Annotated in this window: 103 protein-coding genes and 3 tRNA genes (1 of these 106 running past the window's edge); 49 read left to right on the plus strand and 57 right to left on the minus strand. The window is 64.7% G+C overall.

The genetic code is table 11. From position 1 onward, the window contains the following. Positions 1-137: 137 nt before the first annotated feature. Positions 138-539, plus strand: a complete 402-nt coding sequence (locus tag ASD94_RS14655) for a hypothetical protein (protein WP_056644189.1) — start codon at positions 138-140, stop codon at positions 537-539. 568 nt (positions 540-1,107) lie between these two features. Here ASD94_RS14655 and ASD94_RS23310 read toward each other — a convergent pair. The 9 genes from ASD94_RS23310 to gabT form a co-directional block, all read right to left on the minus strand. Continuing rightward, positions 1,108-3,198 (minus strand): S8/S53 family peptidase, encoded by a 2,091-nt coding sequence (locus ASD94_RS23310; protein WP_162255828.1) that lies wholly within the window; start codon positions 3,196-3,198, stop codon positions 1,108-1,110. A 596-nt stretch (positions 3,199-3,794) separates the two neighbouring features. Then, the gene (locus ASD94_RS14660) at positions 3,795-6,752 is read right to left on the minus strand and encodes a Tn3 family transposase (RefSeq protein ID WP_056644191.1); all 2,958 of its coding nucleotides are present in this window, start codon (positions 6,750-6,752) and stop codon (positions 3,795-3,797) included. Positions 6,753-6,911: 159 nt separating this feature from the next. Then, positions 6,912-6,985, minus strand: a tRNA-Gly gene (locus ASD94_RS14665). A gap of 177 nt (positions 6,986-7,162) precedes the next feature. Continuing rightward, entirely contained in the window at positions 7,163-8,653 is a 1,491-nt protein-coding gene (locus ASD94_RS14670; RefSeq protein WP_056644193.1) for an NAD-dependent succinate-semialdehyde dehydrogenase, read from the minus strand. Positions 8,654-8,843: 190 nt separating this feature from the next. Beyond that, a complete protein-coding gene (locus ASD94_RS14675; RefSeq protein WP_056644195.1) occupies positions 8,844-9,662 on the minus strand; it encodes an ABC transporter permease in 819 nt (272 codons plus the stop codon). A gap of 32 nt (positions 9,663-9,694) precedes the next feature. Continuing rightward, positions 9,695-10,954 (minus strand): ABC transporter permease, encoded by a 1,260-nt coding sequence (locus ASD94_RS14680; RefSeq protein ID WP_056645009.1) that lies wholly within the window; start codon positions 10,952-10,954, stop codon positions 9,695-9,697. 94 nt (positions 10,955-11,048) lie between these two features. After that, on the minus strand, positions 11,049-12,083 hold the full coding sequence (locus tag ASD94_RS14685; protein WP_056644196.1) for an ABC transporter substrate-binding protein: 1,035 nt from the start codon (positions 12,081-12,083) through the stop codon (positions 11,049-11,051). A 52-nt stretch (positions 12,084-12,135) separates the two neighbouring features. Next, on the minus strand, positions 12,136-13,245 hold the full coding sequence (locus tag ASD94_RS14690) for an ABC transporter ATP-binding protein (protein ID WP_056644198.1): 1,110 nt from the start codon (positions 13,243-13,245) through the stop codon (positions 12,136-12,138). A gap of 29 nt (positions 13,246-13,274) precedes the next feature. Beyond that, positions 13,275-14,567, minus strand: coding sequence for a 4-aminobutyrate--2-oxoglutarate transaminase (gene gabT, locus ASD94_RS14695; RefSeq protein ID WP_056644201.1), 1,293 nt, complete (start codon positions 14,565-14,567; stop codon positions 13,275-13,277). Positions 14,568-14,769: 202 nt separating this feature from the next. On the opposite strand from gabT, the gene ASD94_RS14700 reads away from it, so the two are divergent. After that, complete coding sequence (locus ASD94_RS14700) at positions 14,770-16,206, plus strand: PLP-dependent aminotransferase family protein (protein WP_056645013.1); 1,437 nt, start codon at positions 14,770-14,772, stop codon at positions 16,204-16,206. Between the two features lie 116 nt (positions 16,207-16,322). On the opposite strand, the gene ASD94_RS14705 is transcribed toward ASD94_RS14700, so the two are convergent. The 9 genes from ASD94_RS14705 to ASD94_RS14745 form a co-directional block, all read right to left on the minus strand. Then, positions 16,323-16,997, minus strand: a complete 675-nt coding sequence (locus tag ASD94_RS14705) for a GntR family transcriptional regulator (protein WP_056644202.1) — start codon at positions 16,995-16,997, stop codon at positions 16,323-16,325. A gap of 65 nt (positions 16,998-17,062) precedes the next feature. Then, on the minus strand, positions 17,063-18,082 hold the full coding sequence (locus ASD94_RS14710; protein WP_056644204.1) for a TRAP transporter substrate-binding protein: 1,020 nt from the start codon (positions 18,080-18,082) through the stop codon (positions 17,063-17,065). Positions 18,083-18,142: 60 nt separating this feature from the next. Continuing rightward, positions 18,143-19,408, minus strand: coding sequence for a TRAP transporter large permease (locus ASD94_RS14715; RefSeq protein WP_056644206.1), 1,266 nt, complete (start codon positions 19,406-19,408; stop codon positions 18,143-18,145). Between the two features lie 38 nt (positions 19,409-19,446). Then, a complete protein-coding gene (locus ASD94_RS14720; protein ID WP_056644208.1) occupies positions 19,447-20,082 on the minus strand; it encodes a TRAP transporter small permease in 636 nt (211 codons plus the stop codon). Between the two features lie 150 nt (positions 20,083-20,232). Further along, entirely contained in the window at positions 20,233-21,588 is a 1,356-nt protein-coding gene (locus ASD94_RS14725) for an FAD/NAD(P)-binding oxidoreductase (protein ID WP_233247175.1), read from the minus strand. After that, positions 21,585-21,845, minus strand: a complete 261-nt coding sequence (locus ASD94_RS14730) for a 2Fe-2S iron-sulfur cluster-binding protein (protein WP_199226504.1) — start codon at positions 21,843-21,845, stop codon at positions 21,585-21,587. Before ASD94_RS14730 ends, ASD94_RS14725 begins: the two co-directional genes overlap by 4 nt. A 20-nt stretch (positions 21,846-21,865) precedes the next feature. After that, the gene (locus tag ASD94_RS14735; RefSeq protein ID WP_056644214.1) at positions 21,866-22,981 is read right to left on the minus strand and encodes an FAD-binding oxidoreductase; all 1,116 of its coding nucleotides are present in this window, start codon (positions 22,979-22,981) and stop codon (positions 21,866-21,868) included. Between the two features lie 27 nt (positions 22,982-23,008). Continuing rightward, the gene (locus ASD94_RS14740; RefSeq protein ID WP_056644216.1) at positions 23,009-23,944 is read right to left on the minus strand and encodes a 4-hydroxyproline epimerase; all 936 of its coding nucleotides are present in this window, start codon (positions 23,942-23,944) and stop codon (positions 23,009-23,011) included. 40 nt (positions 23,945-23,984) lie between these two features. Next, a complete protein-coding gene (locus ASD94_RS14745; protein WP_056644218.1) occupies positions 23,985-24,902 on the minus strand; it encodes a dihydrodipicolinate synthase family protein in 918 nt (305 codons plus the stop codon). 289 nt (positions 24,903-25,191) lie between these two features. On the opposite strand from ASD94_RS14745, the gene alaS reads away from it, so the two are divergent. Continuing rightward, positions 25,192-27,819, plus strand: a complete 2,628-nt coding sequence (gene alaS, locus ASD94_RS14750; RefSeq protein ID WP_056644221.1) for an alanine--tRNA ligase — start codon at positions 25,192-25,194, stop codon at positions 27,817-27,819. 101 nt (positions 27,820-27,920) lie between these two features. Further along, positions 27,921-30,902: an HD domain-containing phosphohydrolase gene (locus ASD94_RS14755; RefSeq protein WP_056644223.1), complete on the plus strand. Its 2,982-nt coding sequence runs from the start codon at positions 27,921-27,923 to the stop codon at positions 30,900-30,902. A gap of 131 nt (positions 30,903-31,033) precedes the next feature. Here ASD94_RS14755 and ASD94_RS14760 read toward each other — a convergent pair whose 3' ends face one another. The 5 genes from ASD94_RS14760 to ASD94_RS14780 form a co-directional block, all read right to left on the minus strand. Continuing rightward, complete coding sequence (locus ASD94_RS14760; protein ID WP_056644224.1) at positions 31,034-32,089, minus strand: GGDEF domain-containing protein; 1,056 nt, start codon at positions 32,087-32,089, stop codon at positions 31,034-31,036. A gap of 38 nt (positions 32,090-32,127) precedes the next feature. Beyond that, positions 32,128-32,901, minus strand: a complete 774-nt coding sequence (gene trmB / locus ASD94_RS14765) for a tRNA (guanosine(46)-N7)-methyltransferase TrmB (protein ID WP_056644226.1) — start codon at positions 32,899-32,901, stop codon at positions 32,128-32,130. Further along, positions 32,898-33,911 carry a tRNA glutamyl-Q(34) synthetase GluQRS gene (gluQRS, locus tag ASD94_RS14770; protein ID WP_056644228.1) on the minus strand — a complete coding sequence of 338 codons (1,014 nt, stop codon included), beginning with the start codon at positions 33,909-33,911 and terminating at the stop codon, positions 32,898-32,900. Before gluQRS ends, trmB begins: the two co-directional genes overlap by 4 nt. Continuing rightward, entirely contained in the window at positions 33,908-35,041 is a 1,134-nt protein-coding gene (locus ASD94_RS14775; RefSeq protein ID WP_156391444.1) for an NAD(P)/FAD-dependent oxidoreductase, read from the minus strand. The genes gluQRS and ASD94_RS14775 overlap by 4 nt, the downstream gene beginning before the upstream one ends. Positions 35,042-35,137: 96 nt before the next feature. Next, positions 35,138-36,076, minus strand: coding sequence for a LysR family transcriptional regulator (locus ASD94_RS14780; protein WP_056644234.1), 939 nt, complete (start codon positions 36,074-36,076; stop codon positions 35,138-35,140). A 104-nt stretch (positions 36,077-36,180) separates the two neighbouring features. On the opposite strand from ASD94_RS14780, the gene ASD94_RS14785 reads away from it, so the two are divergent. The 5 genes from ASD94_RS14785 to ASD94_RS14805 all read left to right on the plus strand — a co-directional run bounded on the left by ASD94_RS14785 (position 36,181) and on the right by ASD94_RS14805 (position 39,380). Then, positions 36,181-36,882, plus strand: a complete 702-nt coding sequence (locus ASD94_RS14785; RefSeq protein WP_056644236.1) for a pirin family protein — start codon at positions 36,181-36,183, stop codon at positions 36,880-36,882. Between the two features lie 40 nt (positions 36,883-36,922). Next, positions 36,923-37,336, plus strand: coding sequence for a DoxX family protein (locus ASD94_RS14790; RefSeq protein ID WP_056644238.1), 414 nt, complete (start codon positions 36,923-36,925; stop codon positions 37,334-37,336). Between the two features lie 132 nt (positions 37,337-37,468). Beyond that, complete coding sequence (locus tag ASD94_RS14795; protein ID WP_056644239.1) at positions 37,469-38,023, plus strand: flavodoxin family protein; 555 nt, start codon at positions 37,469-37,471, stop codon at positions 38,021-38,023. A gap of 59 nt (positions 38,024-38,082) precedes the next feature. Further along, entirely contained in the window at positions 38,083-38,490 is a 408-nt protein-coding gene (locus ASD94_RS14800) for an OsmC family protein (RefSeq protein ID WP_056644241.1), read from the plus strand. Next, positions 38,487-39,380 (plus strand): pirin family protein, encoded by an 894-nt coding sequence (locus ASD94_RS14805; protein WP_056644244.1) that lies wholly within the window; start codon positions 38,487-38,489, stop codon positions 39,378-39,380. Before ASD94_RS14800 ends, ASD94_RS14805 begins: the two co-directional genes overlap by 4 nt. A gap of 60 nt (positions 39,381-39,440) precedes the next feature. On the opposite strand, the gene ASD94_RS14810 is transcribed toward ASD94_RS14805, so the two are convergent. The 4 genes from ASD94_RS14810 to ASD94_RS14825 form a co-directional block, all read right to left on the minus strand. Beyond that, on the minus strand, positions 39,441-40,217 hold the full coding sequence (locus ASD94_RS14810) for a sulfurtransferase (protein ID WP_056644246.1): 777 nt from the start codon (positions 40,215-40,217) through the stop codon (positions 39,441-39,443). Between the two features lie 82 nt (positions 40,218-40,299). After that, entirely contained in the window at positions 40,300-41,154 is an 855-nt protein-coding gene (locus tag ASD94_RS14815) for a MinD/ParA family protein (RefSeq protein ID WP_056645019.1), read from the minus strand. A gap of 10 nt (positions 41,155-41,164) precedes the next feature. Beyond that, positions 41,165-41,938, minus strand: a complete 774-nt coding sequence (locus tag ASD94_RS14820) for a GGDEF domain-containing protein (RefSeq protein ID WP_056645024.1) — start codon at positions 41,936-41,938, stop codon at positions 41,165-41,167. A gap of 91 nt (positions 41,939-42,029) precedes the next feature. After that, complete coding sequence (locus ASD94_RS14825; RefSeq protein WP_056644247.1) at positions 42,030-43,718, minus strand: SulP family inorganic anion transporter; 1,689 nt, start codon at positions 43,716-43,718, stop codon at positions 42,030-42,032. 170 nt (positions 43,719-43,888) lie between these two features. Here ASD94_RS14825 and ASD94_RS14830 point away from each other — a divergent pair, with 170 nt between their 5' ends. The 4 genes from ASD94_RS14830 (at position 43,889) to ASD94_RS23315 (ending at position 46,892) form a co-directional block, all read left to right on the plus strand. Next, positions 43,889-44,380 (plus strand): BON domain-containing protein, encoded by a 492-nt coding sequence (locus ASD94_RS14830; RefSeq protein WP_056644250.1) that lies wholly within the window; start codon positions 43,889-43,891, stop codon positions 44,378-44,380. A 44-nt stretch (positions 44,381-44,424) separates the two neighbouring features. Beyond that, positions 44,425-45,663, plus strand: coding sequence for a PLP-dependent transferase (locus ASD94_RS14835; RefSeq protein ID WP_056644252.1), 1,239 nt, complete (start codon positions 44,425-44,427; stop codon positions 45,661-45,663). Positions 45,664-45,789: 126 nt separating this feature from the next. Beyond that, on the plus strand, positions 45,790-46,659 hold the full coding sequence (locus ASD94_RS14840) for a DUF2189 domain-containing protein (RefSeq protein ID WP_235510676.1): 870 nt from the start codon (positions 45,790-45,792) through the stop codon (positions 46,657-46,659). Between the two features lie 47 nt (positions 46,660-46,706). Further along, positions 46,707-46,892 carry a hypothetical protein gene (locus ASD94_RS23315; protein ID WP_082576891.1) on the plus strand — a complete coding sequence of 62 codons (186 nt, stop codon included), beginning with the start codon at positions 46,707-46,709 and terminating at the stop codon, positions 46,890-46,892. 15 nt (positions 46,893-46,907) lie between these two features. On the opposite strand, the gene ASD94_RS14845 is transcribed toward ASD94_RS23315, so the two are convergent. Continuing rightward, complete coding sequence (locus ASD94_RS14845; RefSeq protein WP_056644254.1) at positions 46,908-47,588, minus strand: arylesterase; 681 nt, start codon at positions 47,586-47,588, stop codon at positions 46,908-46,910. Between the two features lie 15 nt (positions 47,589-47,603). Here ASD94_RS14845 and ASD94_RS14850 point away from each other — a divergent pair, with 15 nt between their 5' ends. From ASD94_RS14850 to ASD94_RS14865, 4 genes are all read left to right on the plus strand, one after another. Next, complete coding sequence (locus ASD94_RS14850) at positions 47,604-48,305, plus strand: ABC transporter ATP-binding protein (RefSeq protein ID WP_056644256.1); 702 nt, start codon at positions 47,604-47,606, stop codon at positions 48,303-48,305. Positions 48,306-48,423: 118 nt separating this feature from the next. Continuing rightward, positions 48,424-49,170 (plus strand): 23S rRNA (guanosine(2251)-2'-O)-methyltransferase RlmB, encoded by a 747-nt coding sequence (gene rlmB / locus ASD94_RS14855; RefSeq protein WP_056644258.1) that lies wholly within the window; start codon positions 48,424-48,426, stop codon positions 49,168-49,170. A gap of 43 nt (positions 49,171-49,213) precedes the next feature. After that, on the plus strand, positions 49,214-49,939 hold the full coding sequence (locus tag ASD94_RS14860) for an NAD-dependent deacylase (RefSeq protein ID WP_056644260.1): 726 nt from the start codon (positions 49,214-49,216) through the stop codon (positions 49,937-49,939). 193 nt (positions 49,940-50,132) lie between these two features. Continuing rightward, on the plus strand, positions 50,133-51,299 hold the full coding sequence (locus tag ASD94_RS14865) for an ABC transporter substrate-binding protein (protein ID WP_056644261.1): 1,167 nt from the start codon (positions 50,133-50,135) through the stop codon (positions 51,297-51,299). A gap of 132 nt (positions 51,300-51,431) precedes the next feature. Here ASD94_RS14865 and ASD94_RS14870 read toward each other — a convergent pair whose 3' ends face one another. After that, positions 51,432-52,046, minus strand: coding sequence for a chromate transporter (locus tag ASD94_RS14870; RefSeq protein WP_056644263.1), 615 nt, complete (start codon positions 52,044-52,046; stop codon positions 51,432-51,434). After that, the gene (locus ASD94_RS14875) at positions 52,043-52,639 is read right to left on the minus strand and encodes a chromate transporter (RefSeq protein WP_056645030.1); all 597 of its coding nucleotides are present in this window, start codon (positions 52,637-52,639) and stop codon (positions 52,043-52,045) included. The genes ASD94_RS14870 and ASD94_RS14875 overlap by 4 nt, the downstream gene beginning before the upstream one ends. 256 nt (positions 52,640-52,895) lie before the next feature. On the opposite strand from ASD94_RS14875, the gene ASD94_RS14880 reads away from it, so the two are divergent. After that, entirely contained in the window at positions 52,896-53,741 is an 846-nt protein-coding gene (locus tag ASD94_RS14880; RefSeq protein WP_056644265.1) for a fumarylacetoacetate hydrolase family protein, read from the plus strand. A gap of 104 nt (positions 53,742-53,845) precedes the next feature. On the opposite strand, the gene ASD94_RS14885 is transcribed toward ASD94_RS14880, so the two are convergent. Then, entirely contained in the window at positions 53,846-54,130 is a 285-nt protein-coding gene (locus ASD94_RS14885; protein WP_056644268.1) for a DUF6150 family protein, read from the minus strand. 289 nt (positions 54,131-54,419) lie between these two features. Between ASD94_RS14885 and ASD94_RS14890 the strand changes: the two genes are divergently transcribed. Beyond that, complete coding sequence (locus tag ASD94_RS14890; RefSeq protein ID WP_056644270.1) at positions 54,420-55,127, plus strand: VIT family protein; 708 nt, start codon at positions 54,420-54,422, stop codon at positions 55,125-55,127. Between the two features lie 127 nt (positions 55,128-55,254). On the opposite strand, the gene ASD94_RS14895 is transcribed toward ASD94_RS14890, so the two are convergent. The 3 genes from ASD94_RS14895 to ASD94_RS14905 all read right to left on the minus strand — a co-directional run bounded on the left by ASD94_RS14895 (position 55,255) and on the right by ASD94_RS14905 (position 58,002). After that, on the minus strand, positions 55,255-56,631 hold the full coding sequence (locus tag ASD94_RS14895) for a type II toxin-antitoxin system HipA family toxin (protein ID WP_056644272.1): 1,377 nt from the start codon (positions 56,629-56,631) through the stop codon (positions 55,255-55,257). 39 nt (positions 56,632-56,670) lie between these two features. Next, entirely contained in the window at positions 56,671-56,973 is a 303-nt protein-coding gene (locus ASD94_RS14900; RefSeq protein WP_056644274.1) for a helix-turn-helix transcriptional regulator, read from the minus strand. Between the two features lie 69 nt (positions 56,974-57,042). After that, on the minus strand, positions 57,043-58,002 hold the full coding sequence (locus ASD94_RS14905; protein ID WP_056644276.1) for a LysR substrate-binding domain-containing protein: 960 nt from the start codon (positions 58,000-58,002) through the stop codon (positions 57,043-57,045). 93 nt (positions 58,003-58,095) lie between these two features. Here ASD94_RS14905 and ASD94_RS14910 point away from each other — a divergent pair, with 93 nt between their 5' ends. From ASD94_RS14910 to ASD94_RS14925, 4 genes are read left to right on the plus strand one after another with little or no spacing between them, the layout of a single operon-like run. Further along, positions 58,096-59,460 (plus strand): D-serine ammonia-lyase, encoded by a 1,365-nt coding sequence (locus ASD94_RS14910; RefSeq protein ID WP_056644278.1) that lies wholly within the window; start codon positions 58,096-58,098, stop codon positions 59,458-59,460. A gap of 51 nt (positions 59,461-59,511) precedes the next feature. Then, entirely contained in the window at positions 59,512-60,498 is a 987-nt protein-coding gene (locus ASD94_RS14915; protein ID WP_056644280.1) for a tripartite tricarboxylate transporter substrate binding protein, read from the plus strand. Between the two features lie 34 nt (positions 60,499-60,532). Continuing rightward, on the plus strand, positions 60,533-62,095 hold the full coding sequence (locus tag ASD94_RS14920) for an amidase (protein WP_056644282.1): 1,563 nt from the start codon (positions 60,533-60,535) through the stop codon (positions 62,093-62,095). A gap of 16 nt (positions 62,096-62,111) precedes the next feature. Continuing rightward, a complete protein-coding gene (locus ASD94_RS14925) occupies positions 62,112-63,257 on the plus strand; it encodes an FAD-binding oxidoreductase (protein WP_056644284.1) in 1,146 nt (381 codons plus the stop codon). 33 nt (positions 63,258-63,290) lie between these two features. On the opposite strand, the gene ASD94_RS14930 is transcribed toward ASD94_RS14925, so the two are convergent. The 3 genes from ASD94_RS14930 to ASD94_RS14940 all read right to left on the minus strand — a co-directional run bounded on the left by ASD94_RS14930 (position 63,291) and on the right by ASD94_RS14940 (position 65,759). Beyond that, positions 63,291-63,506 carry a YjfB family protein gene (locus tag ASD94_RS14930; RefSeq protein WP_056644287.1) on the minus strand — a complete coding sequence of 72 codons (216 nt, stop codon included), beginning with the start codon at positions 63,504-63,506 and terminating at the stop codon, positions 63,291-63,293. A gap of 92 nt (positions 63,507-63,598) precedes the next feature. After that, positions 63,599-65,014, minus strand: coding sequence for a dihydrolipoyl dehydrogenase (locus tag ASD94_RS14935; RefSeq protein WP_056644288.1), 1,416 nt, complete (start codon positions 65,012-65,014; stop codon positions 63,599-63,601). Positions 65,015-65,165: 151 nt separating this feature from the next. Continuing rightward, positions 65,166-65,759, minus strand: coding sequence for a YigZ family protein (locus ASD94_RS14940; RefSeq protein WP_056644291.1), 594 nt, complete (start codon positions 65,757-65,759; stop codon positions 65,166-65,168). Positions 65,760-66,014: 255 nt separating this feature from the next. Here ASD94_RS14940 and ASD94_RS14945 point away from each other — a divergent pair, with 255 nt between their 5' ends. After that, entirely contained in the window at positions 66,015-66,197 is a 183-nt protein-coding gene (locus ASD94_RS14945; RefSeq protein WP_235510677.1) for a hypothetical protein, read from the plus strand. Positions 66,198-66,294: 97 nt separating this feature from the next. On the opposite strand, the gene ASD94_RS14950 is transcribed toward ASD94_RS14945, so the two are convergent. Then, entirely contained in the window at positions 66,295-67,266 is a 972-nt protein-coding gene (locus ASD94_RS14950) for a bifunctional helix-turn-helix transcriptional regulator/GNAT family N-acetyltransferase (RefSeq protein WP_056644295.1), read from the minus strand. Between the two features lie 189 nt (positions 67,267-67,455). Between ASD94_RS14950 and ASD94_RS14955 the strand changes: the two genes are divergently transcribed. Beyond that, positions 67,456-69,861, plus strand: coding sequence for a YgiQ family radical SAM protein (locus ASD94_RS14955; RefSeq protein WP_056644297.1), 2,406 nt, complete (start codon positions 67,456-67,458; stop codon positions 69,859-69,861). A 143-nt stretch (positions 69,862-70,004) separates the two neighbouring features. Here the strand turns inward: ASD94_RS14955 and ASD94_RS14960 are convergent, their stop codons facing one another. From ASD94_RS14960 to ASD94_RS14970, 3 genes are all read right to left on the minus strand, one after another. Next, positions 70,005-70,466: a hypothetical protein gene (locus ASD94_RS14960; RefSeq protein ID WP_056644298.1), complete on the minus strand. Its 462-nt coding sequence runs from the start codon at positions 70,464-70,466 to the stop codon at positions 70,005-70,007. A gap of 200 nt (positions 70,467-70,666) precedes the next feature. Further along, positions 70,667-71,368, minus strand: a complete 702-nt coding sequence (locus tag ASD94_RS14965) for a cold shock and DUF1294 domain-containing protein (protein WP_056644300.1) — start codon at positions 71,366-71,368, stop codon at positions 70,667-70,669. Positions 71,369-71,383: 15 nt separating this feature from the next. Then, positions 71,384-72,274 carry a CoA transferase gene (locus ASD94_RS14970; protein WP_056644302.1) on the minus strand — a complete coding sequence of 297 codons (891 nt, stop codon included), beginning with the start codon at positions 72,272-72,274 and terminating at the stop codon, positions 71,384-71,386. A 131-nt stretch (positions 72,275-72,405) separates the two neighbouring features. Between ASD94_RS14970 and ygiD the strand changes: the two genes are divergently transcribed. Continuing rightward, complete coding sequence (gene ygiD / locus ASD94_RS14975; RefSeq protein ID WP_056644304.1) at positions 72,406-73,311, plus strand: 4,5-DOPA dioxygenase extradiol; 906 nt, start codon at positions 72,406-72,408, stop codon at positions 73,309-73,311. A gap of 130 nt (positions 73,312-73,441) precedes the next feature. Here ygiD and ASD94_RS14980 read toward each other — a convergent pair whose 3' ends face one another. Together ASD94_RS14980 and ASD94_RS14985 are read right to left on the minus strand one after the other, a co-directional pair. Beyond that, positions 73,442-74,011, minus strand: a complete 570-nt coding sequence (locus ASD94_RS14980) for a nucleotidyltransferase family protein (RefSeq protein ID WP_235510678.1) — start codon at positions 74,009-74,011, stop codon at positions 73,442-73,444. 34 nt (positions 74,012-74,045) lie between these two features. Then, the gene (locus tag ASD94_RS14985) at positions 74,046-75,254 is read right to left on the minus strand and encodes an amino acid aminotransferase (RefSeq protein WP_056644306.1); all 1,209 of its coding nucleotides are present in this window, start codon (positions 75,252-75,254) and stop codon (positions 74,046-74,048) included. Positions 75,255-75,359: 105 nt separating this feature from the next. Between ASD94_RS14985 and uvrB the strand changes: the two genes are divergently transcribed. The 16 genes from uvrB (at position 75,360) to ASD94_RS15065 (ending at position 87,800) form a co-directional block, all read left to right on the plus strand. Then, a complete protein-coding gene (gene uvrB / locus ASD94_RS14990; protein WP_056644308.1) occupies positions 75,360-77,450 on the plus strand; it encodes an excinuclease ABC subunit UvrB in 2,091 nt (696 codons plus the stop codon). A gap of 251 nt (positions 77,451-77,701) precedes the next feature. After that, positions 77,702-78,238, plus strand: a complete 537-nt coding sequence (iscR, locus tag ASD94_RS14995; protein ID WP_015013980.1) for a Fe-S cluster assembly transcriptional regulator IscR — start codon at positions 77,702-77,704, stop codon at positions 78,236-78,238. A 115-nt stretch (positions 78,239-78,353) separates the two neighbouring features. Further along, the gene (locus tag ASD94_RS15000; RefSeq protein ID WP_056644309.1) at positions 78,354-79,574 is read left to right on the plus strand and encodes an IscS subfamily cysteine desulfurase; all 1,221 of its coding nucleotides are present in this window, start codon (positions 78,354-78,356) and stop codon (positions 79,572-79,574) included. A gap of 39 nt (positions 79,575-79,613) precedes the next feature. Then, positions 79,614-80,015, plus strand: a complete 402-nt coding sequence (gene iscU / locus ASD94_RS15005; protein ID WP_056063045.1) for a Fe-S cluster assembly scaffold IscU — start codon at positions 79,614-79,616, stop codon at positions 80,013-80,015. Positions 80,016-80,040: 25 nt separating this feature from the next. Next, positions 80,041-80,364: an iron-sulfur cluster assembly protein IscA gene (iscA, locus tag ASD94_RS15010; protein ID WP_056644311.1), complete on the plus strand. Its 324-nt coding sequence runs from the start codon at positions 80,041-80,043 to the stop codon at positions 80,362-80,364. A gap of 83 nt (positions 80,365-80,447) precedes the next feature. Then, positions 80,448-80,966 (plus strand): Fe-S protein assembly co-chaperone HscB, encoded by a 519-nt coding sequence (gene hscB / locus ASD94_RS15015; protein ID WP_056644313.1) that lies wholly within the window; start codon positions 80,448-80,450, stop codon positions 80,964-80,966. Positions 80,967-81,043: 77 nt separating this feature from the next. Beyond that, complete coding sequence (gene hscA, locus ASD94_RS15020) at positions 81,044-82,915, plus strand: Fe-S protein assembly chaperone HscA (RefSeq protein WP_056644315.1); 1,872 nt, start codon at positions 81,044-81,046, stop codon at positions 82,913-82,915. 42 nt (positions 82,916-82,957) lie between these two features. Next, a complete protein-coding gene (gene fdx / locus ASD94_RS15025) occupies positions 82,958-83,296 on the plus strand; it encodes an ISC system 2Fe-2S type ferredoxin (protein WP_056644317.1) in 339 nt (112 codons plus the stop codon). Continuing rightward, on the plus strand, positions 83,296-84,009 hold the full coding sequence (gene dnaQ / locus ASD94_RS15030) for a DNA polymerase III subunit epsilon (RefSeq protein WP_056644319.1): 714 nt from the start codon (positions 83,296-83,298) through the stop codon (positions 84,007-84,009). Before fdx ends, dnaQ begins: the two co-directional genes overlap by 1 nt. A 37-nt stretch (positions 84,010-84,046) precedes the next feature. Next, a tRNA-Val gene (locus ASD94_RS15035) sits at positions 84,047-84,121 on the plus strand. A 51-nt stretch (positions 84,122-84,172) separates the two neighbouring features. Next, positions 84,173-84,247, plus strand: a tRNA-Val gene (locus tag ASD94_RS15040). A 156-nt stretch (positions 84,248-84,403) separates the two neighbouring features. Continuing rightward, the gene (locus ASD94_RS15045; protein WP_056644320.1) at positions 84,404-85,441 is read left to right on the plus strand and encodes a histone deacetylase family protein; all 1,038 of its coding nucleotides are present in this window, start codon (positions 84,404-84,406) and stop codon (positions 85,439-85,441) included. Between the two features lie 36 nt (positions 85,442-85,477). Next, complete coding sequence (locus ASD94_RS15050; RefSeq protein ID WP_056644322.1) at positions 85,478-86,575, plus strand: NAD(P)/FAD-dependent oxidoreductase; 1,098 nt, start codon at positions 85,478-85,480, stop codon at positions 86,573-86,575. A 143-nt stretch (positions 86,576-86,718) separates the two neighbouring features. Beyond that, on the plus strand, positions 86,719-87,021 hold the full coding sequence (locus ASD94_RS15055; protein ID WP_008904788.1) for a DUF883 family protein: 303 nt from the start codon (positions 86,719-86,721) through the stop codon (positions 87,019-87,021). Between the two features lie 45 nt (positions 87,022-87,066). Then, entirely contained in the window at positions 87,067-87,462 is a 396-nt protein-coding gene (locus tag ASD94_RS15060; RefSeq protein ID WP_056644324.1) for a phage holin family protein, read from the plus strand. Then, on the plus strand, positions 87,459-87,800 hold the full coding sequence (locus tag ASD94_RS15065) for a hypothetical protein (protein ID WP_056644327.1): 342 nt from the start codon (positions 87,459-87,461) through the stop codon (positions 87,798-87,800). Before ASD94_RS15060 ends, ASD94_RS15065 begins: the two co-directional genes overlap by 4 nt. Positions 87,801-87,937: 137 nt before the next feature. Here the strand turns inward: ASD94_RS15065 and ASD94_RS15070 are convergent, their stop codons facing one another. Continuing rightward, a complete protein-coding gene (locus ASD94_RS15070; protein WP_056644329.1) occupies positions 87,938-88,990 on the minus strand; it encodes a quinone-dependent dihydroorotate dehydrogenase in 1,053 nt (350 codons plus the stop codon). A 36-nt stretch (positions 88,991-89,026) separates the two neighbouring features. Here ASD94_RS15070 and rpiA point away from each other — a divergent pair, with 36 nt between their 5' ends. Further along, entirely contained in the window at positions 89,027-89,716 is a 690-nt protein-coding gene (gene rpiA, locus ASD94_RS15075; RefSeq protein WP_056644330.1) for a ribose-5-phosphate isomerase RpiA, read from the plus strand. A gap of 146 nt (positions 89,717-89,862) precedes the next feature. Here the strand turns inward: rpiA and ASD94_RS15080 are convergent, their stop codons facing one another. The 5 genes from ASD94_RS15080 to ASD94_RS15100 form a co-directional block, all read right to left on the minus strand. Next, positions 89,863-90,507 (minus strand): glutaredoxin family protein, encoded by a 645-nt coding sequence (locus tag ASD94_RS15080; RefSeq protein WP_056644332.1) that lies wholly within the window; start codon positions 90,505-90,507, stop codon positions 89,863-89,865. A gap of 65 nt (positions 90,508-90,572) precedes the next feature. Continuing rightward, on the minus strand, positions 90,573-92,618 hold the full coding sequence (locus ASD94_RS15085; RefSeq protein ID WP_056644334.1) for a M3 family metallopeptidase: 2,046 nt from the start codon (positions 92,616-92,618) through the stop codon (positions 90,573-90,575). Positions 92,619-92,687: 69 nt separating this feature from the next. Continuing rightward, entirely contained in the window at positions 92,688-93,542 is an 855-nt protein-coding gene (gene folD / locus ASD94_RS15090; protein ID WP_056644336.1) for a bifunctional methylenetetrahydrofolate dehydrogenase/methenyltetrahydrofolate cyclohydrolase FolD, read from the minus strand. 73 nt (positions 93,543-93,615) lie between these two features. Further along, positions 93,616-94,242 carry a response regulator transcription factor gene (locus ASD94_RS15095; RefSeq protein ID WP_056644338.1) on the minus strand — a complete coding sequence of 209 codons (627 nt, stop codon included), beginning with the start codon at positions 94,240-94,242 and terminating at the stop codon, positions 93,616-93,618. Then, positions 94,239-96,800: a PAS domain S-box protein gene (locus tag ASD94_RS15100; protein WP_056644340.1), complete on the minus strand. Its 2,562-nt coding sequence runs from the start codon at positions 96,798-96,800 to the stop codon at positions 94,239-94,241. Before ASD94_RS15100 ends, ASD94_RS15095 begins: the two co-directional genes overlap by 4 nt. 167 nt (positions 96,801-96,967) lie before the next feature. Between ASD94_RS15100 and aceE the strand changes: the two genes are divergently transcribed. The 5 genes from aceE (at position 96,968) to ASD94_RS15125 (ending at position 105,253) form a co-directional block, all read left to right on the plus strand. Continuing rightward, positions 96,968-99,676: a pyruvate dehydrogenase (acetyl-transferring), homodimeric type gene (gene aceE / locus ASD94_RS15105; protein ID WP_056644341.1), complete on the plus strand. Its 2,709-nt coding sequence runs from the start codon at positions 96,968-96,970 to the stop codon at positions 99,674-99,676. A 19-nt stretch (positions 99,677-99,695) separates the two neighbouring features. Then, on the plus strand, positions 99,696-101,417 hold the full coding sequence (gene aceF, locus ASD94_RS15110; RefSeq protein ID WP_056644343.1) for a dihydrolipoyllysine-residue acetyltransferase: 1,722 nt from the start codon (positions 99,696-99,698) through the stop codon (positions 101,415-101,417). Positions 101,418-101,436: 19 nt separating this feature from the next. Continuing rightward, entirely contained in the window at positions 101,437-103,287 is a 1,851-nt protein-coding gene (lpdA, locus tag ASD94_RS15115) for a dihydrolipoyl dehydrogenase (RefSeq protein ID WP_056644345.1), read from the plus strand. A gap of 45 nt (positions 103,288-103,332) precedes the next feature. Then, complete coding sequence (locus ASD94_RS15120) at positions 103,333-103,554, plus strand: DUF3079 domain-containing protein (protein ID WP_056644347.1); 222 nt, start codon at positions 103,333-103,335, stop codon at positions 103,552-103,554. A gap of 277 nt (positions 103,555-103,831) precedes the next feature. Then, positions 103,832-105,253, plus strand: coding sequence for an aspartate kinase (locus tag ASD94_RS15125; RefSeq protein WP_056645034.1), 1,422 nt, complete (start codon positions 103,832-103,834; stop codon positions 105,251-105,253). A 109-nt stretch (positions 105,254-105,362) separates the two neighbouring features. Here the strand turns inward: ASD94_RS15125 and ASD94_RS15130 are convergent, their stop codons facing one another. From ASD94_RS15130 to ASD94_RS15160, 7 genes are all read right to left on the minus strand, one after another. Beyond that, positions 105,363-106,730 (minus strand): four-carbon acid sugar kinase family protein, encoded by a 1,368-nt coding sequence (locus tag ASD94_RS15130; RefSeq protein ID WP_056644349.1) that lies wholly within the window; start codon positions 106,728-106,730, stop codon positions 105,363-105,365. 3 nt (positions 106,731-106,733) lie between these two features. Further along, positions 106,734-108,014, minus strand: a complete 1,281-nt coding sequence (locus ASD94_RS15135; RefSeq protein ID WP_056644351.1) for a ribulose-bisphosphate carboxylase large subunit family protein — start codon at positions 108,012-108,014, stop codon at positions 106,734-106,736. A 74-nt stretch (positions 108,015-108,088) separates the two neighbouring features. Continuing rightward, positions 108,089-108,631 (minus strand): VOC family protein, encoded by a 543-nt coding sequence (locus ASD94_RS15140; protein ID WP_056644354.1) that lies wholly within the window; start codon positions 108,629-108,631, stop codon positions 108,089-108,091. Between the two features lie 94 nt (positions 108,632-108,725). Continuing rightward, positions 108,726-109,526 carry a transporter substrate-binding domain-containing protein gene (locus ASD94_RS15145; protein WP_056644356.1) on the minus strand — a complete coding sequence of 267 codons (801 nt, stop codon included), beginning with the start codon at positions 109,524-109,526 and terminating at the stop codon, positions 108,726-108,728. A 50-nt stretch (positions 109,527-109,576) separates the two neighbouring features. Next, positions 109,577-110,359 carry an amino acid ABC transporter ATP-binding protein gene (locus ASD94_RS15150; RefSeq protein ID WP_056645036.1) on the minus strand — a complete coding sequence of 261 codons (783 nt, stop codon included), beginning with the start codon at positions 110,357-110,359 and terminating at the stop codon, positions 109,577-109,579. A 14-nt stretch (positions 110,360-110,373) separates the two neighbouring features. After that, positions 110,374-111,060 (minus strand): amino acid ABC transporter permease, encoded by a 687-nt coding sequence (locus tag ASD94_RS15155; protein WP_056644358.1) that lies wholly within the window; start codon positions 111,058-111,060, stop codon positions 110,374-110,376. Next, positions 111,057-111,740, minus strand: a complete 684-nt coding sequence (locus ASD94_RS15160) for an amino acid ABC transporter permease (RefSeq protein WP_015014010.1) — start codon at positions 111,738-111,740, stop codon at positions 111,057-111,059. The genes ASD94_RS15155 and ASD94_RS15160 overlap by 4 nt, the downstream gene beginning before the upstream one ends. 229 nt (positions 111,741-111,969) lie before the next feature. On the opposite strand from ASD94_RS15160, the gene ASD94_RS15165 reads away from it, so the two are divergent. Beyond that, positions 111,970-113,016 carry a LacI family DNA-binding transcriptional regulator gene (locus ASD94_RS15165; protein ID WP_056644360.1) on the plus strand — a complete coding sequence of 349 codons (1,047 nt, stop codon included), beginning with the start codon at positions 111,970-111,972 and terminating at the stop codon, positions 113,014-113,016. A 21-nt stretch (positions 113,017-113,037) separates the two neighbouring features. Here ASD94_RS15165 and ASD94_RS15170 read toward each other — a convergent pair whose 3' ends face one another. After that, a protein-coding gene (locus ASD94_RS15170; RefSeq protein WP_056644363.1) for a DMT family transporter crosses the window boundary here: on the minus strand, positions 113,038-113,462 show its final stretch. 526 nt of this gene lie beyond the right edge of the window; the window shows 425 of its 951 coding nt (coding positions 527-951); its start codon lies off the right edge, out of view; it ends in the stop codon at positions 113,038-113,040.

Here is a 113,462-nt window from a genome sequence, read left to right on the forward strand (position 1 = left end):
TCTTCATTCCCTTGCTGCACAAAACAGCAGGGTAGGTAAAACACCTGGCTCAGTTTTAGGTCGGCATCACACCAAAAAGTGGCTCAGTTTTCGGTCGGCGTCAACATGCGCCGAGCTATACACCGTCCGAGTTGCTGATGGAATTCAGCAATGATTGCCTGTTGATTTCAGGCACCTATGGCAGCAACGTCGATGAAGTGTTCATGAGCGCCTTGCGTGTCGGCGGACTTCGCAACGAAAACGATCTGCTTTCTCAGATCATCGCCATGCTTGGCGTGAAATACATCCCAGGGACGGACGGCCAAATATCGGTGAGCGACCTGTATTTAGGTAGCCAAGATCGCATTTCCATACCCAAGAGGTTCGACGACATGATCAAGGTCCTGCAGACCAATCGGGTCGTCCGGTGGGAGGATGAAATGGGGCAACTACTTGATGTAGGACGGATCACCCCCGAAGCCGTGACAGGGGCGCTGGAACGCATTGGTGGAGTCTCAGAGTTCTTGTCGGAATGGAGTGAGAAAAACCGAGCAAAGTGAGCGCCGCTCCCGAGAGGGATGACATGGTGCAGCCTCTCGGAAAGCAGGTTATGGACGGCTGGGCCGTCCATAGGCGACATAGCCGGTCGCCTGGACTCGTCTACCATTGATTTCCGTTTCTACACAAAACCGAGATTGCCCCAAGCTTGACGGTTGTGCGGGGGCGTTCTAACTATGGACAGTACAGCGTCCACCTCTGCCTTGCACCCACTCTGCTGGACTGTGCACTATCGAGAGGCCGGGAACTGTAGCTTTGCATGGTTTTCCCGATTTCGTGAGGCCAGAGCAGATTACTTTGTAGCCAGAACGGTGCCAACCCAAGTAGTCCTCGCGACTGACGCCATAGTGCTCTGACAGATACCCAACAGGATCAGCCGAGTATCGGATCAGATCCGTCGAAGTGAGATGCAGTGTGGTTTGGCCTGAGGCATTGTCATGGAACACGTAGAAGCCCACTTGCTTCGCTACAAGGTCTTTCACAACTTCTTCCAGATGTTCAACCATCTACGGCTCCTCGACCTACGACCTTGCTGGTCAAAATGCTTCTGCAGTAAAAACCGGTGAACTTTCACGGGAATGCAATTCTGCGCCAAGTCTGTACACCGCTGGCAATTGTGCCGCTGACAGGAACACTGCCGGTCGAATTTACCCAAGCGATGAACTGATCGACGCTATGAGTGGGATTCGTACTTTTGTAGACGGCTGCAAAACCAGAGATATGAGCTGCAGCGAGAGATGTTCCCCAGCCTGCAAGCAAATCGGTATCCGAAACGCGTCTTGCCCCATTGACACCAATAGCATTTTCGTCTCCACCAGGCGCCAAAAAAATTGGATACGTATACTGACTTAAAGCCGCGATATTTGACTTTGTCGCGAGCGTATATCCAATTTCATCGTTCAGCACAGAAGCAGCTTTTATTGAGTATTCACTACAAGCAGGATGCGAAAGCGCAGTTTGAATCTGGTAATTTCCTGTTGATGCAATAACAGGGACGCCTGCGGTCCTAAGTTGTCGAATAAGATTTCTGATGGCGATGCTGACATTGGCATCACAGTCGGACGGGTAACTGGCAACGGTGCCGATACTCAGATTGACAACCAGTGCTGCAGGCGAGGTGGGCGTAGCCCCACCGGCCCTCAGAAGTACCGACGAGAGCCCTTTTTCCAAGTCGTTCAAATAATATGTTTTTTTATTATTAATGCAATCATATGAGAAAATATTTATCGAAATGAGTTGGGCGTCTGGTGCAACTCCTTGCAATATTCCGCTGGCCACGTTTGGTGATGCGCGACCCGCAGCAACCGAAGCCATTAGCGTACCATGCCCGCACCGCTGCTGATCAATCAGCTGGCATCCGATGAGATCACTGTTTGGCTCACCCGCATTTGGCGTCCCCGCTGGGCTATCACCGAACAAATCCTTGTTTGGACATATAGACTTAAATCCTCCGGAGTTTGATCCAAAACAATCTTCGCCGACTACTTTCGTAGTGCCGTTAAAGAGAAACATCTCGTGAGTTTTTCGAATGCCGTCATCTAAAACGGCAATCGCTGCACCACTCCCCTTACTTTCAGAAGCCCATGCAACAGGCATGTTAATAGTCGGCATGCTCCTTTGTAGTTGCGACACACCCAATGGGCGGTTTTCACGCAACTCCAAAATTCGCGGATCATTTTTCGCGCGGAGTCTAGACAGCTGGTCCTTGGTAAGAATCATCTGAAACGACCCAATCGAATCCCCGACAGGATCGCTTTGTGGCATTTTTATATTGGCATCAGCAAGAATTTTTGTCATGGCTTCTCGATTTGCCATTGCCTGATTTTTTCCTCCACGGGAATTCCAATTTAAGTCAGGAGAGAAAAGTACCCCGCCGCGCAACGAAATGCTTACCTCTACCTGTCCTTCTTTTTCGGCCATATCGGATGCTCCTGCAGACCAGTAGGTGGTCCGAGGATCTTGATAGCCGATAGGCCGAATTCCTCGTACATCAGGATGATTTTGCAGGAGGAGCAGCTTTTTCTTGTCAATAGAGGTCGTTATTTTTATTGGTAGCGCATTGTCCAATGCCAGGGTAGATTCGGATCGGCCTGATTTTTGAAAATTTTCCCGAATTTTCTCAATCAGGGAATTGGCCTCAATGATCACTTCGCCGACATTTGTTATACGTGTCGAGCCATCTTGCAATAATTGATACTTCGCACTCTGAGTGCCAAGAATTATTTCGGCATCTACCTCTGATCTAGTGCGCAAAACTTTCCGGAGGGCTGTAAGGCTGCCATCCAGGTCCATAGCAGTAATGCGCGATTTGTCAGTGGGATCTATTGTAAAGGCTAGTGCATTCTGACTATTTTGAAGGATGCTAATTCCTGCTGCTTTTATATACACCCCGATCTGCCCACTCTCGCTCTCCCAACTACCTTCGGTAAATGCTGCGTTTCCTAGTTCCGCCTTTAATGCGCGTATGGCATCTGCATCTTTTTTAAAGTTATCATTTTTTTGCTCTTGCGATAATTTTTCAAGTTTCTGATGGCGTAGGGTGATCATCACTCGTACCTCGCCTTCCTCATTCACCGCATCTCTCATCCGCTTCAGGCTATCAGGGTCAACAGTCGCCGCTTGCAACATTCCCATGCCAAAAGTTAGTGCAATGGCTGACATCACAGATAGCAGGTGTCGCATCTATCGCTCCAGAGAAGTTTGTGGTCTACGAAAATCGTAGCTGCCAATCCTGGGATGGCAAGTTTTAAATGAGCGAGTTCACGAGGCTACTTCGCAGGTGTTCCTTGTTCGCACCCTGCGCGTAAGTGCCAGCGCCCGATCAGGATTGAGTGGACTTGAGGCCAAGGCCGTGGCTTGGGCAGATCCGTGCAAAGGCGTTCTACGTCGCGGCCATCCGCCACACCGGTTGAGGCTATGGTCGAAGTCACGTGTTCGCGACAACACTCAGGGGATCACTGAGCAGTCTCTTCGCTGGGTGAAAAGTCCCGTTACCGAGCGGAACTGCTAACCCGGTAAATCGCACGGAAAAAGAGTTGCCTATTTTTTAAGCAAAACTCTAAGTTGTTGATTTCATTGATGTTTGCAAACTGCTAACCCGGTAAATCGCACGCAAAAAGAGCTGACATTTGAAAACTTGCGCACGTCCAGGAGTGCGTCTTGGAGCACGAGCGAGGGCTCACGGTGGGTGAGCGCAAGGACTTCGACACGGGTTTTGACTCCGGCTGGTTTGCTCGGTAGAGGCTCAAAGTACCGATTCACTGCAAACGTGCCACACGCTGCTTGGCTGGGCGCTCAACAAGCGCATCGATGTAAGGATCCATGTCGAACGCAATCGTCCCCCGAAAATTCACGTGCTCGAAGTGCACGGGTCCGATGCGGCGCAGCCAGCTTTCATCTATGGGGTGTTTGGCCACCTTCCAGCGATCCACGACATCTTGCATCTTCATGGTGTTCCAGCTGATCACGACGTTGGTCAACAGGGTGTGCGCTGTTGAGATAGCCCGCAGCTCATCAGCCCTGCGCCCGCGTGAGACTCCTACACGTCCGTGGTACACAGCGCGCTGCAGCTGGTGTACAGATTCGCCCCTGTTGAGCAAGGCATGCATCTCGCGGCGAAACTCGGGAATGGTGAAATAGTCACACAAAAAGATCGTACGCAGCAACTTGCCCAATTCGTCTGCGGCAGCGTGCACGGGATCGCCCCGCGCCGCGCTGCCAAGGCGGGCGATAGCTTCTCCAGCTGTCAAGCGCCCTTGCCGGATAGAGGCAACCAGGTGCAGTAGGTCCATCCATCCGGCTCGAATCTTCCCAAGCGAGACCTTCCCAACGGTTAGGCGCTCCAAAGCTTCCGGCACAGTGTCCCCCCTGGCCAAGAACATCTTGCGTTCCGACAATTGGCGCAAACGGACGCACAGATCGAAGCCCAGCAACTTGGCGATGGCCATCGCTGCGTTGGTGTAGCCATGGGTGTCCACAGCAAGCAGGGATAGTCGGATCTGGTCCTCGCGCCGGGAACAGTTGTGCGCTTCGACACCATCCACCGCTGGCGCTGCTTGCCGGTCATTGATCACGATAGGCTGGTCATGAAACAGTGCCCAGGTATCAAGCATGTGCACATAGATGCCAACACCATGCTGCTTGCGGCGGTATTCCATACGCGCCGAGTGCAGGTACCGTGACGTGTCGAGCGTCATCGAATCAGAGGATGCTTTGTCGCCCTGGCCCCAGAGTTTGGCAATAGGCATGCTCTGCTGGAACTCAATGACCCGTGAGTTGGCCTCCCGCAAACGGCCACTCGCCTCCGCAGCACGCATGGCCATAGTGACCTGAGACACCTGCAGGCCTGGGATCATCGCGCATACACCTTTGGCAGTGTTCTCTGTTCCGTGTGTGTATAGGGCGCCGTAGACGGCCTTCAGTTCAGCCATGTCTTTGGCCCTGCGGCCTAGCAGCGCCTGGCTAAAGCCGCTTTTTGCGTCGATCTCGACCAGCATGTTGCCAAACTGGGCATCGCCGATCATGTTGAACATGCTCTCGCGTGTCTTGGTGACCTGGGGTTCGACTTCAAGCGCCTGAATCGGTGCAATGTGAATATGCCCCTGGCTGTCTATGGTCAAAGCCCCGTCCTCCACGGCCTGCACCAGTTGGCCGATGCCCGCTTTGACCCGTCCCAGCACGCGCTCTAGGAACTTATCGGGATTGTCCGTCAAGCTCAAAGCTCGGATCAGCGACTTGTGCTTCTCGGCCCACTGCGTTTCGGGTATCAGCTGATCGTCACGGTTGCGATGGCGGCTGCTGTGTTCCAGCCACAGCTTTCCGCCCTTGATCGCTTTCTTCAAAGAAGTCGCTGCGCTTGCTTTGAGAGCTGCAAGAGCAACCTTGCGATCAGGGCCTTCCAGCAGCGAGTGCCAGCTTGGGTCCGCAACCGACACATCAAACCCCTCGGGAAGGCTGCTGATGCCGCGTTTGGACAAATCGCGCAACGTCTTGAGCTGCTTGAGCGCCTTGTCCGTTTCCTCGCCTTTGATCTCAAGGACTCCGAGGGCATTGAGCAGGGCGGACATACGCGGCGCTTGTTCTTTCACCAGTGTTTCCCGGACAAATTGAGCCCGCGTACCGGCAAAGTTTTCTCCATTCTTGGGCACCAGATCGCGCATCGCCGCGACGATCTGAGCATCGGTCAACTGCGTGTCGTAGAGTATGTCCTTGAGCCTGACACGCTCAGCACGCAGATCCACAGCACTTTCGGCCTGCTTCTTTAGGACCTTGCCAGAGGCCTTGTGATAAAGATCTGTGAGACATCGCGCACCGATGTCTGCGGCGAGATCGGTCTGATCCAAGAGGGTGACATGCAGGAAAGAGACGATGCGCAGATCGCGCTGATCCTCAGAGAGAAACTTCGTCGCGGAGGGTGGACGATTGATCACCTCCTGGCTGTACGCCCTGAGACGATTCAATGGAATCGCCGACAGCTTCCACTTGTGAACTTGCAGTGACTTGAGGCACTCGATTTTCTTGGTGACCTCGCTCAGCGTGAGCTGCCCGTGCTTCCCTGGGGGTGTGCGCAGCCACTCCAGCACTGTGTGACCGCCGGGCCCTGATCGCTTTGAGAATGCGTGCGAGAGAGCCGCCTGAACCTGTTTGGGTGGCGCACAGGCGCGGACCGCTGCGATTGCTGCATTCTCCTGTTCAGCAAATGCCATGCGCGCCATGTCGCGCAGTGTCCGGTCACCAGGCAGGACGAGCCGTCGATCAAAAAGCCAGTGTTCTGACTGTTGGATAAGGTCATCGACCGATACCGCTGAGGCGGAAAGCTCCGCCAGGGCATCTGCCAGGAGCGGTTTTGTGGTGTCGTCGTCTACTACCGCGAAGCCGATACGTTCCCGAGCCCAGAGCTGGTGCTCATACCGCGTGTCCTTGTCCTTGTACAGCGAGGTCACCGAGGCGATGTCCGTCGCGTTCATGCCAAGCGCTGAAGTCAGGTACCGCAGCAGGACGGAGGGGAGACCTGAAAAGGCATCGGGGTGCCGCCCCGTAGCGCGCAGCATGACCAGTTGAACTGCAGCGCCAAGGCGTGCAGTCCCTCTGAACCTGGGCGGGCGCAGCTCCTGGATGTCTTCAATGCTCAGCCCAAAGCACTCTTCGACCTCCCGCTTAGATAGCGATTTGGGCAGGGTATCGGCGCCAACGAAACGTAGGTAGTAGCTAGACAAGCTGGTCCTCCCATGGCTGGCGCGGTCGCCAGCCTGCTGCAGTCTACGTATTCGCTACTGATAATTCCAGACAATAAAAAGGTGCGGGTTAACCCGTAGCTCTTAACCGGGTTTTCTGCACGGAAAGTGAGATCACCCCTGCCTGGCAGGTTTTGTATTTGGAGCGGGTGATGGGAATCGAACCCACGTTATTTGCTTGGGAAGCAAGAGTCCTACCATTGAACGACACCCGCGCAGCCTTGGATTATAGGCAGCATCTTGGGCGCCGCTTTTCCCCGCCCGGCCGTTGGTTCAAAAATCCGGCAGATCAAGAATCTGTTGAGTGCTGCCGGGTATTTGAGTGATTTTGGCTGGTAGTGCTTATCCAGTATGCGCTAGCAGCTATCAAAAAATGAGTTGATCGGGGTGGCTCATTTCTGGATGTCCCCCAGGCACAGGTACTTGATCTCCACGTAGTCGTCCATGCCGTGGTGCGACCCTTCGCGGCCGAGGCCCGACTGCTTGACTCCGCCAAAGGGCACGTGCTCGGTGGCCAGGATGCCGACATTGGCGCCGACCATGCCGTATTCCAGCGCTTCGGTCACGCGGAAGATGCGGCCCACGTCGCGGCTGTAGAAGTAGCTCGCCAAGCCGAACTCGGTGTTGTTGGCCGCGTCGATGGCTTCTTGCTCGGTCTTGAACTTGAACACCGGGGCGAAGGGGCCAAACGTTTCTTCGCGTGCACACAGCATGTCGGCCGAGGCATTGGCCACCACCGTGGGCTCAAAGAACTGGCCCGAACCCAGGCGGGTCAGACGCTGGCCGCCGGCCACCACCTGGCCGCCCTTGGCGAGTGCATCGTCCACATGGCGCTGCACCTTGGTGAGTGCAGCTTCCTCGATCAACGGACCCTGGTTCACACCGGCCTCGAAGCCGTTGCCCACCTTGGCCGTCTTGACCTTGGCCGCGAACTTGGCCACGAACTCGTCGTACACGCCTTCCTGCACGTAAAAGCGGTTGGTGCACACGCAGGTTTGGCCAGCGTTGCGGTACTTGCTGGCAAAGGCGCCTTCTACGGCGCTGTCCACATCGGCATCATCGAACACGATGAAGGGTGCGTTGCCGCCCAGCTCCAGCGACATCTTCTTGACCGTGGGCGCCGACTGCGCCATCAGGATGCGGCCCACCTCGGTGCTGCCGGTGAAGCTGATGTGGCGCACCACGTCGCTCGCGCACAGCACCTTGCCGATGGCGATGGAGTTGTCGCTGTCGGCGGGCAGGATGTTGAACACGCCAGCTGGGATGCCTGCGCGGATCGCCAGTTCGGCCGCAGCCAGGGCGGTGAGGGGCGTGAGCTCGGCGGGCTTGATGACCACGGGGCAGCCTGCGGCCAATGCGGGTGCGACCTTGCGGGTGATCATGGCCAGCGGGAAGTTCCACGGCGTGATGGCCGCGCACACGCCGATGGGCTGCTTGAGCACCAGAAGGCGGCGGTTGTTGTCGAACTGGGGCAGGGTCTCGCCGTTGATGCGCTTGGCTTCTTCGGCAAACCACTCGACGAAGCTCGCGCCGTAGGCGACCTCGCCCTTGGCTTCTGGCAGGGGCTTGCCCTGCTCGGCCGTCATGATGCGGCCCAGGTCGTCCTGGTTGGCCATGAGCAGGTCAAACCACTTGCGCAGGATGATGCTGCGCTCCTTGGCAGTCTTGGTCTTCCAGGGCCCCCAGGCGGCGTTGGCGGCGGCAATGGCGGCCTCCGCATCGGCCGGGCCCAGGTTGGCCACGTCGGCCAGCTTGAGGCCCGTGGCCGGGTCGTTCACATCAAAGCGGCTGTTGCCCGCCACCCACTGGCCGTTGATGAGACCGTCGGTCTTAAGCAGTGTGGGATCGTTGAGCAGGGCGAGGGGCGATGTCTTCATGTCCATGGGAGTGCTTCCGGGATAGGTGACGAAACAGAGAGCGAGCAGAAAAGGGAAGGGGAGCAGGGGCGGCGGTGGGCTGGCGCGTGTCTAGCCAAAGGCTAGCATGGGCCGGGCTGTAGCCTGCGTCGCCAAAGTGGCACCGGCAACAGGGGCATGGTGCGGGCGCGTGCAAGGTTGAACGCACCCTGCGCTGTCATGCGCGCCGGCCCCGCAGCCACTCCAGCGCCAGCAGCAGGCTGGTGGTGAACAGGATAAGCAGCGTGGCCACCGCCGCAATGGTGGGCGAAATGTTCTCGCGGATGCCGGTGAACATCTGGCGCGGGAGCGTGGCCTGCTCTGCACCCGCCAGGAACAGCGTGACCACCACTTCGTCGAACGAGGTGGCAAACGCAAACAATGCCCCCGAGATCACGCCCGGTGCAATCACCGGCAGCGTCACGCGAAAGAAGGTGTTGAACGGAGTCTCGCCCAGGCTCAGCGACGCGCGCACCAAGTTGTGGTTGAAGCCCGCCAGCGTGGCCAGCACAGTGGTCAGCACGAACGGTGCGCCCAGCGCCGCGTGAACAATGATGAGGCCGAGGTAGCTATCGGCGAGACCTAGCGGCGCAAAGTACAGGTAGGTGGCCACCCCCACCACGATGATGGGCACCACCATGGGAGCAATCAGGACCGCCATGAGCAGCCCCTTGAAGCGGAAGTCCGCCTGCGACAGGCCCACGGCGGCGAGGGTGCCCAGCACGGTGGCAATCAGCGTGGCAGCAGGCGCCACGATGAAGCTGTTGCGCGTGGCGCGGGCCCATTCGGCCGACTCGAACAGGTTGCGGTACCACTTGAGCGACCAGCCGGGGATGGGGTAAGCGAGGAAGGAGCTCTCGGAGAACGACAGCGGCACCATCACCAGAATGGGCGCCAGCAGGAACACCAGCACGGCCACGCACAGCGCGCGCACGGCCCACCAGCCGAGCTTGTCGGTCAGGCTGGCGTACAGGGGGAATTGAGGAAGGCGAAACATGGTGAGCTACTTTCTTTTGCTTCAGTGCGCGATCAGCCCAGACTCAATTCGGCCTTGCCGATGCGGCGGTACACGCCGTACAGCAGCAGCGTGGCGGCCAGCAGCAGGGCGCCCAGCGCGCAGGCCATGCCCCAGTTCACTTCCACATTGGTATAGCGGGCGATGTAGTAGCTCAGCATCTGGTCGTCGGCCCCGCCCAGCAGTGCGGGCGTGACGTAATAGCCAATGGCCAGGATGAACACCAGCAGCGCACCCGCGCCAATGCCGGGGTAGGTTTGTGGCACATACACCCGAAAGAACGCGGCGATGGGCGAGCTGCCCAGCGACACTGCCGCGCGCAGGTAGGTGGGCGGCACGCTCTTCATCACGCTGTACAGCGGCAGGATCATGAAGGGCAGCAGGATGTGCACCATGGCAATCACCACGCCCGTTCGGTTGAACAGCAGCGCCAAAGGTTGCTCAATGAGGCCCAGGCCCATGAGGCCGCGGTTGACCAGGCCTTCGGACTGCAGCAGCACGATCCATGCGGCCACGCGCACCAGGATGGAGGTCCAGAACGGCACCAGCACCAGGATCATCAGCACATTGGCTGAGCGGGCGGGCAGCGATGCCAACCACCAGGCCAGCGGGTAGCCAACCAGCAGGCACACCAGCGTGACTACGAGGCTGATGTGGAACGTGCGCAGCAGGATGCCGCCAAAGGCGCGCTGCTCTTCGGGCATGCGCTCGACCTGGCCCAGCGCGTCGCGCTGCAGGTCCACCGAGGCGAGCAGGTAGTCGGGCGTCCAGCGGGCGCCGTTCTTGGCAATGGCCCGCCAGAAGGGTGCCTCGCCCCAGCGTGGGTCGGCGCCCAGCAGGCGCTCCCGGATGGCGTCGGCAGAGCCCTCAAAAGGCAGGTCACGGTACGCCCCCATCACCATCGAGCGTGCACCGGGCACCTCGGAGTTGAGCCGGCGCGCCAGGGCGCCAGCGTCCGAGCGGTCGGGCAGACGGGCGAGATCGCCCACCAGCGCGGCGTAAGCCGCAGCCGGTGGTGCGTCGCGCCGGTCCCAGCCGTCCAGGGCCCGCATGGTGCCCGGCAGCGCGTTGGCCACTTCGGGGTTCTCCACCGCGCGCTGCAGCAGCGCGGCAATGGGCACCAGCAGCGTGAGCAGCAAGAACACCAGCAAGGGCAGCGTGAGGCCGAACGCCCGCCATTTGCGCCGCACCTCGGCGCGGGCCAGGGCTTTGCGCAGCGCGCCGGGGGCGTGGCTGTCCTGTGCGCGGAGCGGGGCCAATTCAGGGGCGTTCATGGCGATCACGCCGGAGGGGGCTTGCATGGTGGTGGGCTCTGTCTGCTGCGGGTGCGGGCTCATGGCTCAGGCGGGCGGGGCGGGCGCAGGCTGATTACTGCGTGGCCCAGGCGGCAAAGCGCTTTTCCAGCGCCTCGCCCTGGTCGGCCCAGAAGCCCACGCTGAACTGCAGGGCTTCCTTGGCATTGGTGGCCGAGGTGGGCAGGTCGTCCAGCACCTTCTTGTCCAGCGAGGCCAGGGCCTTGGTGTTGGCGGGGCCGTAGGCAATGTTCTGTGCGTAGGCGGCCTGCTGCGGGGTCTGCATGGTGAAGGCGATGAACTTCACGGCCGCATCCTTGTTGGGCGTGCCCTTGGGGATGGCCCAGTAGTCCAGGTCGTAGATGCCGCCGGGCCAGTAGATCTTGAGGTTGCGGCCTTCGCGGTTGGCGGCGTCGATGCGGCCGTTGAACACCGTGGTCAGCGCCACATCGCCTGCCACCAGGAACTGGGGCGCCTGGGCGCCGGCTTCCCACCACTGGATGCTGGGCTTCAGTTCAGTCAGCTTCTTGAAGGCGCGGTCGGCACCGTCCTTGGTGGCCAGCACCTTGTACACATCGGCAGGCTTCACGCCATCGGCCAGCAGCGCGAATTCGAGGTTGTAGCGCGCGCCCTTGCGCATGCCGCGCTTGCCGGGGATCTTCTTGGTGTCCCAGAAGTCGGCCCAGCTGGTGGGCGGGGTCTTGAGCTTGTCGCCGTTGTAGGCCATGACGGTGGACCACACAAAGATGCCCACGGCGCACTCGTTCACCGCAGCGGGCAGCAGGTCGGCCTTGGGCACGATCTTGCTGTAGTCCAGCTTTTCATACAGGCCTTCGTCGCAGCCGCGCGCGGCGTCGGGCGATTCGACTTCGACCACGTCCCAGGTCACCTTCTTGGCCTCGACCATGGCCTTGACCTTGGCCTGCTCGCCGTTGTATTCCACCGCCACGATCTTGTTGCCCACCTTTTCGTAGGGCTCGTAGAACGCCTTCTTCTGTGCGTTGGCGTTGGCACCGCCGAAGTTGACGACGGTGAGTTGCTGCTGCGCCAGGCTGGGCAGGGCCAGGCAGGCAGACAGGGCAGCGCAGGCGATCAGGCTCTTGTTTTTCATGGTGCGGATTCCTTGGGGTTGAGGGAAGGGGACGGGGAACAAAAAAACGGGTTCAGTGAACGGTGGGCACGGCGTAGATGCGTACGGACTCGGTGGGGAACTCCAGGAGCACGGCATCGCCGGTCTCGGGGTGCGGGTTGGCTTCCGCGCGGGTCAGTGGCAGCTTGACGGTGGCCTGTGCTTGGCCGGCGCCGATGTCGCACATCAGGCGCAGGTGGTCGCCGTAGTAGATGGCACGGGCCACGGTGGCGCGCAGGGCTGGGCCTTGGGGCGCGGCGCTGGCGGCATGCAGCGCAATGCGCTCGGGGCGGATGCAGGCCTCGGCCGGTGCGCCGGGTGCGAGGTGGTTCACATTGAGGCCGGGCAGGCGCTGGCCATCGGGCAACTGCAGCGCCCACGCCGTACCGCTGCCTTGCAGGGTGCCGGTGATGACAGTGCTGTCGCCCACAAAGCCCGCCACAAAGCGGTTGGACGGGGTCTCGTACAGCGCCTCCACATCGGCCAGCTGCTGGATGACACCTTCGTTGAACACGGCCACGCGGTCGCTCATGGTCAGGGCTTCGCCCTGGTCATGGGTCACGTACACAAAGGTCACGCCCAGTTGGCGGTGCAGTTCTTTCAGCTCGATCTGCATGTGCTCGCGCAGCTGCTTGTCCAGGGCGCCCAGGGGCTCGTCCATCAGCACGAGCTGGGGGTTGAACACCAGGGCGCGGGCCAGCGCCACGCGCTGCTGCTGGCCGCCCGACAGGCGCGCGGGCAGGCGGTCGGCCATGCCGGTCAGGCGCACCATGTCCAGCGCCTTCTTCACGCGTTCTGCCTGCTCGGCCTTGGGCACCTTGCGCACGGTGAGCGGGTAGGCCACGTTCTGCCCCACGGTGAGGTGCGGGAACAGCGCGTAGTTCTGGAACACCATGCCAAAGTTGCGCTTGTGCGGCGGCGTGCGCGTGATCTGCTTGCCGTCCAGAAGGATGTCGCCCGCGGTGGGTGACTCAAACCCCGCCAGCATCATCAACGTGGTGGTCTTGCCCGAGCCCGAGGGCCCCAGCAGGCTCAGAAACTCGCCGCGCTGGATGTCCAGGTCCAGCGCGCGCACCACAAGCTGCTCGCCGTCGTAGGTTTTTTGCACGCCGCTGAAGCGGACCAGGGGTTCTGCGTGGTTCATGGTGATGGGGCAATCAAGGAAGAAGGGATTCAGCCCACAGCCGCGAAGCTGTCGGCCAGGATGGCCAGGCCTTCGTGCAGCAGTTCGTCCGATGCAGTCAGGGGCACCAGGATACGGATCACGTTGCCGTAGGTTCCGCAAGACAACAGGATGAGCCCGCGCCGTGCGGCTTCGGCAACGACCTTCTTGGTCAGTGCGGCGTCGGGGTGGTGCACGTCGCCGTTTTCAAACAGCTCGATGGCGACCATGGCACCCAGGCCGCGCACGTCGCCGATGGCGGGTACTTTGGCGGCCATTGCTTTCAGGGCACTGACCAGCAGCGCGCCCATGTCCTGGCTGCGGGCCAACAGGTTTTCCTGCTCGAACGCGTCGATCACGGCCAGGGCCGCTGCGCAAGCCACGGGGCTGCCGGCATAGGTGCCGCCCAAGCCACCGGCCGCTGGCGCATCGATGACATCGGCACGGCCCACCACGCCCGACAGGGGGAATCCGCCCGCCAGCGACTTGGCGGTGATGATGAGGTCGGGTGCCACCGGCCATTGCTCGCACGCAAACCAGGTGCCTGTGCGGCCCGCGCCGGTTTGCACTTCGTCGGCAATCAGCAGGATGCCGTAGCGGTCTGCAAGGGCCTTGAGGCCGGTGATGAATTCGGGTGGGGCCACGTAGAAGCCGCCTTCGCCCTGCACGGGCTCGACGATGAAGGCTGCCACGCGCTCGGGCTCGATGTCGTTCTTGAAGATCAGCTCCACCGAGTGCAGGGCTTGCTCCACGCTCACGCCGTGCAACGGGTTGGGGAACAGGGCATGGAACATCTCGCCAGGGAAGGGACCGAACCCAATTTTGTAAGGCGCGACCTTGCCCGTGAGGCCCAGTGTGAGGTTGGTGCGGCCGTGGTAGCCGCCCGTGAAGGCGATCACGCCGGGTCGCTTGGTGTAAGCGCGGGCGATCTTGATGGCGTTTTCCACGGCCTCGGCGCCGGTGGTCAGCAGCAGGCTCTTCTTGGCAAACGCGCCGGGCGCCAGGGTGTTCAGGCGCTCGCACACTTCGACATAGGGCTCGTACGCCACCACCTGGAAGCAGGTGTGGGTGTACAGGTCCAGTTGGGCCTTCACGGCGGCGATCACGCCGGCGTGCAGGTGGCCGGTGTTGAGCACAGCGATGCCACCGGCAAAGTCGATGAAGCGGCGGCCTTCCACATCCCACAGCTCGGCGTTGCGGGCTTTCTGGATGAAGAGGTCATGGGCCTGGCCCACGCCCCGGGCCACAGCGGCATGGCGGCGGGTGATGAGGGCGGCGTTGGTGAAGTGGCGGTCTTGCTGCATGGTGTGGGCGATTGGGATAAAGGACGAAGAAGAGGATGAAAACCAAGAATGGGGCGAATTCTGGAAGTCGCGCCGCGACCCGTCCATGTACAGCGCAGCGCTGTTTGGCGCGCACTGTGCAGGTCTAGAATCCTGTACAGGCAATCCCTGATTTGGTGTGCGCCAAGCCAGTGCACAATTCGCCCCCTTTTTTGCTCTCCTGATGCTCACTCTCAGCCCGGATCTCCAGACACCTCTGGTCAGCCAGATCGTCGATGGTCTGCGGGGGCTCATTGCGGGGCAGGTGCTCAAGCCGGGCAGCAAACTCCCGTCCATCCGTGCTTTTGCCGTCGCGCACGGCGTGAGCGTATTTACCGTGGTCGAGGCTTATGACCGCCTGGTGGCGCAAGGCTGGCTGGTGTCGCGGGCCAATGCGGGCTTCTTTGTGAAGCGGCGGGGCGATGAGGGGGCTGCGCCCGGCACTGGTGCACCCGAGCGGGCGGTGCCCCGTTTTGATGCGCGCTGGTACCTCAAGCAAATTTTTGAAAACCGCAACCTGCCCATGAAACCGGGCTGTGGCTGGCTGCCGCACGACTGGCTGTTTGGCGATGCAGTCAAACGCAGCATGCGCCAGCTGTCCTCCGACGGTCCCGAGCTGGACGGCTACGGCCTGCCCCATGGCCACATGGCGCTGCGCATGGTGGTGGCCGAGTCGCTGGCGGAGCACCACCTGGCGGTGGACGCCGAGCAGGTGCTGCTGACCCAGGGCTCCAGCCAGGCGCTGGACCTGGTGGCGCGGCGGCTGGTCAAGCCCGGCGATGTGGTGCTGGTGGACGACCCCGGTTATCCCAACCTGCTGTTCATGCTGCGCTTCGCGGGCGCCCGGGTGGTGGGGGTGCCGCGCACCGCCACCGGTTACGATCTGCCCGCACTGGAGGCCCTGCTGGCCGAGCACCAGCCCACGGTGTTCTTCACCCAGCCGCGCCTGCAAAGCCCCACCTGCTCGTTGGCATCGGTGGCGCACCTGCACCGGCTGCTCCAGCTGGCTGAGCAGCATCGCTTCATGCTGGTCGAGAACGACATCTATGCCGACATGGACCCGGGTGTACGCCCCTCGCTGGCCAGCCTGGACCAGCTCAATCGCGTGATCTATCTGGGCAGCTTTTCCAAGACGATCTCGCCCAACCTGCGTACCGGCTTTCTGGCGGCGCGGCGCGATCTGCTCGATGAGCTGGTGCAGCTCAAGATGATCTCGGGCCTGACGTCATCAGAGATCACCGAGCGCATCACCTTTGGCGTGGTGACCGACGGCCGCTGGCGCAAGCACCTCAAGTCCCTGCGAGAACGCCTGGCCGAGGCTCACCGCACGGTGGGGCGGCGCTTGCTGAACCTGGGGTTTGAGCTGTTCCACGAGCCGGAGGCGGGCATGTACCTGTGGGCGCGCCACCCGGACCTGCCCGACAGTGCCGAGCTGTCGAAAGAGGCCACGGGCGTGGGCATCATGCTCGGCCCCGGTCAGCTGTTTCTGGTGGAGCCGCGCCCCACGGGCTGGCTGCGCTTTAACGTGGCGTTCAGCCAGGACGAGCGGATGTGGCGCTTTCTGGAGCAGCGCATCGAAATGGGCCAGCAGGTGGCGGAACAGGGCAATTCACTGCCCTGAGAATGCGATTTCTAGCGTTTTTGGCGCCATGCGCTAGTGCAATATGGCTTGTTTGCTATCAAATAGATAGTATTTGAGCCATCCCCACCCTGGGTTGAAGCGGTCAGGCGTGGAGGCTATCGGTCGATGATGCGCCGTGCAAACCGCTCCAGGTATTCCATCAACTGCTCCGCACCTGCCACCGCCTGGGCCTCATCGCCGCTGGCAATGCCCTGGGCCAGCTGCATGTGCGCGCGGGCGCCTTCCGACACTTCGCCTTCGTGCTGGTAGGCGTACCAGAAGCGGCGGCACTGCACGATGAGTGGCGCCACACATTTCACGGCCGAGTGGTTCTGACTGGCCTGGTGGGTGACGAGATCCAGTTCATGGTCTGCCAGCATGTAGTCGTCCAGATGGCCGCGTGCCGCAGCTTCCATCATGTTCTCGGCGCAGCGCACGATGGCCTGGCGCTGCGGCGCAGTCGCGCGGCGTGCGGCGTTGGAGGCCAGCAGCCGTTCCAGCACGCGGCGGGTCTGGATCACGTCCAGGTGGTCGGCCAGGTCGATGTGCGACACCAGCAGACCGCGCCGGGGCTGTTGCACGATGAGCCCGATGGACACCATGCGCAGCAGCGCCTCGCGCACCGGGGTGCGGCCCAGGCCCGTGCGCTCGGCGATCTCGGCCTCCACCACCGGGCTGCCGGGCTGCAGCTGCAGCGTGGAGATCATGGACTCGATGGCGTCGTAGGCCACGTCCGCCGCGCGCCGCTTGGGCGCGGGGTCTTTTGGGGGGGCGGGGCGGCGGAGTGTCATCGGTCGTGAAGGACGTTGCGGAGGCCGCATCTTATGGGATGCGGCCCTTGTGGCCCTGCGGTCTGTCAGAGGCTCGCTCCCACCTTGCGCAGCTCGGCAATCTGCGGTGCCTTGGGCAGCCACAGCTTGTCGAATTCCTGGATGACGCCGTCGGGGTTGAACGACGATGCCGTCTTGAACGCGATGGACGTGCCCTTGAATTTCTCGATCAGCCCGGCCTCGGTGGTCACGATGTCGTTGATCTGTGCGTCGAGCGACTGGGCCACCAGCTTGCGGATGATGTCCTTGTCCTTGGCGTCCAGCCCTTGCCAGATGCGGCCGGAGACCAGCGGAGCAAACGGCATGAAAAGCGCATTCATCTGCAGCAGCGTCTTGGCCACCTTGTCAAAGCGCTGGTTCCACGAGAACTCGATGTCGGCCTCCAGCCCGTCCACCTGGCCGTTGCTCATCGCATCGAACACCTGGGGCGTGGGGATGGGCGTGGGGGCAGCGCCCAGCATTTGATAGAAGTCGCGATACACGGGCGTGGGGTTGATGCGAAGCTTCATGCCCTTGATGTCGGTGGGCACGGTGATGTCCTTGGTGGAGAACACGGCGCGCATGCCGGTGATGCCCCAGCCCAGGCCAATGGTGCCGGTCTCGCGCGGCAGCACCTCCAGCAGTTTGGTGGCGGCGGGGTGTTTGACCAGCTTGGCCACGGCGGGCGTGGAGCGCACGAGGTAGGGCGCGTTGATGGCCGCGATGCTCGACACCCGCGAGCCCAGTTCGGCGGCCTGGATCCACCCCATGTCCAGCGCGCCGGACTGCAACTGCTGCATCATCGCCGCCTCGTTGCCCAGCTGGCCCGAGTGGAAGACCGTGACGCTCAGGCGGCCATCGGTTTCCTTCTTCAGCGCCTCGCCAAACTGCAGCGCGGCGCGGTTCCAGGAGTGGCCAGCGGGTGTGATCAGGCCCAGGCGGAACTCCTTGGCGTCGGCGGCCCGCACCAGGGCTGGAAAGCCCAGCCCTGTGACGGCGGCTGCGGCCACGGCGTGGCGCTGGATGAAGTGGCGGCGGGAGACTGGGCGGGCAGGCTGGGTCGTCATGGTGAACTCCGTGTGAAAGAACGTTGGGAGGGGGACGGATCTGTCGGACGGCATGCCCCGCTACTTGAGCAGGCCGAGCGACAGGCTGGGGAACAGCGACAGCATCACCAGCGCCACGCAGCTGATGATGAAAAACGGCAGGGTCACGATGAACATCTTTCCGGGCTTGGCTCCGGTGACGGCCGACGCGACAAAAAAGCTCAGGCCCACGGGCGGGGTCATCAGCCCCAGCACCAGATTGACGACGATCACCACGCCAAAATGGCGCGGGTCGATGTGATAAACCTCGGTGGCAATCGGCAGCAGGATGGGCGCGGTCATGATGAGACCGGGGATGCCGTCGATCACCGTGCCGATGACCAGCAGGATGACGTTGGCGAGCAGCAGGAAGGTGACCGGGTCGTGCGCCACCGTCTGCACCCAGGCGGCCACCATCTGCGGCACCTTGCCGTAGATCAGCAGCCACGAGAACACGGCCGCTGCGGCCACCAGGAACAGCACGATGGCCGAGTAAATGGCCGAACGCAGAAGGATGGCCGGCATGGCGCTGAAGCGGAATTCCTTCGTCACATACCGGCCCACCAGGGCCGAGACCAGCGCGCCCACGGCGGCCGATTCGGTGGGGTTGGCCACGCCACTCAGGATGGATCCGACGATGATGATGGGGATGAGTAGCGTGGGGCTGGCCTGCACCACGGTGCGTGCGCGCTGGGCCAGCGTGCGCTTTTCGCTGCGCGGGTAGTTGTAGACAAAACCCATGAGCGCGATCACGACAAAGAACAGCAGCGTGAGCAGCACGCCGGGCAGGATGCCTGCAATCAGCATGTCGCCCACGGCCACCTGGGCCAGCACGCTGTAGACCACAAACATCACCGAGGGCGGGATGATCGGCCCGAGCATGCCGCCATACACCGTGAGGCCCGCCGCAAAGGTCTTGTCGTAGCCCTGCTTCTCCATCTCGGGCACCATGACCTGCGACATGATGGCCACCTGCGCAGTGGCCGAGCCGATGATGGAAGACACCAGCATGTTGGCCAGGATGTTCACGTAGGCCAGGCCCCCTTTGACGGAGCCGATGAAGGCCATGGACAGGTCCACCAGTCGCCGCGTGATGCCGCCGCTGTTCATGATCTCGCCGATCAGGATGAACAGCGGGATGGCGATGAGGCCATAGCTGTCTACCCCGCCAAACATCTGCATGGGGAAGGACTGGAACAGCACCGGGCTGCCGATGCTGAGGATGTACACCGCGCCCGACAGGCACAGGCACACGCCGATGGGCACACCCACCATCAAGGCGGCGAGGAAGAACAGGGTGGTGATCATGGTCGGGGCTCGGGTGGGTTTGCAGGGGTGGATGGCGTTCAGTTCACGGCGTCGGCGTTGACCACGTCAAAGCCCGCGTGCTGCACACGCTCTGCGGCGCCCATGTCTTCCAGCAGGTTGGCCAGCGCATGCACGCTGAAGGTGGCCGAGAAGATCGGCAGGATCAGCTGCAGCACCCAGGTGGGCCAGTTCAGCGTCTGGGTGCGCTCGGTGTAGAGGAAGTTGAAGCTCTCGGCCGCAAACTCCTTGGCGTCAAAGCCGTAGCGCGCAATGCCGATGGGGTCCATCCACACCCAGCACATCACCAGCATGGCTAGGCCAAACAGCAGCACGCCGGATGTGGCCACCACTTTGAACGCCTTGGCACCCCGCGCGCCGAGGTGGTCGGTCAGCATGGTCACGGCAAAGTCCATGCGCAGCCGCGTCATGACCGAGGCGCCCACAAAGGTCAGCCAGACCACCGTGTAGACCGCTGCTTCGTCCACCCAGTAAATGGGCATCCCGGTGTAGCGCGTGACCACGTTGAGCAGGATCAGCAGTACCAGCAAGGTCATGAGGGCGGTAAGCAGGTGCCGCTCAACGCGCAGAACCTGCGTGGACAAAGTCAGCACCCAGCGGATGGGGGCACGCGGCGATAAAGCTTGCGGGGCAGGGGGGTTGTGGGGCGTGGGCATGGTGGGGGGCTGGGGAGCAGGGCTTGCCGTTGGAAAATGAAGTTGTGTGATTTTTAATATCTGACAAATATATTTAAAAGCAAGATAGATGCCTGCGGGGTACGGGTAAGCCCTGAAAAGGGTGGCGAGGGAAAACTGACGGTGTGCCCGTCAGCTCAACGGGGTGAAGGGGTCGTCGGTGGGTGCGGTGTTGCAGGCAGCCAGCGTGCCTATGCGCGCTGGCGCCAACAGGTGCCGTGGGGGCGAGGGTGTCCAGCCAAACAGGTGCTGCGTGGCTGCGCCGCAGATGCGGCCTTGGCAGGCGCCCATGCCGCAGCGTGTGTGGAGCTTGGCGTCGATCCAGCCCTGGCGCTCGGTCAGCGCGGCGTAGGGCACGTCCTCGCAGCGGCACACCAAGGTGTCGGGCTGCGCCAGTGTCTTGAGCGCTTCGTTCAGTGGAAAAGAAGCCTGCAGCACCTGCGCAAAGCCTTCCCACCGCGCCAGCTGCGGGCGCAGCGCCTGGGCGTGTGGCACCTGTCCTGCCGCGGCATGCCCTGCCATGGTGCCCTGGACCAGTGCACGTTCGCTCCCGCCAAAGCCGGTGCATTCGCCCGCAGCGAATACCCCGGGCACGCTGGTGTGCATTTGCGTATCCACAGCCAGGCCCTGGCCGCCGCTCAGTGGTCCACCCAGGTCGCAGCCCAGCATCTGCCCGAGGTGGGTATTGGGCACTAACCCGAACCCGCAGGCCACGCGGTCGCAGGCCAGGGTCTCTTCGGCGCGTTGGCTTTTGCGCAGTCTTACGGTTTGCACCTGCGTGGTGCCTTGGACTTCCAGCACATGCGTACTGGCGCGCAAGCGGGGGTGAAGCAGCGTCAGGGCCTGCGCCGCCTTCGTGGGCCAGCGCGGCAGTTGCGCCGCAAAGCCAGCGAGCGCGCGCCACGGCGCTTGCTCGGCCACGCGCACCACGGTGGCGCCCGCTTGGGTGGCGGTGGCAGCAGCGGCCAGCAGCAGCGGGCCTGTGCCGGCGATGACGATGCGCTGGCCCCGCACGTCGAGCCCCGCCTTGATGAGGGCCTGCAATGCGCCCGCACCCGTCACTCCGGGCAGCGTCCAACCTGGAAAAGGCAGCAGCAGCTCGCGGGCTCCGGTGCACAACACGATGCGCTGGCTGTGCTGGGTCCAGCCTCGGTCCGCGTCTTCCAGCAGCAGGGCCGAGGCCTTGTCGCCGGGTTGCGGGTCACCCAGGCCCACCACGCGGGTGCCGGTCAGCAGGCGGACGTTGGTGTGCCGGGTCAGTGCCGCGCGGTTCTGTTGCGCCAGGGCGGGCAAGACCACTTGGGGACCATCGCGCCAGATTTGCCCGCCGGGCAGCGGGTTGTCGTCCACGATGGTGATCGATGCACCGCTGGGCGCGGCCGCGAGGGCCGCAGCCATCCCTGCAGGGCCTGCGCCGATGATGAGGATGTCGCAGCGCTCGTGCGCCGAGTGTGGCTCGGTCATCGGTTGGGTCACGGGCTGGTTCATAGCGTGGCGTTCCCTGGGGCTGTGCCGACATCGGTGTGTATCGACATGCCTTCGGTGCAGACCGTCTGGCACGCCAGGTGGGTACGGCCATGGATGCGGACCCTGCATTCGTGGCACACGCCCATGCCACACAGCGGCGCCCGCGCCGCGCCAGTGACGGAGGTGCGCGTGGTGCCGGGTGTTTGCTGTGCCAGCGCGGCGGCGACGCTGGTCCCTGCAGGCACCTGCAGGGGCGCGCCATTCACGACGATGTGCACCAGGGCGGAGGCGGGGGCGGTCATGGTGTGCTCAGGCCCGCAAAGCGGGCAGGTGCGTAGGGCGCGGGGTTGATCGCTGGCGTGCCCCCGGAGATCTGCGCTGCCAGCAACTGTGCGGTGGCCGGTGCGGTGGTCACGCCCAGCCCTTCATGCCCCACGGCCAGCCACAGGTGCGGGTGTTCGGGGTGCCCACCGATCAGCGGCAGGCTGTCGGGTGTGGCGGCGCGAAAGCCCGTCCAGGTGCGGATGGCGTTGAGGTCTGCCAGGCCCGGCAGGTAGTCGAGCGCACGTTGCAGCATGCGCGCCATCACGGTGTTGTTGACGGTAGGGTCGGTGGTGTCGAACTCGCGCGACGAGCCGATCAGCAACTGCCCCGTGGGCCGGGGCTGCACGTTGAAGGCCACCGAGGTGCCGTCGCTGTGGTGGGCGCTGGTGATGTAGCCGAGTTCCACCAATTGGTGGCGCACGGTGCCCGGGTAGCGGTCGGTGATGACGAGGTGGCCCTTTTTGGGGCGCAGCGGCAGGCCGGGGCACAGCTGCGGGGCGTGAATGCCGCTGGCCAGCACGATGGCGCCTGCGCTGCGCTGGCTGCCGTCGCGCAGGGTGACGGTCTGGCCGTCGATCTGCGTGGCTTCGGCCTGTTCGACCACCACGGTTCCATGCGCTGCAGCCTGGGCCACCAACCACTGGGCGGCACGCGGGGCATAGACCACGCTATCGCCTTTCACCTTCAGCGCGCCCGCCAGACCGGTGCGCAGCGCGGGTTCTGCGCGGGCGAGGGCGCCGGCATCCAGCATCTCGCAGGCCACGTCTTGTGCTTGCAGAGTAGCGCGCTTGGCGTGCGCGGCTTGCAGTTCTTCCTCATTGGCGGCCAGCCAGAGCGTGCCGCAGGCGGTGAAGGCGCAGCCCGCATCAATCTGCGGTGCCCAGGTGTGCCAGAGGTCCAGCGACGATTTGCTGAGCGCCAGTTCGGCGGGGTTGTCATCCATCACCACCAGATGCCCCATGCCCGCAGCCGTGGCACCGCCGAGGCGCGCATCGATGATCCGCACCGACAAACCAACCTGTGCAAGCGCATGGGCACAGGCCGCGCCGACGATACCAGCGCCAATCACAAGGACATCGGTGGTTTGCATGGAGCCTGTGCGGTGGGAAAACGCGGTTTACAGCCGGATGCCCCAGCCGAACGGGTCGCTGTCTTCGATCAGCAGCGTGGCCTCCGCGCTCATGTGGGCGCGGCCACGCAAGGTGGGTATGACCTTGCCATCGCCTTGCAGCGTGTAGCTGGCTTCGAACTGGCTACCGATGATGCTGGCTTGGCGCCAGGGGGTAGCCGGTGCCAGCTTGCCGTCGGCCGCCAAGCAGGCCACCTTGGCGCTGGTGCCAGTGCCGCAGGGGGAGCGGTCGTAGGCCTTGCCGGGGCACAGCACGTAGTTGCGGCTGTCGGCATTGTCGTCGTCAGCAAAGAGTTCGATGTGGTCAATCTCGCCGCCGTTGTCGCCGCGAATGCCCTGGTCCCTCAGGGCCTGCTGCACGGCGCAGGTGTAGTGCATCAGCGCGTCCAGGTTGTCGCTGGCCACGCGCTGGCCGTGGTCCGAGATCAAAAAGAACCAGTTACCGCCCCAGGCCACGTCGCCCACCACGCGGCCGTAGCCGGGCACCTCGACGGCCAATGCGTGGTGCAGCCGGTAGGCCAGCACGTTGCGCACGCTGACCGAACCATCGGTGTGCAAGGTTGTGGTGACGGTGCCCACGGGCGTTTCGATGCGGTGTTCTCCAGGCTGGATACGGCCCAGGTAGGCCAGTGACGCCACCAGCCCGATGGTGCCGTGGCCACACATGCCCAGGTAGCCGCTGTTGTTGAAGAAGATCACACCCGCTGCGTTGGCCGGGTCTTGCGGTGCGCACAGCAGCGCGCCCACCACCACATCGCTGCCACGTGGCTCCAGCACGGCGGCAGCGCGCCAGGCATCGTGGCGCTCGGCCAGCAACGCGCGCCGCTCGGCCATGGTGCCAGTGCCCAGGTCCGGAAAACCGCCAATGACAAGCCGGGTCGGCTCGCCGCCGGTGTGGGAGTCGATCACTTGGATGCGTTGCATGGTGTTCTGGTCGTGGTGGGCAGAGGAGTAGCCTAGTCTGTCATGCGACGGATTGGTACTGGGTGGGACGCGTTGCCAAGGCCTTGCGTACCACGCTCTCGACAAACGCGCGCTCTTCACCCACCAGCGGCAGGCGGGGGCGGCGCATGTGTTCGGTGCCCACGCCCACCAGTGCGTCGATGAGCTTGAGGTTTTGAACCAGTTTGTTCGATACATCCAGGTGCAGCATGGGCGTCATCCACTGGTACAGCGGCAGCGCCTCGGCAAATTTGCCTGCCTTCATCAGGTCGTACAGTGCCACGGTCTCGCGCGGGAAGGCGCAGCCCACACCGGCCAGCAGGCCGTCGCAGCCCAAGGCCAGGCCTTCGTAGGCCAGGTCATCCACGCCCAGGAAGAGCTGGTAGCGGTCGCCCACGGTATTGCGCAGGTCGGTGATGCGGCGGATGTCGCCCGTGCTTTCCTTGATGGCGGCAATCCATTCGCAATCGGCCAGCTCGACCATGTGCTCGGGCTTCAGGTCCACGCGGTAGGCGACAGGGTTGTTGTAGACCATCAAGGGGCGCTGGGCAGCGCCCGCCATGGCGCGCACGTTGGCCATGGCCTCGCGGGCGTCGGCCACGTAGATCACCGAGGGCATGACCATGTAGCCCGCCACGCCCAGCTGGTTGCCGCCGTCGATGTAGCGCAGCGCCTCCCGGGTGCTGGTTTCGGACACGTTGGCCAGCACGGGCACACGGCCGTCAGCGGCTTCGAGCGCGATCTGTGCAACCTTCAGCTTTTCTTCCAGGCTCAGCGTACTGGCTTCGCCCAGGGAGCCGCAGGTCACCAGGCCATGGATCCCGTTGCGGATCTGGAAGTCAATGTGGCGGGCCGTGCCTTCGGCGTCGATGGACTCGTCGGCGTGGAACTTGGTGGTGATGGCGGGGAAGATGCCTTGCCAGCGGGGTTGTGGGTTCACAGGGTGCTCCTTGGGTGCGGTGGGCGATGAAGTTATTAATATATTAACAAGATATTTAAACCATGCAAACGAATTTTTGGGCAAACACAACCGATGGCCAGGTGAACAAGGGGCAGGGGCGGGCATGGAACATCGCAAACCGTAGGCCGCCAATTGCTGTCGCGGCGCCGCAACGGCCTAAGGCCTGCAAACCTATAATGAAAGGTTGGTCCCCATAGGGGCAGCGACAGGCAGCGCACAGGCGCGGGTCCTGCGGTCTGCCTGCTCCGTGCAACCACTCCACAACACCATGAGCACTCCCACTTTTTCTGTCGCTGACATCCGCAAGTCCTTCCTGGACTTCTTCGTCTCCAAGGGCCACACCGTTGTGGCGTCCAGCCCCCTAGTGCCCGGCAACGATCCCACGCTGATGTTCACGAACTCGGGCATGGTGCAGTTCAAGGACGTATTCCTGGGTACCGACAAGCGTTCGTACAACCGCGCGGTGTCCGTGCAGGCCTGCCTGCGTGCCGGTGGCAAGCACAATGACCTGGAGAACGTGGGCTACACCGCACGCCACCACACGTTCTTTGAAATGCTGGGCAACTGGTCGTTTGGCGACTACTTCAAGCGCGAGTCGCTCAAGTGGGCCTGGGAGCTGCTGACCGAGGTCTACAAGCTGCCTCCGGAGCGCCTGCTGGCCACGGTGTACCAGGAAGACGACGAGGCCTACGACATCTGGACCAAGGAAATCGGCCTGCCGCCCGAACGCGTGATCCGCATCGGTGACAACAAGGGCGGCCGCTACAAGTCCGACAACTTCTGGATGATGGCCGACACCGGCCCCTGCGGTCCGTGCAGCGAAATCTTCTATGACCACGGCCCGCACATCGCAGGCGGCCCTCCTGGCAGCCCTGACGAAGACGGCGACCGCTTCATCGAGATCTGGAACAACGTGTTCATGCAGTTCGACATGGACGAAACCGGTGCCGTAACGCCGCTGCCAGCGCCCTGCGTGGACACCGGTATGGGCCTGGAGCGCTTGGCAGCCATCCTGCAACACGTGCACAGCAACTACGAGATCGACCTGTTTGATGCGCTGATCAAGGCCGCTGGCCGCGAGACCGGCGTGGCCGACCTCAACAACAAGAGCCTGCGCGTGATTGCCGACCACATCCGCGCCACCGCGTTCCTGGTGAGCGACGGTGTGATCCCCAGCAACGAAGGCCGTGGCTACGTGCAGCGCCGCATCGTGCGCCGCGCCATCCGCCACGGGTACAAGCTGGGCAAGAAGACCCCGTTCTTCCACAAGCTGGTGGCTGACCTGGTCCGCCTGATGGGCGATGCCTATCCGTCGCTGCGCGAGCAGGAGCAGCGCATCACCGACGTGCTGAAGGTGGAGGAAGAGCGATTCTTCGAGACGCTGGCCAACGGCATGGAAATCCTGGATGCGGCCCTCGACGGCGGCGCCAAGGTGCTGCCCGGCGACGTGGCCTTCAAGCTGCACGACACCTACGGCTTCCCGCTGGACCTGACCAACGACGTGTGCCGCGAACGCGACGTGGAAGTCGACGAAGCCGGTTTCAAGGTGGCCATGGAAAAGCAGAAGGCCCAGGCCCGCGCTGCTGGCAAGTTCAAGATGGACAAGGCACTGGAATACACCGGTGCAGCCAACCAGTTCACGGGCTATGAACATCTCGCAGAGACTGCAAAAATCATAGCAATCTATGTAGATGGTACTAGCGCTGCGGCGCTAAAAGCTGGCCAAAACGGCGTGGTGGTGCTCGACACGACCCCCTTCTATGCCGAAAGCGGTGGCCAGGTGGGCGACGAAGGCACCATCACCAGTGGCTCCGCCCGTTTTGCGGTGGGCGACACGCTCAAGATCAAGGCCGATGTGTTTGGCCACCACGGCACGCTGGAAGAGGGCACGCTGAACGTGGGCGACACGGTGCAGGCGCAGGTCAACACCGCCGTGCGCGCCGCCACCATGCGCAACCACTCGGTGACGCACATCATGCACAAGGCCCTGCGCGAAGTGCTGGGCAGCCACGTGCAGCAAAAGGGCAGCTTGGTCAACGCCGACCGCACGCGGTTTGACTTTACGCACAACGGCGCAGTGACTGCCGTCGAGATCCGAGAGATTGAGCGCCGCGTCAACGAAGAAATCCTGGCCAATCTGCCCACGCAGGCGCGCGTGATGGACATCGAATCGGCCCAGAAGACCGGCGCCATGATGCTGTTTGGCGAGAAGTACGGCGAAACCGTGCGCGTGCTGGACATCGGCTCCAGCCGCGAGCTGTGCGGCGGTACGCACGTGCAGCGCACGGGCGACATCGGCCTGTTCAAGGTGGTGGGCGAAGGCGGCGTGGCCGCAGGCATCCGCCGTATCGAAGCCGTGACAGGCGCCAACGCCTTGGCGTACCTGCAGAACCTGGAAGACACCGTGAACCAGGCTGCCAGCACCCTCAAGGCGCCGGTGGCCGAGCTCAACGGCCGCATCAGCCAGGCGCTCGACAACGCCCGCGCGCTCGAAAAGGAAGTGGCGGCCCTCAAGGGCAAGCTGGCCTCCAGCCAGGGCGATGAGCTGGTGAACCAAGCGGTGGAAGTGAAGGGCCTGAAGGTGCTGGCCGCCGCGTTGCCGGGTGCCGACGCCAAGACTCTGCGCGACACCATGGACAAGCTCAAGGACAAGCTCAAGACCGCTGCCATCGTGCTGGCTGCGGTGGATGGCGACAAGGTGCAGATTGCTGCAGGCGTCACTGCCGACAGCGTGGGCAAGCTCAAGGCCGGCGAGCTGGTCAACTTTGTGGCCCAGCAAGTGGGCGGCAAGGGTGGCGGCAAGCCCGACATGGCCATGGCCGGCGGCACCGATGCCTCCAAGCTGCCTGCAGCGCTGGCCTCGGTGACGGGCTGGATCACGCAGCAACTGGGCTGATGCCTGGGGTTGCCACAGCGGCCCACGCCGCTGTGGTGTGGCAGCCATGGCTGCCAAAAAGAGGGTGACGGAACGCGGGCTTTCACCCTACAGTGCAGCGCATGGACACCTTGCGCGACAGCCCCCGAGACCCGCCGCCGTCCGCTGTTCTCCGGGGCGGTGCGGCGGCTTCCGTGGGGCAAGACACTCACCTGCCGTGGTGGCGCCGCATCACGATCCCGTTTGAGGTCCTGATCGCGACCGTGGTTGTCACCGCCATGCTGCTGCTCACCGCGCTGCTGGTGTACCAGGTCAGTACCAGTGCTCGCCAGGCCATCATCTCGGCGTCGGACGAGAGTGCGCAGCGCATCAGCCAGCTCATCGCCGAACGGGTGCACCGCATCGTGGACCCGGCCGACGCCACCATTCGCCTGCTGGCGTTCGACCCGGTGGCCTCGGCGTCCACCTTGCCCGCGCGGCTGCGGCGCCTGCCCGTGCTGGCTCGGCTGCTGGAGCAGAACCCGTTGCTGTCGGCAGTGTTCATCGGTTACCCGGACGGGCAGTTCTTGTTGGTACGACCGGTGCGCAACGATGCCTTGCGCCTGCGGCTGGACGCACCGCTCAAAACCGCCTACCTGGTGCAGTCCATGGCCCGCGAACGCGGCGGGGCGGGCATGGTGGGGCGCTGGAGTTATTACGACGCTGACTTGCGGTCGATCGACTCGGCCGTCCGTCCCGAATACCGTTACGACCCCCGCACCCGGCCCTGGTACGCCGAGGCGCTGGAGCAGAACACCCAGATCCTGACAGCGCCCTACGTTTTTTTCACCACGCAGGAGGTCGGCATCACCCTGAGCCAGCCCAGTGAGGACGGGCGGGCCGTGATGGGCCTGGACGTGGCCCTGACCGACCTGGGGCACGAGATCAGCGGGCTGCGCCTGATGCCCCGCACCGAGATCGCCGTGGTGGACAAGGACCGACGCGTGCTGGCCTACCCTGACATGTCGCGCGTGCTCATGAGCGACGGCAATGCGCCCGGCCTGCGGCTGCGTGCCATGGATGACCTGGGCGTGCCCAGCCTGCTGGCGCTGCAGGCGCTGGGCCTGAAGGACGGCGAGTCCCGCCGCCTGCAGGCGGGTGGCGAGGAATGGCTGGGCCGGTCGCTGCCGTTGGCGTCCATGCGCTGGCAGGGGCTGCAGATTCTGATGGCGATCCCCACCAAGGAACTGCTGGCCGAGGTGAACAACAACCTGCGCCAGCAGGTGTGGCTGTCGGTGTCGCTCATCGGCCTGATGTTGCCTTTGGGCTGGCTGGCGGGCCGGCGCGTGGGGCGCAGTCTGTTCGGACTGGCGTCGCAGGCACGGGCGCTGGCCCGGTTTGATTTCCGGCGGCCAGAGCGCCGGGTATCGCCCGTGCGCGAGGTGCGTGACCTGGGGCAGGTGATGGACCGTATGTCCTACACCATCCAGGAGTTTCTGCACATCACCCACCACATCAGCGCCGAGTCGCGCACCGACCTGATGCTGTCGAGCGTGCTGTACGAGCTGGTGCGTGCCACCAGTTGCACGGGGGGTGCGGTGTACCTGGTGGACCCACAACGCGCCGGTCTGTTGCGCGCGGCCCGCCATTGTGAAGACCCGGAACAGCAGTCGCGCTACCCCGAGCACCTGGCCATGGTGCATTTCATCAACCCCACCGAGCCGCAACCGGGCGACCAGCACGAGGACGACGACGAGACCGAGCCCGCACGCGTGTTGCGGGTGCAGCTGCGCACCCGCGATGGACAGCCCCTGGGCCTGCTGGTACTGCGGTATGTCGCTGACCAGATGCAGGACGACGCGCATTTCCGGGCGTTTGTCGAGAAGCTCTCGGGCACGCTGTCGGTCGCCATTGAGACCCGCAGCCTGATCGAAGGGCAGAAGAAGCTGCTGGACGCCGTCATCCGCCTGCTGGCCGATGCGATCGACGCCAAGAGCCCCTACACCGGTGGTCACTGCGAGCGCGTGCCCGAGCTGGCCGAGGCGCTGATGGAGCGCATGTGTGCGGCCAAGGAGGGGCCGTTTGCGCAGGTCACCATGACCGATGCCGAACGCTACGAGTTCCGCCTGGGCGCCTGGCTGCACGACTGCGGCAAGGTCACCAGCCCCGAGCACATCATCGACAAGGCCACCAAACTGGAGACGCTCTACAACCGCATTCACGAGGTGCGCATGCGCTTTGAGGTGCTGTGGCGCGACGCGGAGCTGGACTACTGGAAGCAGCACGTGTCGGGGGTAGACCCGGTGCGCCTGCAGCGCGAACTGCTGCAACGGCGCGAGCAGCTGCAGGACGATTTTGCCTTTGTGGCCCGCTGCAACGTGGGCGGCGAGTTCATGGCCGGGGCCGACATGGCCCGCCTCAAGGCCGTGGGGCGCCAACTGTGGCAACGGCATTTTGACGACCGCCTGGGCCTGTCGGCCGCCGAGAAGTTGCGGCTGGCTGCTGTGCCCGCGCGCCCGCTGCCGGCCAATGAACCTCTGCTGGCAGACCGGCCCGAACATGTCGTGCCCTGGGGGCTGCGCAAACCACCGGTGGAGGCGGGCAATCCGGCCAACCACTGGGGCTTCGACATGGCGCTGCCGCCCTGCGAAGCGAACCTGGGCGAACTGCACAACCTGTCCATCGAGCGGGGCACGCTCACGGCCGAAGACCGGTTCAAGATCAATGACCACATCGTGCAGACCATCATCATGCTCAGCGGCCTGCCGTTTCCGCCACACCTGGCACGCGTGCCGGCGATTGCCGGGTCACACCACGAAAAGCTGGATGGCACCGGCTACCCCCGACGCCTGAAGGCGGCTGAGCTGACGCTGGCCGACCGTGTGATGACACTGGCCGATATCTTTGAGGCGCTGACTGCGGCCGACCGGCCCTACAAGCCGCCCAAGACCCTGTCCGAGTCGCTCAAGATCATGACCCACATGGTGCGCGAGCGGCACATCGATGCCGAGGTGTTCCGCTTTTTTCTGACCAGTGGCGTGTGGCGCGACTACGCAGAGCGCTTTCTGGCGCCTGCGCAGCGCGATGAGGTCAACGTGGCGGCGATCCTGGAGTCGCTGGGCTGAGAAGAGGTGTGAACCAACCTGCCATGCCCGCTCGGCCGTCCCAGATTGAATAACGCCGTCCGAGGCCTCGCAGCCTCGCCCACGTACCGGCGGCGGTTGACGCCTCGGCGGGGTCACCACTCGCGGTGGGGTCAGAACAGTTCGACGTCGTCGTTGGCCACTTTGGTGGCCAGTTGGCCGCTGGCGACCAGGGCGTCATAGAAGCAGACCTGGTTGCGGCCGTGTTCCTTGGCGTAGTACAGCGCCTGGTCGGCCTGGCCCAGGATTTCCACGGGCGAGCCGCGCGTGGTGCCCACAAAACCCAGGCTCACCGTGACCTGGCCCACCTGCGGGAAGTGGTACTCCTGCACGGCCAGCCGGAAGCGGTTGAACACCTTGTGGGCGGTGCTCAGCGTGGTGGAGCGCAGCAGCACCACAAACTCTTCGCCGCCAAAACGGAAGATGCGGTCGTGGCTGCGGAACGAGCTGCGCAGGATGTTGGCGATGAGGATCAGCACCTCGTCGCCATACAAGTGGCCGAAGCGGTCGTTGACCTGTTTGAAGTGGTCGATGTCCACCACCGCCAGCCATTGCTGCACAGGCTCGTTGTCGCTGGCGCCGGCGCCTTCATCGGCCGCAAAGGACTCGGTGACCGCGCCCGAGCGGCTGGCCAGCCCGCTCATGGTGTAGCGGGAGAACTGCTCGTCAAACGTCTTGCGATTGAACAGGCCGGTGAGCGCGTCTCGCTCGCTGTAGTCGAGCAGGCTCTGGTAGTTCTGGTACACCTGAAACACGCCCATCAGCACGTCCAGCTTGTGGGCCGAGAACGGGCGCGACTGCGTGATCTCCAGGCAGGTGCTGACCTTGTCGTGCATCCACACAGGCAGCCACAGCATGTAGCGGCCCCGACGGGGCGAAGCCAGGGCGCTCTCGCCATGGTTGTCCACGCAGTCCCGCAAGGCGGGGTACTGGTCCAGAGGCTCGCGGCGGGGGTCTGCCGCGGCTTCGGAGTCGGTGGAGACCAGCTGGCCGTTGTCTACCCAGGTGCGGGGGCGCACATGGGGCACGCCGCCGTCCGTGAACAGCTCCAGGGCCCTGACCTCGATGATGCTGCTGAGCTTTTGCACCGTGGACAGCACCGACACCTCCAGCCGCAGGTGGTCGCGGTGGCCGGTCATCTCCACCAGGTTTTGGAGGATGGGCTTCATGGGGGCGGTCTGGCGGGCCGGTCGGGGCATGTCGGTGGTCAGTTGCGGCGCACGAAGACCACGTCCCAGACGCCATGACCCAGCCGCAGGCCGCGGTTCTCGAATTTGGTCAGGGGGCGATAGTCGGGCTGGGGTGCAAAGCCGGTGGCGGTGTTTTGCAGCAAGGGCTCGGCGCTGAGCACCTGCAGCATCTGGTCGGCATAGGGTTGCCAGTCGGTGGCGCAATGCAGGTAGCCACCAAGCTTGAGGCGGTCGGCCAGCTTGGCCACCAGTGGTGGCTGGATGAGGCGGCGCTTGTTGTGCTTCTTCTTGTGCCAGGGGTCCGGGAAGAAGATGTGCACGCCGTCCAGGCTGCCCTCAGGCAGCATGTGGTCGATGACCTCCACCGCGTCGTGCTGCAGGATGCGGATATTGGTCAGTTCCTGCTCGCCGATGCGCTTGAGCAAGGCTCCCACACCGGGTTCGTGCACTTCACAGCACAGAAAATTGTCGTCGGGCCGTACGCGGGCGATGTGGGCCGTGGCCTCGCCCATGCCAAAGCCGATCTCCAGCACCAGCGGCGCGCTGCGGCCAAAGGCGGCGGGGGCGTCCAGGGGGGCGGGGGAGTAGGGCAGCACAAAACGTGGGCCAAAGTCTTCAAAGGCCTTGGCCTGCCCCGTGGTGGTGCGGCCGGCGCGGCGCACAAAGCTCTTGATGGTTTTGGGGTGGGTCACACCGGCGGGAGCAGTGCCCTGCACGGTGGGCGCTGTGGGTGTGGTGGCTGCGGCGGGCGCAGCACTGGTGGGGGCGGTAGCTGTTGTCAATTCGGTCACGGTGGGCCATTGTAGTTTCGTCGCCACGCCGCCACCCAGTGTGTCAGTGCGTCGGCAATGCAAATGTTGTGCAGATTTGCCACAGCGGGCAGGCCCAGTGCCAGCGCGGCCTGTGACAGGGCCTGCAGGGAGTGCTGCAGGTCCAGCGCCTGCGCGCCGTTTTGTTTGGAGAGTTTCTCGCCGTTGTCGCCACACACCAAGGGGGTGTGCAGGTAGCGCGGCGTGGGCAGCCCCAGGGCCTGCTGCAGCAGGATCTGGCGGGGCGTGTTGTCCGCCAGGTCTTCACCCCGGACCACATCGGTGATGCCCTGGTCGGCGTCGTCCACCACCACGGCCAGTTGGTAGGCCCATAGCCCGTCTGCGCGGCGCAGCACAAAGTCGCCCACGGCAGTCGCGACCTGTTGCTGCTGATGGCCCAGGCGGCGGTCCTCCCACTGGAGCACTCCGTCTGCTACTGAATATGTAGCACCCCGGGCATGATCCACTAGCGCAATCGGCTGTTTTGGCTTGAAGTCGGAGACATTGAAGCGCCAGGAGCGCCCCGTGCGGCCGTGCAGACCTCGGCGGCAGGTTCCCGGGTAGGGCAGCGCGGCATGTCGCTCGCGGGCATGGCCCTGTGCGGCATGGGCGTCCTCGATGTCCTTGCGTGAACAGGCGCAGGGGTAGGCATTGCCCTGCGCGACCAGCTGGTCCAGCGCGTGCTGGTACAGCCCGCTGCGCGCTGACTGCCACTGGGGCGGTGCATCGGGGTGCAGGCCACAGGTGGCCAGTTGCTGCAGGATGAAGGCATCGGCCCCCGGCACGCAGCGGGGCTGGTCCACATCCTCGATGCGCACCAGCCACCGACCGTTGTGTGCGCGTGCATCCAGCCAGCTGGCCAGCGCGGCCACCAGAGAGCCCGCATGCAGCGGGCCCGTGGGGGAGGGGGCAAACCGCCCCACATAGCGCCCCTCAGCGCGTGCTGCGGGGCTGCCCTCATCGTGCGGCGTTGCGCCCACGCCCCCCGTCATGCCACGGCAAGTGCCAGTTCCAGGCCAGACACAAAGGCGTCTTCCAGCCGGTGGCCCAGGCACCAGTCTCCGCAGGCACCCAGCCCGGCCTTGGCGTCCCACAGGTGGCTCTTGCCCAGGGGGTGGGTGGTTTGGGCATAGCGCCAGCGGCGGGTGTCGGCGTGCGCGGGCTCGGCACGGATGCCGGTGACCTCGGCAAATGCCTTGAGCAGCTTGGCCTGCACACGGGCTTCGTCGTCTTCGAGGTGCTCTGCCGACCAGGCGGGGCTGGCCTGCACCGTCCAGCGCTCCACCACGTTGCGGCCGGGCTTGGAGGACTCGCGTGCCAGCCAGGCAATGCGGTGGTGGGTGCTGCGCGCGGCGTTCCACTGGGGGCCCAGTGTTGTCAGGCCAGGGCGAACCGCCTGGGGGTAGGCGAGCATCAGGGTCCAGCAGGGAGCGATGGCCACCTTGGACATGGCGTCGGCCAGCGGGGTGTCCAGCCCCGAGCCGGAAATCAAGGCCTGCGCGGGCACCGAGGGCTGGGCCAGCAGCACCGCGTCAAAGCCCGCATACACATGCTGCTCGCCGCCAGCGCCTTCAGTGCGCAACTGCCAGCCCGGCGCGTTCACGGCGTCGGGTTCGATGCGCGTGACGCGGGTGTGGGTGACGAGCTGGCCTGCCTGGGCCAGCGGTTCGGCCCAGGTGGCCACCAGCGATTGCATGCCCGGGCTGGCCACCCAATGGGCCTCGCGGTGGGGCAAGCCCACGGCGGCCACGCGGCCTGCGGCGTCCAGCACCTGGACCGAATTTGCGCTCCAGCGCTTGCAGATGCCGGGCACGGTGTCGATGGCACGGGCAAAACGCGGGTCGCGCACCGTGAAATATTGGGCGCCTGCATCAAAGTTGCCAAACGGGCTGTCGATGGTGGAGGTGCGGCCGCCAGCCTGGTTCGATTTCTCGAACACCGTCACGCGGTGGCCGGCCTGCACCAGGGTGCGGGCGCAGGCAATGCCTGCCATGCCCGCGCCGATGATGGCGAAGTGGCGCTGGGGTTTGCCGGAGGGGGTGGCGGGAGCTGCGGGGACTGCGGATTCGGCGGCGCTGGTGCGTCGGAGCCGTTTGGCGGGGAGGGGATCAGGTTTGCTCATGGGGGCCTTTCGGTGACGGTCGGCAAAAGAAATGCGATGCAAAACCAACAGGAACCACTCTACACGCGGTGCAGGCCTGTGCGCACTTGATCGGGGTCAGAAATGATGGTGGTTTTCCAGCAGAGCGCGGCGTGTGGTGGGGCTTTGGAGCTGGTTCAGCCACCACTGCAGCGCGCGGCCCGGTGCGGTGAAGCCCGGGCCGCCCCAGGCGTAGTGCACGCGCACGTTGCGTTCAGGGCGGGCCACGCGGCGCGCTACCAGCCGCCCGGCCTCCAGGTAGGGGCGCACCATGGGTTCGGGCAAGAAGCCGCCACCCAGGCCGCGCAACTGCACGCGCACCTTGGCCTGCATGGTGTCCACTGTCAGCACGTCCTGCCCGCCCAGCAGGCCCATGGTGGCGCCGCCGCGCGTGGCCGAATCGGCCACGGCGACGGCACGGTGTTCGAGGAGCATGGCGTCAGAGATGGGTTCGGGCGCCGTGGCCAGCGGGTGGTGGGGCGCCACCACATAGATGAAGAGCACTTCGCCCAGCGTGCCCTGCTGCAGTCCCGCCACGCTGGTGCCCGCCACCGACACGCCAATGGCCAGGTCGGCCCGGCCGGAGGTCAGCGCCTCCAGCGTGCCGGTCATGATGCCGTCGCGCAGTTTCAGGCGCGTGGGGGGCTTCATGGCGTAGAACGCATCCACCAGCTCCAGCAGGGTGTGGGGCGAGATGATGCCGTCGATGGAGAGTGTGAGCTGCGGCTCCCAGCCCGTAGCCACCCGGCGCACACGGTGGGCCACGGCGTCGATGTCCTGCAGCAGGCGTGCGCCTTCGCGCAGCAGTTCCACCCCGGCCTCGGTGGGACGGGCCTGGCGTGCGCTGCGGTCAAACAGCAGCACGTCGAGCGCGTCTTCGATCTGGCGCACGCGATAGGTGAGCGCGCTGGGCACCAGGCCCAGTTGCCGCGCGGCGGCGGCAAAGCTGCCCGCCTCGGCAATCACCTGCAACATGGTCAGCGCATCGGGGGTGAGGACATCGCGGGCGTTTTGCATGGTAGTGCCATGTTAATTCAGATTATTTGAACATTCCCATCAATCCGCCTGTGCCTGCTGCGGGCGTCGCAGTCCTACAGTTGAGTCTTGAAAGGAGCACTCACATGCTGACTGTTCGTAAATCGCAAGACCGGGGCCACGCCGACCATGGCTGGCTCAATTCCTTCCACAGCTTCTCGTTCGCCGGCTACTACGATCCTGCCCACATGGGCTTTGGCAACCTGCGCGTCATCAACGAAGACCGCATTGCGCCGGGTACCGGGTTTGGCACCCATGGCCACCGCGACATGGAAATCATCAGCTACGTGCTGTCGGGCGAACTGGCCCACAAGGACAGCATGGGTAACGTCAAGGGCATCCCGCCCGGTGACGTGCAGCGCATGAGTGCAGGCACCGGCGTGCAGCACAGCGAGTTCAACCACGCTGCGGGCCAGACCACGCACTTCTTGCAGATCTGGATCGAGCCCAATGTGCGCGGCATCCCTCCCAGCTACGAGCAAAAGACCTTTGCCGAAGCGGAAAAGCGCGGCGCCCTGCGCCTGGTGGCGTCGCCCGATGGCGCCCAGGGCTCGGTCAAGATCCATGCCGATGCGGCCTTGTATGCAGGCCTGCTGAATGGGGACGAGTCCGTCAACCTGGCGCTGAACCCGGCCCGCAAGACCTATGTGCACCTGGTGCGCGGTGCGCTGACCGCCAACGGCCAGGCCCTGTCGGGCGGCGATGCGCTGCTGATGGAAAAAGAAACCACCTTGTCGTTGACCGATGGCCACGACGCCGAGGTGCTGGTGTTTGACCTGGCCGCCTGATCTTTACTTCGTAACCACTTTCACTCAGGAGTTCTCCACCATGTTCACATCCCTGCAAAACCCTCTGGCCCTGGCATCGCGTCTCCTGCTGGCCGCCCTGTTCCTGCCTGCGGGCATCAGCAAGCTCACCGGCTTTGCCGGTACCGTGGGCTACATCACTTCGGTGGGCCTGCCCATGCCCACGGTGGCAGCAGCCATTGCGGCGGCTGTTGAAGTGCTGGGCAGCCTGGCGCTGATCTTTGGCGTGGGCACCCGGTTTGCTGCCCTGGCTCTGGCGTTCTTCACCCTGGTGGCCAGCTTCTTCTTCCATGCCTACTGGAACCTGCCCGCCGACAAGCAAATGATGCAGCAGCTCTTGTTCTTCAAGAACGTGGGCGTGACCGGCGGCCTGCTGGCCCTGGCAGCGTTTGGTGCCGGCGCCTGGAGCCTGGACGCACGTAGCTCGGACCGCTGATCGCACTCGCGTGAATATCGCGTGAATGAATGGGCCTGCAGCCCGCGGGGCTGCGGGTTCTGGCATTCAATTCGCCCTGGCTGATTGTTTTCCCCTTCCTTGTTCCCCTATCGTTTCAACAGGAGTTTTCTCATGGCACAGATCGCAGTTGTCTATCACTCGGGTTATGGGCACACGCAACGCCTGGCGCAGGCCGTGGCCGAGGGCGCAGGCGCCCAGCTGGTCGCCATTGATGCAGACGGCAATTTGCCCGAAGGCGGTTGGGAAACGCTGGCCGCGGCCAGCGCCATCATCTTTGGCTCGCCCACCTACATGGCCGGCCCCAGCTGGCAGTTCAAGAAATTTGCTGACGCCTCGTCCAAGCCCTGGTTCAGCCAGGCGTGGAAGGACAAGCTCTTCGCCGGCTTCACCAACAGCGCCAGCACCAATGGCGACAAGCAGGTCACGCTGGACTACCTGTTCCACCTGGCTATGCAGCACGGCGGCCTGTGGGTGGGCAATGGCATGATGCCTGCCAACTCCAAGGCGGCCACGCGCAACGACGTGAACTGGATCGGCTCGTTCAGCGGCGCCATGTCCCAGTCGCCGTCCGACGCCTCGGCCGCCGAGATGTTCCCTGGCGACCTGGAGACGGGCAAGCAGTTCGGCCAGCGCGTGGCCGACGTGGCCCGCCGACTCGACCGTTAAGGTCAAGCCCCCTTTTGGCGCTACAGTGGCGCGCCCCAATACAACCAGGAGAACACCCCATGGCAGTTGAATTGCGGCGCGTCCCCGGCGCGCCCATGGCCCAGACCGTGCACATCCGTGCGCACGACCTCGTGGCCGATGGCAGTGTGGAAGAGGGCGGCACCGACAGCGGCCCCAGCCCGCACGACCTGTATGACGCTGCCCTGGGGGCCTGCAAGGCGCTCACGGTGTTGTGGTACGCGCGCCGCAAGGGCCTGCCGGTGGACGATGTGCAGACCGTGGTCGAGCGCGACGCATCGGCCGAACGCACGGGGGTCTACCGCCTCGCGACCCGGCTGCAGGTCAGCGGTGACCTCACCGATGCCCAGATCGCCGAGCTGGAAACCGTGGCGCAGAAATGCCCTGTGCACAAGCTGATGACCACGGTGACGACCGAGATCAGCACTTCGTTGGAGCGTGCATCATGAGCGATACCCCCAGCTTTCTGCCCCTCACGGGCCATGCCAAGGACCTGGGCGGCGGTTTCACCGTGCGCCGCCTGCTGCCCGCTGTGCAGCGCAAGGCCGTGGGGCCCTTCCTGTTCTTCGACCACTTCGGTCCGGTGACCGTCGCTCCGGGCGACAGCCACGACGTGCGGCCCCATCCGCACATTGGCCTGGCGACGGTGACCTACCTGTTCTCGGGCGCCATCATGCACCGCGACAGCCTGGGCTACGTGCAGCAGATCGAGCCCGGCGCCATCAATTGGATGACGGCGGGGCGGGGCATCGTGCACTCCGAGCGCCGCCCGGAGAGCCTGGCAAACCAGCCGTATGTGAACCACGGCATCCAGCTGTGGGCTGCGCTGCCAGTGGCCCACGAAGAAGCCGACCCCTCGTTTGTGCACACGCCAGCTGCGGCCATCCCACAGGTGCAGGTGGATGGGGCCAGCGTGCGGGTGCTGATCGGCGAGGCATTTGGTCAGACCTCGCCGGTGGCCACGTACTCGCGCACCTTGTACCTGGACGTGCAGCTGCCCGCTGGCGCCACCTTGGAGATCCCGGCACTGGTGCCCGAGCTGGCGGTGTACACCGTCGATGCCCCCGTGGCGCTGAACGGCGATGAGGTGCCTGCGCACATTCTGGCCGTGGCGGAACCTGGCCAGCCCCTGCGTTTGACGGCGGGTGAGGGCGCCGTGCGCCTGATGGTGATTGGCGGCGAGCCGCTGGATGCGCCGCGCCACATGTGGTGGAACTTTGTCTCCAGCCGCAAGGACCGCATCGTGCAGGCCGCCAGCGACTGGGAGGCACAAGCGATGGGCCAGGTGCCGGGCGAGGTGGAATGGATTCCCCTGCCGGAACACCGCTTCAAAGCGTGATCAACGCGTGATGTTTGGATAAAAATGGGCTGTAGTGCTAGTAGATAAAGCGCTGGCAGCTCATGATTTGATAGCGTTTTCTGCGGCCGCTGCGGGAGCGTCGGTGGCAAGCCCGGTGTCCAGCACCCGGCGCTCGTCGAACACAAAACACCCGCCGTGGTAGTGCGCGCCGTCGGTCAGCTCAAAGTATTTCAGAATGCCGCCTTCCAGCTGGTAGACATGCGACAGGCCTTCCTCGCGCATGAGAATGGCGGCCTTCTCGCAGCGGATGCCACCGGTGCAGAAGCTCACCACTGTCTTGTCCTGCAGCTCGCTCCGGTGCGCTCGCAAGGCGGGGGGGAACTCAGTGAACTTGTCGATGCGCCAGTCGATGGCATTGTCAAAAGTGCCTGCGTCCACCTCAAAGGCGTTGCGGGTGTCCAGCGTGACCACTTCGCGGCCTTCATCGTCGTGCCCCTGGTCCAGCCAGCGGCGCAGCGTGACAGGGTCCACGGCGGGCGCACGGCCCGCGGCAGGGCGGATGGTGGGGTGGTCCATGCGGATGATCTCGCGCTTGACCTTGACCAGCATCTTGCGAAACGGCACTGTGGCCGACCAGCTTTCCTTGGGTTCCAGGTCGGAAAAGCGGCTATCAGTGCGCAGCTGTGCGACAAAACCCCGCACGGCGTCGGCTGGGCCCGCCAGAAAGAAGTTGATGCCTTCCTCCGCCAGCAGGATGGTGCCCTTGAGCTGGGCGGCCGCCGCACGCTCATGCAGCACCTCGCGCAGCGCGGCGGCATCGGGCAGCGGCACAAACTTGTAGCAGGAGATGTTGAGGACGGTGTCGGTGGTGTTCACGGCAGTAAAAAAGCACAAAGGCCCGCTGGCGGGCCTGTGGGTCACGGTGGCCGGGCTGCGCATTGCGCTGCCGGTGTTCGGGTCAGGCCGCGGGTGACAGCAGCGTGGACTCGATCTTGTTGGCCAATTGGGCAATCGCCAGGGCCGCAGGGCAGCCCGGGGTTTGCAGCAGCAGCAACTGGCGGCGCATGACGGCGTCGCGCACTGAGGGGTCGGCCGGGATGTCGCCCATGTGGATCAAGCGCATCGGGCGGCCGGATTCGGTGGAGACAAAACGGTCCAGCACCTGCTGCAGCTGGCTGGTGATGGCACGGCCATCGCCGGGGCGCGCGGCCTGGTTGATGACCATGCGCACATGCTGGCGCTTTTGCTGCATGGCCAGGACCTTGATGGCGGCATAGGCGTCGGTGAGCGAGGTGGGCTCGGGGGTGGCCACGATGAGGACCTCGGAGGCCAGCGACACCGAGAAAAGCACCACGTCGGAGATACCAGCGCCAGTGTCGAGCAGCACCACGTCGTAGCGGGGCGTGAGTGCCTGGATCACGTTCAGGAACTGGTTGCGCACTTCGGGCGTGAGGCGCGAATACTCCACCATGCCCGAGCCAGCCAGCAGCACATCAAAGCCACCAGGGGCGGCGATCACGGCGTCGTCCAGCGCGGCCTTGCCGGTGAACACATCGTGCAGGGTGATTTTTGGGTGCAGGTTCAGCACCACATCCAGGTTGGCCAGGCCCAGGTCGGCGTCGAGCACCAGCACGCGCTGGCCCCGGCGGGTGAGGGCCGCAGCCAGGTTGGCCGATACAAAAGTCTTGCCGACGCCCCCTTTGCCGCTGGTCACCGCAATGATGCGGGCGCCAGAAGCAGCCGAGGCCAGGGGGGCGGCAGGGCCTGCAGGGGCTACAGGCGTTGTGGGTTGGGGGGACAGCGCGTCGCTCATCATCTAACTTTCAGTAGGCGCTGCCTGTTGGGTTGGGGTCCAGTGGAGGCAGATCGCCCCAACCCGAGGGGGTGTAGAGCGGGCCAAACAACAGGCTTTTCTCTTCGGCACTGACGGTGCTGTCGGGTTGTTCCTCGATGCTGACATGGTTGCGGCCCGATGCCTTGGCCTGGTAGAGCTGGTGGTCGGCCCGGTCGGTCCAGAGCAGGGTGGTGGAGCGGATCCACTGCATGGCAAACGCGCCACCAATGCTCACCGTCACGTTCAATTCCACCGTCGGGGAGATGCGGATGGCCGTATTGGCCACCGCACGCCGGATGCGCTCTGCCACGACCCGGCCAAAGGCAGCCTGGCAGGCGGGAAGCACCACGGCAAATTCTTCGCCGCCGTAGCGAGCCAGGGTGTCCATCGGGCGCACACAGGCGCTGAGCGTGCGGCCCACCGACTGCAGCACCACGTCACCGGCCAGGTGGCCATGGGTGTCGTTCACTTTTTTGAAGTGGTCAATGTCCAGCATCAGCAGCAGGGCGGCTTCGCCCGAGCGGGTGACGCGGTCGATCTCGCGTTCCAGCACGGCGCGGAAGTGCCTGCGGTTGGCCAGGCCTGTGAGGGGGTCTTTGAGCGACAGCTCGCACAGGCCGTCAATCAGGCCTTGCAAGTACAGCGAGGGCACCTCGCGGTGCAGTGCTGCCTCGCTGCCGCCGGCCTGAGCCACCAGAGCGTGGGCAGTATCCAGGCGAAGGTCGCGCAGATCTACCAGATGAGAGGCCGCAGAATCAGACACAAATGGGAACAAGAAAAGTTGGGCAAGTGTACCAGCGCGCCAGCAAGAACAGGGCCAACGCAGGGCGCGCGCTGCGTCGTTGAAATGTGGTCTATGCCCTGGGCACGGGCTCCGGAAGCTGCTGCAGTGCCACCAGCGCCTCGGCGTCAGTGCGGTACATGGCAAGGCCCGGGCGCAGCTCCAGCAGTCCGGCCTGGCGCAGCACCTGTTCTACCGGCAGCTTCAGTCCGCTCAGGTGCAAAGTGCCGCCTCGCAGTTCCATCTGAGTCAGCAGTTGGGCAAAGGTTTCCACGCCGGTCACGTCGATGCGGTTGATGGGCTGCGACAGCAGGCACAGGTGCACCACCTCGGGGTGGGCGGCCAGGTGTTCGGTCACGCGCCGCTCCAGGGCGCTGGCGGAGGCAAAGTCCAGCTCCGCGTCCATGCGCAGCGCCAGCAACCGGGGGGCCAGTGGTGGCAACTGCCACAGGTGCCGGTCGCGCAGGCTGCCGTCAGGGTGCAGACCCACCTCGATGATGCGCGGGTGCAGGCGCTGGTATAAAAAATGGCTCAGATTCATCAGCAGGCCCACCAGCACGCCCCAGTACATGCGGGGTGCGGTGGCCAGGGTCAGGGCAAAGGTGACGCCGCCGATCACCGCCTCCACCCGCGACACGCGCCATAGCCGCAGCAGGGTGCCCGGCTTGATGAGGCTGGTGACGGCGGTGACCACCACCGCCGCCAGCACCGACTGCGGCACGTGGTACAGCGCGGGCGTGAGCCACAGCAGCACGACCAGCACCAGGCTGATGGCGAACAGCGTTGCCCAGCCCGTCTTGGCGCCCGCATAGAGGTTGATGGCCGAGCGCGAGAACGATGCGCTGGTGGCAAAACTGCCGCACAGGCCGCTGCTGATCTTGGCCAGGCCCTGGCCGATCAGGTCTTGGTTTTCGTTCCATTGCTCCTTGGAGCGCTGGCTCTCCACCTTGGCGCTCGATGCGGTTTCGAGAAAGCTCACCAGCGTCACGACCAGCACCGGCATGACCAGTGCGCTGAAGCTGGACCAGGGCAGGGCGCCCGGCCAATAGGGGGCTGGCAAGCCCGAGGGCAACGCGCCCACCACCGCGCCCCCGGCGTCGGCGTAGCCCAGGGCCCAGCTCAAGGCGCCTGCCGCACCCACCACCACAATCGCGGCCGGAAACTGCGGCAGCCAGCGGCGCGCCAGCATCAGCAAGGCAAGGCTGCCCAGGCCGAAGCCCGCCGCCATCAGGTCAAACAGTCCGGGCGACGGCGTGGATAGCAGTGCGCCCCAGTCGGCGGCCCGCAGCCCGGTCAGTGCCGCGAGCTGCGACCCCAGGATGAGCAGTGCCGCCGCTTGCGTAAACCCGTTGAGCACGGGCGAGGTCACGAGGTTGAGCAACCAGCCAAAGCGTGCCATGCCCATCACCATCTGCAGCAGACCCGACAGCAGTGCCATCCAGGCTGCCAGTGCCACCCATTGCGCGCTGCCAGGCTCGGCCAGTCCGGTGAGCGAAGCGCCGATCAGCAGGCTGGTGAGCGCGGTGGGCCCCACACCGAGCCGGGTGGACGAGCTGAAGAGCACCGCGACCAGCGCCGGAATCAGCGATGCGTAGATGCCGGTGACCAGCGGCATGCCTGCCAGTGCGGCATAAGCTACGCCCTGTGGCACCAGCATCAGGCCCACCGTCATGCCTGCCCAGAACTCGCCCTTGAGCAGGTGCCGGTCGGGGCGAGGCCATTTCAGAAAGGGAAGCCAGCGTGCGAGCGATTGCAGGGTCATGCTGCCGATTGTCGCGCGCCGCCGGGGGCGGCGAGTGACGGGCGAAGGGACAGGGCAGAGATTGCGGGTTCAGGCGCCTCCGTCCTACAGACACTTCGGTGGTGTCCGACCCGCAGTCCCAAAACGGCTACCTACAGTTTGCACCTGTACCAACCGCAAGGAGTGACTGCATGAATTCCCATAATCTGATCGACCGACCCACCCATCGCATTGCCAGCATCCTGGCTGTGAGTGCACTGGCCCTGGGATTGGCAGCCTGCAGCAAGACCGAGGAGCCTACAGTGGGGCAGCGTCTGGACTCTGCCGTCGAAAAGACCGAGCAGGCAGCCGCCGACGCCCGCGTGAAGGCCGAGGGCGCCATGCAGAAGGCAGAGACCAAGATGGAGCAGGGCGCTGCCAACGCAGAAGCCACCGCCAAGGATGCTGCCAATACGGCCAAGGGCGCGATGGACGATGCCACCATCACCGCCCAGGTGAATGCCGGCCTGGCCAAAGACCCCGATTTGAGTGCACTCAAGATCAACGTGGATACGGTCAATGGCAAGGTCACGCTCAACGGCCCCGCACCCTCCAAGGTGGCCCGGGACCGCGCCGAAACCATCGCCAAAGGCGTGAGCGGCGTGACCTCGGTGAACAACCAACTGGTCGTGACGGCGGGTTGATACCCCGCTGACCGCCCCACTGCGGCGCCCGGTGCCGCGCTACCATGGCTGGCATGAAAGACCACGACATTGATCTTGCCACTCGCATCGTCCACCACGACTACCAGCCTCCGGCCGGGTTTGTAGCCCCTCAAACGGGGGTGTACAAGGCCTCCACGGTCATCTTCCCCAATGTCGCGGCCATGCGCTCGCGCGAGTGGAAGGACAAGAGCGGCTACACCTACGGGCTGCACGGCACGCCCACTACCTTCATTCTTGAAGAACGACTGTGTGCGCTGGAAGGCGGCCTGCAGTGCGTGCTGGTGCCCAGCGGCCTGGCCGCCATTGCCAATGTGGGGCTCGCCCTGCTCCAGCCTGGGGACGAGGTGCTGATCCCGGACAACGCCTATGGCCCCGGCAAAGACCTCGCCAACGGCGAGCTGGCGCGGTTCGGTATCACCCACGTGTTCTACGATCCGCTGGACCCTGCCGATCTTGCGGCCCGTATCACCCCGGCCACCCGGCTGGTCTGGCTGGAGGCCCCGGGTTCGGTCAGCATGGAGTTCCCCGACCTGTGCGAGCAGGTACGCATCTGCCGCGCTCGTGGCGTGACGACCGCGCTGGACAACACCTGGGGAGCGGGCCTTGCGTTTGCACCGTTTGACCTGACCGGCGATGGCAGCCTGGGTGTGGACATTTCGGCCCACGCGCTCACCAAGTACCCCAGTGGTGGAGGTGACGTGCTCATGGGCAGCGTCATCACGCGCGACCTGGGCCTGCACACGAAGATCAAGCTCACGCACATGCGGCTGGGCCTGGGGGTGGGGGCCAACGACGCCGAGGCCGTGCTGCGTGCGCTGCCCAGCATCGGGCTGCGCTACCGCGCCCATGATGAGGCTGCCCGCAGCCTCGCGCGCTGGTTGCAGCAGCAGCCAGCCGTCGTGCAGGTGCTGCACCCCGCACTGGAAGGCGCACCCGGCCATGCGCACTGGAAGGCCCTCTGTGGTGCAGCGCAGGGCGGCCAGGGGCTTGCAGCCGGCCTGTTCAGTGTGATGATCGACGCCCGTTACACGCAGCAGCAGGTGGATGCGTTCTGCGACGGCCTGCGACTGTTCAAGCTGGGCTACAGCTGGGGCGGCCCCATGAGCTTGGTCGTGCCCTACAACATCGCCAGCATGCGCAGCCGCCCACCGGCCCATTTGAAGCCGGGCACGCTGGTGCGGTTTTCGATCGGGCTGGAGGCCGTGGAGGATCTGCGGCGCGATCTGCAGCAGGCGATGGAGCGCGCTTTCCCGCCAGCCTGAGTCCGGCGGGGCGCGAATGCGTCGTTGTCCGCTGGCGTTGGAACCCGGGCGTGCATGAGCGGAACGCGGGCGGGATACGGGCTTTCCTCAGTGGCGCTGCGGCGGCGCCGGGCTTAGTGTGGCGGCATGACCGTGACATCGTCCAAGCCCGCCCCCGATGCGCCGAGCGCGCCTGGTGCTTCAGAGTCCCAACACGCCGAGGCCATTGCCAGTCGGGTGAAGGCCCAGACCGCGCAGCCTGTACAACTGCAGCCCTTGCGCTTGGCCGACCCCTTCCGATGGTTGCGGCGCGGCCTGGAGGACGTGCGCGCTGCGCCAGGCATCGCTGTGTTCTACGGCGTGTGCTTCTGGATCATGGCCGTGGTGCTGGGCTGGGTGTTCCGCACGCGGCCCGAATACACCATGTCGCTGGCCAGCGGCTGTCTGCTGGTGGGCCCGTTTCTGGCCATGGGGCTGTATGACACCAGCCGCCGGCGCGAAGCGGGCCTCCAACCCCAGCTCAGCGAGTCGCTCACCTGCTGGGACAGCCACATGGGCAGCATGGGCATGCTGGTACTGGTGCTGGTGGTGCTGGAGCTGCTGTGGGGCCGTGCGTCGCTGGTGGTGTTTGCGGTGTTCTTCAATACGGGTATGCCGTCGACCACCGGCGTGCTTCAGGCAGTGTTCAACCCGCAAAACTGGAGTTTTGTGGCGGTGTACATGGTGGTGGGCGGCGTGTTTGCGGGGCTGGTGTTTTCGACCTCGGTGGTATCCATCCCCATGATCCTGGACCGTGACACCGACGCGCTGACTGCGGGCATCACCAGCATGCGGGTGGTGATCGAAAACACCGGGGTGATGCTGTTGTGGGGGGCGTTGATCACCCTCATCGTGGCCGCCTCGCTGTGGTTCTGGGGCGTAGGCCTGGTGCTGGCGGGGCCCGTGCTGGGCTTTGGCAGCTGGCATGCGTACCGGGCGTCCGTCATCCCGCTGCAGCGCCCCCCAGCGGGGGCCTGAAAACCCCGTGCTGTTACAGTGGGTCTCAACTTCAGGAAGCTACTACCTTGGCAACACCCAACTACGGATACGAAAAACGCCAGCGCGAACTCGCCAAAAAACAAAAAAAGGAAGAGAAGCTGAGGGCCAAAACACAGCGCAGGCCGAACGATCCGCAAGGGGATGACCAGCCCGCTGACGACCAGCCAGCGGGCGATGCAGGTGATCCCGGGCAGCCCTCCGCAGGCGCCTGAGTTCTTGGCTGCGTTTTAGCGCAGCAACTTTTTCAGCTCTGGCCACACGTTGGCCAGCATCTGCGGATGCGCTTCGGCGCGGGGGTGGATGCGGTCGGGCTGGAACAAGCGCGTCGGGTCCGGCCCGTCCGCCACCCCTTTCAAGAAGAATGGCACCACCGCTGTCTTGTGGGTCTGCGCCACGCTGGTGAACAGGCCCGCAAACTTGTTGGCGTAGTCGGTGCCATAGTTGGGCGGCACCTGCATGCCCACCAGCAAAACCTTGGCCCCGGCCTTTTGCGCCGTCTGGGTCATCCAGGTCAGGTTCTCTTCGGTGTTCTTGAGCGGCAGGCCGCGCAGGGCGTCGTTGCCGCCCAGCTCGATCACGACGTGCGTGGGCTTGTGCTGGGCCAGCAATGCCGCCAAGCGCGAGCGGCCGCCCGAGGTGGTCTCGCCGCTCACGCTGGCATTGACCACGGTGGCCGCAAGCTTGTCTTGAGCCAGCTGCTTTTCCAGCAGCGCCACCCAGCCCGTGCCGCGCGCCAAGCCGTATTCGGCGCTGAGCGAATCTCCCAGCACCAGGATCACGGGGGCGCGTCCGGCAGCCCCGGCCTTGGCGGCGGCCTGCGCAAAGGCGGTGGGCGCACAAAGCCCCACCACCAGGCCGATCGATGCGCTCAGGATAAAGTGGCGCCGTTGCTGCAGATTGCGAATCAAAGTAAAGAGCCTTTCATGTCCGAATCCTCCCCACTGCCCAAGACGCCGCCAGCCACCCCCATCATTGCCGTGGAGCATGTGTTCAAGTCGGTGACGGATTCCACCGGAACCCTCGACATTCTGCGGGATATCGATTTCCGTCTGGCTGCCAGGGAAACGGCGGCCATCGTTGGTGCCTCGGGCTCGGGCAAAAGCACGCTGCTGTCCATCATCGCGGGGCTCGATACGCCCACCCGCGGCACGGTGCGGCTGGACGGCCATGACCTGTTCGCCATCGACGAAGACGCGCGGGCCGCGCTGCGTGCCCAGAAGGTGGGCTTTGTGTTCCAGAGCTTCCAGCTCATGGGCAACCTGACGGCGCTGGAGAACGTGATGCTGCCGCTGGAGCTGGCCGACCGCCGCGATGCGCGCAAAGCCGCCACCGAGATGCTGGCACGCGTGGGGCTGGGCCAGCGCCTGTCGCACTACCCCAAGGTGCTGTCGGGCGGCGAGCAGCAGCGCGTGGCCCTGGCCCGGGCGTTTGTGGTCCAACCCGCCGTGCTGCTGGCGGACGAACCCACGGGCAGCCTGGACTTCGCGACGGGCGAAACCATCATGAAGCTCATGTTCGAGCTGAACCGTGAGTTGGGCACGACCCTGGTGCTGGTGACCCACGACCGCGCGATTGCTGCGCAGTGCGAGCGGCGCATCACCATCGACGCAGGGCGCGTGGTGTAAGGGGTTAGCGGGATTATTTGAGCTTTTTAGACCGCAGGCGCTAGTGGAGCATACGCAAGCAGCTATGAAATTGATAGTGCTCTGAGGGAGGGTGTCGCGCCCAGCGGATAATCCCCCCATGTCCAGCCCCAAAGTTCTCTTCGGCTTTCACGCCGTGGGCGTGCGTCTGAAGACCGCGCCGAAATCCATCATCGAGATTTACTACGAAGCCACGCGGCGCGATGCGCGCATGCGCCAGTTTCTCGACCGTGCCCGCGAGGCCGGTGCCCGCCTTATTGAAGCCGACAGCGTGCGCATTGCCAAGCTGGCTGGCAGCCACGGCCACCAGGGCGTGGCCGCGCGGGTAGAGCCCGTGAAGGTAGCCACCTCGCTGGATGAGCTGCTGGAGGATCTGGAAGCCGCTGGCATCGAGCAGCCCCTGCTGCTGGTGCTGGACGGCGTCACCGACCCGCACAACCTCGGCGCCTGCCTGCGAGTGGCTGACGGAGCGGGCGCGCATGCCGTTATCGCCCCAAAGGACCACGCTGTGGGCATCAACGCCACCGTGGCCAAGGTGGCCAGCGGCGCGGCCGAGACCATGCCGTACTTCATGGTCACCAACCTGGCGCGCACCCTGAACGAACTGAAGGAGCGCAACATCTGGTGCATCGGCACCAGCGACGATGCGCCCAAGACCATCTACCAGGTGGACCTGAAAGGCCCCGTGGCCTTGGTGCTGGGCGCCGAGGGCGACGGCATGCGCCAGCTCACGCGCAAGACCTGCGACGAGCTGGTCAGCATCCCCATGAAGGGCGCGGTCGAAAGCCTGAACGTCTCGGTGGCCAGCGGCGTGTGCCTGTACGAAGCGCTGCGCCAGAGGACTTGATCCTCGGCCCTTTGGTTACTTTGGCGCCACAGCCGAAAGCACCATGCTGGACACCGTGAAAGCCTGGGTCCGGCAAAGCCAGCGCATCGCCGTGTTGACGGGCGCCGGGGTCAGCGCCGAGTCGGGCGTGCCCACCTTCCGCGATGCGCAGACGGGGTACTGGGCACAGTTCCGCCCCGAAGACATGGCGACCGAATCAGGCTTTCGCGCCCACCCGCAGCGCGTGTGGGACTGGTACCAGTACCGGCGCGACCTGCTGGCCAGCGTGTCGCCCAACGCCGGGCATCTGGCGCTGGCGGACTTTCAGCGCCGCCACCCCGACCGTATCACCCTCATCACCCAGAACGTGGATGGCCTGCACCAGCGCGCGGGCAGCACTGGCGTGCTCTGCCTGCACGGCGACATCTTCCAGGACCGCTGGCTCGACACCCCGCGCAACTGCTGCGTCATCGACCATGCAGTGGCCGGCCACCCGCCGCACTGCGACCGCTGCGGCAACCTGGTGCGCCCGGGCGTGGTGTGGTTTGGGGAGTCCTTGCCGCTGGCGACATTGGAAGCCGCCGAGCAGGCGGCCACCCAGTGCGACCTGATGCTGGTGGTGGGCACGGCCGGTGCGGTGTACCCCGCCGCGGGCCTGGCCCACCAAGCACGGGCCGCCGGTGCCAGGGTGGTGGTGCTCAACCCCGCGCCCAGTGCGCTGGACGAGGTAGCGCAGGGGGTGCTGTGCGGCACGGCGGCGACGGTGCTGCCGCAATTGCTGGGCGAATGAGGCCGGGCAGGGCATAAGTGCGCTCGGGGGCGCACGAGTAATCACCAAGGGTGTCGCCTGGAAGACCCACGAGGCTCGGTAGAAACCCTGGTTTGTGGTGCTCAAGGTGCCTGTTGTCGCCCAGCGGACAGGCGCGAAGGCGCGGTGGCCGGTAGCCTGCCCCACCTTTGTTTTATCCGCCTTCCACACCATCATGAGCCGTCGCCACTTTCTTTTGCGTGCCACCCAGGCCGTTGCCGCCACTGGTCTTCCCGCATGGGCCCACACCGCGATGGCGGCCGAAGAGGCCCTGACCGCTCGCTCCGTCACCCTCGGCTGCTCCATTGCCCTGACGGGCCCGCTGGGGCAGGCAGGTATCGAGCAGGTGGCGGGCATGAAGGCCGCGTTTGCCGAGGTGAATGCCGCCGGTGGCGTGTTGGGCCGCGAGATCCGCATGGAGGTCAAGGACGACGGCTACGTGGCTGCGCGCACCCTCAAGAACGTGACCGAGATGGTGGAGGCGCAGTCGGTGTTCGCACTGATCTCGCCGCTGGGCACAGCCAACACCGCGTCCATCCTGCCGCTGATTGAGTCCAAGGGCATCCCTACCGTGGGCCCGGTGACGGGCGCCACATCGCTGCGTGCAGCGGCCAACAAGCACGTGTTCTTCCTGCGTCCCAGCTACCGCGAAGAAACCCAGCGCCTGGTCAAGCAGATCGTGGACATGGGCCTCAAGCGCATTGCGGTGGTGTACCTGGACAACCCGTTTGGCAAAGAGGTGCTCAAGGACATGTCCGCCGCGCTGGACGAGATCAAGGTCGAGCGCGGTGGCGAGTTTGCGCTGGCCGTAGACGGCAAGAACGGCGCCGAGCTGGCCGACAAGGTGGCGGCCGAGCGCCCGGGCGCCGTGCTGCTGGCCACCACGGGTACGGCCAATACCGCGTTTGTGCAGGCCTTCCGTGCCAAGGCGCAGGGTGTGCCGCTGGCCGGCTTGTCCGTCACGGTGATCTCGTCGGAGCTGCCCAAGCTGGCGGCCTCCACGCGCGGCTTGGCGCTGGTTCAGGTGTTCCCCGATGCCAATTCGCAAAAATCGGTGGCGGTGCGCAAGTTCCAGGCCACGATGAAGGCCACGGGCGGGGACCCGGCGTTCCTGAACAGCAACAGCGCGCTGGAGGGCTGGCTCAACGCACAGATCATGATCGAAGGCCTGAAGAACGCGGGCAAGGAGCCCACACGCGAGCGCCTGCGCGCCGGGCTGATGGCCATCCGGTCGCTGTCGTTTGGCGACTTTAACGTGGGCTTTGGCAACAAGGCACCTTACATCGGCTCGGATGCCATCTACCTGGCGATCTACGCAGAAAACGGCCGCCGGATCAGTTGATGCGCTGACAGGACGCCGAGTGAGCAGCAAAACCGGCAGACCCTAACCAAAAAGGCCAGCGCATGCGCTGGCCTTTTTTGATATTCGCACCGCAGGGTGCGATGCCGTGCCCAGGGGCTTTGAACAGGGTACTTAGACCAGCCCCAGCGCCCCCAGCAATGCGCCGGCGCCCAGCATCCACAGCAGGTGCAGCTTGGTGCGCCAGACCAGAACCGTGGCCACGGCGGTCAGCAACCACAGGGGCCAGTCGGTAGTCCATTCGCCATGCGCGCGCGCCAGCACCCAGGACGTAGCCACCAGCAGGCCGATCACGACCGGGGCCATGCCTTGCTTGAACGCGCGCACCCCGCGCCGCTCTCGGTTGCGGTGGCCCCAGCGCGTGGCCGTCCAGGTCAGCAGGCTGCTGGGCAGCATCACGCCCAGCATGCACACCGCCATGCCCAGTGCGCCCAGCAGCCAGCCGGTCACGCCCGGGCCGCCGGCGTTGATACCTACGTTCCAGCCCAGCAGGGCAATGAACAGCACGTTCGGGCCCGGCGCCGCCTGGGCGATGGCGATGGAGGCGTTGAACTGCGGGTCGGTCAGCCACGCCTGGCGCTCGACCAGGAACCGGTGCATGTCGGGCGCGGTGGCAATGGCGCCGCCCACGGCGAGCAGCGACAGCGACAGGTAGTACAGAAAGAGGTTGAGCCAGTCGCCGGGGCTCAGGGCCATCAGCGGTGCGGTGAGGGGGGCGGCGGTGCTCATGGCGCGAGCTTTCTCCAGGTCAGCAGACAGGCCGCCCCGCCGATGACCGGCAGGATCCAGAACAGTGGCCAGCGCAACCAGGCCATGGCCATGATGGTCAGCCCGGTGATGGCCAGGCACAGGGGACGGCCCAGCGGATGGTTGCGGATGGAGGCAAACAGCTTGATGCCCACACCGGCAATCAGGCCAGCCGCCACGGCCCCCATCCCACGCAGCGCCCCGGCCACGGCCGGTTGGGCAGAGAACTGTGCATACACCACCGCCAGTGCCAGCACCAGCATCAGCGGAAAGGTCAGCATGCCCGCCAGCGCCGCAAATGCGCCGCGCAGGCCAAAGTAGCGGTCACCGATCATGATGCTGAGGTTGACCACGTTGGGGCCCGGCATGATCTGCGCCACGGCCCAGTCCTCGACGAACTCCTCGTTCGTCATCCAGCGCTTTTTCTCCACCAGCTCGCGCTGCACCACCGCCAGCACCCCTCCAAAGCCCTGCAGCGCCAGCCAGGTGAAAGACCAGAACAGATCGGCCGGATTGCGGGGCTGCGGGCGCGCAGGCGTTTCGGTGTTGGGGGGTGAGGCTGTGGCGGGTGCCATGGATGAAAAATTGAGTGAAAAGTGGCTGATGCGCCGGTGATTCATGCCTTCACAGCTATCATTGTGATAGCTATCCAGTGATGCGGTGGCCCCCGCGATGTTACGCGCGCGCCAGGCGGTACGCTGGCGCCGGGGCGTCGCCATCGGGCAAGCCTGGGGCGGTCAATGGTGCATGCGCGTACGGTGGTCTGCCGCTATGCTGCCGGGTGGTATGCCTGAGAGCGTGCATCACTTCACAAAGAGACAAGGACACCCCATGAAACTCATTCGCTACGGCCAGCCTGGCGCAGAACGCCCCGGCCTGGTGGACGCCCAGGGCACGCTGCGTGACCTGTCCATGCTGCTGCCAGACATTGGCCCCGCACAGCTCAACCCCCGCACCCTGTCCGCGCTGGCCGCCATCGATGCCAGCCGCCTGCCTGCGGTGTATGGCTCGCCCCGTCTGGGCAGCCCGGTGGGGGGCGTGGGCAAGATCGTGTGCGTGGGCCTCAACTATGCCGACCACGCCAAAGAAGCGGGCATGCAGCCACCCGCCGAGCCGGTCTTGTTCATGAAGGCTGTGACCGCGCTGAGCGGCCCCAACGACGATGTGCGCATTCCCCCCGGGGCCACCAAAACCGACTGGGAGGTGGAGCTGGGCATCGTCATCGGCACCCGCGCCCGCCATGTGGCCGAGGTCGATGCATTGAGCCATGTCGCCGGTTATGTACTGGCCAACGATGTGTCCGAGCGCGCCTGGCAGATCGAGCGCGGCGGCCAGTGGGACAAGGGCAAGAGCTACGACACCTTCGCGCCCATCGGCCCCTGGCTGGTCACAGCCGACGAGGTGGCCGACCCCCACGCCATCGACCTGTGGCTAGAGGTGAACGGTCAGCGCGTGCAAAACGGCAGCACGCGCAATTTCATCTTTGGTGTGCCCACCGTGGTGTCTTACATCAGCCAGTTCCTGACCCTGGAGCCGGGTGATCTCATCCTGACCGGTACCCCTGCAGGCGTGGGCCTGGGGCAGAAGCCCACCCCGTGGTTCCTGAAGACCGGTGACGTGGTGCGGCTGGGCGCCACGGGGCTGGGCGAGCAGGTACAAAAATGCGTGGGTGGCTGAGAGGCGGGTGAGAGGCAGAGCCGCCCCGGCGGTGCGCGCAGCGGTGATGCTGCACGGATGTGCAACGGCGGCACGACCGGCCTGACCCGCTGCTACTCAGCGGGTCAATCCAGCCGGCCCTTGAGCGCATGCCCCATGTTGCGCCAGCCGGCCTGTTCTCGGTACTTGACTTTGAAGGTCTTGAGGTCCGCCTGGCTTTCATACTTCACCCTGAAGATGCTGAAGGTGGCCTGGGATTCGTATTCCACAAAACACCAGACCGCGTCGCCTTCGGCCTGCTCTGGGTGGGGCATCTCATACCAGCACAGGTCGGCCTGGTTCTCATAAGGCACTTCAAACACCTTTGCGCCGGCTTTGTGGGCCTGCGTTGTCACCAGAATTTTTGCCATGCGCAATCTCCTGTGAGGGGGACAACCGACGGTCGGCACCTTATTGGGCCGAACTCCACCATGCTGCGCAGCGGTAGATACCCACCCCACTGCGCGACATGCAGGGCAAGACGCAAACGCAAAACGCAAAACGCAGCGATGGCCGTGGATGCCGCGAGGGCCCGCAACGCTGCAGGGAGGTTATTCTCGGCTACCAGGACGCCAGCTGCCGCTCCCGTGCCGGGCGGTGGTCCTCCCGCCCGCTTGCCCGCTACGCTGCCAGTCGGCTCCATTGCATAAGGACCTGCCTATGAACTCCGCCACGCGCCGCCTGCACCTTGAGGGCCACCGTACCGACCGCATTGGCTGGCTGCGTGCCGCCGTGCTGGGCGCCAACGATGGCATCGTTTCCACCGCCAGCCTGGTGGTGGGCGTGGCGGCTGCGCAGTCGAGCCAGTCCACCATCGTGATGACGGCGGTGGCCGGGCTCGTGGCGGGTGCCATGTCAATGGCTGCGGGCGAGTATGTGTCGGTGCACTCGCAGGCCGACACCGAAAAGGCCGACCTCGATCGCGAGCGCGCCGAGTTGGCTGCCGACCCCGCCGCCGAGTTGCGTGAGCTGACAGCCATCTACGTGGGCCGGGGCCTTACCCCCGAACTCGCCCAGCAGGTGTCGCAGCAGCTCATGGCGCACGACGCCCTGGGCGCCCATGCGCGGGACGAGCTGCATGTGTCCTCCGCCCTGGCAGCGCGCCCGGTGCAGGCCGCCATCACGTCGGCCGCCGCCTTCGCTGTCGGGGCTGCGTTGCCGCTGGCTGTGGCGGCTGTGGCGCCTGCAGGCAGCCTGCTATATTGGGTAGCGGGCACTGCGTTGGTCTTTTTGGCGCTGCTGGGAGCGGTGGCGGCCCGCACAGGGGGCGCGGGCATGGCGGTGGGCGCCTGGCGCGTGACCTTCTGGGGCGCACTGGCCATGGCCATCACGGCGGGCGTGGGAGCGTGGTTCGGTGCGCCTGTGTGAGGATCACCAACTGGCCCCACAAACCGGTGGCCGTGCGGTCACCCCTTGCGCGAAAATTTGAATCAAATCGACCTGTAGCGCCGGTAATAACTACTCGGTCAGCTATCAAAATAAGAGTATTTCGATATCAGCCCATGGCACGGTGACCGGGGAGCTGGCCCAGCACCGTCATACCGGCCAGCCGTTGCCGCACGGTGGCTTGCACGGCCGGTGGCGCGTCGTGCAGCAGCGCCGGCCAGTCGGCATGGGCCTGTTTCACCACATCGCGCAGCAGCGCCAGGTGCCGGGGCACCCGCAGCAGCCCGGCGGATTTCATCAGGCCTTCCATGTCGTCCCAGGTTAGTGCCCGCAGGGTTTTGTCGATGGCGCGGTTCACCGCGTATTGCTGGTCGGGCACGCCTTCAAAAAACGCGGCCACGCACACGGGGTCGTACACCGGGGCCAGCTGCGGCACACGGCCGTCGGGGTAGACCAGGGCCCAGTTCTTCAGGTGCGCGTCGGTGTTGCCCATCAGGATGAACGCCACCATGCGCGCCAGAAACTCGCGCGTGTCCTGCACCGGTTGGCGGCTCAGGCGGTTGAGCACGCGCAGCATGGTGGCCCAGTCCTGCAGCACGCCTTTGCCGTGCGACTTGCCGTATTTCTGGCGCGGCGTGTAGCCCAGCACCTGGTTGAACTCCTCCATGTGCACGCGGGCGCCGCCAGGCAGGTGGTCAAAACGTTGCACGGCCAGGATGTCGTTGAATGGGACGGCGTCGGGCAGGTCGGCCTCGGCGCGGGTGATGACGCGCACGTCGGCGCAATGCAGGCCCAGTGCCTTGCACAGCTGGTAGCCCGTGTACTCGTTGGCGACCAGATCGGGGTGTGCGGTGGTGGGCAGCTTCAGGATCACGCTGCCCGCCGCGCCCTGGCGGTGCACGGTGTAGCGGCGGCCGTCCTGCACCGCGCTGAACTTGGCCACCACGCCGGGCAGCGAGGCGGCGTCTTCCACCGGGAACTCCACAAACCCCGGCTCCAGCACATCCAGCCCCTGGGTGGTGTGCCAGTAGCGCACCACGTCCGGGATGCCGTCTTGCGCAGGCACGGGCTCCACCTCCAGCGCGCCCATCAGGTCGTGGCCTGCGGCGGCCAGCAGCTCGAACTCGTCGTCGGGGCTGCAGCCCCGCTCGCGCGCCAGCCGCTCGCGGTTGTGGCCCTCGGGCAGCAGGTTCTGAAAGTACACCGGCCAGCGCCCATCGGTGCGCACCAGCCGCGCATCGCGCGCCGACGCCAGGATCTGCTGCGTGGCGGCCTCGTCCGCGCCCTGGTAGCTGAGCGACAGGGTGGGGCGCTGCGGGTTGCGGATGTAGCTCTCGTCGAAGGACACACGCAGGATGTCGCCGTACTGCGAGAGGTAGCCAATCGCTTCACGACGGCTTGCTGTCGTACCTGACTCGCTCGCGCTGCCGTCCGCCTGCGGGGGGCGGTGCAGGTACAGGCGCAGGTAGCGGATGGAGGTGCTCATGGGGCGTGGGCCTGCCAGTGCGGTGGGGCGTCGCCAGGGTCAGCGGCGCAGGCTGTCCACGACCGAGGGTGGCGCATCCACCCCCTCGGGCTGGCCCAGAAACTTGCCGCCGGACTGAATGAACGCCTCCAGGCCAGGACGCAGGCTGCTGGGCACGGCAATGATGTCCATACCCAGCACCCGCGCCATTTCGGCCAGGGTGGAATAGCGGGGGTCCAGATCGCCGCCCTCGGTGCGCTGCACGGTCATGCGGGAGAGGCCTGCGCGCTCGGCCAGCTGGGCCTGGGTCATCTGGTGGGCTTTGCGGGCGGCGGCGAGGGTGGGGATGAGATCGGTTGACATGATGCTATTTATACTCTTTTTATGTTTAAAGAGTAAATAAATATACAAATTATCGCCACCTGACTCGGCTTAGGGCGAAGCCAATGGAGGCAATACCTCGCTGCGCTCTACGCAAAACCGCTGCGCTTCCTGCACCAGCCACTCCCGCACCAGCTCCATCGCCGGGCTAGGGTGGGTGGTGGTCACAAACGAATACGCCGCGCGCGATGGCACGCTGCACCCTAGCAGCGGCACCAGGCGCCCGGCCTTTACGTCCTGCAGCACCAGCGCGGCGCGGCCCATGGCAATGCCCTGGCCGGCCAGCGCGGCGCCCAGAGCCAGTTGCGACAGGTTGAACTGCTGGCCGCCCGCCCAGGGCGGGGGCGGGGTGCCCCTTTGCGCAAACCAGTGTTGCCATTCCTCATAGGTGTCGGCGCCGTCCCACGCGCTGCCGTCGTGCAGCAGCCAGTCGCCGTGCAGGTCCTCGGGCGTGGTGATGGGCGCGTGCCGGGCCAGGAACTCGGGGCTGGCCACGGGGATGAGCCATTCGTCCAGAAACACGGTGGCGTTCAAGTCGCGGTAGCCGCCCAGGTCAAAGCGCACGGCGGCCTCCACGCCGTCGCGCACCATGCGGGTGCGGTCCAGCGTGTGGAACTCGCCAAACACGCGCAGCCCGGTGTGCGGGTGCTGGCGAAAGAAGTCGCCCAGCCGGGGCGTGAGCCAGCTCATGGCGAATGAGGGCGAGCAGCTCAGCGTGGCTGTGGCCGCCTCGGCCGGTTGGCGCATCTGGGCCAGGGTGCTTTCGATGGCGTCAAAACTCTCGCGCAGCACCACGGCCAGCCATTTGCCCTCGGGCGTGGGCACCAGGGCGCGCGGGGTACGCAAAAACAGGGGGCGGCGCAACCAGTCTTCGAGCTGCTTGACCTGCTGGCTCACCGCCCCCTGGGTGATACACAGCTCGGCCGCCGCCTTGGTAAAGCTGCCGTGGCGGGCCGTTGCATCAAAACTGCGCAGCCAGGCGAGCAGGGAGGGAGAGAGGCGAATGTCCATTATTAATACTAATGCTTTGCTCAATATAAATGGCTTGTGACAGGCGCGTGACGGGCGAAGAATGTGGGCAAGACATACCGAGATGAATGCGCCATGACACTTGCCGAACCTTCAACCGCTGTGGATGCCCTGCTGGCCACCCGCCTGCGCAACGCCCAGCCTGCCCTGTGGAGCAACCCGGCCCGGCAGGCAAGGCCCGCCGCGGCGCTGCCCGCAATAGGGAGAACCATTAGTCTGGATGATACGAAAGCGGCGGCCGAACGCTTGGCACGTTTTGCCGGACTCCTGGCGGATGTGTTCCCCGAGCTGGCCGCAACAGGTGGCGTGGTGGAGTCGCCCCTGCTGCCCGCCGACGCGCTGCAACCCACGCTGGGCATGGCCGAACACCAGGGTCGCTTGTTCATCAAGGCCGACCACAGCCTGCCCGTTGCAGGCTCCATCAAGGCCCGGGGCGGCATGCACGAGGTGCTGGAGTTCGCCGAGGGGCTGGCGCTGCAGCATGGGCTGGTCGAGCCCGGTGGCGACTACCGTGCGCTGGCTAGCCCGCAGGCGCGCGAGGTGCTGGGCCGCTACCAGGTGGCGGTGGGCTCCACGGGCAACCTGGGCATGAGCATTGGCGTGGTGGCATCGGCCCTGGGCTTTCAGGCCACGGTGCACATGTCGGCAGATGCCAAGGAATGGAAAAAAGACCGCCTGCGAAAGCGTGGCGTGTTGGTGGTGGAGCACGCGGGCGATTACGAGCGTGCCGTGGCCGCAGGCCGCGCCGAGGCGGCCAGCAACGCGATGTGCCACTTTGTGGACGACGAGCAATCCTTCTCGCTGCTGCTGGGCTACAGCGCGGCGGCGCTGCATCTGCAAAAGCAACTGGAGGAGCAGGGCGTGGCGGTGGATGCCGAGCACCCGCTCATCGTTTACCTGCCTTGCGGCGTGGGCGGCGCGCCCGCAGGCATCACCTTTGGCCTGCGGCAGGTGCTGGGGCCGCATGTGCACTGCTTTTTTGCGGAGCCGGTGCAGTCGCCGTGCTTCATGGTGCAAATGATGGCCGATGCAACGCAAGGTGTGGGGCAGCACCCCTCGGTCTACGACTGGGGCCTGACCAACCGCACCGAGGCCGACGGCCTGGCCGTGCCGCGTGCATCGCTGCTGGCGGCCGAGCTGATGCGGCCACTGCTGTCGGGCGTGTTCACCGTGGCCGACGACACCCTGTTTGCGCAGCTGGTGCGGGTGCTGGACGCCTTGGGCGAGCGCATCGAGCCCTCGGCCGCCGCAGGCTTCAGCGGCCCGGCCATGTTGACCGGCACCACGGCCGGGCAGGCCTGGCTGCGCAGCACAGGCATCGATGCCGTGTTGCACCAGGCCACGCACCTGGTGTGGACCACGGGTGGCCTGCTGGTGCCCGATGTGCAGTACCAGGGCTTTGTGCAGCGCGGGCGGGCCGTGCTGGCTGCGCAGGCCTGATTGCTGAGCACCTTCTTCTCTCTTTTTTTCACTTTTGTCTGGAGCCACGCCATGAACCGCAAGCAACTGCTTTTGTCTGTCGCCGTCTGTGCTGCCTTGGGGGCCGCTGCGTGGGCCCCGGCCATGGCGCAGGAGGCCGCCTTCCCCACCAAGCCCATCACGCTGGTGATTCCGTTTCCGCCCGGTGGTGCCACCGATGTGCTGGGCCGCCTGATTGGCAAAAAGCTGGGCGACAAACTGGGCCAGAGCGTGGTGATCGACAACCGCGCGGGGGCAGGCACGGTGATTGGCGCGACGTCGGTGGCGCGGGCAGCGCCCGATGGCTACACGCTGCTGATGAGTTCGGGCACCACCTTCACCGTCAACCCCGCCGTGCGCGCCAAGCTGCCGTATGACCCGGTCAAAAGCTTTGAGCCCATCGGCATCACGGGCCGCACGGGGTTGATCCTGCTGGCTAACAAGGATGTGCCTGCCAACGACCTGAAGCAGTTTGTGGCCCTGGTGAAGGCGGCTCCCGACAAGTATTCGTATGGCTCTTTCGGCACGGGCACCACGTCGCAGTTTGCGGGCGAGATGTTCTTCCACGCGGCGGGTCTGAAGATTCAGCATGTGCCCTACAAGGGCAGTGCGCCCGCCATGACCGACCTGCTCGGCGGGCAGATCCCGTTCACTGTCGATACCGTGTCGGCCGCGCTGCCGCAGCTCAAGGACGGCAAGATCAAGGCCATTGCGGTGACATCCGGAAAACGCTCGGCTCTGCTGCCCAAGGTGCCCACGCTGGCCGAGAGCGGCTACCCGGGCCTGGAGATGGACACCTGGCTGGCCATGGTGGCGCCGCGTGGCCTGCCACCGGCCGTGAAGTCGCGGCTGGAACTGGCGCTGGCCCAGGTGGTGTCAGACCCCGAGACGCGTGACAAGATGATCGCCGTGGGGTTCGAGCCGTCCTATGCTTCGTCCAAGGTGTTGGCCGAGCTGATTGACAAGGAGTTGCCGCTGATGCGCGCCATTGCACAGCGTGCCGCCATTACTGCAGACTGAGCCCGTGTGACCAGAACAAGGAGACAAGCCCGAGATGACCACCACAAACCCCCAAGCCCTGGTTGAGCTGACGGCCAACGAACTGCGCCACCGCATTGGCACGCGCGAGATTTCGCCGGTGGAGCTGCTTGACGCCTGCATTGCCCGCATCGAGGCCGTCAACCCGCATGTGAATGCCGTCACTTCCACTTGCTACGACCGCGCCCGCACCGAGGCCAAGGCGGCCGAGCAGGCGGTGCTGCGTGGCGAGCCGCTAGGCCTGCTGCATGGCCTGCCCATGGGCGTGAAGGACCTGGAGGCCACGGCGGGCTTGCTGACCACCTATGGATCGCAGATCTACCGCGAGCACATCCCAGTCGAGGACAACGTGCTGGTGGCGCGCTTGCGCGCCGCGGGTGCCATCGTCACGGGCAAGACCAATATCCCCGAGATGGGCGCCGGCGCCAATTCGCGCAACACGGTGTGGGGCGCCACGGGCAATCCGTTCAACCCGAACCTGAACGCCGGGGGCTCGTCGGGCGGCTCGGCCGCTGCGCTGGCGTGCGACATGCTGCCGGTGTGCACGGGCTCGGACACGGGCGGGTCGCTGCGCATTCCGGCGTCCATTTGTGGTGTGGTGGGTTTTCGGCCATCGCCCGGTGTGGTGCCCAGTTCGCGCAAGCTGCTGGGCTGGACGCCGATTTCGGTGGTGGGCCCCATGGGCCGCACGGTGGAAGAAGCCTGCCTGCAGCTGGCTGCATCGGCGGGCATGTCGCCCGGCGACCCGCTGAGCTACCCGCTGGACCCAATGAGTTTCTTGCTGCCTGAAGCAGTGGATTTGAGCCGTTTGCGCGTGGCCTACACCGAGGACTTTGGCGCCTGCGCTGTGGACAACGGTATCCGCGCCGTGTTCCGCAACAAGGTGCAGTCCATGAAGCACTTGTTTGCGCGTTGCGACGCCATCGACATCGACCTGGGCGATGTGCACCGCTGCTTTGACGTGCTGCGTGCCGAGGCCTTTGTGGCCAGCACGCGCGAGGCCTATGAGCGCGACCCTGCCAGCCTGGGCCCCAACACCCGCGCCAACTACGAAATGGGCGCCGCCATGACGCTGCTGGACAGCGCCTGGGCGCAGGCCGAGCAGACGCGCATCCTGGCGCGGTTCCAGAAGCTGTACGAGGACTACGACATCATCCTCGCGCCCACCACACCCGTGTCGCCGTTCGCCTGGACCGAGCTGTTCGCCAGCCATATCAACGGCGCGCCGCAGGCCAACTACTACCGATGGCTGGCGCTGACCTATGTGACCACACTCACCACCCACCCGGCGCTGAGCCTGCCGTGCGGGTTGGACGACGCCGGCATGCCGTTTGGCCTGCAGATCGTGGGCCGCTTCCGCGCCGACCGCCACACGCTGGGCGTGGGGCATGCGCTGGAGCAGGCGTTCAAGGGCATTGCAGGGCTGGCACGGCCCCGGCCCGACATCGCCAAGCTGACGCAGACGCGCGCCGTACCTGCGCTGACCTCCATCGTGACCGTGGCACCAGACCCCCGCGACGCCCGCACTCTGCCGCGTGACGACCGTGCGGCATCGGCCGCGCAGGTGTCAGCCGTTTGAAAAGGAGTCACCGATCATGCAAACCGTAGACACCATCGTGATTGGCGCGGGCATTGCCGGGGCCTCCGTGGCCTGGCAACTGATGCAGCCCGGCGCCGCAGGGCAGGGCGCCAGCGTGCTGCTGCTGGAGCGCGAATCGCAGCCGGGCTACCACACCACCGGCCGCTCGGCCGCGCTCTACATGGCGACCTATGGCACGCCCAACATCCAGGCGCTGACCCGGGCCAGCCGCGCGTTTTACGATGCGCCGCCGCCTGAGTTTGGCGCAGACCCCATCCTCTCGCCCCGGGGCGTGGTCTACGTGGCCGGGCCGGACCAGCTGGACTTGCTGAAGCAAACCTACGAGGAAGCGCATACGACCTCGCCCAATGTGCAATGGGTGGGGCGGGCCGAGCTGCTGGCGATGCTGCCTTGCCTGAAGCCCGAGGCCGTCGCCGCAGGCATGAGCGAGCCTGAGGCGGCCGACATTGATGTGAACACCCTGCACCAGGGCTACCTGCGTGGCCTGCGCCAGCGCGGCGGCCAGGTGCTGACCCACGCCGAGGTCACGGCCGTGCGCCGCGAAGGCGATGTGTGGCAGGTGACGCTGGCCGATGGGCGGGTGTTTGCTGCCCCCACCATCGTCAACGCTGCAGGCGCCTGGGCCGATGTGGTGGCGGGTCTGGCAGGCGTGGCGCCCATCGGGCTGGAGCCGCGTCGGCGTACGGCGTTTACCTTCTCCGTGCCCGAGGGCATGGACGCCACCCACTGGCCTGCCGTGGTGGGCGTCGACGAGAGCTTTTACTTCAAGCCCGATGCGGGCCAGTTGCTGGGTTCACCCGCCAATGCCGACCCGACCCATCCACACGATGTGGTGCCTGAAGAGCTGGACGTGGCCACCGGGATCTATCACATCGAGGAAATGACCCATTTCCAGATCCGCCGCCCGTCGCACACCTGGGCCGGTCTGCGCTCGTTCGTGCCGGATGGCGACATGGTGATCGGTTGGGACAACCATGTGCCCGGCTTCTTCTGGCTGGCAGGGCAGGGCGGGTATGGGATTCAGAGCGCGGCAGGTGCTTCGTTGCTGGCGCGGCAGCTGTTGCGGGGCGAGCCGCTGGCCGAAGAACTGATGCGCGAGGGCGTGGTGGTGGAAGGGCTGTCGCCGGCGCGTTTGCGCTGAACTGCCGGCGGGGCGGCAGTCGGCCCCGGGCCTTCAGGCGAAGGTGTTGACGTTGGTGCCCAGCGTGCCGCTGGTGGCCAGCGCAGGCTGGGGCATGGACTGCTGCATGGCGTCGATGAGGGTACTGGCCGACACGGCCTGCATGTCGAGCGCCTTTTTCAGCACCACCATGTTCAAGGCGTCCGACGTCTTGGCGCTGGCCAGGCTGGTAGCGGTGTTGACGATGCTGTTGGTCAGGGCGACGTCCATGGTGACTCCTTGGGGCAATGGAAGATTATCGGCACGGCTGCGCGAGGCTTGAGCGCTGTTACATGTGCAGCTATTTCTGGCTGGGACGTTTGCTAGTCCAGCGCAGGAACCCCATGGGCGGGGCAGTCGGCCAGGTCGGAGACACGGGTATGGGGCAGCTGGCGGGCCGCGTCACGCAAGGCGGTGCGCAGGCCTTCCTCCAAGGTTGGGTGATAGAACGGCATGCCGAGCAGGTCATGCACCGGCAGTTGCTGCTGCACCGCCAAGGCCAGCAGGTGGGCCAGGTGCTCGCCATCGGGGGCATACAGTTCGGCGCCCAGCAGGCGGCCACTGCCATGGTCTGCATACACACACAGGCGCCCGTGGTTGCGCTGGGCGGTGCGGGCGCGGCCTTGCGTTGCGTAGCTGGCGGTGCCCGTGATGGTGTGGTGTGGGTCCATGTCGGCCACGCGCGGCCCCACGATGGCGATGTTGGGGTCGGTAAAAACGATGGACAACAAGGTGCGGCGCCGGAAGCGCGTGGGGGCGATGGCCAGGGCGTTCATGCCCGCGATATGGCCTTCGTCGGCGGCCTCGTGCAGCAGCGGGGTGTGGGTATTGGCGTCGCCGGCCAGAAACACTGGCAAATTGTCTATTTGCTGGGTTTGCGGGTCTACCGTGGGCAATCCACGCCGGTCCAGAGGCACGCCCAGCGTCTCCAGGCCCAGGTCCTCGACATTGGGCACCCGGCCCATCGCGGCAATGACCTGATCCACGACCACACGGTTGTTGCCGCTGGAGACTTCGATGCCGCCAGGCACTTCGCGCAGTTGCGCTTCGGCTCCCATGTGCAGCACCATGTTCTGCTTCAGCAGCGCCGCCAGTTCGGTGTTGAGCTCCGGTTCGCTCAGGCCCGCCAGCGTGTGCCCTGTGGTGAAGGCGGCCACCTGCAAACCCAGCCGGGCAAGGGCTTGCGAAATCTCCGCACCAATCGGGCCCATGCCGATCACAGCAATGCGCGGGCCCAGGCTGGGCTGCTCGAACAGCGTGTCGGTGGTGAGCATGCGGTCGCCAAACGCCAGCCATTCGTCTGGCACGCGTGGGCGTGACCCGGTGGCGATGATGATGCTGCGAGTCGCGTAGGCCGTGCCGTCGATGTCCACCGAATTCGGCCCCAGCAGTGTTGCGCGCCCTGACATTTGGGCCTTGCCCAGCCCGCTGGTGGCTTGGAGGGCGCCCGCCACAAAGTCGTCGCGCAGGGCGCGCACGCGCTGCAGAACGGCGGGCAGGTCGGCGGCCAATGCGCTGGCGCCCCGCAGGCCAAATTCTTCGAAGGTGTGCCGGCGGTGAAAGGCATTGGCCGCCTCGATCAACGCCTTGGACGGCATGCAGCCCACGCGGGCGCAGGTGGTGCCCCAGGGGCCTTCGTTGACGATGAGGTAGCGGTCGGTGCGCTTGCGCACTTCACGCAGGGCGGCTAGGCCCGCTGTGCCTGCTCCGATGATGATGGTGTCGAGCGGTTGGCTCATGAGGCGCCCTCAGAGTCTGAAAACCCGCAGTGTGAAGTGCAAACCGCCGCTCCGTTGTAGGCGCACAAGCCGTTTTTTGAGGCTGGGTTGGGTGCAGGCTTGCCTTGGGGCCGGGCCCTGAATGCCTTCAGGGCCAAGGTACGGAGGGCAGTCAGGCCTCGGGTTCCGTCCAGCCCACGCGGCCTTGCCCGTGGTCGTTGATGCGCTGTACAAAAGGATCGGCCTGCGTCTGGGGTAGGCGCAGTTGCAGGGTGACCAGGGTGCCATGTTGCACGGCCACCAGTTCGGCGCCTGCTGCCTCGATCTCACGGCGTAGCAACCCCTCCAGTGCATAGGGCACTAGGCATTGCAGCGTGGTCATGCGCTGCAGTGTGACCTTGGGGGCGGTGAGCAGTGCCTGGGCAATGGTGTCGGTGTAGGCGCGCACCAGGCCACCCGCGCCGAGCTTGACCCCGCCAAAGTAGCGCACCACCGTGGCCAGCACGCCTTCCAGGTCTTGGTGGCGCAGCACGTCCAGCATAGGGCGGCCGGCGGTACCGCCAGGCTCGCCGTCGTCCACGGCGGCCGACTGGCCCCCGGCCAGCAGGGCCCAGCAGATGTGGGCGGCGCCGGGGTGCTGCTTCCACAGCGCGTCCACCGCGGCCTGCGCACTGGCGCGGTCGGCCATGGGTTGTACGCAGCCGATGAAACGGCTTTTCTTGATAAGGAGTTCACTGTGCGCGGGCGCAGTCAGGGTCTGGGGCATGGGGCGGAGAGTGTAAGGCGGCGCCCGTTCGAGTCGGCCCACGGCCGACCGTGAAGAAAGTCACAGGCCTTGCCGCGGACGAGGGCTGAACACCACGAACGCCGCTCGGAACGTGCGTTCTGTCACACACGCAATGGGCATGCGTTCCTACACTGCGGGCTTGTTGCTGTGGCCTACGCTGTTGCTATGCATTTGAAAGCACCCTGGCCTGCAGAAAAAGGAACCGCCATGTTTGCCCACCCATTTTCCGCCCCCTTGTCTTCCACCCTCGGCGGCCACCTGTTTGGCCGGTTCACGGCTTCTTCGGCCCCCGTGTCCTCCGGCGGTGGCGTAGGGGCGTCGGTGGCGGATGCTGCAGCGGCCAGTCTCGCGGCGGACGAAGGAGATGACGGCGCACCAGACCTTGCGCAGCGTGTGCGCGAAGTGGGTGAGTGGTAAAAGGGCAACCAGCCACCGATTGCAGGCTCGGCGCTGGGGCGACCTCGGTCTGCGGGGGGGCCGCCTCCCGCCTCAGGGCGAGCAGGTACGGCTCACGTCAAAGCTTCAGCTCCCAGGTCTCGCCCACCAACTGTTGGCCAAATCCTTCGTAGGGCTCGGTCTTGACCAGTTCAAAACCTCGCTGCGCATAGATGCCCCGCGCAGCCGTGAGGCAACTGTTGGTCCACAGCACCATTTTTTTGTAACCTTTTGCACGCGCAAAGGCCATGCACTCGTCGGTCAGCCGTGCGCCCAGGCCCAAGCCCCGGGCCTTGGGGCTGAGGATCAGCATGCGCAATTGGGCGGTGGTGGCGGACTTGCGCACCACGAACACCGAGCCCACGCGCTCGCCATCGAGTTCCGCGATCCAGGCTTTCTCCCAGGCGGGTTGGAACTTGCGCAGGAACTGCGCGGCGATGTCCGCCACCAGGGCCTCAAAGCGGCTGTCCCAGCCGTATTCGCGCCAGTAGATCTCGCCATGCTGCTGTACCACCCAGCCGATATCGCCGGGCAGCGGGTCGCGCAACACGGCAACGCGGGTGCCCTCTGCTGGGTTCAGGGTAGGGGACAGCAGGGTTTCAATCCGCTCCATGGCATCCACCACCTCCTGCCGCCGTGCGGGGGGCAGGGGGGCCAGCAGGGCGGCGGCTTCGTCGCGCGAGCGCTGTTGCAGCGGCTCGAACGCTGCGCGCCCGGCGGCGGTAAGGGTGACCAGGCTCTGCCGCGCGTCCTGCGGGCTGGCGCGGCGCTCGATCCAGCCCGCCTGCTCAAAGCGCCGCAATATCCGGCTGATGTACCCGCCGTCCAGCCCCAGCTCGCGCGCGAGTTCGCTGGCCACGGGGGCTTCGCGATGGGCCAGCTCGTAGAGCACGCGCACATCGGTCAGCGACAGCTTGCTGCCCAGGTACGGGTCCAGCACACCAATGCGGCGGGTGATGAAGCGGTTGAACCGCCGCACCGCCTTGACGGCACTGGCGGGCACAGGGGCCGCAGGTGCGGGCGGCTGAGAAGAGTCACGGGATACCGTCATAAGTGCCTTTGTCATGCAATTGATTGACTTTGGCAAGTATATGCTTGCTGGGAGTCAAGACCTCCTTGGTGCAGGGGCAAGGCAGGCACAGCGACAAAAACGGCCTGCCGCCGTAAAATCGCCGGTTACCCACCACAGCCGCGCCCCACGATGCCCCGTTAAACCACGGGGTGGCCGCCCTCCCACTGCATGAACGCCCCCGTTGACGTCTCCTTTTTTGCGCGCGCCGCAAAGCCCTTGACCAGTTACCGTCCGTACTGGGCCAAGCGCTTTGGTACGGCTGCGTTCCTGCCCATGAGCCGTGCGGAGATGGAGAAACTGGGCTGGGACAGCTGCGACATCATCCTGGTCACGGGCGATGCCTACATCGACCATCCGAGCTTCGGCATGGCCGTGATCGGCCGCACGCTGGAGGCCCAGGGCTTTCGTGTCGGCATCATCGCGCAGCCTGACTGGCAGAGCGCCGAACCCTTCAAGGTGCTGGGCAAGCCCAACCTGTTCTGGGGCGTGACGGCGGGCAACATGGATTCGATGATCAACCGGTACACCGCCGACCGGAAGATCCGCAGCGACGACGCCTACACCCCCGGCGACATTGGCGGCAAGCGCCCTGACCGCGCAGCCATCGTCTACAGCCAGCGCTGCCGCGAGGCCTATAAGGACGTGCCCATCGTCCTGGGCGGCATCGAAGGCAGCCTGCGCCGCATCGCTCACTACGACTACTGGAGCGACAAGGTGCGCCGCAGCATCGTGGTGGACAGCAAGTGCGACCTGCTGCTGTACGGCAATGCCGAGCGGGCGCTGGTGGAGGTGGCCCACCGCATTGCAGCGCGTGAGCCGGTAGAAAAAATCACCGACGTGCGCGGCACGGCCTTTGTGCGGCGGCCCGACGACGAAAGCGGCAAGGGCTGGTTCGAGATCGATTCGACCACCGTGGACGAGCCCGGCCCGGTGGAAGCGCATATCAACCCCTACATGACGACCAGCGAGCAGGCTGCAGCCCAAGGCAGCAGCTGCAGCAAGGAGGAGGGGGGTGCTACTGATTCTGTAGCGGTTGGTGCACAGTCCACCGGCGCTACCGATCAAAATAGCCCCAATCCAACCATCCAGGCGATCCAGTTCGTCGCCAACCCTGCGCTCAAGACCAGGCTCAAGGTGCCCCCGCGCGAGAAGACGGTGATCCGCTTGCCCAGCTATGAGCAGGTGAAAAGCGACCCCGTGCTCTACGCCCACGCCAACCGTGTGATGCACCTGGAAACCAACCCCGGCAACGCGCGCGCCATGGTGCAGGCGCACGGCGAGGGCGTGACGGCGCGCGACGTGTGGCTCAACCCGCCCCCCATCCCGCTCACCACGGCCGAGATGGACCACGTGTTTGACCTGCCTTACGCACGCGGCCCGCACCCCAGCTACGCCGATGAGAACGGCAGCCACGACCATGGCACCAAGATCCCTGCGTGGGAGATGATCCGCTTCTCGATCAACATCATGCGGGGCTGCTTTGGCGGCTGCACGTTCTGCTCCATCACCGAGCACGAAGGCCGCATCATCCAGAGCCGCAGTGAAGACTCGATCATTCAGGAGATCGAGGACATCCGCGACAAGGTCAAGGGCTTCACCGGCACCATCAGCGACCTGGGGGGGCCCACGGCCAACATGTACCGCCTGGGCTGCCGCAGCCCAGAGATCGAAGCGGCCTGCCGCAAGCCCAGCTGCGTGTTCCCCGGCATTTGCCAGAACCTCACCACCGACCACGGCCCGCTGATCAAGATCTACCGCCGTGGCCGCGCGCTCAAGGGCATCAAGAAAATCCTGATCGGCTCGGGCCTGCGCTACGACCTGGCCGTGAAATCGCCCGAGTACGTGAAGGAGCTGGTGCAGCACCACGTGGGCGGCTACCTCAAGATCGCGCCCGAGCACACCGAGCAGGGGCCGCTGTCCAAGATGATGAAGCCCGGCATCGGTAACTACGACCGCTTCAAGCAGATGTTCGAGAAGTTCAGCGAAGAGGCGGGCAAGAAGCAGTTCCTGATCCCGTACTTCATCGCCGCGCACCCGGGCACCAGCGACGAGGACATGATGAACCTCGCCATCTGGCTCAAGAAGAATGGCTTCCGTGCCGACCAAGTGCAGACCTTCTACCCCAGCCCCATGGCCTCGGCGACGGCAATGTACCACTCTGGCCGCAACCCGCTCACGAAGGTGCGCCGCCAGATGCGCGACGAAGCCGAGGAGTCGGTGGACATCGTGCGTGGCGAAAAGCGCCGTCGCCTGCACAAGGCCTTCCTGCGCTACCACGACCCCAACAACTGGCCCCTGCTGCGCGATGCGCTCAAGGCCATGGGCCGAGCGGATTTGATCGGCAACGGCAAGCACCACCTGATCCCGACCTTCCAGCCCCTGACGGACGGCGGCTACCAGAGCGCGCGGCGCAAGAACTCCACGCCTACGGGGGTGAAGAGCGCCACCGCAGCAGCGCCCGCCAAGTCCACCAAGCCGGGTCAACCGCAAAAGGGCCGCATCCTGACCCAGCACACCGGCTTGCCGCCGCGCGTCACGGGCAGCGCCAAGCCGTCAGCACGCAAGCCGCGCTGATAGCGGGCCGCAGCCCTGTGCCCTCTTGGTGGGGGCCCGAGGCTGAGGGTGGCGACGCGTGGCAAGCCCCTCCTGAGGTGCGTCTAGGCCTGCCGCCAATCACGGCAGGCGCGCGGCTTCACCCTCAGTACTTCAGCCCGTTCTCAGCCCTCCGCTGCGTGGGTGCCGACCACCACCGATTGCGGGCCGTCGCCAGCGGGCTGCGTGATCAGATCCTCAATGATGAAGGTGCGGTAATAAAAGGCCGTGACTGCACCCTCGGGCGCAATGGCATTCACCAGGGTGTCGATCTCGTCCTTGTCGGCCATGGCGATCAGCATGCCGTGGTAGCCGGTACCCGCCAGGTCGGCAATGCGCCGCACCATGTCCCCTTCGGCCCCCACAGAGGGCAATGGCGCATCTGCCATGCCCAGCGTGTGCACGATCTCCTGCAGGATGACGTCGGGGCTGGCGTAGGCGATGTCGCCCTGGTGGCCAGCGGCCTGCAGCGCAAGTGCGGCCTGGCGCGTGCAGTCCTCGTCGGGGAACAGCGCAAACACCTGGCCGGTGGGGTAGAAAACGCCGCCCATGTTGGTCATGGTGGAATCAAGAACGAGGGGTTTCATGGGCTTCTCCCGAGGTGTTTCAGACCTTCGGGATTGAAACCTGGGCACGCTGGTGCGCGGTGTAGGTCAGCGGGCCATTCGCGCGTCAGCTTACCTTGCCGTGTCGAGTGGTGGTAGCCTGCCGCGCAGGCCCATAGTGCCTGTAGCGTCCATTTTTCATGGGTTGATTGCTATCAAATTGATAACAACGTCAAATGTTGCTACCGCAGCCATCCGCCCAGCCAGGCCCCCAGTGCGGCGCAGTGCATCACGACCGTCATCCAGTACACCGCGCGGAACTCTGCTTTGCGGGACTTGTGCCGCAACCGCTGCTGGGCAAACCACGCGCCCGGCCAGCCGCCTGCCAGGCCCAGCAGGTGCAGGTGGCTTTCCTTGATGCGCCACCGGCCGTTCTGCGCGGCGCTTTTGTCGATGGCGTAGATCACGAAGGTGAGGAGGTTGATGGCAAGGGCGGCACCTATCACCCACCCCGGGAGCCGACCGGCCCAGACACCCCAGGCCAGCAGCGCCGCCCAGCCGAGCATGAGGATGTGTATCAGCATCGATCCGGCGGCTGGCGAGGCGCTGGTCGCCGCAGGCCGTCGGCGGCGCGAGGCCTGTGGCTGCCCCGTCCCCTGCGCCGGTGCGCGCCGCGTCGGTGGCACCGATGCGGGCTGCGCCGGAGTCGGCGGACGGGGTTGAAAGGCCCCTGCGGCATGGGCTGCAGGCTGCACCGCCATGGCACGGGGCCCTTTGCCGCCCACATGGATTTCTTCGTACACCACGGCGAGTCCCTCGCGCGGTGCTGCGCTGCCCCGGTAGTCGCGCACATGAAAGAACACATCGGCGGATGTGTCTGGGCTGCGTATGAAACCGAACGCGCGGGCGGCGTCCCAGCGGATAACGGTGCCTTGTTTCTGCATCGCAAGAAAAGGCGTTCAGGCCAGGGTGTGCAGAGGGATGTCCTGCGCGACGGCCAGCGCATCAAGCTGCGCCCGGGTCTGGCTACGCAAGAACGCCGCCACGGCGGCGTGGGTGGCGGGGGCGCGCAGCACCTGCGGGTCGCCCGTGGCAGGCAGGCCGGCGGCGGCACACAGGCTGGCGGCAAAGTGCGGCTCCAGCGCGGCCACTGCCACACGTCCATCGGCGCAGGGGTAGATGCGGTAGCCCGCGTGGTGGCCGCCCACGTCGCCGTCGGGGGTGGTCAGGCCCCAGTCCCGCGGCTGGGCCAGCCAGGCGGCGGCGTCGGCCAGCGCCACTTCGATGCACACGCCGCCGCCGGTGTGGGCACGCTCCAGCAGAGCCTGCAGCACGGCCTCGCTGGCCATCAGGGCGCCGCCCATGTCGGCGTAGAGCGTGGGCGGCATGTCGGTGCCCGTCACCAGGCCAGCGTCGGCCAGGTAGGTGAGGTCGTGGCCGGGCTCCTCGGCCCGCTCTGCCGCTGCGCCCACGATGCGCACCAGCGACAGGCGCGGATAGCGGGCCCGCAGCGCATCCCAGGAGAGGCCCAGCTTGGCCAGTGCCGAGGGGCGGAAGGAGGTGATCAGCACATCGGTGCGGGCCAGCTCGTCATGCAGCGTGGCCTGACCTTCGGGCGTCTTGAGGTGGGCGTGCACCACCCGCACGCCCTGGTGCAGCGTGGCATAGGCTGCGGGGCTGTAGATGCCCATGGGGTCGGCGCTGGGGTAGCCCGCTGGCGGTGGCGGTTCGAGCTTCGTGCATTCAGCCCCCATGCGCGCGCAGCGCATCAGGGCGGCAGGGCCTGGCAAGTTGAGCGCGAGGCTCAGGACGCGGGCATTGCGCAGGGGCTGGGGCAGGGCGGTCGTCATGGCGTGGGTTGTCTCTGTGTCGTGGTTTTGAATGGAAGGCGTAGCGCCGGAACTTCGTGGCGCGCACGGGCTCACTTCCTGCGTTATACATAATTTGTTACGCTCCCTGACCCATGCAACGCAGAACCTCTTTGGCCGCCATCACCGGCCTGGCCGCCTTTCCGGGAGCTTTCGTGACCTCATCCCTGAGCAGCGCCGCCACGGCGCCCGCGCTGAAGGCGCTCAAGCCCTCGCCCCGCATGCCTGTGCTGTTCGTGGGCCACGGCAGCCCGATGAATGCCATCGAGGACAACGCCTGGCGCCGTAGCTGGCAGGCCGTGGGCGCAGAGCTGGCCGCGCGCGCGGTGCAGCCACAGCTCATCCTGTGCGTGTCGGCCCACTGGCTTACGCGCGGCGGCTGGCAGCTGACCGGCATGGCCAACCCCAAGACGATCCACGACTTTGGCGGCTTCCCGCAAGCACTGTTCGACCAGCAGTACCCCGCGCCCGGTGCGCCGCAGGTGGCGCGCAGCCTGGCCGCCGAACTGAAATCGCCCGCCACCGGAGCGGCCCTGGGGGTGGACGAGGGCGAGTGGGGTCTGGACCACGGTACCTGGTCGGTGCTCAAGCCCATGTTTCCCCAGGCGCAGATCCCGGTGATGCAGCTGAGCATGGACTACAGCCGCGCCCCGGCCGAACACTATGCGCTGGGTCAGCAGCTCAAAGGCCTGCGGGATCGTGGCGTGCTCATCGTGGGCAGCGGCAACATCGTGCACAACCTGCGTGTCACGCGCCGTGGCACAGCCGCCAACGAGGCGTACGACTGGGCCACCGAGTTCGACACGGTGGTGCAGGAGCAGATCAAGAAGGGTCAGTTGGGTGCCTTGCAGGACTTCCAGAAGCTGGGTGCCGTGGCCCAACAGGCGCATCCCACGCACGAGCACTATCTGCCGCTTCTGTATGCGGCGGGGGCGGTGCTGCCCACCGAAATGCCACGTTTCTTCAACACAGGCTACCAGTCGGCATCGATCTCGATGCGGTCGGTGCTGTGGGGGTGATGGGTATCTGCCATTTACAACAGGTTGTTGTAAGAAGGCGCTTCTTTTTTGATAGCTGTCAGCGCATGTTTGTCTAGCGCTTGAGGCCAAAAACACCTGAAAACCATCGACCGCAGCGATCAGACGGCCATCAGGCCGTGACGTGACCCGCCTGGATCGTCAGCCACGGCCAGCGTTCGCGGTAGCTCTGTGCCTTGGCTTCGAACAGTGGCAGATGCGGGCAGGCCGGGTTGGGTCGCATCAGCCCGGCATACAGTTCTTCCAGCCCGTAGGGTGCGTACAGCGTAGGTCCTTCGATGCCTGGGTCGGCGGCAGGCTGCAGGCCCACGCAGGTGCAGGGCACCAGAAAGCGCTCGATGCCATTGCGGGCCGATGTGAGGGGCGCATAGGGGTAGCCAAACCAGCGTTCGTACCAGAGGTGCACCCGGGCCTGGTTCTTGGCTTCGACGGTGATCGGCAGGTCGGCAAAGAGGGCCGTGACCCGGTCTTGCTCGGCCTGTTCGGCGGCTTCGGACAGGTCCGAGGCGTCGAAATAGAACAGGTCGTAGTCCTTGATGTTTGCCGTGGGCGCCAAGCCGGAGTGCAGGTTCCACACGGTCTGGAACAGGCATCCCGCCACCAACCAGGCGTCCGGCAGGCCCAGAAGTGGCAAACGCCCCAGAAGGGCCGCGTTGTGCGGGTTCTGGAGCGTTTCGCTCAAGAACCGGCGCCTCAGCGCCGCTTCTTCAATCAGCTCAGATGACCTTGGCAATGGCTTGGCAGACGTAGTCGATGTTCTTGCTGTTGAGCGCTGCCACGCACATGCGGCCGGTGTCGGTGCCGTACACGCCAAACTCGCTGCGCAGGCGCACCATCTGGTCCTTGGACAGGCCCGAGTAGCTGAACATGCCGATCTGGGTGGTGATGAAGGACATGTCCTTGCTCACGCCAGCAGCCTTCAGGCCATCGACCAGCTTCTGGCGCATGGCCTTGATGCGCACGCGCATTTCGCCCAGTTCCTTTTCCCACAGGGCGCGCAGCTCGGGGTTGCCCAGCACGGCGGCCACGATGGCGCCACCGTGGGTGGGTGGGTTGGAGTAGTTGGTGCGGATGGCGATCTTGAGCTGGCTCAGCACGCGGTCGGTTTCTTCCTTGGTGCTGCCGACCACGCTCAGGGCGCCCACGCGCTCGCCGTAGAGGCTGAAGCTCTTGGAGAAGCTGGTGGAGACAAAGATGTTCAGGCCAGCGGCCACGAACTTGGCGATCACGGCGCCGTCTTCGGCGATGCCGTAGCCAAAGCCTTGGTAGGCCATGTCCAGGAAGGCGGTGAGGTTGCGTTCCTTCACCACGGCAATCACTTGTTCCCACTGAGCGGGAGTGATGTCGTAGCCGGTGGGGTTGTGGCAGCAGGCGTGCAGCAGCACGATGGTGCCGGCAGCAGCGGCCTTCAGCTTAGCCAGCATGCCGTCGAAGTTGATGCCGCCCAGGCCGCCGTTGGCGCTCTGGTCAAAGTAGGGGTAGGTATCGACGGGGAAGCCGGCGTTGGTGAACAGCGCGCGGTGGTTTTCCCAGCTGGGGTCGGAGATCAGCACGGTGGCGTTGGGGCTGATCTTCTTGAGGAAGTCGGCGCCGATCTTCAGGCCGCCAGTGCCGCCGATGGCTTGCACGGTGGCCACGCGGCCGCTCTTGACCACGTCGGAGTCAGCGCCAAAAACGAGGCCCTTCACCGCCGCGTCGTAGGCGGCGATACCGTCGATGGGCAGATAGCCGCGGGCGGTGGGCTTTTCCATCATGGTCTTTTCAGCGGCCTGCACGCATTGCAGAAGGGGCAGCTTGCCGTTGTCGTCGAAATAAACGCCTACGCCCAAGTTGACCTTGTTGGGGTTGGTGTCGGCGTTGAATTGCTCGTTGAGTCCCAGGATGGGGTCGCGGGGGGCCATTTCGACGGCGGTGAACAGAGACATGAAAATCCTTGAAAGGTTGTCAGTAGCGAAGAATCCGGGCGTGGTGTACTGTGCCGGGTTCAGCCGATTTTAACGGCCCGCCCATCCCACTCGTTGACCGCCCCCATGCCGGATCTCACAGAAGTCATAACTGAAAAGCAAGACGGCGAGTTCGTCAGCTTCCCCCATTCCCCGTTTGAACTGTTCCAGCCTTACCCGCCCGCGGGCGACCAGCCCGAGGCCATCGACAAGCTGGTGGAGGGGCTGAATGACGGCGAGACCTTCCAGACGCTGCTGGGTGTGACGGGCTCGGGCAAGACCTTCACCATGGCCAATGTGATCGCACGCATGGGCCGCCCAGCCATCGTGTTCGCGCCCAACAAGACGCTGGCAGCACAGCTGTACAGCGAGTTCCGCGAGTTCTTCCCCAAGAACGCCGTCGAATACTTCGTGAGCTACTACGACTACTACCAGCCGGAGGCTTACGTGCCCCAGCGGGATCTGTTCATCGAGAAGGACAGCGCGATCAACGAGCACATCGAGCAGATGCGCCTGAGCTGCACCAAGAGCCTGATGGAACGGCAAGATGTGGTCATCGTGGCCACCGTGTCCGCCATCTACGGCATTGGCGAGCCTGAGAGCTACCACCGCATGGTGATGACGCTACGCACCGGCGACAAGCTGGGCCAGCGGGATGTGATTGCGCAGCTGATCCGCATGCAGTACCAGCGCAACGAGGCAGATTTCAGTCGGGGCAAGTTCCGCGTGCGGGGCGACACCATCGATGTGTTCCCCGCCGAACACTCGGAGCTGGCCATCCGCATCGAGCTGTTTGATGACGAGATCGAGAGCCTGCAGCTGTTCGACCCCCTCACGGGGCGCGTCAAGCAGAAGATTCCGCGCTTTACCGTGTACCCCAGCAGCCACTACGTCACGCCGCGCGACAAGGTGCTGGCGGCGGTGGAGACCATCAAGATCGAACTGGCCGAGCGCCTGAAGCAGCTGGTGGCCGACGGCAAGCTGGTGGAGGCACAGCGGCTGGAGCAGCGCACGCGGTTCGATCTGGAGATGCTCAGCGAGGTGGGGCACTGCAAGGGCATCGAGAACTACACGCGCCACCTGTCTGGCTCGGCGCCGGGCGACCCGCCCAGCACGCTGACCGACTACATGCCGAAGAATTCGCTGATGTTCCTGGACGAGAGCCACCAGATGATCGGGCAGCTCAGCGCCATGTACAACGGCGACCGAGCGCGCAAGACCACGCTGGTGGAGTATGGATTTCGCCTGCCCTCTGCCCTGGACAACCGGCCGCTCAAGTTCGAAGAGTTCGAACAGCGCATGCGGCAGGTGATCTTTGTATCGGCCACACCCGCCGACTATGAAAAGACCCATTCAGGCCAGGTGGTAGACCAGGTGGTGCGCCCGACCGGATTGGTGGACCCCGTGGTAGAGGTGCGACCTGCCACCCATCAGGTGGATGATGTGCTGCAAGAAATACGCATTCGCGTTGAAAAGCATGAACGCGTACTCATTACCACCTTGACCAAGCGCATGGCTGAGCAGTTGACCGACTACCTGACGGACAACGGCGTGAAGGTGCGCTACTTGCACAGCGATGTAGATACCGTGGAGCGGGTGGAGATCATCCGTGACCTGCGCCTGGGGGCTTTCGACGTGCTGGTGGGCATCAACTTGCTGCGCGAAGGGCTCGACATCCCTGAGGTGTCGCTCGTGGCCATCCTGGATGCGGACAAGGAGGGCTTTCTGCGCGCCGAGCGCAGCCTCATCCAGACCATAGGCCGCGCCGCGCGCAACCTGAACGGCCAGGCCATTCTGTACGCCGACCGAATGACGGATTCGATGAAAAAGGCCATGGGCGAGACGGAACGTCGGCGCATCAAGCAGATCGCATACAACGAGGCCCACGGAATCACACCGCGCAGCATTGTCAAGCGGGTACGAGACCTGATTGACGGGGTTTACAGCGAAAAGGCCGGCAAAGATGCCGAGCGGCTGGAACAGGAAGCCCTGCGGCGCGCCCAGGTGGAGGACATGTCCGAAAAGGACGTGGCACGTGAGATCAAACGCCTGGAAAAGCTCATGCTGGAACATGCGCGCAATCTGGAGTTCGAGCAGGCAGCGCGGGTGCGTGACCAGTTGACACGGCTCAAGGACCAGGCGTTTGGCGCGCATGGCAGCGATTCAGTGGCCTTGTGACACAAGGGCCGGAGGACAGTGTGATGAACAATTACTATCACGTCGATTAATAACTAGTTGGTTTTTTAACCCGACAGAATCGATAGGGATTTGTGTTATACTCACACAAAATACTCAACAAAACAGCCCAGCGATGAAGGGCTCCGTGGCAGACAACTGTTCGGAGTAAGGGGCGGAGACGGTGCCTCGCTGACAAACAGTCAGCGCTGGCGGTTTCTTCAACGAACAAGCCTTAGCACAAGGAGCTTGCGATGCGTCTCACAACCAAAGGCCGTTTTGCGGTCACCGCCATGATTGACCTGGCCCTGCGCCAGAATAACGGCCCCGTCACGCTGGCTGCCATCAGCCAGCGCCAGCAGATTTCGCTGTCGTACCTGGAGCAACTCTTTGGAAAGCTGCGCCGCCATGAGCTGGTGGAGTCCACCCGCGGTCCCGGCGGCGGCTACACCCTGGCCCGCAAGGCCGGTGACATTACCGTGGCGGACATCATTGTGTCGGTGGACGAGCCCATCGACGCCACGCAATGCGGTGGCAAGGAAAACTGCCTGGGTGAAGCTGGCCGCTGCATGACGCACGAGCTGTGGGCTTCGCTCAACCAGCGCATGGTCGAGTTTCTGGATTCGGTCACCCTGCAAAAGCTGGTGGATGAGCAGCTCGCCAAGGGTGTGCAGATCGAGGACAAGCCGGTGGTGCGCCGTGCCATCTCCACGACCCCGGTGGTCAAGCCCATTCGCGTGAATGCTCCGAACTCGGTGTTTGCGCTGGGTAACGTCTTCGCCAAATCCTGATCTACGTTGCGTGGTGCTGACCCTGGGGTCAGCGCTGCCCTGACCGCGTTGTAATCGTTTTCTTGTTTGTTCTGCCTCTTCTGTTTGCCAGCCAGAACCTTTTACTGAGCCAGCCATGGACATGACCCCGCACTTCCCCATCTATCTCGACTATGGCGCCACCACCCCGGTAGACCCCCGCGTGGTGGACGCCATGATCCCGTGGTTGCGTGAGCACTTCGGCAATCCGGCATCGCGCAGCCACGCATGGGGCTGGGAGGCCGAAGAGGCGGTGGAAAAAGCGCGTGTGCAGGTGGCTGACCTGATCGGTGCCGACCCCCGCGAAATCGTCTGGACCAGTGGTGCGACCGAGTCCATCAACCTGGCTTTGAAGGGCGCTGCGCATTTCTACAAAGGCAAGGGCAAGCACCTCATCACGCTCAAGACCGAGCACAAGGCCGTGCTGGACACCATGCGCGAGCTGGAGCGCCAAGGCTTTGAAGCCACCTACCTCGATGTGCAGGAAGACGGCTTGGTCAATATGGATGCCTTGAAGGCCGCCATCCGTCCCGACACCGTGCTGATCAGCATCCTCTTCGTGAACAACGAAATCGGTGTGATCCAGGACATCCCCGCCATCGGTGTGCTGTGCCGCGAAAAGGGCATCTTGCTGCATGTGGATGCCGCACAGGCCACCGGCCGTGTCGAGATCGACATGAACGCGCTGCCCATCGACCTGATGAGCATGACTGCCCACAAGACCTATGGCCCCAAGGGCATTGGTGCGCTGTATGTGCGCCGCAAGCCCCGCGTGCGCCTGGAAGCCCAGATGCACGGTGGAGGCCATGAACGCGGCATGCGTTCGGGCACCTTGCCCACGCACCAGATCGTGGGCATGGGCGAGGCCTTCCGCATCGCCAAGGAAGAAATGGCCGAGAGCAACGCCAAGGCCAAGGCCCTGCAGCAGCGCCTGTTGGACGGCCTCAAGGACATTGAACAGGTCTACATCAACGGCAGTCTGGAGCGCCGTGTGCCGCAGAACCTGAACATGAGCTTCAACTTCGTCGAAGGCGAATCGCTCATCATGGGCATCAAGGGCCTGGCGGTGTCGTCGGGCTCGGCGTGCACCTCCGCCAGCCTGGAGCCCAGCTATGTGCTGCGCGCGTTGGGCCGCAGCGACGAACTGGCGCACAGCAGCCTGCGCATGACCATCGGCCGTTTCACGACCGAAGAAGAGATCGACTACGCCATCTCCACCATCCGCGAGAATGTGGCCCGCCTGCGCGAGCTGAGCCCGCTGTGGGAGATGTACAAGGACGGCATCGACATCAGCACCATCCAGTGGGCTGCTCACTGATTCCGCACAAATTCTGGACGTATTGAAGAGGTACACATCATGGCTTACTCAGACAAAGTGGTTGACCATTACGAAAACCCCCGCAACGTGGGTTCGTTCGACAAGGGTGACGATTCGGTGGGCACCGGCATGGTGGGCGCGCCCGCCTGCGGCGACGTGATGAAGCTGCAGATCAAGGTGAACCCCGAAACCGGCGTGATCGAAGATGCCCGGTTCAAGACCTACGGCTGCGGCTCGGCCATTGCCTCGTCGTCGCTGGTGACCGAGTGGGTCAAGGGCAAGACGCTGGATGAAGCCGCAGCGCTCAAGAACAGCGAGATTGCCGAAGAACTGGCTTTGCCGCCGGTCAAGATCCACTGTTCCATCCTGGCCGAAGACGCCATCAAGGCTGCTGTGCTCGACTACAAGACCAAGCACGCCACCACGGCCACTGCCGCCTGATTGTTTGACAGATAGATCGAGAGACATGGCCATTACGCTGACAGAAGCTGCAGCCCGGCACGTCAACCGGTACCTTGCCCGCCGTGGCAAGGGGTTGGGCGTGCGTCTGGGGGTCAAGACGACCGGCTGCTCGGGGCTTGCCTACAAGCTGGAATATGTGGACACGAGTGAGCCCGAAGATATCGTGTTTGAAAACCACGGCGTCAAGGTGCTGATCGACCCCAAGAGCTTGGCCTACATTGACGGCACAGAGCTGGACTTCGTGCGTGAAGGCCTGAACGAAGGCTTCAAATTCAACAACCCCAACGAGCGGGACCGCTGCGGTTGTGGGGAGAGCTTCCGCGTCTGAGCGCCCTTCGTTGATGTCACACCAAACCGCCAACGCGCTCTGTGCTGGCGGTTTTTTCTTGGACTTCCTTCTCGCCACTGCGAATGAACCTGCAATCTGACGACTTCGAACTGTTTGGCCTGGAACGCCGCTTTGCGCAGGAGCGCAGCGCCATCGATGCGCGCTGGAAGGAGCTGCAACGCGAAGCCCACCCCGACAAGTTCGCGGCGCAGGGCGCCGCTGCACAGCGCGTGGCCATGCAGTGGTCCGTGCGCATCAATGAAGCCTACCAGCGCCTGAAGGATCCGATGCGCCGTGCGGCCTACTTGTGCGAACTGCACGGTGCGCCCATCCGTGCCGAAGACAACACCGCCATGCCCGCTGCCTTTCTGATGCAGCAAATGGAGTGGCGTGAAGCGCTGGAAGACGCCAGTGCCGACAGCGCGCTGGACGCGCTGGATGATGAGGTGGCGCAAGCCCGCCGTGCCGCCTTGGCGCAGTGCGAGCAATTCATCGACCAGCAGCAGGACTATGCGGGTGCAGCCCGCCAGGTCAGAGCCCTCATGTTCATTGCGCGATTTGCCGACGACATTGAGCGTCGCCGCGAGCAACTGGGACAATAGGGCGGTTTTGCATTCCCCTGGACCCCCTCGCGTGCTGATGCGATGGCGGGCTCCACCACGTAGAGATCCGAAATTCCATGGCGCTTCTGCAGATTTCCGAACCCGGCCAATCCCCCGACCCGCACCAACGGCGCATCGCGGTGGGCATTGACCTGGGCACCACCCACTCTCTGGTCGCTGCTGTGCGCAATGGCGTGTCCGAATGCCTCCCCGATGCCCAAGGCCGGGTGCTGCTGCCCTCGGTGGTGCGCTATCTGGCCAACGGTGGGCGTCAGATCGGGTATGACGCCGTGGCAGCGCAAGCCCAGGATGCTCGCAACACCATCGCCTCGGCCAAACGCTTCATGGGGCGCGGCCTCAAAGACGTGACGGAAGCGGGCAAGCTGCCTTACGACTTTGTGGCCGCTGCCGATGGCGGCGTGGGCGGTATGGTCAGCCTCGCCACGGTGGATGGCAACAAGTCGCCCGTCGAGATCAGTGCCGAGATTCTGGCCACGTTGCGCTACCGGGCCGAAGACACCTTCAACGACGATCTCTATGGCGCGGTGATCACCGTGCCTGCGTACTTTGACGACGCTCAGCGCCAAGCCACCAAGGACGCGGCCAAGCTTGCCGGCATCAACCTGCTGCGTCTGATCAACGAGCCCACGGCCGCCGCGATTGCCTATGGCCTGGACAACGCCAGCGAGGGCGTCTACGCCGTCTATGACCTGGGTGGGGGCACGTTTGATATTTCCATCCTGCGCTTGACGCAAGGTGTGTTCGAGGTCATTGCCACGGGCGGCGACTCTGCCCTCGGGGGCGACGACTACGACGCAGCGCTGGCGGACTGGGTGCTGCAGCAGGTGGGGCAACAGGCGGTCACGCCGGCCGACAAGTCGGCTGTGCGCATGGCAGCGCGCGCCTGCAAAGAGGCGTTGACTGCTACTGATTTGATAGCGTTCAAGGCAGAATTGTCCGGCGCTTCAGTGCAATTTGACGTGAAACGCTCGGATTTTGATGCGGTGACCGCTGATTTGACGGCCCGCTCCATGGGGGCCGTGCGCCGCGCTCTGCGCGACGCGCATCTGGCGCGCGACGAAGTGCAGGGCGTGGTCATGGTGGGTGGCTCCACTCGCATGCCGCAGGTGCAACGAGCCGTGGCAGAGTTCTTTGGTAAGGAACCGTTGACCAATTTGAACCCGGACGAAGTCGTGGCCTTAGGGGCCGCCATCCAGGCCAACCAGCTGGCGGGTAACAACACGGCGGGCGACCTGCTGTTGCTGGACGTGATTCCGCTGTCCCTGGGCATCGAAACCATGGGTGGGCTGGTGGAGCGGATCGTCGCGCGCAACGAGACCATCCCCACCGCCAAGGCGCAGGACTTCACCACCTACAAGGACGGACAGACTGCGCTTGCTATCCATGTGGTGCAAGGCGAGCGTGATCTGGTGCAGGACTGCCGCAGCCTGGCTCGCTTTGAGTTGCGCGGCATTCCCCCCATGGCGGCAGGTGCTGCGCGCATCCGTGTGACCTTCACCGTCGATGCCGATGGCTTGCTCAGCGTGGCCGCGAAGGAACAGGGCAGTGGGGTAGAAGCGCGCATTGACGTGAAGCCATCGTATGGCCTCACGGACGACCAGATCGCGCGCATGCTGCAGGACGGCTTTGCCACGGCTGCGCAGGACATGAAAGCCCGCGCCGTGGTCGAGGCCCGCGTGGACGCGGACCGCATGCTGATTGCCACGCAAAGTGCACTGGATGCGGATGGCGACGTGTTAAGCCCCAAGGAGCGTGCTGCCATCGACGCCCTGATGGTGACTTTGCGCCACCAGCGCGACAGCGACGATGCAGCGGCTATCGAGGCAGCCACCGAAGCCCTGGCCAAGGGCACCGAGGCGTTCGCAGCCCAGCGTATGAACCGAGGTATCCAGCAGGCTCTGGCCGGCAAGAACGTCGCGAGCCTGTAATACGAGCCTGCGCATCCCTCTGAACAAGAAGAAAACCACCCCATGCCCGTCATCAAGATCCTTCCCCATCCCGAATACTGCCCCGCAGGCACTGAAATCACGGCGCCTGCAGGCACCTCGATCTGCGAAGCCCTGCTGGACAACCACATCAACATCGAGCATGCCTGCGACATGAGCTGTGCGTGCACCACCTGCCACGTCATCGTGCGCCAGGGGTTGAATTCGCTGAATGCGGCAGAAGAAGAGGAAGAAGACCTGCTGGACCGTGCCTGGGGCCTGGAGCCGCAGTCGCGCCTGTCGTGCCAAGCCATCCTGGCGCAAAGTGATGTGACCGTGGAAATCCCCAAGTACACGATCAACCACGCGAAGGAGAACCACTGATGTCGCGCCAGATCGTTCTCGACACCGAAACCACCGGCCTGTCGGCCGAGGGGGGCGATCGCATCATTGAACTGGGTTGTGTGGAGCTGCTCCACCGCAAGCTCACGGGCAACAACCTGCACCTGTACTTCAACCCTGGCCGCGACAGCCATGAAGACGCGCTCAAGGTGCACGGCATCAGCAACGAGTTCCTGAAGGACAAGCCCAAGTTTGCGGACGTGGTGGACGACATCCTGCAGTACCTGCAGGGCGCCGAGATCATCATCCACAACGCAGCGTTTGACGTGGGCTTCCTCAACAAGGAGCTGGAGCTGGTGGGGCGCCCGGCGTTTGGCACCTATGTGCAGAGCGTGACCGACACGCTGGCCATGGCCAAGGAGATGTACCCGGGCAAGCGCAACTCGCTGGACGCCCTGTGCGACCGCCTGGGCGTGGATAACTCGGGCCGTACGCTGCACGGCGCTTTGCTCGACGCCGAGCTGCTGGCCGACGTGTACATCAACCTCACACGCGGGCAGGATGCCTTGCTGATTGCCGATGATGGCCATGATGGCGCCGACGGCGTGAAGGTGGCCGCCATCGATTTGCGTGGCCTTGCGCTGCCCGTGCTGCGGGCGAGCGAGCAGGAGCAGGCGGCGCATGCCGAGGTGCTCACGCAGATTGACAAGGCCAGCGGTGGCAAAACAATTTGGCGGACTCTCCAATTGGCCTAAAAAGCTGTGCCATAATAGAAGGCTGTCGCAGCGACAAGGGTGATTAGCTCAGCGGTAGAGCACTGCCTTCACACGGCAGGGGTCACATGTTCGATCCATGTATCACCCACCATGTTGCTGACAGACTTTTCGCAGCGGTATCTTTCTCCAAGGTGCTTGCGACGGGTGATTAGCTCAGCGGTAGAGCACTGCCTTCACACGGCAGGGGTCACATGTTCGATCCATGTATCACCCACCAATTTGAAAACCCCTGCAGGTTCCTGACCTGCAGGGGTTTTTTCTTGGCCTGCCCACCTCCCCGCAAGCTGCAAAAGTGCGGCCTCCATCCGCCAGAGCTGCGTACAACGCAGGGTTGCGCGTTACATTGGTCGCCCGTACCTGCAGTGCAGCATCCATGATCACCTTCCACAATCCCTCGCACCAGGGGCATGCGCCCGTCCATGAATTCTTCCGAGGCGAACGCGTGCCTTGTTTTGAAAAGCCCGAACGCGTGGACTATGTGGAAGACGCACTGCGCACACGCGGCCACGCCATGATGGCGCCCGACGTGGACTGCAGTGCGGTGCTGGCGCAGGTGCACGCACAACGCTACCTGGCCTTTTTGCAGACCGCCTGGCAGCAGTGGCTGGCGCTGGACCCGGCCAACGCGTTGCTGCAACCCTTTCCATCCGTGTGGCCGGTGCGCACGCTGCGCAGCGACGTGGAGCCAGACAACTTCGTTGCGCGCCTGGGCCTGTATTCGATGGACAACGGTACACCCATGGCAGCGGGTACTTGGGCTGCCGCCAAGGCAGGGGCCGACGCGGCTGCCAGCGCGGCGGCTCGCGTTGCGCAAGGGGCGCGTGCCGCGTTTTGCTGCACTCGCCCACCGGGGCACCATGCGGGCCCGGACTTCATGGGGGGCTATTGTTTTTTGAACAATGCCGCCGTGGCCGCGCAAACCCTGCGCGATCAGGGCGCCCAGCGTGTGGCGCTGCTGGACGTGGACTACCACCATGGCAACGGCACGCAGAGCATCTTCTATGGCCGCAGCGATGTGCTGTTCATCAGCATGCATGGTGACCCGCGCACGGAGTACCCGTTCTACTTGGGCCACGCTGACGAAACGGGGCAGGGGGCTGGCACAGGCTTCAACCTGAACCTGCCCCTGCCTGCGGGCACCAGCGCGGCGACCTGGTTTGATGCGCTGGAGAAAGCCTGCCTGCGCATCGCAGAGTACCGGGCCGACGCGCTCGTGATATCCCTCGGGCTGGATGCCTTTGAGGGCGATCCCATTTCGCGGTTTGCACTGGCCTCGTCAGATTTCACCCGGCTGGGCGAGCGGTTGGCGCGGCTGGGTCTGCCCACGGTGTTTGTGCTGGAGGGCGGCTACGCGGCGGCCGAGCTGGGCACCAATGCCGTCAATGTGCTGGATGGTTTTGAGCAGGTTTGACGCGGTTGTCAGCCGGGGGCGCACGGAGATACACAGATGATCGATAAGGTGGATTGCGTGGTGGTGGGCGCGGGCGTGGTGGGCCTGGCTGTGGCCCGCGCGCTGGCGCTGCAAGGGCGGGAGGTCATGGTGCTGGAGGCTGCGGACGCCATCGGCACCGGCACCAGTTCGCGCAATAGCGAGGTGATTCACGCGGGGCTGTACTACCCCGCAGGGTCGCTCAAGGCCCGTTTGTGTGTGCGGGGTAAGGAACTGCTCTACGCCTACTGCGCGGCGCGCGGCGTGCCCCATCGCCGTTGCGGCAAGCTGTTGGTGGCAACCTCTGCCGCCCAACTGGACAGCCTGGAAGGCATCCAGGCGCGTGCCCGTGCCAACGGAGTGCTGGACCTGCAACGCCTGAGCCGTGAAGACGCCTTGGCGCTGGAGCCCGCCCTGGCCTGCGTGGGCGCCCTGCATTCCCCTAGCACCGGCATCGTTGATAGCCATGTGCTCATGCTGGCACTGCAAGGTGATCTGGAACACGCGGGCGGCCTTGTGGCACTGAATTCGCCGCTGGCGCTAGCATCTATTGGTCTGGATGCTATTGATTTGGAAGCGACGGACGGCACTCGCATCCGCGCGCGCACGGTGGTCAATGCCGCTGGGTTGAACGCCCCCGCATTGGCTGCGCGATTTGCTGGGCTGGCCCCGCAGCATGTGCCCACTGCCCACTACGCCAAGGGCAACTATTTCACTTTGACGGGCAGGGCGCCTTTCAGCCGGCTGATTTACCCGGTGCCAGAGGCTGCCGGCCTAGGGGTACACCTCACGCTTGACCTGGGCGGCCAGGCCAAGTTTGGCCCGGACGTGCAATGGGTGGACTCGCCCGACGATCTGCTGGTGGACCCAGCGCGTGGCGATGCCTTTTATGCCGAGGTGCGCAAATACTGGCCTGCCTTGCAGAACGGTGCATTGGCGCCCGGTTACGCGGGCATGCGCCCCAAGATCCACGGGCCGGACGCGCCGGCTGCCGACTTTGTCATCCAGGGACCCGCTGTCCACGGCGTGGCAGGGCTCGTCAACCTGTTCGGCATCGAGTCGCCGGGCTTGACGAGTGCTCTCGCGATTGGTGAGCATGTGGCCGCGCTGGTTTGATCTGCGGCAAGCCATTTGCAATCTGTAACCTCTTGCGTCCCCGTCCTACGAGGGGTTTCTGGACAGATGGCTAAGATGAAGTTCAGCCCCGTCGCTCGCGTGCGGGTTCCCTATTATTTTTGGCATTACACAGAAAGGCTTGTATGACTGCTTCTGACACCACGACCACCCAGGGCGAACTGGAAAAGCTGGTTTCCGATCTGCGGGGCCTGCTGGCCAACAAGGACCTAGATGCGGTTCCCGAAATCAAGCTGCTGCGCCAGCGCCTGGACGATGGCATGCACAACGTGCGTGAATCCGCTGTGCGCGCCGCCCAAGACGCCGCCCGCCAGGCCAAGGAAGCCGCACTGGCCGCCGACCGCTACGCCCATGACGAACCGTGGCGTGTGGCAGGTGCCGCGCTGGCGGTGGGCGCATTGGTCGGGTTTCTGCTTGCACGCCGCTGATTGCCGCAGTAGCCCCATGACAGCACGCCACGAAGGCAAACACACATGAACTGGCTCTCGCTGCTGGGGCTGGAGGGGCTGGCCGCCCGTTGGCGCGCTAACCTCATCGAGGGCGCGATTGCCGCCGAAGACCGCATGGACTTGGCCCGCCTGGAGTGGGCCGACCTCAAGCAGCGCCTGCAGCAACTGCTGGTGCTGACCATTGTGGTGGCTGGGCTCACAGTGGTGGCCTTGATCATGGTGTCACTGGCAGTGCTGGTGCACTTTTGGGACTCCCCGCAGCGCACCCTGGTCGCCTGGCTGGTCGCTGGTGTGTGGGCTGTGGGCTGGGCGGCAGCTGTGGTGTCGTTGGTATCGGTGGCGCAGCGCGCTGGCAGCGGGTTCTCCCTGACGCGGCGTGAGCTCGCGCAGGATTGGCGAGAGATCAAGGAGCGCTTGTGACAGCAGCACATCCAACAACCCATGCGCCGCAGCCTGCGTCGGCAGCATGGCCGGCACCCACGCCACAGCAGCAGCGTGTGCTAGACCGCATCGAGTTGCAGCGCGAGCGGTTGCGGGCTCGCCGCGTGGCCCGGGTTCAGGCCCGGGCGCTGGCTGAGCAGGCCGGGGGTGCTGCGGGCGGTGCCGATGCGTCGCTGGCACTGCGCGCCGCCGGGTTTGCCCGCGAACATCCACTGGCCGTGGCGGCCATGGCCGGTGTCGCTCTGGTGGCTGGCCCGCGCAGGCTGATCCGATGGGCGGGCATCGCTCTGCCGATGCTGATGCGTCTGCGGCGCTGACGGCCACGACTAGGTGACAGAGACCTGGGTCCTGTTGCTCATCCATCGCCAAAAACGAAACGGAGCCCTGTTGCCAGAGGCTCCGTTTTTTTATGGTGCTGCGTTCGGACGGGCGTTAACCCAAAGGCTCAAAGAGTTCAGCGCAGGGCCTTGATGGCCTTGGCAGCCTTCACGACCAATGCAGGGCCTTCGTAAATCAGGCCGGTGTAGATCTGCACGACATCGGCCCCCGCGCGAATTTTGCTCACCGCGTCATCAGCGCTCATGACCCCGCCCACGCCAATGATCGGGTACCCGGCGCCAAGGGCTGCGCGCAGTTGCCGAATCACCTGGTTGCTGGCCTCCAGCACAGGCGCACCGCTCAGCCCGCCAGTCTCCGCGGCGTGGCGCATGCCCTGCACCGCTGCACGGCTGATGGTGGTGTTGGTGGCGATGACACCGTCCATGCCATGGCGTTGCAAGGTGGCGGCGATGACCGCCACCTGGGCTTCGTCAAGGTCAGGGGCAATCTTCACAAAGACCGGCACGCGCCGCTGGTGCTGAGTGGCCAGCGCCTCACGCCGCTCGGCGATTGCACCCAGCAGGGCATCGAGGGCTGCATCGCTTTGCAGCGCGCGCAGGTTCTGCGTGTTGGGCGAGCTGATGTTGACCGTTACATAGTCGGCATGCGGGTACACGCCTTCGAGGCAGGTCAGGTAGTCGCTGGTGGCGTTCTCGATGGGCGTGGTGGCGTTCTTGCCGATGTTCAGGCCCAGCAGCATGGGGCGCTGGCGATTCTGTGAGCGAAATTGCGCCTGCTGCACGTTGCGCAAGAAGGCCTCCAGACCTTCGTTGTTGAAGCCCAGGCGGTTGATCAGGGCGCGGGCTTCGGGCAGGCGGAACATGCGCGGCTTGGGGTTGCCTGGCTGCGCCTTGGGGGTTACGGTGCCTACTTCCACAAAACCAAAACCCATGGCGCCCAGCGCGTCAATGCAGCGCGCATTCTTGTCCAGGCCAGCGGCCATGCCTACGCGGTTGGGAAACGTGAGCCCCGCCAGAGTGACGGGGTCGCTCACGGTTTCATTGCACCAGGCCCATTGCAGAGGCGTGCGCTGCCCGCGCGCCAGCATGTCCATGGTGAGTTCGTGGGCGGCCTCGGCATCCATGCCGAAGAGAAAGGGGCGGGTGAGGGCGTAAGGGATCAGGGACATGGGGGGATAATTCAGGATTACCACCGATTTTCTCCCATGACGACCACCACTCCCCTGACCCAAGACGAACTCAAGACCCTGGTAGGCCAAGCCGCGCTGCAATACGTGGTGCCTGGCGAGATTGTGGGGGTGGGCACCGGCTCCACCGTGAACAAGTTCATTGACGCCCTGGCGGGCATGAAGGACCAGATCAAGGGCGCGGTGTCCAGCTCGGTCGCCAGCACCGAACGTCTGAAGGCGCTGGGCATTGCCGTGTTCGATGCCAACGAAGTGCCATCGCTCTCGGTCTATATCGACGGCGCGGATGAGATCGACGGCCAGGGCCACATGGTCAAGGGCGGCGGCGCTGCACTGACCCGCGAGAAGATCGTGGCGGCGCTGGCTGGGCGTTTTGTGTGCATTGCCGATGAGTCCAAGCTGGTGAAAGCCCTGGGCCAGTTTCCGTTGCCGGTGGAAGTGATTCCGATGGCTGCCAATCACATTGCGCGACGTTTTGCGGCCATGGGCGGACAGGCCAGCCTGCGGCTCAAGGATGGACAGCCGCTGGTGACCGACAACGGCCAGCACATTCTGGACGTGAAGGGCCTGTCCATCACTGATCCACTGGCATTCGAGTCAGAGATCAACCAATGGCCGGGTGTGGTGACCGTGGGTGTGTTTGCCCACCAGAAGGCATCCGTATGCCTGCTGGGCACGGCGCAGGGCGTGAAGACGATTACCTATTGATGACGGAATGACATTGGTTGGGACAACCCGCCAACTGTTTCCTACCTGTTGATGGGAGCCAATGCAAAAAGGGCCTGTGAAGGCCCCTTTTGTTTGGTGAATGGATTGGGCGGCTGCCCGGAAGCGGCAGCTACTGCATCACGATGTCAGAACCGGATGCCAGCCGGATTGCTAGGCGTCGGACCATCCTTGACTGGTGGAGGGGGGACTGGCCGTGCAGGCTCTTTCGGTTCTGCGGCGGGTGCAGCCTCCACCGGCTTGGCCGCAACCAGTGGCGCAGGTGCTGGTTGGCGGTAGTTGCCGGGCAACTGGGATTGCTTGGGGTAACCTGCCGCGTCGAGGTACTGGACCCATTCGGCGTCTGAAAAGCCCACCAGTTGCTGCCCGCCGATGGTGCCAAAAGGCAGACTCGTACTGCCACTCAGGCGTTGCAGCGCGGCGATGTCCTCATTGCTGGCCACGGTGCGCTCGGTATAGGGCACGCCGCGTGACGTGAGCAGGTTGCGCAAGCTTCCGCAAGGCGCGCAATCGCTGCCGGTGTAGATGGTCACAGGGTACCGGTTGGCAATCTGCCGTAGCTCATAGGGCAACGCTCCATTGGCTGTGGCAGGGCTTGCTGGCGCTGCACTGCTGCGCACTGGTGGGGCACTGGCCTCAGCGGGGGGGCGGTCCGAAAAAGTCACCTTGCCGTCGGGCCCGACAATGCGATAGACGCCTTGGGCCTGCGCACCCACACAAGCCAGGGCCATCAGCAAGGAGGCAGCGGCAGGGGCGAACGTAGTACGGGACATGCGGGTTCTCCTCATTCTTGTGGACTGTGACTCTCGTGGGGCAATCTGCTATTCGCTATTCGCAGTTAGGCGGGCATTTCTTCCGCCATGCCCTGGTGGCGCAGCAAGGCATCCAGGCTGGGCTCCCGGCCGCGGAAGGCCTTGAAGGACTCCATGGCGGGGCGGCTGCCGCCCGCTTCCAGAATGGTCTCGCGGTAGCGCCGCCCGGTTTCGGTGCTGGGCAGCCCGTCGCTGCCGGCAGTTTCTTCAAAGGCGGCGTAGGCGTCGGCGCTGAGCACCTCGGCCCACTTGTAGCTGTAGTATCCGGCCGCGTAGCCGCCTGCAAAGATGTGGCTGAACGTGTGAGCCGTGCGGCTGAAGGGAGGCGGTTGCAGTACGGCCACTTCCTGACGCACCTGGGTCAGCAGGGGCATGAAATCCTGAGCCGGGTCGTGCTCGGTGTGCAGCAGCATGTCAAACAGTGCAAACTCGATCTGGCGCAGGGTCTGCATGCCGCTCTGAAAGTTCTTGGCCGCGATCATCTTGTCGAACAGCGCGCGTGGCAGCGGCTCGCCGGTGTCGACATGGGCCGTCATGTGCTTGAGCACGTCCCATTCCCAGCAGAAGTTTTCCATGAACTGGCTGGGCAGCTCCACGGCGTCCCATTCCACACCGCCGATCCCGGAGACATCGCGTTCGTTCACCTGGGTGAGCATGTGGTGCAGTCCATGGCCAAATTCATGGAACAGCGTGATCACATCGTCATGCGTCAGCAGCGGCGGCTTGCCATCCACACCGTCTGCAAAGTTGCAGACCAGGTGAGCGATGGGCGTTTGCAACACGCCTGTATCGGGGCGCTGCCAGCGGGTACGCACGTCGTCCATCCAGGCACCACCTCGCTTGCCGGTGCGCGCAGGCTGGTCGAGGTAGAACTGGCCTACCAGTTGACCGTTGCGCTCGATGCGATAGAACTCCACGGCCGGGTGCCACACGGGGGCCGAGTCGCGGCGGATGGACACTTCAAACAGTGTCTCGATGATCTTGAACAGGCCTGCAAGAACCTTGGGCGCCGTGAAGTAGGCCTTGAGTTCCTGTTCGCCGAAGGCGTAGCGGGCTTCCTTGAGCTTTTCAGAAATGTAGGGCCAGTCCCAAGGCTGCGGGTCGCCCAGGCCCAATTGTTCTGCAGCAAAGAGGCGCAGGTCGGCCACGTCCTTTTCGGCATAGGGGCGGGCGCGGCGCGCCAGGTCACGCAGGAAGCGAATGACCTCGGCAGGCGACTTTGCCATCTTGGGCACTACCGACACTTCGCCAAAATTGGCATAGCCCAGCAACTGGGCTTCTTCGCGGCGCAGGGCCAGAATTTCGCCGATCAGCGCCGTGTTGTCGAACTTCAGGCCGTCGCCCACGGCCTGGTCCGAGGCGCGGGTGGCATAGGCACGGTACATCGTGGCGCGCAGGTCGCTGCGGGTGGCAAACTGCATCACCGGCAGGTAGCAAGGCATCTTCAGCGTGAGCTTGTAGCCTGGTTTGCCTTCTGCCTGCGCGGCGGCCAGCGCCGCCTGTTGCACATCGGCAGGCACGCCGTCCAGCTCTCCGGCGGTGGCGTAGTAGGCAAAGGCGTCGGTGGCGTCCAGCGCGTTTTCGCTGAACTTCTGGCTCAGCTCGGCCTGACGTTCCTGAATCTGGGCAAACCGGTCTTTGGCTGCGCCGGTCAACTCGGCGCCACTGAGAACGAAATTGCGCACGGCATTGAGATGCGCCTGACGCTGCTCGGGCGTGAGCGTGGCGGGGTCGATGGCCTTGTACTTGGCGTACAGGCGTTCGTCAGCACCCAGGCGGGTCCAGAACTCGGTCACGCGGGGCAGGGCGGCGTTGTAGGCAGCGCGCAGTTCAGGGGTGTCTGCCACGCTGTTGAGGTGGCTGACGGCTCCCCAGGCACGCCCCAGTTGCTCGGTGGCCACGTCCAGCACCTTGGCAATGGCGTCCCAGCGGGCAGGAAAGTCGGGCGCCGTGACGGTCTCCAGGGCCTGGTTGGCACGCTCCAGCAGCACATCGACCGCAGGGGCTACGTCCTGGGGGGTGATGCGGTCAAAGGCGGGGAGGTCGGAGAAGTCGAGGAGGGCGTTGCTCATGCGGGGTTAGATGGCGCCGGGCGGCGCAGGTTCAAGTTGCAAAGCGGCTGGCGTCTTCCCCGGGCGCGTTCAGCGCGCGGCGGCCCGCTCGGCGGCTTCGAGGGTGTTCACCAACAGCATGGTAATGGTCATGGGGCCAACCCCGCCAGGCACGGGGGTGATCCAGCCCGCGACCTCTTTGACGCCGTCAAAGTCCACGTCGCCGCAGAGCTTGCCGTCGGCCTTGCGGTTGATGCCCACGTCGATCACGATGGCGCCTGGCTTGACCATGTCGGCTGTGAGTGTGTTGGCACGGCCCACCGCTGCCACCACGATGTCGGCCTGTCGGGTGTGGTAACCCAAGTCAGGCGTGCCGCTGTGGGTGACCGTGACGGTGGCGTTGGCCTGCAGCAGCAGCAGGGCCATGGGCTTGCCCACGGTGTTGCTGCGGCCGATCACCACGGCGTGCTTGCCCTTGATCGATTGACCCGTGGACTCGATGAGCTTCATGCTGCCGTAAGGCGTGCAGGGCCGGAAACCCTCCAGCCCAGCCATGAGTTCACCGGCTGACAATACCGAGTAGCCATCCACGTCCTTGGAGGTGGCGATGGCCTCGATGACCTTGTGCGGGTCGATGTGTTTGGGCAGGGGCATCTGCACCAGGATGCCGTGCACTGCGGGGTCGGCGTTGAGGGCCTCGATGCGCGCCAGCAGTGCGGCTTCGCTCAGGTCGGCGTCGTACTTCTCAAAGATGGAGCGCACGCCGCTGTCTTCGCAGGCCTTGACCTTGTTGCGCACATAGACGGCGGAGGCTGGGTCTTCGCCCACCAGAATCACCGCCAGCCCCGGCTGGTGGCCGCGGGCGGTGAGGGCGGCGGCGCGTTGCGCCACCTCGCTGCGAAGTTGGCGGGAAAGTGCGTTGCCGTCGATGAGTTGGGCTGTCATGTCAGAAAATACGAGTCAAAATGGCTGATAGCGCTAGTGAAATATGCGCTGGTAGCTATCAAAATTAGAGCGATCAACCCTTGGGCGCGTTTTGGCCCAGAGCGATCTTGAGCAGGTCGGCCACGGTGTTGGCGCTGAGCTTCTCCATGATGTTGGCGCGGTGCGCTTCCACCGTCTTGATGCTGATACCCAGGTCGTCGGCGATCTGCTTGTTCAGGCGCCCGGCCACGATGCGTTCGAGCACCTGGGCCTCGCGGCTGGTGAGCTTGGACAGCAGCGCATCGCGGCTGGCGGCCTGCTGGTAGCCGGCAAAGGCTTCTCGTGCGTGGTCCAGCATGCGTTCGACCAGACCAACGAGTTCTTCTTCGTCAAAAGGCTTCTGGATGAAGTCCAGCGCGCCCTTCTTCATGGTGTTCACGGCCATGGGCACGTCGCCGTGGCCGGTGATGAAGACGATGGGCAGGGGCGATTTGCGCTCGATGAGGCGATCTTGCAGCTCCAGGCCGGTCATGCCGCCCATGCGGATGTCGACGATCAGGCAGGCGACTTCGCGCGGGTCGTAGCGTGAGAGAAAGGTCTCGGCCGAATCAAAGCAACGTACCCGGTAGTCCTTGCCTTCCAGCAGCCACTGCAGGGAGTCGCGAACTGCTTCGTCGTCGTCCACAACGTAAACAGTGCCTTTTTTCGGAATCAAGCTCATGCAACAGTCCTTGGGTTTTGTTCGTTTGCTACAGAATTTGTAGTGGCATCAGCAGGCTTGGCGAGCGGCAGCCAGAAGGAGAACCTGCAGCCTGTGACCTCCGGGCCATTGTAGAGGTTCTCCGCCTGCATCCGGCCCTGGTGGGACTCGACGATGCTGCGGCACAGATTGAGGCCCATGCCCATGCCTTCCTGCTTGGTGGAGAAGAAGGCCTCGAACAGGCGCTCCAGCACTTCAGGGGCCAAGCCTTTGCCGGTGTCCTGCACCGAGAACTCGACGACCTGGCGGTCATCGATCTGCTTGGGCACCACGCGCAGCTCCACGCTGCGGTTGGCGGCGGGGCGGTCGGCATGCTGGATGGCTTCGGCGCCGTTCTTCATCAGGTTGACGAGCACCTGCTCGATCAGGATGGTGTCGGCCATCACCTGGGGCAGGCGCGCGGCCACATAGTGCGTCAGGCGCACGTTGTGGCGGCGCAGTTCGATGTCGGCCAGCTCGACGGCCTCGTTCACCATGGAATGCACATCGGCCAGCGTGCGGTTGGGCTCGCTCTTCTTCACAAACGACCGGATGCGCTGGATGATCTGGCCCGCGCGCTGCGCCTGGTGGGCCGTTTTTTGCAGGGCCGTGAGCAGGGCTTCCTCGGTGAGCTGGCCGCTCTGGATGCGCGAGACCATGCCGCTGCAGTAGTTGTTGATGGCCGTGAGTGGCTGGTTGAGTTCGTGCGCCACGCTCGACGCCATCTCGCCCATGGTGATCAGGCGGCTCACCGACTGCGCGCGCTCGGCCTGCCGTTGGGCCTGTTCTTCGGCCAAGCGGCGGGGGGTGATGTCGGTGGCAATCACCATCTGCGCAAGGCGGCCGTCCACCCAGTTCAGGTAGCGCGAACGCACTTCCAGCCACTTGCCCAGGTCGGGCAGGTAGATTTCTGCATTCTCGCTGCGGGCGCTGGTCAGGGTGTCGGTGGGTAGGCCCATGAGGCCGTCCTCATCATCCATGCCGCTTTGCTCCTTGCCCGCAACCGGCACCACGCCCGCCTGCGCCACCAGTTGCAGGTGCCCGCCGGTTTGCGACCCGAACCACTGGCGGTACAGCTTGTTGGCGAACAGCAGTTCTTCGCTGCCCAGCGGGGCCACTGACACCGACGCATCGAGCGACTCCAGCACGATGGTGAAGCGCTCGTGTGAGGCCGACAGCTGTTCACGGATGCGGTTGGGCTCGGTGATGTCGGTCATCGACGTCATCCAGCCCGTCTGCTGGCCGTGGGCGTCGATCAGGGGAGACACATACAGGCGGGCGTCGAACAGCGTGCCGCTCTTGCGCTTGACGCGCACCTGAAAGCCGCCCGCCATGGTGTTGCCGCGCAGTTCGTCGCGGAGCTTGGCCTGCAGCGTCTCGTGGTCGGCGTCGGGCCAGTAGGGAAAGGGCGCCTTCAGACCCACCAACTCTTCGGCGCTCCAGCCGGTCATCTGGCAGAAGGCGGCGTTGACGTAGCTGATGCGGCCCTCCAAATCCAGGGCGCGCATGCCGGTGAGGATGGAGTTTTCCATTGCCCGGCGAAAGTTGGTCTCGGCCACCAGCGCCTCCTGCGTCCGCATGCGGCGACGGGTGTGACGCCAGGTGGCAATCAGCATCCAGGCGGTCATCGCGCTCAGGGTGCCCACCAGCCAGAACAGGCCACTGCCCACCACGCCCAGCGAGGTACGGTAGGCCTGCGCGCGCAGCACCAAGCCATTGCCGACGGGAGAGACTGGCACCTCGTACTCGTTGGCCTTGGGTGTCCAGGGCAGCAACTGCGTGGCCTTGTTGCGCGGGCCCAGTGGTGTGCCCGCCAGCACCTGGTTCTTGCTGTCGAGCAGCGTCACCGCATAGCGCGCCAGCACCTCGGTCGGGGTGCCGTAGCGCAGCAGGCTGTCGATGGAGTATTCGCCCAACACTACGCCGCTGAACTTGCCCTGGTTGTTGAGGGGCACCTGCAACTGCAACAGCGGGGTTGCATCGCCCGATGTGGCGGCTGGCTGCGCATACACCGGTTGCTGCAGGTCCCGCGCCAGGCCAAAGGTGTCAGCCGTTTCGCCGGACTTGAGCACCTCGCCCGCGATGCGCAGCTCCCCGCTGGCCAGCGTCGGGGCCGCCTGGCTGGCGCGGATGCGTCGGCGGTCGTCGATCCAGGTGATGGCCTGCAGCTCGGGGTATTGGCTGATCAGGGCCTCAGCACGGCTGATGAACTCGGCGCGGCCCAGGTCCTGGTTGGACACATCGCGCGCGATGCGCATGAGCTGCTCCTGCCGCTCCAGCAGCCGCAGACGCACGCGCTGTTGGGCGTATTCCACATCGCGCCGCAGGGCTTCTTGCTCGCGCTCGGCTTCCTCGGCGCGCAGGTACCAGAACGCCGCAACGATCGCGGCCAGAAACATCAGCACCGCGGCCAGCGGGGCGAGGGCGGCAAAACGGTCTTGCCGGGTGGGCGACAAACCGCGCCACCACTTGCGCCACCAGCGTATCGGCGCAGCCACGGGCGCGGCCGTGGGGGAGGGGGCGGTGGGCATCGAATCCATGCCTGAAGTGTAGAGGAGCCCTGGCAGCGCCCCTGTCTCTCAGTGAATGTGCGTTTGCAGCAAATTATTGCAATATGAAATGAATAGGCACCATTTGAAATTGAAGAAAAATATGCGAAACTAGAGCCAACGTACTAAATTGCTGCCACACCTACAGGAGACAAAGCATGTCAGCTCAGCCCGACCCTCAGGCCGGTTTCGGCATCGGTTCCGACACCGACCAGCAAGAAACCCGTGAATGGATGGACGCGCTGTCCGCCGTGATCGACAAGGAGGGCCCGGAGCGCGCCCACTTCCTGCTGGAACAGCTTCTTGAACACGCCCGCCAGAGCAGCATCGATCTGCCGTTCTCTGCCAACACGGGTTACGTCAACACCATCGAACCCGAAAAAGAGGCGCACTGCCCCGGCAACATCGCCATCGAAAAGCGCCTGCGCGCCTACATGCGCTGGAACGCCATGGCCATGGTCGTGCGCGCCAATCGCCTGAACCCTGCCGACGGCGGTGATCTGGGCGGCCACATTGGCTCGTTCGCCTCGGTGGCCAGCATGTTTGGCGCGGGCTTCAATCACTTCTGGCATGCAGCCAGCGAAGACCACGGCGGCGATCTGCTCTACATCCAGGGCCACAGTGCGCCCGGCATCTACGCCCGCGCCTACCTCGAAGGCCGCCTGAGCGAAGAACAGCTCGACAGCTTCCGCCAGGAGGTGGACGGCAAGGGCCTGTCCAGCTACCCCCACCCCAAGCTGATGCCCGAGTTCTGGCAGTTCCCCACGGTGTCCATGGGCCTGGGCCCGCTGATGGCCATCTACCAGGCGCGCTTCCTCAAGTACCTGCATGCCCGTGGCATCGCAAACACCGAAAACCGCAAGGTCTGGGTGTTCTGCGGCGACGGCGAGATGGACGAGCCCGAATCGCTGGGCGCCATCGGCCTGGCCGCGCGTGAGAACCTGGACAACCTGGTGTTCGTCATCAACTGCAACCTGCAGCGCCTGGACGGCCCGGTGCGTGGCAACGGCAAGATCGTGCAAGAACTCGAAGGTGAGTTCCGTGGCGCAGGCTGGAACGTGATCAAGCTGCTGTGGGGCAATGGCTGGGACGAGTTGCTGCGCCGCGACAAGAGCGGCAAGCTCAAGCAGCTGATGATGGAAACGCTGGACGGCGACTACCAGGCCATGAAGGCCAACGACGGTGCCTTTGTGCGCAAGAATTTCTTCGGCAAATACCCTGAGACGCTCAAGCTCGTCGAGCACATGACCGACGAAGAGGTGTTCGAACTGCGCCGCGGCGGCCACGAGCCCGCCAAGGTGTACGCCGCCTTCCACGCGGCCAACGAGCACAAGAACCAGCCCAGCGTGCTGCTGGTCAAGACCGTCAAGGGCTACGGCATGGGCAAGGCCGGTGAGGGCAAGAACACCGTGCACCAGACCAAGAAGCTGTCGGACGAAGACATCAAGTACATCCGCGACCGCTTCAATATCCCGATCCCGGACAGCCAGCTGGCCGATATTCCGTACTACAAGCCGGCCGACGACACACCGGAAATGCAGTACCTGCACGAGCGCCGCAAGGCCCTGGGTGGCTATCTGCCCAAGCGCCGTCCCAAGGCCGAAGAGCACTTCACCGTGCCCGCCATCGAAACCTTCAAGGCCATCCTGGAGCCCACGGCCGAAGGCCGCGAAATCTCTACCACGCAAGCCTACGTGCGCTTCATCACGCAACTGCTGCGCGACCAGGCTCTGGGCCCTCGCGTGGTGCCCATCCTGGTGGACGAGGCCCGTACCTTTGGTATGGAAGGCCTGTTCCGCCAGATCGGCATCTACAACCCCAAGGGCCAGCTCTACACACCGGTCGACCGCGACCAGGTGATGTACTACAAGGAAGACAAGGCCGGCCAGATCCTGCAAGAGGGCATCAACGAAGCCGGCGGCATGGCCAGTTGGATCGCTGCGGCAACGAGCTACAGCACGAACAACCGCATCATGGTGCCGTTCTACGTGTACTACTCGATGTTCGGCTTCCAGCGCATTGGCGATCTGGCCTGGGCAGCGGGCGATATGCAGGCGCGCGGCTTCTTGCTGGGCGGCACATCGGGCCGCACCACGCTGAACGGCGAAGGCCTGCAGCACGAAGATGGTCACAGCCACATCCTGGCCAACACCATCCCCAACTGCGTGAGCTATGACCCCACCTTTGCCCACGAAGTCGCAGTGATCATGCACCGCGGCCTCAAGCGCATGGTCGAGCAGCAAGAGAACGTTTTCTACTACATCACGCTGCTCAACGAGAACTACAGCATGCCGGGCCTCACGGCGGGTACCGAAGAGCAGATCATCAAGGGCATGTACCTGTGCAAGCCCGGTGCCGAGGGTGACAAGCGCGTGCAGCTGCTGGGCTCGGGCACCATCCTGCGCGAGTCGCTGGCTGCTCAAACCCTGCTGGCCGCCGACTGGGGCGTGCAGGCCGACGTGTGGAGCTGCCCCAGCTTCAACGAACTGACCCGCGAAGGCCAGGACGCCGACCGCTGGAACCTGCTGCACCCGCTGGAGACACCGCGCGTGCCGTTCGTGGCGCAGCAACTGGGCACCAGCACCGGCCCCGTGGTCGCATCCACCGACTACATGAAGGCCTATGCCGAGCAGATCCGCCCCTTCATGCCCAAGGGCCGCAACTACAAGGTGCTGGGCACCGACGGCTTTGGCCGCAGTGACTTCCGCAGCAAGCTGCGCGAGCACTTCGAGGTGAACCGCCACTACATTGTTGTGGCCGCCCTCAAGGCGCTGAGCGAAGACGGCGTGCTGCCTGCCGCCAAGGTGGCAGAGGCCATTGCCAAGTACAACATCCAGGCCGACAAGATCAACCCGCTCTACGCATAAACCGAACGGAGACAGAACAATGGCATTGGTCAACATTCAAGTCCCGGACATCGGGGACTTTGACGAAGTGGGCGTGATCGAGTTGCTGGTCAAGGTGGGTGACACCGTGAAGGCCGAGCAGTCGCTCATCACGGTCGAATCCGACAAGGCATCGATGGAGATCCCGTCCAGCCACGCGGGCGTGGTCAAGGAACTCAAGATTGCGCTGGGCGACAAGGTCAAGCAAGGTTCGGTGATTGCTGTGGTGGAGTCTGCTGACGCGGGTGCTGCATCAGCCCCGGCGGCTGCACCGGCTCCTGCAGCTGCAGCTCCCGCTCCCGCAGCTCCCGCTCCCGCCCCAGTGGCGGCACCTGCACCGGCTCCTGCTAATGTGGCCCCTGCGGCTGCAGGCCCCGTCGAAGTGCGCGTGCCCGACATTGGCGACTTCAAGGACGTCGCCGTCATCGAGATGCTGGTCAAGGTCGGCGACACCATCAAGGTCGAACAATCGCTGTTCACCGTCGAATCCGACAAGGCCTCCATGGAGATTCCTTCGCCCGCAGCCGGCGTGCTCAAGGAGCTCAAGGTCAAGATTGGCGACACGGTCAACATCGGTGACCTGGTCGCCATGCTGGAAGGCACGGCGGCTGCACCTGCACCTGCACCTGCACCTGCGCCCGCACCTGCACCTGCGCCCGCTGCCGCTCCTGCACCTGCTGCGGCCGCTGCGCCCGTGGCTGCCCCTGTGGCGGCTGCCGCAGCCCCCGTCGCTGCCACGGCCTCCGTGGCCGTACCCGCCCACCAGCCCGGCACCCCCACGGCAGGCCTGCCCCACGCTTCGCCTTCGGTGCGCAAGTTCGCCCGCGAACTGGGTGTGCCCATCGACGAAGTCAAGGGCACCGGCCCCAAGGGCCGCATCACCCAGGACGACGTGGCTGCCTTCACCAAGCAGGTGATGGCAGGCGCCGTGCAGACCAAGGCCCAGGCGGCCAAGGCGCCTGCAGCGGCCTCTGGTGGCTCTGGCGTAGGCCTGGACCTGCTGCCCTGGCCCAAGGTGGACTTCACCAAGTTCGGCCCGGTGGAGCGCAAGGACCTCTCGCGCATCAAGAAGATCAGCGGTGCCAACCTCCACCGCAACTGGGTCGTCATCCCGCACGTCACCAACCACGACGACGCGGACATCACCGACCTCGAAGCCTTCCGCGTGCAGTTCAACAAGGAAAACGAGAAGAGTGGCGTCAAGGTCACCATGCTCGCCTTCATGATCAAGGCCGCCGTGGCCGCGCTCAAGAAGTTTCCCGAGTTCAACAGCTCCCTCGACGGCGACCAGCTGGTGATGAAGAACTACTTCCACATCGGCTTTGCGGCCGACACGCCCAACGGCCTCGTCGTGCCCGTCATCCGCGACGCTGACAAGAAGGGCATCGTCCAGATCTCGCAAGAGATGGGTGACCTGGCCAAGAAGGCGCGCGACGGCAAGCTGGGCCCGGCCGACATGACGGGCGGTTGCTTCTCCATCAGCTCGCTGGGTGGCATTGGTGGCCGTTACTTCACTCCCATCATCAACGCGCCTGAAGTCGCCATCATGGGTGTGTGCAAGAGCAGCTTGGAGCCCCAATGGGACGGCAAGCAGTTTGCGCCGCGCCTCATGCTGCCCCTGTCGCTCAGCTGGGACCACCGAGTGATCGACGGCGCCGCCGCCGCACGCTTCAACGTGTACTTTGCCTCGCTGCTGGCGGACTTCCGCCGCATCGTGATGTAACGGAAGGGCAAGACACACCATGGCAATCATCGACATCAAGGTGCCCGACATCGGCGACTTCGCCGAAGTGGCCATCATCGAAGTGCTGGTCAAGCCCGGCGACACCATCAAGGCAGAGCAGAGCCTGATCACCGTAGAGTCCGACAAGGCCTCCATGGAGATCCCCTCCAGCCATGCCGGCGTGGTCAAGGAGCTCAAGGTCAAGCTCGGCGACAAGATCGCCGAAGGCGCGGTGGTGCTGACGCTGGAAACGTCGGATGCGGCCGCCGCACCGGTGCCTGCTGCTCCCGCTCCCGCAGCAGCATCTTCAGAATCAAAACCGGCTGCAGTGCCTGCTGCGCAAGCGTCAGCAGCTCCTAAAATAGAAGCGTCCAGCTTCGGTGGCGCGGCCGATCTGGATTGCGACGTGCTCGTGCTCGGCGGCGGCCCTGGCGGCTACAGCGCCGCCTTCCGCGCGGCCGACCTGGGCCTCAAGGTCGTCATCGTCGAGCGCTATGCCACCCTGGGCGGCGTGTGCCTGAACGTGGGCTGCATCCCGTCCAAGGCGCTGCTGCACGTCGCAGCCGTCATGGACGAGGTCAGCCACATGGCTGATCTGGGTGTGGACTTTGGCGCGCCCGCCGTCAACATCGACAAGCTGCGCGGCCACAAAGAGAAAGTCATCGGCAAGTTGACTGGCGGCTTGGCCGCCATGGCCAAGATGCGCAAGGTGACCACCGTGCGTGGCTACGGTGCTTTCGTCGGCGCCAACCACCTCGAAGTGGAAGAAACCACCGGCACCGCGCAGGAGAAGACGGGCACCAAGAAGGTCATCGCCTTCAAGAAAGCCATCATCGCCGCCGGCAGCCAGGCCGTGCGCCTGCCTTTCATGCCCAACGACCCGCGCGTGGTCGATTCCACCGGCGCCCTGGCGCTCAAGGAAGTCCCCAAGCGCATGCTCATCCTGGGCGGCGGCATCATCGGCCTGGAAATGGGCACCGTCTACAGCACGCTGGGCGCTCGCCTGGATGTCGTCGAGATGATGGACGGCCTGATGCAGGGCGCTGACCGCGACCTCGTCAAGATCTGGCAAAAGATGAACGCCAAGCGCTTCGACAACATCATGTTGAAGACGAAAACCGTCGGTGCCGAGGCCACCCCCGAAGGCATCAAGGTCACCTTCGCGCCAGCGGAAGAGGGCGGCACCGCCCCCGAGCCGCAGGTGTACGACCTGGTGCTGCAGGCCGTGGGCCGCACGCCCAACGGCAAGAAGATCGCCGCCGAAAAGGCCGGCGTCGCCGTCACAGACCGTGGCTTCATCAACGTTGACATCCAGATGCGCACCAACGTGCCGCACATCTTCGCCATCGGCGACATCGTGGGCCAGCCCATGCTGGCGCACAAGGCGGTGCATGAGGCACATGTGGCGGCTGAAGTCATTGCTGGCGAACTGCAGGGCAACAAGGAGCTGGCATCCGCCGCCTTCAACGCCCGCGTGATCCCGTCGGTGGCCTATACCGACCCCGAAGTGGCCTGGGTGGGCCTCACCGAAGACCAGGCCAAAGCCCAGGGCATCAAGGTCAAGAAGGGTCTGTTCCCCTGGACAGCCTCCGGCCGCGCCATCGCCAACGGCCGCGACGAAGGCGTGACCAAGCTGCTGTTCGACGACTCGCCCGAAGCCCATGGCCACGGCAAGATCCTGGGCGGCGGCATGGTCGGCACGCATGCGGGCGACATGATCGGCGAGATTGCGCTGGCCATCGAGATGGGTGCCGACGCAGTGGACATCGGCAAAACCATCCACCCGCATCCCACGCTGGGCGAGAGCATTGGCATGGCGGCGGAGATTGCCCACGGCAGTTGCACCGACGTGCCACCGCAGCGCAAGTAACGCAGCCATCGACAGGAGCCCGGCAACACGGTTTGGAGAAGCGCCATGGCCGTCGTCAAGAAGTTTCCCAAAGCCCCCGCCCACCCCGAGCGGGTGTGCTGGGGTTGCAACCTCTACTGCCCGGCCAAAGACATGCGCTGCGGCAATGGCTCTGACCGAACGCAGCACCCTGCGGAACTGTTTGGCGACGACTGGGACCAGTGGGGGCTGGACGCAGAAGAGGCCCAGACTGTGGCTGAGCCCGCACCCGAGTCAGCAAAGTCCTGAGAACCGCCCGCGCATACCCTATGCCAGTGCTCCAGAAGCCGTACGGTTGTGCAGACCGTGCGGCTTTTACTTTTTGCTCTGGCGCCTGGGATCGGTGGGGCCAACATAGCCAAGGCGCCGTGGGCCCTGGTGGCGGTGCGGAGATGCGCGCCTCTTGGCATTGCATCAAAACGGCCGGGGTAAAAAGTGGTGGAAAATATAGGGTTTGCTGCCGCTGTGCTACGAGGGGCAGCACATCCGCCCGGCTTTCCACTTTTTTGCTCCCTTGAGCCTGTCCATGCAAGACGTTCAAAACTCCAAGATCTCTGTCGAGAAGATCGGCGGCACTTCCATGACCGCCTTTGGCGATGTGCTGCGCCACATCGTGCTGCACGACCCCAAGCGCATTAACGGCCGGATCTACGTGGTGTCCGCCTACTCGGGCGTGACCAACCAGCTGCTGGAGCACAAGAAGACGGGTGAGCGCGGCATCTATGCCCTGTTTGCCGAAGGCAAGGGTTACCAGGATGCGTTGACGCAACTGGCTGCCAGCCTGAAAAAACTCAACGCCGGCTATGCCGACCTGGGCCTGCCACTGGATGTGGCCGATGCCTTTATTGACCAGCGCATTGCCCAGGCACGTGAGTATCTGAACGCCATGCAGCACGTGCTGGCCAGCGGCTATTTGAGCCGCAAGGACGTGTTGCTCGCGGCGCGTGAAGTGCTGGCCTCGATTGGCGAATCGCACAGCGCGTTCAACTCAGTCGAGATCCTTAAGGCCAACGGCGTCAACGCCATCTTGATGGACCTGGCCGGCTTTGACGATAACGAAGCCTGGACCATTGACGAGCGCATCGCCAACAGCTTCAAGGGCATCGACCTCTCCGACATGGTGGTGGTGGCCACGGGTTACACCAAGGGCACCGAGGGCATCATGCGCGAATTTGACCGGGGCTACTCCGAAGTCACCTTCAGCAAGATTGCCGTGGAAGTGCGCCCCGCCGAGGCCGTGATCCACAAGGAATTCCACCTCTCGTCTGCCGACCCCAATCTGGTGGGTCTGGAAAACGCCATCGTGGTGGGCGCCACCAACTACGACGTGGCCGACCAGCTGGCCGACGTGGGCATGGAAGCCATCCACCCCAAGGCCGCCAAGCCCATGGAGCTGGCAGGCATCCCGATCCGCCTGAAGAACACCTTTGAGCCCGACCACCCCGGCACGCTGATCACCAAGGATTTTGTGGGCGAGCGCGCACGCGTGGAGATCGTCACGGGCACCGACAAGGTCACGCTGATCGAGATCCACGACCCCAGCATGGTGGGCACCGTGGGCTTTGACGCGGGCCTGATGAACGTGTTCTGCAAGCACGATGTGAGCTACATCCTGAAGGCGACTAACGCCAACTCCATCGCTCATCTGGTGTGGGACAACCAGGTCACGCCCGAACTGGTGGCCGAGCTGCAGGAGGACTATCAGGTCGTGACGATCAAGCCCAGCGCGATCGTGTGCACCATCGGCTCCAACATCGGCATCCCTGGCGTGCTGGCCAAGGCCGCGCAGGCGCTGGCCGATGCGCGGGTCAACGTGAACTGTGTGTCCCAGACACTGCGCCAGGTGAACATGCAGTTCGTGATCGAACGCGAGGACTACAAGACCGCGATCAAGGCGCTGAACATGGCGCTGTGCGTGAACTCGGGGACCCCGGTTCCGCGCGTGTGATGGGATGGCGGTGGGCGTGCCTGCCGCATTGCTTTTCCCTCAGGCCTTCGCGCAAGGCCTGCCCAGTAGCCCGCCATGTGCGGGCTTTTTTATCGCCCGGATATTTCCGTCAGCCCGCGCCCAGCAGTCTTTCGAAAAGGTCCGCTCCACCCATCTGTCCCCCCTTGAGCATCAGCTCCAGCCCGTCGCGCGACGGATCGGTACTGTGGGCGCGGCTCAGCGTGACCCCGGGGCAGACCGTGGTTTGGTACGACAGCCCCCACAGTTGCAGCGCCTGCACAGCGTGGCTGGAGGTGTCACCCCCCGCAATGCCAATGCGCCTCAGCGGCGGCGTGCCGTTGTCGGCCTGCGCCTGCACCACGCGGGCGACCAGGGCCGCACTGGCGGGGGCGACGGCCGCCGAAGCGCCACTGGACGGAGCAGAAGCGCCGGTCGCGGGACCGGTGTAGGCCAGCACGTGATGGCCCTGCTGCAGCCCGGCGCATATCGCGCGTTGGGTGGCCTGGGCGTAGTCGGTGTCATGGGTCAGCCGGTGCGCGTCCACCGGGATGCGCTGATAAGACGTTGCGGCCTGGACCTGGGCCGCTGTGATGGGTGACAGGCTGCCCGCCCAGGCGAACACAGGGCCAGGCGATGGTGCCAAGGCAGGGGCGGGTTGGCTGGTCTGGGTGCCCCAGCACGCGATCAGCGCCTGGGCCACGGAGCTGGGCCCCACAGCGAGCAAGCGGGCGCGCTGGGCTTGTTGCCACAGCAGGCGCCCCACGCTGGCCAGCTGGTCTGCACTGGTCAAGTCCAGCAGCGTAGGCACGAATGGCGTGTCGGACACCTCGGGCGCAGCGGTCGCGCCATGGCCCAGCAGAGTGCTCAAGGCGCTGGGCAAGGCGACTGCATTCTGCCCGGTGTCTGCTTCGTACAGCGGGTAATGCAGTGCCGTGATGCCCTGCAAACCTTGTTGCGCCAGGTGCACCCGCAAGTCGGCTTCTGCCATGGGGGTCACCGGGTGCCGGTGCATCGTCGGGTGCCGGTCAATGCGATAGACGGCCCCCCCCGTGCCGGCTGCGGCAAACAGGTTGCTGAAGGCGCAGTATCTGCCCAGGCTGGGCTGGCCGCCGAGGATGGGTACCCAGCGGTTGCCCACGCTGGGGTGCAGCGTCTGGATGGCGCAGGCAATGTTGCCGACATGGGGTGCACTGTCGAAGGTGGAGCACACCTTGTAATGCAACACGGTGGGCGCGATCTGCCTGAAAAAGCGGCTCACGGGAGCCAGTTCGGCGCGCATGGCCTCGGGCGGCATGGCGCGCGCTGCGCCTGCAATGCCCACGGCGTCCAGCGGCCCGGCGGCGGTCAAAGCTTCTGCGCTGGGCACGCCCATGAACAGCATGGACCGCAGGCCCGCCTGGGCCAGCACGGCCAACGTGTCCGTGGCGCCCGTGAAGTCGTCGCCATACCAGCCAAACCGGGGAGCTGTGATGGACATGGTTCAGTGCTTCTTGCCAAAGAAGTCGATGGCGTGGCGCAGTTCGACGGCATGTGCCGCCCGCTGGGCCAGCGTCTCGCCGTTTTGCACCGCGTCCCAGGCCTGCTGCAGGCTGGCCACGCCGGCGGCGGGGCCATCGGGGTGGGCCAGGATGCCGCCGCCGGACATGAACAGCAGGTCGTTGCTGCGCACGCTGTCCCAGGTGGCGGGCACCGTGCCGGCCCACTGGCCGTTGGAGAAGGCGGGCAGCACGCGGTCGTCCAGCCCTTCGCACAGCGGGGCCAGGGTGTCGTGGGCGGATTCGATCACTTCCTCATCGGTCTGCGAGAACTTGCCCTGCAGGCCGTGCACATGCATGTGGTCCACACCCGCCAAGCGCCACAGCGTCTGCCAGGCATTGAACGAAAAGCCCAGCAACGGGTGGCGCGACAGGGCGCCGTAGCCGTTGCGGTGGCCGTGCAGCACCAGCGGGGTGTGGCGGCGCAGCGTCTGCACGGCGGAGTAGCCGCACCAGTTCAGGCTGGCCATCACACAGCTGCCGCCCTCGGCCGCGATCAGGTCGGCATGGCGGCGCATGGCATCAGTCTCGTCGGTGATGTTGAACGCCACCATCACCAGCTTGCCGGTCTTGTCCTGGTGGGCGCGCACACGGCGCATCACGGATTTCACGCGGTCGGCCAGCGGGGCGTGCACCGGGTTGGCGCACACCTCGTCATCCTTGATGAAGTCCACCCCGGCGGCGCACAGGCGGCCCGCCAGGTCACCCGTTTCCTCGGCCGACAAACCGACGTTGGGTTTGATGATGGTGCCGATGAGCGGGCGGCCCTGCACGCCGGTCAGCGCGCGTGTGCCGCTGATGCCCTGGCGGGGCATATCAAACTGCTCGCGGTAGGCGCGCGGCAGCTTCATCGACTCCAGTCGCAAGCCGGTGACCTCGCCCAGGTCGAACAGGTTGCCCGACACCGTGGCGGCCAGCGTCGGCAGATTGGGGCCGATGTTGCCGCAGGGAAAGCTCACGCGCAGCCGGGCGCGCTGCCAAGTCTGTGGTGTGCCGAACATCCCGCGCCGCTGCATCCAGCCATTGGGCAGCGACGGCGCGGGCGCCACGTCCAGCAGCTCGATGGATTCGACCGTGGCGCGGGCGCGTTCGCGCAGCGCATCGGTCTCGCCCTCCACCCGGGTGAAGGTGCCACACGATTGCTCGCCCGCCAGCACCTCGGCCACGTGGGCGGGGTCCAGCGGGGTTTCGATCAGGTAGGTGGCTTCAAAGCGGTCTGGGGACATGGGCAGAGTGCACTATGGTTTTGATAGCTGTTAGCGCTTTATGGACAGGCGGTAAAGGGCTATTGGGCTTGAAATCAGATTTTGGAGAGGTCCGGAAAGGGGCGCACCGGGTCGGTCTTGCCATCCCAGGTTTCCGACTCGGCGCGGATCAGGTCGAACATGCGGCCTTTGGGGCCAGCCACTTCCGACAACTCGATCACCGTACCGGGGTGGTATTCGGTGTCGAAGTAGACGAAGCGGCCTTTCTCGCCCACCTCGCCACTCATCACCGCCTTGAAGCCCTGGGCTGTCAGGCGCGCCAGGTCGGCGTCGTAGTCGCTGGTCCAGTAGGCCACGTGCTGCAGCCCGGTGCGCCCGGCCTGCAAAAAGTCGCGGTACATCGATGGCACGTCGTTGCGGGTCTGGATCAGCTCGACCTGCACGTAGCCCGAGTTGGCCAGCGCCACCGAGTTGTGCGGCTCGTGCGACTCGCCCCGGTAGACGTAGTTCTTGATTGGAACCTTGGGGTTGTAGAACCAGGGGCCGACGCCCAGGGTCTTGCTCCAGTAGTCCATGGCGGCTTCGATGTCGTGGACCACATAGCCCAACTGGCGGATGGCGCCGAAATGACGGCTCATAAGAATTCCTTTGGTGGTGATAGGTCGGGGCAGGGCAGCGCTGAACGGGGCATTGCCCACCGCCCGTCACTCGCCTTTGCCTACGGTGCAGCGCTTACTTGGCGCCGTCGATGATTTCCTTGGGGATCGGCACGCCCGCATACTTCAGGTGGATGTCGTTGAGCTTGCCGTTGGTCAGGTTGGTCTTGATCCAGCCGTTGACGGCCTTCATCAGCTCGGGTTGGCCCTTGCGCATGGCCATGCCCAGCTGGTAGGACTGCAGGATGAACTTGGTCTCGAACTCGCGGGCGGGGTTCTTCTTGGCAATGGCCGCGATGATGGGCGGCGTGATGGCCACGACGTCGGCCTGGCCCGTGGCGGCGGCAGTGATGGAGGCGGATTCGTCGTCAAAGCGCACCACCTTGGCCTGCGGCGCGCGCTCGGTCAGGATCTTGTCCTGTGGGCCGCCGCGCGTCACGGCCACCGTCTTGCCGGCCAGGTCGTCGATGCTGGCGAGCTTGAGGCTCTTGGGCGCGCCCACGGCCGCCTGGATGGCCCCGTAGGGCATGGAGAAGTCCACGGCCTTCTGGCGCTCCGGCGTGATGGAGAGCGACGAGATGATCAGGTCCACCTTGTTCGACAGCAGGTTGGGGATGCGCGCGGAGTTGGTGGTGTTCACAATCTCCAGCGTCAGGCCCAGGTCCTTGGCCAGCAACTCGGCCGCTTCCACGTCCGAGCCCACGGGCTTCATCTTCTCGTCCACATAGCCATAGAACGGCGCGCCAAAGTCAATGCCCACGCGCAGTTTGCCGGCGGACTTGATCTCGGCCAGGTCTGCCATGGCGGGCAGGCACAGGGCGGCTGCGGCGGTGGCGAGCAGGGCGCGGCGCAGGATGCGGGTGCGGGAAGCGGTCATGTGAAATGTCTCCTGGTGGTTTTTGGCAAGGGAATCAAAAAAGGAACGGATCACAGCCCGTGCGACAGAAAGTCGCGCAGCTCGGCCGTTTGCGGGTTTTTCAGCATGTCGCCGGGGCCGGTCTCCCAGACCTTGCCCTCATGCATGTAGATCACGGTGTCGGCCACGCGCGCGGCGAATTCCATCTCGTGCGTGACCAGCACCATGGTCATGCCGCCCTGTGCCAGCGATTCGATGACGCGCAGCACCTCGCCGGTGAGCTGCGGGTCCAGCGCCGAGGTCACTTCGTCGAACAGCATGACCTGCGGCTCCATCGCCAGCGACCGGGCAATGGCCACGCGCTGCTGCTGGCCGCCCGAAAGCTGCTCGGGGTAGGCCTGGGCCTTGTCGGCCAGGCCCACCTGCTGCAGTGTGCGTGCGGCAATGGCACGCGCCTGGGCGGCGGGCAGGTTCTTGACGGCCTTGGGCGCCAGCGTGATGTTCTGTTCCACCGTGAGGTGCGGGAACAGGTTGTAGCTCTGGAACACGATGCCCACGTCCTGGCGCAGCTGGCGCAGGTCGATGGCCGGGTCGTGCACCGCGTGGCCGCACACGTGGATGGCTCCGCTGTCGATGATCTCCAGCCGGTCGATGCAGCGCAGCGCCGTGCTTTTGCCCGAGCCGCTCTTGCCAATGATGGCCACGACCTGGCCTTTGGGAATGGCGAACGACACGCCCTTGAGCACCTGGTTGCTGCCAAAGCTCTTGTGCACATCCTTCAGCTCAACGACGGTGTGCGCAGGCGAAGCCACTGACTGGGAGGGTTGCACGGCAGCGTCTCGGGCGAGGTTCATGGTGTCTTCTCGTTTCATGCGGTGGTCACAGAAGGGGTGGCTGTGCCACGGTTTCCAAACTGCTGGCGCTGCTCCAGCTTGCGGCTCCAGACCGACAGCGGGTAGCACATCGCGAAGTACACGATGGCAATCAGCAGGTACACGGTGAACGGCTGGAAGATGGAGTTGTTGATGAGCTGCCCGGCACGCACCAGCTCGATGAACCCCACGATGGACGCGAGCGATGTGTTCTTGACGATCTGCACCATGAAGCCCACCGTGGGTGGCGTGGCAATGCGCACCGCCTGGGGCAGCACCACCAGCCGCATGCGCTGGGTGCGCGACAGGGCCAGGCATTCAGCCGCCTCCCACTGCGTGCGCGGCACCGATTCGATGCAGCCGCGCCAGATCTCGCCCAGGTAGGCGCTGACGTAAACAACCATCGCGATGCTGGCGGCCACGATGGCGGGCAGCTCCAGCCCCATGATGGACAGCCCGAAGTAGCACAGGAACAGCACCACCAGCAACGGCGTGCCCTGGATGATCTGGATCCACGCAATCGTGGCCCAGCGCACCGCCTTGATGGGGCTGACGCGGCACAGCGCAATCACGCCCCCGGCCAGTCCGCCGCCCACAAAGGCGATCAGCGACAGGCCGATAGTCCACAGCGCGCCGAACAGCAGGTACTGCAGGTGGTAGGCATTCAGTCCACCGTCGATCATTTGGCGCTCCTCAGTTTGCGTTGGCGCGTGAACACGATCTGACCAAACAGCCACAGCCCGGCGCGCATCAGCAGCGACAGCACCAGGTAGGCCACGGCGACCAGGATGTAGGCCTCGAAAGGACGGAAGGTTTCGGACTGCACGCGGGCCGCGATGGCCGTAAGCTCCTCCACCGAGATCTGCGAGGTGATGGAAGAGGCCAGCATCAGCAGCACGAACTGGCTGGTGAGCGCGGGGTAGACCTTCTCCATGGCAGGGCGCAGCACCACATGCCAGTACACCTGCCGTCGCGTGAGGCCCAGGCATTCGGCGGCCTCGATCTGGCCCTTGTGGATGGAGTCCATGCCGGCGCGCATGATTTCGCAGGTGTAGGCCGCCACGTTGATCACCAGCGTCAGCAACGCCGCCGCAAACGCAGGCACCTTCCAGCCCAGGCTGGCGAGGCCGAAGAACACCAGGAACACCTGCACCAGCAGCGGCGTGTTGCGCAGAACCTCCACATAGGCGCCACAGGCCTTAGCCACCCAAGGCGTGTGGCCGCGCCGGCCAATCGCCAGCAGTGTGCCGCCCACAAAACCGATGACGGTGGCCGGGAAGGACAGCAGGATGGTCATCCAGGCCCCTTCCAGAAACTGGGGCCAGTTCGCCAGCACGCTGGCAAAGTCGAATTCGTATTGCATGGAGCCGCAGCAGCGATCTAGCCCAGGCGGGCGGTGCAGGGCCAGCGTCGGCGGAAGGAAGAAGGGCTATCAGGCATGGGCTTGTCTCCTGTGCAGTCGGTCTGTGCCGCCGCAATCTAGGGTTTGTACTGATCGAATTTGATGCCTTTCGGCACCGAAGCTGCAGTGATACTATCCGCAGAATCCATCAAATACCAGCAAATTCAATGATGGGTTTTGATTGATTTTTATGTCCAAACACCCCCGCATCCCCGATATCGCCCAGTTGTCCGGCGTCTCCACCGCCACGGTGGACCGGGTGCTCAACCAGCGCGCCGGGGTACGCAGTGCCACCGTGCAGCGCGTGATGCAGGCGGCCATCAGCCTGGGGTATTTGCCGCAGGCAGAGGCGCACGCGACGCTGCAGGCCCAGCCACAGCCCCTGCGTTTGATGGTGCTGATCCCCGAGGGCAGCAACCGCTTTTTGCAGATGCTGGGCGATGTGATCGGCTACGCGCAGGAGCATTGGGCACCGTTCAACGTGCGCTGCCAGGCGGCCTACATTGAGAGCTTCAACCCCGAAGCCCTGGCCCGCGCGCTGCTGCACCATGGCAAGCGCTGCGACGGCATTGCGTTCATGGCGCTGGAGCACCCCGTGGTGCGTGAGGCCGTGGCCCAACTGGCCGAGCAGGGTGTGCCCACCGTCACGCTGATCTCGGACCTGTCGAGTTCGCGCCGGGCGGCCTATGTGGGCCTGGACAACCGTGCGGCGGGCCGCACCGCCGGCTACCTCATTGCCCGCTTCATGGGCCCGCTGGCGCATAGCCGCAACGCCCGCGTGGCGATGATCGTGGGCTCGCTGCGCTACCGCGCGCACGAGGAGCGCGAGGCAGGCTTTCTGCACTTGTTCGAAGAACAATTCCCTTTGGTGCAAGTGGTAGGTGTGCGCGAGGGCCAGGACGACGCCGAGCGCAACTACCAGCAGGCACGCGGTCTGCTGGAGCAGCACCCGGACCTGGCTGGCATCTACAACATCGGTGGCGGCGCCGAAGGCATCGGCCGCGCCCTCAAGGAGGCTGGGCTGGAGCACAAGGTCGTCTTCATCGGCCATGGCCTCACGCCCGACACCCGCGCGCTGCTGATCGACGGCACCATGGATGCGGTCATCACCCAGAACCCGCTCGGCGCGGTGATGAACTGCGTGCGCATCTTTGCCAACCTGCGGGACGGGCGGGACGCCACGAGCGGCGTGGAGGCCACGCGCAGCCAGGTCATCTTTCGGGAAAACCTGCCCTAGCCGGTCCTGCAGACGGCGGGCCTACATCGCAGGCTTTGCAGCCTTCGGCAAGGGTGGGGGTGCGCTGCGGCGCCCGATCAGCATCACCCCCGCGAGCACCAGTGCCGCACCACCCATCTGCCACCAGGTCAACGGCTCGCCCAGCAACCAGACGCCAAAAAAGATCGTCAGGATGGGGCCCAGCGTGCCGATCAGCGCGGTCTTGGAGGCACCGATGCGGCGGATCGCGGCCGAGGTCATGAACACCGGCAACACCGTGGAGAACACAGCCATGCCGAGCGCATGCAGGTAGACCGGCGCGGGCTGCACCAGCGCTCCCGCAGGTTGCGAGACCACAAAATGCAGCAGCGTGGCGCCCGTGGAGACCAGCATCGCCAGCGCCGTGAAGCGCGCCGCGCCCATGCGCCGGATGGCGGGCTCGCTGCCCGCCTGGTAGAACGCATACG

It is taken from the genome of Acidovorax sp. Root70, assembly GCF_001428225.1.
Taxonomy (GTDB): Bacteria; Pseudomonadota; Gammaproteobacteria; order Burkholderiales; family Burkholderiaceae_C; genus Acidovorax.

Bases quoted from the DNA above. Each gene is read 5' to 3' on its own strand.
- ASD94_RS14985 (WP_056644306.1), bottom strand. From the start codon at position 75,254: ATGTCTCTGTTCACCGCCGTCGAAATGGCCCCCCGCGACCCCATCCTG.
- ASD94_RS15120 (WP_056644347.1), top strand. From the start codon at position 103,333: ATGGCCGTCGTCAAGAAGTTTCCCAAAGCCCCCGCCCACCCCGAGCGG.
- ASD94_RS14840 (WP_235510676.1), top strand. From the start codon at position 45,790: ATGACCGTGACATCGTCCAAGCCCGCCCCCGATGCGCCGAGCGCGCCT.
- ASD94_RS14880 (WP_056644265.1), top strand. From the start codon at position 52,896: ATGAAACTCATTCGCTACGGCCAGCCTGGCGCAGAACGCCCCGGCCTG.
- ASD94_RS14965 (WP_056644300.1), bottom strand. From the start codon at position 71,368: ATGCAGAAACAAGGCACCGTTATCCGCTGGGACGCCGCCCGCGCGTTC.
- ASD94_RS14725 (WP_233247175.1), bottom strand. From the start codon at position 21,588: ATGAACCAGCCCGTGACCCAACCGATGACCGAGCCACACTCGGCGCAC.
- ASD94_RS15155 (WP_056644358.1), bottom strand. From the start codon at position 111,060: ATGATCGACGGTGGACTGAATGCCTACCACCTGCAGTACCTGCTGTTC.
- ASD94_RS14680 (WP_056645009.1), bottom strand. From the start codon at position 10,954: ATGAACGCCCCTGAATTGGCCCCGCTCCGCGCACAGGACAGCCACGCC.
- ASD94_RS14755 (WP_056644223.1), top strand. From the start codon at position 27,921: ATGGACACCTTGCGCGACAGCCCCCGAGACCCGCCGCCGTCCGCTGTT.
- ASD94_RS15160 (WP_015014010.1), bottom strand. From the start codon at position 111,740: ATGCAATACGAATTCGACTTTGCCAGCGTGCTGGCGAACTGGCCCCAG.
- ASD94_RS15140 (WP_056644354.1), bottom strand. From the start codon at position 108,631: ATGAGCCGTCATTTCGGCGCCATCCGCCAGTTGGGCTATGTGGTCCAC.
- hscB (WP_056644313.1), top strand. From the start codon at position 80,448: ATGAACCTGCAATCTGACGACTTCGAACTGTTTGGCCTGGAACGCCGC.
- ASD94_RS14925 (WP_056644284.1), top strand. From the start codon at position 62,112: ATGCAAACCGTAGACACCATCGTGATTGGCGCGGGCATTGCCGGGGCC.
- ASD94_RS15165 (WP_056644360.1), top strand. From the start codon at position 111,970: ATGTCCAAACACCCCCGCATCCCCGATATCGCCCAGTTGTCCGGCGTC.
- ASD94_RS14790 (WP_056644238.1), top strand. From the start codon at position 36,923: ATGTTCACATCCCTGCAAAACCCTCTGGCCCTGGCATCGCGTCTCCTG.
- ASD94_RS14705 (WP_056644202.1), bottom strand. From the start codon at position 16,997: ATGACACTCCGCCGCCCCGCCCCCCCAAAAGACCCCGCGCCCAAGCGG.
- ASD94_RS14720 (WP_056644208.1), bottom strand. From the start codon at position 20,082: ATGCCCACGCCCCACAACCCCCCTGCCCCGCAAGCTTTATCGCCGCGT.
- ASD94_RS14860 (WP_056644260.1), top strand. From the start codon at position 49,214: ATGCTGGACACCGTGAAAGCCTGGGTCCGGCAAAGCCAGCGCATCGCC.
- iscU (WP_056063045.1), top strand. From the start codon at position 79,614: ATGGCTTACTCAGACAAAGTGGTTGACCATTACGAAAACCCCCGCAAC.
- ASD94_RS14875 (WP_056645030.1), bottom strand. From the start codon at position 52,639: ATGGCACCCGCCACAGCCTCACCCCCCAACACCGAAACGCCTGCGCGC.
- ASD94_RS15135 (WP_056644351.1), bottom strand. From the start codon at position 108,014: ATGTCCCCAGACCGCTTTGAAGCCACCTACCTGATCGAAACCCCGCTG.
- aceE (WP_056644341.1), top strand. From the start codon at position 96,968: ATGTCAGCTCAGCCCGACCCTCAGGCCGGTTTCGGCATCGGTTCCGAC.
- ASD94_RS14935 (WP_056644288.1), bottom strand. From the start codon at position 65,014: ATGAGCCAACCGCTCGACACCATCATCATCGGAGCAGGCACAGCGGGC.
- ASD94_RS15070 (WP_056644329.1), bottom strand. From the start codon at position 88,990: ATGTCCCTGATCCCTTACGCCCTCACCCGCCCCTTTCTCTTCGGCATG.
- iscA (WP_056644311.1), top strand. From the start codon at position 80,041: ATGGCCATTACGCTGACAGAAGCTGCAGCCCGGCACGTCAACCGGTAC.
- ASD94_RS14715 (WP_056644206.1), bottom strand. From the start codon at position 19,408: ATGATCACCACCCTGTTCTTCCTCGCCGCCTTGATGGTGGGTGTGCCC.
- ASD94_RS14735 (WP_056644214.1), bottom strand. From the start codon at position 22,981: ATGCAAACCACCGATGTCCTTGTGATTGGCGCTGGTATCGTCGGCGCG.
- ASD94_RS14655 (WP_056644189.1), top strand. From the start codon at position 138: ATGGAATTCAGCAATGATTGCCTGTTGATTTCAGGCACCTATGGCAGC.
- ASD94_RS14775 (WP_156391444.1), bottom strand. From the start codon at position 35,041: ATGAGCAAACCTGATCCCCTCCCCGCCAAACGGCTCCGACGCACCAGC.
- ASD94_RS14835 (WP_056644252.1), top strand. From the start codon at position 44,425: ATGGCTGGCATGAAAGACCACGACATTGATCTTGCCACTCGCATCGTC.
- ASD94_RS15085 (WP_056644334.1), bottom strand. From the start codon at position 92,618: ATGAGCAACGCCCTCCTCGACTTCTCCGACCTCCCCGCCTTTGACCGC.
- ASD94_RS15130 (WP_056644349.1), bottom strand. From the start codon at position 106,730: ATGTCCATCACAGCTCCCCGGTTTGGCTGGTATGGCGACGACTTCACG.
- ASD94_RS14700 (WP_056645013.1), top strand. From the start codon at position 14,770: ATGCTCACTCTCAGCCCGGATCTCCAGACACCTCTGGTCAGCCAGATC.
- ASD94_RS15045 (WP_056644320.1), top strand. From the start codon at position 84,404: ATGATCACCTTCCACAATCCCTCGCACCAGGGGCATGCGCCCGTCCAT.
- ASD94_RS14915 (WP_056644280.1), top strand. From the start codon at position 59,512: ATGAACCGCAAGCAACTGCTTTTGTCTGTCGCCGTCTGTGCTGCCTTG.
- ASD94_RS14685 (WP_056644196.1), bottom strand. From the start codon at position 12,083: ATGAAAAACAAGAGCCTGATCGCCTGCGCTGCCCTGTCTGCCTGCCTG.
- ASD94_RS14940 (WP_056644291.1), bottom strand. From the start codon at position 65,759: ATGCCCCAGACCCTGACTGCGCCCGCGCACAGTGAACTCCTTATCAAG.
- ASD94_RS23310 (WP_162255828.1), bottom strand. From the start codon at position 3,198: ATGTCAGCCATTGCACTAACTTTTGGCATGGGAATGTTGCAAGCGGCG.
- ASD94_RS14900 (WP_056644274.1), bottom strand. From the start codon at position 56,973: ATGTCAACCGATCTCATCCCCACCCTCGCCGCCGCCCGCAAAGCCCAC.
- uvrB (WP_056644308.1), top strand. From the start codon at position 75,360: ATGCCGGATCTCACAGAAGTCATAACTGAAAAGCAAGACGGCGAGTTC.
- ASD94_RS14885 (WP_056644268.1), bottom strand. From the start codon at position 54,130: ATGGCAAAAATTCTGGTGACAACGCAGGCCCACAAAGCCGGCGCAAAG.
- ASD94_RS14950 (WP_056644295.1), bottom strand. From the start codon at position 67,266: ATGACGGTATCCCGTGACTCTTCTCAGCCGCCCGCACCTGCGGCCCCT.
- ASD94_RS14870 (WP_056644263.1), bottom strand. From the start codon at position 52,046: ATGAGCACCGCCGCCCCCCTCACCGCACCGCTGATGGCCCTGAGCCCC.
- gluQRS (WP_056644228.1), bottom strand. From the start codon at position 33,911: ATGACGGGGGGCGTGGGCGCAACGCCGCACGATGAGGGCAGCCCCGCA.
- ASD94_RS14825 (WP_056644247.1), bottom strand. From the start codon at position 43,718: ATGACCCTGCAATCGCTCGCACGCTGGCTTCCCTTTCTGAAATGGCCT.
- ASD94_RS14830 (WP_056644250.1), top strand. From the start codon at position 43,889: ATGAATTCCCATAATCTGATCGACCGACCCACCCATCGCATTGCCAGC.
- ASD94_RS14905 (WP_056644276.1), bottom strand. From the start codon at position 58,002: ATGGACATTCGCCTCTCTCCCTCCCTGCTCGCCTGGCTGCGCAGTTTT.
- ASD94_RS14865 (WP_056644261.1), top strand. From the start codon at position 50,133: ATGAGCCGTCGCCACTTTCTTTTGCGTGCCACCCAGGCCGTTGCCGCC.
- ASD94_RS15055 (WP_008904788.1), top strand. From the start codon at position 86,719: ATGACTGCTTCTGACACCACGACCACCCAGGGCGAACTGGAAAAGCTG.
- lpdA (WP_056644345.1), top strand. From the start codon at position 101,437: ATGGCAATCATCGACATCAAGGTGCCCGACATCGGCGACTTCGCCGAA.
- ASD94_RS14805 (WP_056644244.1), top strand. From the start codon at position 38,487: ATGAGCGATACCCCCAGCTTTCTGCCCCTCACGGGCCATGCCAAGGAC.
- ASD94_RS14850 (WP_056644256.1), top strand. From the start codon at position 47,604: ATGTCCGAATCCTCCCCACTGCCCAAGACGCCGCCAGCCACCCCCATC.
- alaS (WP_056644221.1), top strand. From the start codon at position 25,192: ATGAGCACTCCCACTTTTTCTGTCGCTGACATCCGCAAGTCCTTCCTG.
- hscA (WP_056644315.1), top strand. From the start codon at position 81,044: ATGGCGCTTCTGCAGATTTCCGAACCCGGCCAATCCCCCGACCCGCAC.
- ASD94_RS14955 (WP_056644297.1), top strand. From the start codon at position 67,456: ATGAACGCCCCCGTTGACGTCTCCTTTTTTGCGCGCGCCGCAAAGCCC.
- ASD94_RS14800 (WP_056644241.1), top strand. From the start codon at position 38,083: ATGGCAGTTGAATTGCGGCGCGTCCCCGGCGCGCCCATGGCCCAGACC.
- ASD94_RS14785 (WP_056644236.1), top strand. From the start codon at position 36,181: ATGCTGACTGTTCGTAAATCGCAAGACCGGGGCCACGCCGACCATGGC.
- ASD94_RS15080 (WP_056644332.1), bottom strand. From the start codon at position 90,507: ATGTCCCGTACTACGTTCGCCCCTGCCGCTGCCTCCTTGCTGATGGCC.
- ASD94_RS15150 (WP_056645036.1), bottom strand. From the start codon at position 110,359: ATGAACCTCGCCCGAGACGCTGCCGTGCAACCCTCCCAGTCAGTGGCT.
- ASD94_RS14920 (WP_056644282.1), top strand. From the start codon at position 60,533: ATGACCACCACAAACCCCCAAGCCCTGGTTGAGCTGACGGCCAACGAA.
- ASD94_RS14970 (WP_056644302.1), bottom strand. From the start codon at position 72,274: ATGACGACCGCCCTGCCCCAGCCCCTGCGCAATGCCCGCGTCCTGAGC.
- ASD94_RS14690 (WP_056644198.1), bottom strand. From the start codon at position 13,245: ATGAACCACGCAGAACCCCTGGTCCGCTTCAGCGGCGTGCAAAAAACC.
- rpiA (WP_056644330.1), top strand. From the start codon at position 89,027: ATGACGACCACCACTCCCCTGACCCAAGACGAACTCAAGACCCTGGTA.
- ASD94_RS14960 (WP_056644298.1), bottom strand. From the start codon at position 70,466: ATGAAACCCCTCGTTCTTGATTCCACCATGACCAACATGGGCGGCGTT.
- fdx (WP_056644317.1), top strand. From the start codon at position 82,958: ATGCCCGTCATCAAGATCCTTCCCCATCCCGAATACTGCCCCGCAGGC.
- ASD94_RS14710 (WP_056644204.1), bottom strand. From the start codon at position 18,082: ATGACGACCCAGCCTGCCCGCCCAGTCTCCCGCCGCCACTTCATCCAG.
- ASD94_RS14740 (WP_056644216.1), bottom strand. From the start codon at position 23,944: ATGCAACGCATCCAAGTGATCGACTCCCACACCGGCGGCGAGCCGACC.
- ASD94_RS14910 (WP_056644278.1), top strand. From the start codon at position 58,096: ATGACACTTGCCGAACCTTCAACCGCTGTGGATGCCCTGCTGGCCACC.
- ASD94_RS15145 (WP_056644356.1), bottom strand. From the start codon at position 109,526: ATGACCGCTTCCCGCACCCGCATCCTGCGCCGCGCCCTGCTCGCCACC.
- ASD94_RS14930 (WP_056644287.1), bottom strand. From the start codon at position 63,506: ATGGACGTCGCCCTGACCAACAGCATCGTCAACACCGCTACCAGCCTG.
- ASD94_RS14895 (WP_056644272.1), bottom strand. From the start codon at position 56,631: ATGAGCACCTCCATCCGCTACCTGCGCCTGTACCTGCACCGCCCCCCG.
- ASD94_RS14760 (WP_056644224.1), bottom strand. From the start codon at position 32,089: ATGAAGCCCATCCTCCAAAACCTGGTGGAGATGACCGGCCACCGCGAC.
- ASD94_RS14780 (WP_056644234.1), bottom strand. From the start codon at position 36,076: ATGCAAAACGCCCGCGATGTCCTCACCCCCGATGCGCTGACCATGTTG.
- ASD94_RS14815 (WP_056645019.1), bottom strand. From the start codon at position 41,154: ATGAGCGACGCGCTGTCCCCCCAACCCACAACGCCTGTAGCCCCTGCA.
- ASD94_RS14675 (WP_056644195.1), bottom strand. From the start codon at position 9,662: ATGTTTCGCCTTCCTCAATTCCCCCTGTACGCCAGCCTGACCGACAAG.
- aceF (WP_056644343.1), top strand. From the start codon at position 99,696: ATGGCATTGGTCAACATTCAAGTCCCGGACATCGGGGACTTTGACGAA.
- ASD94_RS15000 (WP_056644309.1), top strand. From the start codon at position 78,354: ATGGACATGACCCCGCACTTCCCCATCTATCTCGACTATGGCGCCACC.
- ASD94_RS15050 (WP_056644322.1), top strand. From the start codon at position 85,478: ATGATCGATAAGGTGGATTGCGTGGTGGTGGGCGCGGGCGTGGTGGGC.
- rlmB (WP_056644258.1), top strand. From the start codon at position 48,424: ATGTCCAGCCCCAAAGTTCTCTTCGGCTTTCACGCCGTGGGCGTGCGT.
- ASD94_RS15125 (WP_056645034.1), top strand. From the start codon at position 103,832: ATGCAAGACGTTCAAAACTCCAAGATCTCTGTCGAGAAGATCGGCGGC.
- ASD94_RS14890 (WP_056644270.1), top strand. From the start codon at position 54,420: ATGAACTCCGCCACGCGCCGCCTGCACCTTGAGGGCCACCGTACCGAC.
- gabT (WP_056644201.1), bottom strand. From the start codon at position 14,567: ATGCAGCAAGACCGCCACTTCACCAACGCCGCCCTCATCACCCGCCGC.
- iscR (WP_015013980.1), top strand. From the start codon at position 77,702: ATGCGTCTCACAACCAAAGGCCGTTTTGCGGTCACCGCCATGATTGAC.
- ASD94_RS15100 (WP_056644340.1), bottom strand. From the start codon at position 96,800: ATGGATTCGATGCCCACCGCCCCCTCCCCCACGGCCGCGCCCGTGGCT.
- ASD94_RS14670 (WP_056644193.1), bottom strand. From the start codon at position 8,653: ATGGACATGAAGACATCGCCCCTCGCCCTGCTCAACGATCCCACACTG.
- dnaQ (WP_056644319.1), top strand. From the start codon at position 83,296: ATGTCGCGCCAGATCGTTCTCGACACCGAAACCACCGGCCTGTCGGCC.
- ASD94_RS15095 (WP_056644338.1), bottom strand. From the start codon at position 94,242: ATGAGCTTGATTCCGAAAAAAGGCACTGTTTACGTTGTGGACGACGAC.
- folD (WP_056644336.1), bottom strand. From the start codon at position 93,542: ATGACAGCCCAACTCATCGACGGCAACGCACTTTCCCGCCAACTTCGC.
- ASD94_RS14795 (WP_056644239.1), top strand. From the start codon at position 37,469: ATGGCACAGATCGCAGTTGTCTATCACTCGGGTTATGGGCACACGCAA.
- ASD94_RS15060 (WP_056644324.1), top strand. From the start codon at position 87,067: ATGAACTGGCTCTCGCTGCTGGGGCTGGAGGGGCTGGCCGCCCGTTGG.